Genomic DNA, 115,343 nt, shown 5'->3' with positions numbered 1-115,343 from the left:
GGAAGAGCGTGGTCTTGCCGTCCGGGTCTGAACGGAGGAGTTGATTGCCGTCGGCGTCGTACGTATAGGTCGTGGGGTTGTCCTGGCCCGTGGACTTGAGGCTTGCGATCTGCCCCTCGTCGTTCCAGGACAGCGTGTCCGTGCCGGGCGTCGTGGTGCGGATGGTGGTGTTGCCGGCGTCGTCGTAGGTGTAACTGCTGCCCGTGACGGTGCCGTCGGGGGCGGTGGTCTGCGAGCCGGTGAGGGTGTCGGGCTGGGCTGTGGGATTGCCGGGCTTGCCGTAGGAGTACGTGGTGGTGCTGTCGGCGCTGATACCCGAAGTTCCGTGATTGACCTGGGTCTTACGGTTGCCGTCCACGTCGAAGGTCCAGGAGGTCCAGTACGTGGTCGTGGGGTCCGCGCCGCCGACCGTGGGGCTGGCACCGGCGGCGGTGGGGGCACCGGCGCAGTTGTCGGTCGCCGTCCACGCGTCGGTGAGGCGCCCGAGGCCGTTGTAGGCGAAGCACTGAGTGTCCGTCGCGGCGCCGAGACGATTGTCCGTGATCTTGGTGATATCGCCCGCCAAGTCACGTGTGTAGGTCGTGTCCTGGATGTTCTGCGGAGCGGCGGAGCGGCTGATATTGGTGTTGTCCAGCGCCCCGGTGTGCTCGTCGTAGGTGTTGGTGAACACCGCGCTGTTGGCCACGGCAGCGCCGTCGATGACCTGTGACACACGGGAGTAGGCGTCGAACGTCGTGTCGCGGGTGTACGTGGACACACCGCCCACGGAGTCGACCATGTCCATGGAGTTGTAGCCGTAGGAGACCTTCTCCGACGGGAGGTTGCCGACCGCCGGATAGGTCGTGGACAGAGGCAGCCCGAGGTTGGGCGTGTATCCGTGGAAGTAGCTGTAGGAGCCGGCCAGGCCGGCGACGCTGGCCGGGATCGTGGTCGTGGTCTTGGTCGGATTTCCCTGAATGTTGTAGCCGTTGACTGCTTGGATGTAGGCGTTGCCGGACGAGTCGTACTGGGTGGAAGACGTCAACCGGCCGAGGCTGTTCGGAACCGCGGTGTTGTCGTAGCTCCACTCGGCGAGCTTCGGCGACGCGGCGTCGGGCCCGTCGTACCGGGCGGTCTGGCGTCCCAGTTCGTCATAGGTGGTGGAGATCGTCTTGCCGCGGGCGTCCGTGGTGGACGTCATGCGTCCGTCGGCGTCGTAACGCATCGTCGTCGTGCCGGTGTCCGGATCGGTCTGCGAGATCCTCTCGCCCAGCAGGTTGTAGGCGTACGTGCGCAGGTTCGTGCCGGGGTCGGTGATGGCCGAGTTCTGGCCGTGGCTTCCCGAGGCGTCGTAGGTGAACTTCGTCGAAGCGGGGCTGCCGCCGATGATCTGGTCGCCGGTGACGGTGGGAGTCGACTGATAAGCGTCGGTCTCGGTGGTGCGGCCACGCGCGTCGGTGACGGTGGTCGTCGTGGTGCCGCCGGTCAGCGGGATGGTCGTGACGCGGTCGCCGCCGTAGACCGTCTGTGCCTTCTCCTTGACCGTGCCCTTGTCCTGGGACACGGTCAGCACCGGGCGAGCGAGGCCGTCATACGTGGTCAGCACCTGGTCGGTGACCTGTGGGTCAGTGGTCCCGACCAGGGCGGTGCCAGGGGCGCTGGAGCCGTCCCAGTAGGCGTTGTTGGTCTTCCAGTTCAGCCCGCGGCTGTCGTAGAAGGTATCGGTCAGCAGCCGTCCACCCTGCGGGGTCTGGCTCTGGGTCTGACGCGGGCGCAGAAGGCCGTCGTAGATCTCGACGGATGTGGTGTAGTCGCCGCCCTCGTTCAACTGCCTCATGGTGACGGCCGAGGGGACGGTGCTCGATGTCAGATAGCTATAGGTGTAGTTGGCGGTTTGCGTTGCTTTGGATCGGCCAGGAAGCCAGACCCCTGTCGTACGGCCAAGCGCGTCGTAGGCGGTTTCGGTCGTCGCGCCGTTCGGGTCGACTTCCTTGGTGAGAAGGCCCCGTGCGGGGTCGAGAGTGCTCGTCGTTGCCCGGGTTTTGGCATTGGTGACGGTAAAGCCTGTCGTCTGACCGTTGGCGGTGACGTAGTCGGTCTTCGTCAGGTTGCCCAGCGCGTCCCATCCGCTGCTCACGCGGCCGTAGGAGTCGTAGGCGGCAACGGACTTCAACTGATAGGTGAATGCTCCGCCGGACCAATTCTGTGCCTGCGCGACGATTGTCGGCTCACCCAGAGTCGGTGTGGTCTGTGACGCCGGAAGGGAAGGCGGCCAGGAAGTCGGTGCGGCCGTGTCGTAGTAGGTGCGGATGTCGGAGATGACATCGTTGGGGCGGTTGACTCCGGTGGGTGCGCCGAAGCCGCTGGAGGTGGAGGAGTCACCGGTGGCGCAGTTGCCCTGGACCGTCTCCACCTCGCTGACCAGACCGATCAGATTGAGATCCGCGTTGACCGGCGCGTACGAGGTGGTGGCACAGGTCTCCTGAGCCGGCTTCGCGATGTCGCCCTGGTCGTCGGTGTAGTGCAGCAGACCGGTGACCTTGTCGTAGGCGTATGACACGCGGCCGATGCGCCAGGATGTCTGTGGAGCGGATGTCACCGCGGTGGCGTTGGTGATCGCAGCGTTGCGGACCATCTTGGCTTCCAGCGCCGGCAGTCCGGTGCGGGAACGGGTCGCCTTCGAATCGCTGACCCAGTAGTCGTTGACGACGGCGGTCGCCGCCGGGCCGCTCGTGCCCTTGTAGACAACGGTCTCGCGGACGCTGCCGGCGAGTTCCGCGCTGTCGGTGACGGACGTTGCCTCGCCGGACACGCTGACGTCGCTCGACAAGGTGACGTTTGCGGAGCGAGTGGAGCCGCCCGGCAGAATGTCGCCGTTCATCCCCTGGTAGTACCGGGTCTCCGAGACCGTCTGTCCCTCGGTGGCGTCGCCGACGAGCGTCCTGACGGCGCTGTATCCCCGCCATTGCCCGTACGTTCGGTACTTGGCCTTGACCACCTCGTTGTCGTCGTAGTGCCAGGCCGCCTTGCCGACGCTGTAGTCGTAGGAGGTGACAGTGCTCTCCTGCGACGCCTTTGTGCTGTCGTTCTGCGTGACTGACGACACGACGTACTTGTTGAACCAGTCGAGGAACGGCGTGGGAAGGCCGTCCGGAGTCCAGTACATCGGGAAGCATGCCGTGGTGTTCGTCGAGGGAACGGTCGCCGTGCTGCATCCGCTCGGCGCCTTGTAGTTGACGCTGACCGATTCGCCGGACTCCGTAGTGATTCCGGCGATGCGCATCTTGTAGAGATTCGCGTAACCATCACGGATGTTGAAGCGGTTGGCCAGCCTGATGTAGGAGAACTTCACCGGCGGAAGGGGCAGCGCTCCCGTGTTGCCGGTGCGCGTGATCGAGTCGAGCCACAGAGCCGGCTTCTGGTTGCCGTCATTGGGGTTCGGGAAGCTCTGCGACAGGGTGTACTCGTCGACGTCCTTGTACTTCTTGGCCGTCGAGTCGTAGATCTGGGTGGCGATCGACTTCAGACGGAAGGTCGAGAAGAACGACGGGGAGTGGATGGCGCAGGAAGCGCCGTTGTCGCAGTTGAGATCCCACGGAACGTCAGGCCAGTTGGCGGTGTTGGAGCCGATCGGGTCACAGGTACCGGAGACACAGCGGTCTCCGACCGTGAACTGGACCCGCTGTGGCGCGGTGGTGTTGCCGTTCCCGAGCCCGTAATCGATGTGGTCCAGCCAGCCCTCGCGGGTGTACTTCACGCCCGTCGTGGCGCCGTTTGCCCCGTAGTTGTTGGTGTGCTGGTTGTAGTAGTAGACCATCGTGTCGCCGTGCTCATCGACGACCTCGTCGAGATTCCATTGCCATGCCTGCTGGCACCAGGAAGTGGCGAAGGTCGACTTGTTGCAGGGGTCGCCTGTGTGGGCGCCGTACACCGGCACGGCCCAGGCGGAATGTGTGGTTCCGTAGCTGGGAATGGAATTGCGGCCGTAGTAGTACGTCTTGCCGTCGTCGGTGATCTTCCAGTAGTCGCCGTCGTAGGTGTCGTTCTGCGTGGTCGTGCCCGACACCTTGAGCTCGACCTTCGCCGCGGGGTCGGCGGAGAGGGCGTAGTGCGTGGGCGTCGAGGCGTCGTAGACGATGTCCTCGGACTGGCCGTTGAAGACGATGTGCAGGATCTCCCCGTCCCAGCAGTTGTCCGCGGTCTTGGGAGCGGTGCCTGCGGGGTCGTCCTTGCACGGAACGTACGACCTGGTGACGGCGCCTGGGGAGTAGTCCCAGCCTTCACCGATCCAACTCGGCTGGTTGTCGGTGGACGGAAGCCGCCCGTCGACGGATTGTGAGGAGTAGCTCAGGTCCACATTGGGCGTCAGATCACCCGGCGTGGGCGGCACGGCGATGGGATAGGAGTACGTGAAGTCTCCGCTGTCGCCGCCCGCCGACCACGAACCCGAGGGTGAGAGGGGCGTGGCCGAGAAGTCGCCCCCGCCGCTCGAATTGCCGGCCGTCGCGCCGAGCAGGATGGTGTTCCCACCAGGCGTTGCCGGCGTGGCCAGATTGTGTGCCTGGTCCGCGGGAAGGTCCGCGTTGGTGGAGGCAACGCGGACGGTGCCGGTGATCTGCGAGCCGGTTACGTCGTTGCTGCCGCCCGCAACCGGAGTCTGCGCTTGACACTCCGGCTTGGCGGGAGTGGTCAGGGCGCACGGTGGCAGTTGTACGAGACGGAGCCGGGAGGACCAGTCGCCGCCGTACGCGTCCTTGAAGCCCGAGTAGTCCACCGCCACTGACAGCGGCTCGTCGGCCGATCCTGCGGGGACGCTCGCGGTGAACAGCAAGCCGTTGACCCCGGCTTCGGTGGCCGCGTCGTGGTCGCGAAGCTGGACGGTGACGTGCGTCGGAGCAGAGGGAGCCGCCGAGCTCGCCGACTTTGCCGCCTTCGAGGATTTTCCGGACTTCACCAGCACGGGAAGCTTGCCCACCCGTGTCCAGCCGGCGGTGCCGTTGGCCATGGCGACGTCCGGCTTCTTCGCTTGCGCCGACTTGACCTGGGGACTGGGCGCCCCGATGTCTGCCGTGCCTGAAGCTGCGGTCGGCCAGCGTACGGTTTGGGGACGCCACGACGAGGCGGCTGACGGCGCCGTCGTTCCGTGCGGAAGAGCGTGCACCGTCACGGATTTGGTCAACGGCGCATTCGGAAGTGGCGGTTGAGCGGCCGACGCGACCGCCGGAACTCCGAGGAGCGACACCACCAGGCCCAGAACCGTGGCCTGCGCCACTCTCGCCGACCGCCTCCCCGCATTACGCCGTTTTCCGGCCCAGCGGCTGGACCTGTCCCCCCATGGCGCAGACATAAAACCCCTCCCCAGAGATCGTCAAGCCTGCGAACCGTATGAGTCATCCCAGCTCACGGGGAGGCCCGGGGAAGATTCTTGAACAGTGCATGACTATTTCTTGAACATTTCTGAGTGAAGATTCAACGCTGACGGGCGAATGTGCCCACGCGTCTGTTGCGATCACAGCCGACCGGGGGGTCGGTGGCAGAGGCACGACAGATCACCAGGCGGCCGTAGGTGCCACCAGGAACAAGGGGGGGCTCATGCCCATCAGTACGCGCCGCCGTGCGCCAAATCACCGCCGCGGCAAACCTGTTCGCATGTCACGAGCGGCACTCGGCGCGGCGATGCTGGCGGCGGGGCTCGTTCCCCTGACCGTTCCGGTGCTCGCCCAAGCGGACACCGCGCCCTCGGCCAGCCGCCCGACCTCGGGCAACGCGGCGGCCGTTGCGGTCGCGCAAGCCAAGAGCACAGGGGCACCCGTCGACATTCCGTCGCTGACCACAGCGACCGAGTCGGTAACCGCCAATCCGACCGGCACGCTCACCGTGACCGAATCCGTCTATCCCACCCGTGTCCTGCGCGCGGGCTCCTGGACGCCGGTCGACACCACCTTGCACACGGCTCCGGACGGCAGCCTCCACCCCGGCGCTGTTCCTTCAGGAATCTCGCTGTCCGGCGGTGGCACCGCGCCTCTGGCCGCGATGACTTCCGTGGGCCGTCGACTGGACCTCTCCTGGCCCGGCTCCCTGCCCACGCCGACTGTTTCCGGTTCCACGGCCACGTACCCCGACGTGCTGCCCGGCGTCGACCTACAGGCCACGGTCAGCCCCTTGGGCGGCCTCGCCGAAGTCCTCGTCGTCAAGAACGCCGCCGCTGCCGCGAACCCCGCGCTCTCCACCCTTGTCCTGGACACCAGCGCTCCTGGCCTGACCCTCAGCGGCGAGGCCAACGGCGGCGTCCTGGTGTCCGACCGTGACGGCGCCCCGGTCTTCAGCTCTCCCACGGCGAGCATGTGGGACTCCAGCACCCAGTCGACAGTAAGCGGTGAGGCAGGAGCCGCGAGGTCGGCACGAACAACTCCTCTTGCTGACGGTCCGACCGCGGACGGGACAGCCCGGTCGTCCGCCACGGAACCCGGTGTCGGGGCCAAGACGGGCACCGTCACAACCCACGTCGAGGACGGGCATCTCACCCTCACGCCCGACAGTGAGGTCCTGCGCGGGGCGGACACCCACTACCCGGTCTACATCGACCCGGACTTCAACCCGATGCCGGGCAACGATCCCAAGACCGCGTACGACGAGATCCAGCAGGGCTGCCCGAGCAAGAACGCCCTCAACTCCTCCACCGCTCCGTACAACACCCCCGGCGTGGGACTCAACGACTTCAGCGGCTGTATCGGTGTTGAACGTGCCCTCTACCAATTCAAAACCGACACGCATCTGCTGAACACCTCCGCACGGGTGATCAGCGCCACGTTCAAAGCGCAGGAGGTCTACTCCGCGTCCTGTTCGGTGACGTCCAACGTCAACGCCTTCTATTTCAAGGGGGCTCTGAGCAGCTCCACCACATGGGACAAAAGGCCACTGGACATCACCCTTCAGGACACTCAGTCCTACGGGAGCGCGTGCAGTTCCGCTCCGTCAAAGGGCTTTAACGTCAAGGACGCCTTCACCCGGGCGCACGACGGCAAACTCCCGTCCGTCGGACTGATGCTGAGCGCGACATCTGCCGACGAGGGAAGCGGCCTGAACTTCCGACGCTTCGCCAACAACCCCACCGTCACCGTCGAATACAACACCGTCCCGACGGTGACGTCGGCCACCACCAGCCCTTCCGCGAGCACTATCGGGCACACGACAGTCTTTCTCAACGCCAGTGTCTACGACGCGGACGCCGGAGCCCCGCTTCAGGCGAAGTTCACGCTCACCGGCAAGGACAGCAGCGGCAAGACGGTCTACCCGGTAGCCGGATCACCGGCACAGCCGGTAGAACTCAACACCACTGTCACCCAACAGGGGACGATCAGTTGGCGTGCGGGTTACCTGCCCACCGGCACGTACACATGGACCGCCCAGGCCGACGACGGTGACACGGCCCACCCGGCATCCGTCGTCACCAGGACTTTCAAGGTGGATGCCACGGCGCCAGGCGCGCCAAGCATCACATCTCCGGATATCTATCCGAATCCGGGCGATGGCACGTCGCCCCTCACCCCACCGGCACGTACACAGCTCGAGTTCGACATCACTCCGCCGACCGGCGCTACGGATATCGCCTACTACGCCTACAACTGGGGAACTGCGCCGCCGACGGTCAACCCGCCGCTCACCGTCAAGCCAGACGCGGGTAAACAGAGTGCGACGCTGCATGCTGTTCCGATGGGATTCGTCCGCGATCAGTTGTTCGTCTACGCGGTGGACAAGGCGGGAAACGAGTCGCCTGCGAACGACTTCCACTTCAATACCGCTCCACCGACGACTCCTGATGCCACGGGAGACCTGACCGCCGACGGCAAGCCCGATCTCGTCGCACCGGGAGCCGACGGCAACCTCCGGGTGTATCCAGGGACTGGTAACGGTGGTTTGGCGACTCCGGTGAACCTGTGGTCCACGGCTCCGGACGCTCCGGTAGCGGACTTCACAGGCGCGAAGACCGCAGTCGGCGCGTTCCGCGGAATGACGGAGCAGGACATCCTCGTCCTCAGCGCCAATGGCCAGGCGAGCATCTACGAGGGAAACGGAGACGGTGAGCCGGTGCCGTGCTCCACGAGTCCGGATGGATGCGCGGACCTCAAGCAATCCGCGATCCTTTCACCGGGCCAGGATCCAGGCACCGGCGCTGACATCCCGGCCATCCAGTGGTCACATGTAACTCAGATCGCTGCGGACAACTCTCAGTATGCAGCGCAGAGCATGCCCGGCCTGTGGCTCGTCACCGATGACGGCGGGCTCTACTGGGCCGCTGGCACGGCCACGTACGGAACCTTCGACACGCCGCGGCTCATCAACAGTGGCTTCCTGAACACAGAAATTGCCTATGCGGGTGTCGTGAACGGACAGGCAGGCCTGTGGGCAAGGAACACCTCCTCCGGCTCACTCACCCTCTACACCGGTGCATCCGACTCACCTGCCGGTGCCGATCCGAACGCCAAAGTGGTCGCCGCTTCAACTGGTTGGGGCGTCAGCAGTATCAGCAGCATCGTGTCAGCAGGCGCAGCCAATGCGGGCGCTGCATCCCCCAACCTGTGGGCGATCGATGCTCAAGCTGTCCACAACATTTCCTACTTCCCGGCAGGTAGCACGCCCGGAAAGCTGGGGACGCGTGTGCACGTTCAGACCATGACGCCGACGGACGACTTCACCGGCGATGGCAAAGCCGACATCATCGCCGGCTGGAATGACGGGACTTTGCACCTGTACACCGGTCAAGGCTCCGGGAAGCTGACCAATGGCAAACAGATCTGGGACTCGGGTTGGAGCACTGTCCGGCTCATGGTCGCCGGAGACTTTACCGGTGACGGCCGGAGCGACGTCATCGCTGCCTGGGACGACGGGTCGCTGCATCGCTACGACGGCACCGGGACGGGCGGCCTTGAGGGCAACGTCAAGCTCTTCCCCGGCAGCAACAACTGGGGAATCGTAAGGGAGATGACGGCAGGAGATTTCAATGGCGACGGCCTTACCGATCTTGTCACGGTCTGGAATGATGGAACCCTTCACCTCTACGTCAACAACGGAGACGGCACGCTCAAGCCGCCTGTAGATTTCTGGGGCGACAACTCCTGGAGCGGGATGCGTCTCCTGTCCGGTGGCGACTTCAATGGTGATGGCAACAGCGACCTTTTGGCCATCCACACGTCCGACGGGGTGTTGCGCCTCTACAAGGGCGACGGGAATGGCCATCTCGCTGCCGCCGTGGAATCCGGGAGCCTGGACTGGTCCAATATTCGGGACATCATTCCCGGAGACTTCAGCGGTGACGGCAAGGCAGACCTGGGTGCCATCGCTGGTGACGGATCTCTCCGTCTCTACCAAGGCAATGGCGCCGGGGGCTTCACCAACGTCGGTGACATGTGGCCGGACACCTCATGGGGAACTGTGCGGATCACCACCTGAGTCCGCAGCACCTGAGTCCGGCGCCCGGGTGTGTCCCGCTCCATAGCAGGGGCGGCGCACCCGGGCACCGGCCCGCTCACCACCTCTCGACAGGCATTGGCATTGAAAGGGACTAAATTGCGCATCCGCCGTTCTCACCGCATCGCGCTCGTCGTCGCGGTTCTGGCCCCGCTGATCGGCCTCGTACCGGTCGCGTCCGCGAGCGCGGAGGGCGCGGACGGGCCTCGGTGACGGTCAGCCACAGCCAGGCCATCGAGATGTACGGCCCCGCCGGGGACATCGACCTGACGGTGGCGGCGCCGCCGAGCACGGACGCTTTCCTGCGGCTCGACCTGTACGCGGGCGCGTCCAACATACGGCTGACCGTCGACGCCGGGAACGTACTGCCGGTCGCGGACCGTCGGCCGTTCCCGGACACCGTCGAGATCGGTGCGGCGGACAGCTACGGCAACGGCGTCAGGGGCACGCCGATGACGGCGGGCACGACGCATCTGCACATCAGCGCCGCGTACCCGGTGTACGGACAGATCATGGTGCAGGCGCAGTTGGTGGACGGTGCGACCGGCAAGGACATCGCGGACTCCTCCACCAACCGCTCGACGAGCGACCTGATCGTGAATCAGCCGTATTTCACGTCCAGTTGGACCGATGGGGGCGTCACCTCGTACAGCGCGAGCCCGCAGATCGCCACCGGGGCGCCGCACGCCGTGACCGAGCGGCTGAACGTCCGGATCGTCTGGTTGAGCCCGGCGTCCGCGCATACGACGAGCACCCAAGTGGTCTTTACGGCAGCCCAGATCGCCGCAGCCGGATACACGCCCGAGCAGCTCGAGAATGCCGTTACGGTCCGGTTCAGCTCCGCCGGACAGAACTACGCGGTCAGGCCCTGGACGCCGGGTGCCGACGGGTCGTTGAGCATCGACCTTCCGCCGGTCGACTGGCGCGCCGGCATCGCCCAGTCGCAGTACCTGAGCTTCAAGGCGGCCTGGGGCCTGCCCGCGAGCAGGCTCGTCGGCACGATCGAGGTCCGCGACCCGCAAAGGTGGCAGTGCGTCGGCGCCACGCAGACCCTGCGCCTCACTGCCGACGTGCGGCCCGCGGAACTCGTCCCCAGCATCTTCGGGCGGGACGCCAAAGGCGATCTGTGGCTCATCCCCGGTGCCAGGGGGCCCGTTCGTCCGCGTACTACGACGCCCGCAGTCTGGTCGGCGGCGGCTGGAACGCCTACACCCACCTCCTCGGCACCGGCGACCTCCGCCTCGACGGCCACGCCGACCTCATCGCCACCGGTCCCACCGGCCTCTGGTACTACGAAGGCACCGGCAACCCCGCCGCCCCCTTCAAGCCCCGCCCCAAGATCAGCGACGGGTGGCAGGCGGACAACACCCTCCTCTGACCCGCCCTTTAACCGCTGCGCGGGGTACGGACGGGGCGATGGCGATGGCGACGTCGGCGGGGAGTTCCGCGCCGACCGCTTGGCCAGGGTGCCGATCCGGTCGGCTCGCCGGGGGTCGGGTCCTACCGGCCTCGGGCCTGTTCCATGTTGGCCCGGTGAGGACGGGAGAGCCAGTCCGCGTGCGGGCCCAGGCGCGCGTCGACCGGGTCGTCTCCTCGCCGGAGCGCGTCGATGTAGGCACGCTCGGCGGCGAAGCGGGCCGCCACCTCGCGGCCTTCGGCAACGGAGCCGTGGCCGGGGACCACGACGTCGGCCTGCCCGGCAGCCTCGGCCAGCCGGTCGAGAGCGCTTTCGTAGGCTCCCACCTGATCGTCCTGGCGAGCGTCGAAGAGCGGGATCAGGACGTCGGAGAGCATGTCGCCGACGAGCAGGACGCCGCGGTCCGCCAGCAGGACCGAGGCGTGGCCGACAGCGTGCGCCTGGTGCTCGATGACCTGGCCCGGCACCGCTCCGCCGTCGGCGGGCAGCGGGGTGACGAGCGCGACGAGGTCGAGGGGTACGCCGGACGCGCTCTCCGCCGCCATCGCCTGCGCCCGCTCCCGGGCCTGACCGGCAACGTCGGCGGCGGCGGTGGTCGCGTAGCGCGGCACATCGCCGAACCGGGAGTGCCACAGCAGATGGTCCCAGTGCGGATGGGTGCAGAACCCGGCCACCACCGGAACGCCGAGCCCGTCCACATCATCGGCGAGCTGGTCCAACTCGGAACCGTCGATGCCGGGATCGATCAGGACCAGCCCGTCCTCGCCGCGCACCACGATCGAATTGGACCAGACCCAGTCGCTCTGCCGCACCCAGACACCGTCGGCCACCTGCTTCAGCTTGCCCATCTCTGCTCCCATCGCTTGCCTGCACCACTGAGACTGCTGCCCGCGGCCGAACTCATCGCTCCCATCGCCGCCCGCCGCGACGGATTCAGCGCGAATGGCCCCAGCTCCTCGACCTGGCGCTCATCAAGGGAGCGGACTGCTCCTCGTCCTGGCCGACCGCCACGCCGGTCATGCGCCGTACGGCGAAGCTCGGGATCGGCGAGGACGGCACGGTCGTCAGCAGGACGGACTTCGTCTGGGGCGGTACGTACGCGACTGGCCGAGCAGATCGTCTCCACCGGCTACGGCTACGGCTACGGCCACGGCTCCGGCTCCGGCTCCGGCTCCGGCTCCGGCTCCGGCTCCGGCACGGTCGCCGTCACGACCTGGGACGCCCTGCCCGGCAGTCATCGACCGGTCGGCCAGACCGAGCGTGTTCAGGGACTCGACGGCGCGGCGCGGCTGCGCGGCGCCGGTGAGCCCTGGCCGCTGGAAATGCGTCGCGCTCACGCACGCCGGGTCACCGGTCACGTATGGCTGCACGTCCCCGACGACGCGGTCACCGAAGAGGCACGCTCGGCCACATGCCGACCGACTACCAGCCGGAGGCCGCCGCCGCGGCCGTCGCCGAATGGAGCGCCCGCGAATGCGGCTTTCCGCCCCCAGCCGTCGAAGCGACCTTCGACCGGGAGGGGGCGGCCTTCAGAACGCGTATCTGACCCGTAGCCAAGGGGCGTGCGTCGCGATCAGCTCCCGGAGCCGGACGACGGCGCCGTGCTTGACGTCGCGCGCGTAGCGGACATTGAGCGCGCCGTTCTCCGAGCGTTTGACCTCCTGGGCGGCCGGCTGCCACAAGAGGTCCTCCGCGCGCGGGTGCCAGCCGAGGTTGACCTCGTGCAACTGCTGGTTGTGGGTCAGCAGGATGACCTCGGCGGCAGCCTGCCGCTTCACCCGGACGGGCAGGACATCGTCGAGGTGGGCGAGCAGATCGGCCCAGTCCCGCTGCCAGCCGGGCCGCAGTACGACCGGTGAGAGGTTGAAGTGGACCTCGTAGCCCGCGTCGAGGAAGTCCGCGGCCGCGGCGACGCGTTCCGCGACCGGGCTGGTGCGGATGTCCAACAGGCGCGAGTCGCGTTCGGGCATCAGCGAGAAACGCACCCGGGTACGGCCCCGCGGGTCCAGCGCCAGGAGGTCGGGGTTGACGAACTTCGTGGCGAATGACGCCTTGGCGGTGGGCAGGGCGCGGAAAGCGGCGATGAAGTCGGCGGTGTTGTCGCAGACCAGGGCATCGACCGAGCAGTCGCCGTTCTCGCCGATGTCGTAGACCCACGAGTGGGCGTCGCACTGGTTCGGCTCCCGCTTGGGGCCCTGCGTCCGCACATGCCGCCTGACGTGGGCGATGATCGCCTCGACGTTGGTGAACAGCGTGATCGGGTTGGAGTATCCCTTGCGGCGCGGTACGTAGCAGTAGGCGCAGGCCATCGCGCACCCGTTGGAGGCGCCGGGGGCGATCCAGTCGGCCGATCTGCCGTTGGGGCGCGTCTCCAGGGTGCGCTTTACGCCCAGGACGAGTGTCTCTGTCTTGACGCGCACCCAGCGGGAGACGTTTCCCTCGTTGCCGTGCAGGGAGGGGATGCGCCAGTGGCCCGCCACCTCGGTGACGGGGACGCCGGGGAGCCGCGCCATGATCTGCCGGCCACGCGGGGAGGCGAGCGCGGCCGGCTCGGCGTACACCTGCCGTACGTCCAGCATTCGTCGGGCCTGCGGGCTGTCCCGGAATCCGCCGTCGTCGGGCGGGGCGGCGGACGGTGTGTCCTCCCACCCGAAGAGGGTCTGCTGCTCGGGAGGGCCGGGAGCGTCGGGAGCGCCGGCCGTATCGGGCCGGTGCGGCAGGTCCGGCCGGTGGTGGGAAGAGTCGGCCGGGGGCTGTGGCACGGCGCTCCTCCTGCCCTCGGCCTGATCCGTATCCGTATCCGTATCCGTATCTGTGTCCGTGTCCGTATCCGTGTCGGCCGTTCGAACGGTACGCGCGGGGGCGGGCCCGCGCCGCATGTGGTCGGCGGCGCGTCCGGCGGACATCGCGGCGGACATCGCGGCGGACGGACACGTCCGAGCCTACGGGCCCGAGTCCAGGGGCGGTCGTCAGGGCCGAGCCCGGCGGGGCGGAGAGGAGCGACCCGGTGGCGTACGTCTCGGCCCTCCGGAGTCCGGTCGCGCCGGAGTGTCGGCGCGCAGGACCCGCGCGGAGGCTGGCAGCATCGGCCGAAGGGACGGTCCGTGCGTAGGCGCGGCCCCATTGACCCGAGCTAGCTGTCGTGGGAACCGGCCCGGGCGTACGAAGGTTCCGCGCCCGTCGGCTCGGCGTCGGTCCGGCGTGAGGCACCGGCCCGCCGGCCGGCGTGGAGCACCGGCCCGCCGCGGGAAGCGCAGACCCGTGGAGCACCGACCTGTGGAGCACCGACCCGCCGCGCGGAGCACCCGGGCGCCTCGAGAGGAGACCCCCATGGAACCGCGACCCCACTGGCTGTTCGGCGACCAGCTCGGCCCCCACTTCCTCGATCCCCGGCACGGCGGCCCCGACGCCCAGGCGCCGGTGATCATGATCGAGGCCCGTTCGGTGCTGCGCCGCCGCCGGTTCCACCGCGCCAAGGCGCATCTGGTGCTGTCCGCGATGCGGCACCGCGCGGCCGAACTGGGCGACCGGGTGACGTACGTACGCGCCGAGACGTATACGGAGGCGCTGGCCCAGGTGCCGGGCGGCGGCAGGGACCGGCTCACGGTCTGCCACCCCACCTCGCGCGCCGCGCTGGGCCTGGTCACGTCGCTGGAGCGGGTGGACGTGCTGCCCGCGAAGGGCTTCCTGGTGCCTCGGGCCGAATTCGCGGAGTGGGCCGGACGCCGAGACGGTCGCAGCCTGCGGATGGAGGGCTTCTACCGCTGGGTGCGCGAGCGGCACGACCTCCTCATGGACGGGGACGGGCCGGCGGGCGGCCGGTGGAATCTCGACCACGACAACCGTGAGCCGCCGCCGCGCGGCCAGGACACCCTGATGGTGGCCGGTCCCTCGCGGCCGGAGGAGGACGACATCGACGACGAGGTCCGGCACGACCTCGACCGGTGGGAGCGCGACGGCCAGGTGTCCTTCGTCGGACGCGACAGCCCCCGGCTCTTCCCCGCCACCCGCCGCGAAGCCCTGTCGGCGCTGCGCCGCTTTCTCTCGCACCGGCTGCCGGACTTCGGACGGTACGAGGACGCCATGCTGGCCGCCGATCCGGTGATGAGCCACAGCCTGCTGTCCGCACCGCTCAACCTCGGACTCCTCGACCCGGCCGAGTGCGTCGAGCGGGCCGAGGCGGCGTACCGCGCGGGTGACGCGCCGCTCAACAGCGTCGAGGGCTTCGTCCGGCAGATCGCCGGCTGGCGGGAGTACGTATGGCAGGTGTACTGGCACTTCGGCGAGGACTACCGGCACCGCAACGCGCTGCGCCACCACGCCCCGCTCCCCGACTGGTTCCTCGAACTGGACGCCGACGCCGTCACCGCCAACTGCCTGTCCACCGTCCTCGCCCAGGTCCGGGACACCGGGTGGACCCACCACATCCCCCGGCTCATGGTGCTCGGCAGCCGCGCCCTCCAGGACGGCTGGGATCCGGCGGCCGTCACCGACTGGTTCCACCGCTGCTTCGTCGACGGTTACGACTGGGTCATGCTGCCCAACGTCGTCGGCATGTCGCAGTACGCCGACGGCGGCCTGATGACCACCAAGCCGTACACCTCCGGCGGCGCGTACCTCCACAGGATGAGCGACCTGTGCGGGCCGTGCGCCTACCGTCCCACCGACCGCGTGGGCGACCACGCCTGCCCCTACAGCACCGGTTACTGGGCCTTCCTCCACCGCCACCGGGCCCGGCTGTCCGCCAATCACCGCACGGCCCGCGCCGTCCAGGGCCTCGACCGCCTCAAAGACCTTCCCGAACTCCTGGACCAAGCCGCCGCCCGCGGCCCCCAGGCCCCGTGACCCCCCGGACCCCTCCGACCCCTCCGGCGGCTCGACGGACCCGACACCTCACGTGCGGCAGGTCCGCCCCGGACAACCAGGGCCGCGGTGATGCCGATGAGAACGGCGCCCGGTCCGGCGAGCACGGTGGAGAGTGCGCCGCCGACGGACCGTACCGTCTGGCCGCCACGCGCGAGGTGCGCGGTTCGCCAGGCGCGCCGGGTCCCTTCCGCTGTGAATCGGCCCCGGCGGACACGACAGCCGGAACGGAAAGCGAGCGGCGACCGGCACCTGCTCCGCGATCGAGCCTCACGTCAGCTTGCCCGAAGCTCTTCGATGAGCTGCTCCGCGTGGGTCTGCGTGATGGGGACGGTGTCCGGTGTCGCGACCCGGGGCGTCTGCTGAGCGGCGAGGGCGTCCAAGGAGGAGTTCAACGCCTGCCACCACTCGTCGGTGAGCCCCGGATCCTCGGGGAGTACTCCGCCGGGCCGCACCGGCTCTCCCGGTAGCAGGTCGGTCTCGTCGGCCCGCCACATCACCGCGTCCCCGTCGTCCCGCCACGACACGGCGGACCCGCCACACCGGCTGAGTCACGCCCTCCAACAGAGCGGCACACTCGCGCCGTTCCATCCCTGGAGGCCGATACGCGCGAACGTCCGCCGCTCGATCCGTACCCATGTACGGCGATCCGTCCGCGCCCCGACGGTGCGGCGCTTGCGCGCCAAGGTGCCCCGGTCCAGGCGTGTCCCGAGCGCTGCCGCAACGCGGTCGAGCACCTCAAGGACACGGAAAGCGCCATACCGGCGAAGGCAGCAGCGACCACACACTCAGTTGGCCGGCGTCGGCGTCGTACGCTGCCGTCGTCGCGCTACTTCGCCTGTCAGTTGGGGGTGTCCGCGTGAGCGGTGAGCCGGGGAAGCCGTTCTTGTACGTCGTGGTGTGTGCTGCGGGCGTCGCGCGGGACGTGGGAATGCTCATCGCGGCGGCGCAGGAGCGGGTTGGGGCGTGGGAGTGGTGGCCACGCCTCTGGGCTTGGGCTTCATCGACCAGTCGGCTGTGGAGGCGCAGACGGGTTATCCGATTCGGTCGGCGTGGCGAAAGCCCGGTGATGTGCGGCCGTTGCCTCCGGCCGACGCTATCGCGGTCGCGCCGGCCACGTTCAACACGGTCAATAAGTGGGCGGCCGGGATCGCCGACACACTGGCGCTGGGCATTGTGTGCGAGGCGTACGGGCTGGGCATTCCGACGGCGGTGCTGCCGTATGTGAACAGCGCGATGGCCGCACACCCGGCTTACGGGGAGAGTCTGGCGCGGCTGCGTGCCATGGGCGTCCTGGTCAGCAACCAGGAGCCACATCCGCCGAAGTCGGGCGGCGGGGTCACTGCTTTCCGCTGGGAAGAGGCGCTGGAATTGCTCGCGCCGGAAAGAGAACCCGGAGATTGATGCCGGGACTGAGGTCGGACATCAGATAAGCCCCAGGCGATAAACCCGGGGCTTTAGTAATGGAGCGGATGACGGGAATCGAACCCGCGCTCTGAGCTTGGGAAGCTCATGTTCTACCATTAAACTACATCCGCGTGAAGGCCCTGGTGGGGGTGGCTTCGTGGGGGAGTCTACCGCATGTGGGGGGTGGGGTGGGGCGTAGGTTGGGGGCGGAGTGGTGAGTGGGTGCGCGGTGGGTTGATCCCCTAATGTGTGGGTTTGTCGTCCACGCCGGTTGGTTGGGGAAGGGACTTGATGGAGCGCACCGTTGTTCGTTGTGCCGAGGGGCATGTGTTCAGTACGGCTTCGTTCCCGATGCAGCATTTGGGGGCCGAGCGGTTGGGGCCCGGGCGGTTGTTGAGGTGTCCCAAGTGCGCGCGGCTGAGGCACGCGGTGCCGGTGGCCGGGGGCGGGGAGAAGCGGTAGTCGGAGGCCGGTGAGGTGGCGGCTCCGGGCCGGAGGATTGGGTCGGGGCCGCTCCGGGCGCGTAACCTTCGGGGCGTGCTTCTCTCTGACAAGGACATTCGAGCCGAAATCGACAACGGACGCGTGCGCGTGGACCCGTTCGAGCCGTCGATGGTGCAGCCGTCGAGTATTGATGTGCGGCTGGACCGGTTCTTCCGGGTGTTCGAGAACCACCGGTATCCGCACATCGACCCGGCGGTGGAACAGCCGGATCTGACGCGGCTGGTGGAGCCGGAGGGTGACGAGCCGTTCATCCTGCATCCGGGGGAATTCGTGCTCGGGTCGACGTACGAGGTCATCTCGTTGCCCGACGACATGGCGTCGCGGCTGGAGGGGAAGTCGAGTCTGGGGCGGCTGGGGCTGCTGACGCACTCGACCGCGGGGTTCATCGACCCCGGTTTCTCCGGGCATGTGACGTTGGAGCTGTCGAATGTCGCGACGCTCCCGATCAAGCTCTGGCCCGGAATGAAGATCGGGCAGCTCTGCCTCTTCCGGCTGACCTCGCCCGCCGAATTCCCTTACGGATCGCAGCAGTACGGCTCCCGTTACCAGGGGCAGCGCGGGCCGACGCCTTCACGGTCCTTCATGAACTTCCACCGCACCAAGGTCTGAGACCCCGGGGCGGGTCAGATCAGCGGCAGCTTGAACAGGCAGAGCAGCGCGATCAGTTGGATCGACGCCGCCCCGAGCGCCTTCGGCCACGGCAGGTCGTGCGACTTGCTGACCATCGAGGTGAGCAGCGCCGCGCAGCCCAGCCAGGTGAGCCAGCCCAGGAGTTGGACGAAGCTGTTGGCACCGCCGAGGAAGAGCGCGAAGAACAGACGCGGGGCGTCGGTGAGCGTCGTGATCAGGAGCGAGAGCCCGATCGTCGGCGCCCAGGCGCCGTCGCCGCCGAACTGCCGCGCGAGGGTGTTGGTGACCGCGCCGAGCGTGACCGCGGAGATGACGACGGCGACGGCCGTGGTGAGCACCCACGGGATGCTGGTGGTGAGCGTCGCGTCCAGGACGTCGCTGCGGGCGGCGTCGAAGCCGAAGACGGCGAGCAGCCCGTAGAGGAAGGTCACGGTCAGGGCCGGGCCCCAGACCGTGTGGTCGCGCATCTGCCAGAAGGTACGGCCGGGGCGCAGCACGACGCCGCTCAGCAACTCCTTCCAGTGCAGCCGCGGACCGGCCGGCGGCGCGGCGGACTGACCCGCGCGGTACGTCGCCACGTTGTCGCCCGAGTACGGGGGCTGGGCGTACGGGGCCTGTGCGTGCGAAGGCTGCGCGTACGGCTGCTGCCCGGCGTACGGATCGACGTACGGCTCCTGGCCCTGGCCCGCGAACCCGGCGCCCAGCGTGAACGCCTTCGTCTGGCCGGGCGACTCGTCGTACCCGCCGGGCTGCCCCGCCGCGGGCGCGTAGTACTCCGGCTCGCCGGGAGGCGTTCCGTACGAGCCCTGCCCGTGACCCGAGCCCTGCCCGTAACCGGCACCCTGCCCGTACCCCGCGCCGTGTCCCTGAGCCGCGCCCTGGCCGTGACCCGAGCCCTGCCCGTGACCCGCGCCGTATCCCGGCCCCTGGCCGGGACGGCCGCCCCGGCCACCGCCCTCACCGTGTCGATTCCTGAATCCAGCCACGTCATCGAACGTACCCGGTAAGCCGCCGCACCGCTCCTGTCGGCCGGTCCGCCGCCGCCCATTGCTGCCAACCTGTGACACGCGGCGGCGAACCCGTCGACGGACCCCCGGGCAAACCCCTAGGGGAACCCGTAAGGGCTGGTGAGGCCCCGGATCAGGCCGTCCCGGCCGGCGCTTCCTCGCTCAGCTCGGCCGCGTCCGCCGGCGCCTTCACCGACTGGAGGAGAAGCTGCGAGACGTCCACGACCTGGAGGGCCTCCTTCGCCTGGCCGTCGTTCTTCTTGCCGTTGACGGAGTCGGAGAGCATGACCAGGCAGAACGGGCACGCGGTGGAGATGATGTCCGGGTTGAGGGAAAGCGCCTCGTCGACGCGCTCGTTGTTGACGCGCTTGCCGATCCGCTCCTCCATCCACATCCGGGCGCCGCCCGCGCCGCAGCAGAAGCCGCGCTCCTTGTGGCGGTGCATCTCCTCGTTCCGCAGACCGGGCACGGACGCGATGATCTCGCGCGGCGGTGTGTAGACCTTGTTGTGCCGCCCGAGGTAGCAGGGGTCGTGGTACGTGATCAGGCCCTCGACCGGCGTGACCGGCACCAACTTGCCCTCGTCCACGAGGTGCTGGAGGAGCTGGGTGTGGTGGACGACCTCATACTCGCCGCCGAGCTGCGGGTATTCGTTGGCGATGGTGTTGAAGCAGTGCGGGCAGGTGGCGACGATCTTCTTCGAGGCGCGCGGCTTGCGCGTGGAGGGGTCCACCGCGCCGTCCTCGTCGAGGGACTCGCCGAAGGCCATGTTGAGCATGGCCACGTTCTCCTGGCCGAGCTGCTGGAAGAGGAATTCGTTGCCCAGGCGGCGGGCGGAGTCACCGGTGCAGTTCTCGTCGCCGCCCATGATCGCGAACTTGACGCCCGCGATGTACAGGAGCTCGGCGAAAGCCTTGGTGGTCTTCTTCGCGCGGTCCTCCAGGGAGCCCGCGCAGCCGACCCAGTACAGGTACTCGACCTCGGTCAGGTCCTCGACGTCCTCGCCGACGACCGGCACCTCGAAGTCGACTTCCTTGACCCAGGCCAGGCGCTGCTTCTTCGGCAGGCCCCACGGGTTGCCCTTCTTCTCCAGGTTCTTGAGCATCGTGCCCGCCTCGCTCGGGAACGACGACTCGATCATCACCTGGTAGCGGCGCATGTCGACGATGTGGTCGATGTGCTCGATGTCGACCGGGCACTGCTCGACGCAGGCGCCGCAGGTGGTGCAGGACCACAGCACGTCGGGGTCGATGACCCCGTTCTCCTCCGCCGTGCCGATCAGCGGGCGCTCGGCCTCGGCGAGCGCGGCGGCGGGGACGCCCGCGAGCTGCTCGGGCGTACCGGTCTCCTCGCCCTCGGCGTCCTTGCCGCCGCCGGCCAGCAGATACGGCGCCTTGGCGTGCGCGTGGTCGCGCAGCGACATGATCAGCAGCTTGGGGGAGAGCGGCTTGCCGGTGTTCCAGGCGGGGCACTGCGACTGGCAGCGCCCGCACTCGGTGCAGGTGGAGAAGTCGAGGATGCCCTTCCAGGAGAAGTGCTCGATCTGGGAGACGCCGAACTGGTCGTCCTCGCCCGGGTCCTCGAAGTCGATGGGCTTGCCCGCGGAGACCATCGGCTGGAGTGCGCCGAGCGCGACCGGACCGTCCGCGTTCCGCTTGAACCAGATGTTGGGGAAGGCGAGGAAGCGGTGCCAGGCCACGCTCATGTTGGTGTGCAGGCCGAGCACGATCGCCCAGATCATCGTGACGCCCAGCTTGACCATGGCGACGGCGTAGACGGTGTTCTGGAGGCTGCCGGTGCTCATCTTCCGGAAGGCGGCGACCAGCGGGTATGAGACGAAGTACGCGGCCTCGTAGTGGTCGACGCCGTGCAGGGCGCCCTCCAGGCCGCGCAGCGTCAGGATCGCCAGGCCGATGATCAGAACGACGTACTCCACGAAGTACGCCTGCCAGGCCGTCGAACCGGTGAAGCGGGACTTGCGGCCGGCGCGCGAGGGCAGATTCAGCAGCCGGATCACGATCAGGGTGAGGATGCCGAGGGTGGTGAGCGCCGCGATGAACTCGGTGTACACCTCGTACGGCAGCCAGGTGCCGATCCACGGCAGGATCCAGTCGGCCTTGAAGAGCTGGCCGTACGCGTTGACGATCGTCAGGCCGAGGGTGAGGAAGCCGACCGCCACGAACCAGTGCGCGACGCCGACGACGCCCCACTTGTTCATCCGGGTGTGGCCGACGAATTCCCTGGCCAGGGTCGTGGACCTGGCCACCCAGTCGTTCGTGCGGGAGCCCGCGGGCACGGGCTGGCCGAGCGTGACGAACCGGAAGATCTGCGCGACGGCGAGGCTGATCAGGGCGACGCCGACCGCGGTGAGGACCAGCGACACGATGATCGCGGCGAGTTGCATGTGGGCTCCTCGGGCCTGCGCGGCGGTTCAGTGGGAGGGGGCCGTGGGTTCAGGATCGGGCGGGAAGGCTTCGTGCTGGGCAAGGTCGTACGGGCAACGCTTGTACAGGGTTGTACGGGTCGTGCGGGTCGTACGAGCAAGGTCCCGTACGAGTCGTACGAGCAAGGTCGTACTAAGCGGTAACTTAATCCGGTCTCCGCTGAGATTACCCGCGATCCGCGGGCGCATACAGCCGTGCAACTCGTGATCTGCGTCGCGGTGCGGCCTGTCGCGCCCTGCCGTGACCGGCTCAGAGCCGCTCCACGCTCTCACCCCGGCACCGGTTCCGCGTGTCGAAGACGTACGTCGCCGCCCGCGCGACCATCGTGTAGTCGAAGACGTCGTGGTCGGTCGCGACGACCACCACGTCCGCCGCCGCGGCCTCCTCCTCGGTCAGCTCCACGCACAGCAGGTCGGCGGGCAGCCGGGCCGGGTCCGCGTACGGCTCGACCGCGCGCACCCGGGCGCCGAGCGCCGTCAGCCCGGCCGCGATGGCGAGCGCGGGCGATTCGCGAAGGTCGCCGCTGTCGCGTTTGTAAGCGAGACCCAGCAGAAGGACGCGGCTTCCCTCGACAGGCCGCTGCCTGGCGTCGAGGCCCGCCGCGATCCTGTCCACCACCTGGGTGGGCATCAGCGCGTTGATCTCCTCGGCGAGCGCCGCGAAACGCAGCAGACCGCGGGGGACCGGCAGCCGGTGACCGCCGACGCCGGGGCCGGGGTGGAAGGGCAGGAAGCCGTACGGCTTGGTGGCCGCCGCGTCGATCGCCTCGCGGATGTCGGTGCCCATCGGCCCGGTGACGGTGGCCAGTTCGTTGACCAGGGCGATGTTCACCTGGCGGAAGGCGTCCTCGATGAGCTTGGTCAGCTCGGCGGTGCGCGGCGACGAAACCGGCACCGTATTGCGCACGATTCGGGAGTAGAAGCCGTCGACGGCGAGGAGCGAACGTACGTTCACACCGGAGACGACCTTGGGGGTGTTCTCCAGCCGCCACCGGGGGTTGCCGGGGTCGGTGCGCCCGGGGCTGTAACCCAGGTGGAAGGCGCTGCCCGCGGTCAGGCCGCTGATCTCCTCCAGGACCGGCCGCAGCAGCTCCTCGGTGGTGCCGGGCGCGGTCGTGGACTCCAGGACGACGGTGGCGCGCGGGCGCAGGTGCGGGGCGACGGCCCGGCCCGCGTCCACGATCGCGCCGCGGTCGGGGACGCCGTCGTGGACCGGTACGGGGACGGTGATCACGCAGACGTCGAAGTCGCGGGCGTCGGCGTAGTCCGTACTGGCCCGGTAGCGGCCGGAGGCGAGGGCCTCGGCCAGCCGCTCCGCGGGGACGTCGCCGACGCGGGAGTCCCCGGCCGTCAGCCGTTTGACCAGCTGTTCGTCGATGTCGATCCCGGTGACCGTGAAACCGGCCTCCGCCGCCCGCAGTGCCAGCGGCAGCCCGACCTGGCCCTGGCCTACGACGACGACGTGCCGGCTGTCTTCGGTGGGTTCCATGACGCTTAAATTAGCCCTAATCGTGACAAGTATGGCAAAGGCGACATTAAGTTCATCGGATGTCGGGCCACCGCGCGAGCGGGCCATGACGGACGGGGCGCCACGATCACGCGGGAGGAGGCGGGCATGCGGGCCGTGCTGCGCTGGGTCGCGATCGGCGCCGGGCTCCTCCTTGTGGTGACGGCGGGTCTGGGCTGGGCGTCCTACCGGAAGTTCAGCGGCAACATCCACACCGACCGGGCCGCGGAGAAGGTGCTCGCCCGGTACGCGAAGGAGCGGCCCCGCGCGCTGGTGCCGCAGGCGCGCAACATCCTGATGCTGGGCTCCGAAAGCGGCCAGGGCGGCCAGGGCGGCCAGGACGGCCAGGGGGGCCCGAGCGGCAGCGGAGCCCACGGCGGCCAGAGCGCCGAGCGCGGCCCGGGCTCCGGCGCGCCCCCGGGTGAGGACACCTCCGACGCCGCCGTCCTGCTGCACCTGTCCGCCGACCGCCGCCACGCCGCCGCCGTCGGCGTACCGCGCGCCCTGAAGGTCGGCGTGCCGAGCTGTCCCCGCCCGGACGGCGGTACGAGCCCGGCCGCGTACGAACCCTTCGGCCGCGCCTTCAGCGGCGGCGGGGCGGCCTGCTCGATCCGCGCCTTCGAACGGCTCAGCGGCATCCGCGTCGACCACCACATGGTGGTGGACCTCGCCGGGTTCGACCGGATCGAGGCCGCGGTCGGCGCCCACACCGGTGAGCGCCGCCGCGAGCTGTTGCGTACGCTGACCCGTGAGGCGCGCGGGGCGGACACGCTGCGCCATCCGGCCCGGTTCTTCGGCCTGGTCGACACGGCCACCTCGTCCCTCACGGCCGATCCCGGACTCAGTACGCTGCCCGCGCTGTACGAACTGGCGGGAAGCCTGCGCAAGGTGCCGGACGGCGCCCTCGTCTTCCGTACGCTGACGGCCCGGCCGGCCGAGTCCGGTCCGCTGCTGGCGGCGCTGCGCGCGGACCGCCCGGTGCCGGCCTCTCCAAGCCGCTGACGCGGCACCTCGCCGCACCTCGCCGCACCCCGTCCGACCTGCGAGAACATCCGCCCTGCGCACATAAAGCAGAGATAAGTTGAGTGAGGTCGACTCACGTCTGTTGACAGAAGATCCCGGGTCGTGCAGTCTTGAGTCAGTTCCACTCAAGTCAGCAGGAGGATTTCACCATGGCACGTGCGGTCGGCATCGACCTGGGCACGACTAATTCCGTCGTCAGCGTTCTCGAAGGCGGCGAGCCCACCGTCATCACCAACGCAGAGGGCGCCAGGACCACGCCGTCCGTCGTCGCCTTCGCCAAGAACGGCGAGGTGCTCGTCGGCGAGGTCGCCAAGCGCCAGGCTGTCACCAACGTCGACAGGACCGTCCGGTCGGTCAAGCGCCACATGGGCACCGACTGGAAGATCAACCTGGACGGCAAGGACTTCAACCCGCAGCAGATGAGCGCCTTCATCCTGCAGAAGCTCAAGCGGGACGCGGAGTCGTACCTGGGCGAGAAGGTCACCGACGCGGTGATCACCGTCCCCGCGTACTTCAACGACTCCGAGCGCCAGGCCACCAAGGAGGCCGGTGAGATCGCGGGCCTCAACGTGCTGCGCATCGTCAACGAGCCGACCGCCGCCGCGCTGGCCTACGGCCTCGACAAGGACGACCAGACCATCCTGGTCTTCGACCTCGGTGGCGGCACCTTCGACGTCTCGCTGCTGGAGATCGGCGACGGCGTCGTCGAGGTGAAGGCCACCAACGGTGACAACCACCTCGGTGGTGACGACTGGGACCAGCGCGTCGTCGACTACCTGGTGAAGCAGTTCCAGTCCGGCCACGGCGTGGACCTGGGCAAGGACAAGATGGCCCTCCAGCGCCTGCGCGAGGCGGCGGAGAAGGCGAAGATCGAGCTGTCCTCGTCCACCGAGACCTCGATCAACCTGCCGTACATCACGGCGTCCGCCGAGGGCCCGCTGCACCTGGACGAGAAGCTCACCCGCGCCCAGTTCCAGCAGCTCACCACCGACCTGCTGGAGCGCTGCAAGACGCCGTTCCACAACGTCATCAAGGACGCCGGGATCCAGCTCTCGGAGATCGACCACGTCGTCCTGGTCGGCGGCTCGACGCGTATGCCCGCCGTCGCGGAGCTGGTGCGCGAGCTGACCGGCGGCAAGGACGCCAACAAGGGCGTCAACCCGGACGAGGTCGTCGCCATCGGCGCGTCCCTCCAGGCCGGTGTGCTCAAGGGCGAGGTCAAGGACGTCCTGCTGCTCGACGTCACCCCGCTGTCCCTCGGTATCGAGACCAAGGGCGGCATCATGACCAAGCTGATCGAGCGCAACACGACCATCCCGACCAAGCGCTCCGAGATCTTCACCACGGCCGAGGACAACCAGCCGTCGGTCCAGATCCAGGTCTACCAGGGCGAGCGCGAGATCGCGGCGTACAACAAGAAGCTCGGCATGTTCGAGCTGACCGGCCTGCCGCCCGCCCCCCGCGGGATGCCGCAGATCGAGGTCACCTTCGACATCGACGCCAACGGCATCATGCACGTCGGCGCGAAGGACCTCGGCACCGGCAAGGAGCAGCGGATGACCGTCACCGGCGGCTCCTCGCTGCCCAAGGACGAGGTCGACCGCATGCGCCAGGAGGCCGAGCAGTACGCGGACGAGGACCACAAGCGCCGCGAGTCCGCCGAGACCCGCAACCAGGGTGAGCAGCTCGTCTACCAGACCGAGAAGTTCATCGCGGACAACAAGGACAAGCTCCCCGAGGACGTCAGGTCCGAGGTCGAGACCGCGGTCGCGGACCTCAAGGAGAAGCTGAAGAACGAGTCGACGGACGACGGCAACACCGCCGCGATCCGCGAGGCCACCGAGAAGGTCGCGGCCACCAGCCAGAAGCTGGGCCAGGCGCTGTACGCGCAGACCGACGGCGCCTCCGGCAGCGCGACCGCCGACGCCCCCTCCGACGGTCAGGCCGACGCCGCCGCGGACGACGACGTGGTCGACGCCGAGATCGTCGACGACGAGAACGCCAACAAGAGGGACGGTGCCGCGTGACGGAGGAGCCGAAGGGCTTCGAGTCGGAGCCCGACGTCCCTTCAGAGGCCGGCGAAGAGCAGCCGGACGCCGCCGCGAAGGCCGCCGGGTCCGCCGATGAGGCGGGCCCGGCGGCCCCGGCCCCGGACGGGGACGCGAAGGAGCTGACGGCCCTGCGGGCACAGCTGGACCAGGTGCGCACCGCGCTCAACGAGCGCACCGCGGACCTCCAGCGGCTCCAGGCCGAGTATCAGAACTACCGCCGCAGGGTGGAGCGGGACCGGGTCGCCGTCAAGGAGGTCGCGGTCGCCAATCTGCTCACCGAACTGCTCCCGGTGCTCGACGACATCGGCCGGGCGCGGGAACACGGCGAGCTGGTCGGCGGCTTCAAGTCGGTCGCCGAGTCGCTGGAGACGGTGGCGGCGAAGCTGGGGCTGCAACAGTTCGGCAAGGAGGGCGAGCCCTTCGACCCGCTGGTGCACGAGGCCCTGATGCACAGCTATTCGCCGGATGTCACGCAGACCACATGCGTGCAGATCCTCCAGCCCGGGTACCGCATCGGGGAGCGCAATCTGCGGCCCGCCAGGGTCGCGGTCGCCGAACCGCAGCCGGGCAGCCAGGGCAAGGACGAGTCGGCGGCGGAGAAGAAGGCCGACGAAGAGGAGACCGGTGGCCCGGACGAGGGCTGACGGCGTAGAAGTAAGTGGGCGTAGGAGTGTGCCGGTCACCGGCGGCGCGCCTGGAAGTGGTGGAGAGGAGGGACGTCGGGGATGAGCGTCAGTAGGGACCTGTTGGAGAAGGACCTGTACAAGGTCCTCGGCGTGCCCAAGGACGCCACGGACGCCGAGATCAAGAAGGCGTACCGGAAGCTCGCCCGCGAGTTCCACCCGGACGCCAACAAGGGCGACGCGAAGGCCGAGGAGCGCTTCAAGGAGATCTCCGAGGCCAACGACGTGCTGTCCGACGCCAAGCGTCGCAAGGAGTACGACGAGGGCCGCGCGCTGTTCGGGAACGGCGGCTTCCGCCCCGGTCCCGGCGCGGGCGGCGCCGGGGGCTTCAACTTCGACCTCGGCGACCTGTTCGGCGGCACGGGCGGCCAGCCCGGCGGGCAGACCACCGGCGGGCAGGGCGGCGGCTTCGGCGGCGGCCTGGGCGACGTCTTCGGCGGTCTGTTCAACCGGGGCGGCGCGGGCACGCGGGTGCAGCCGCGCCGCGGCCAGGACATCGAGTCCGAGGTGACGCTGAGCTTCACCGAGGCGGTCGACGGGGCCACGGTCCCGCTGCGGATGTCCTCGCAGGCGCCCTGCAAGGCGTGCTCCGGCACCGGCGACAAGAACGGCACGCCCCGGGTGTGCCCGACCTGCGTCGGCACCGGGCAGGTCTCGCGCGGCGGCGGTGGCGGCTTCTCGCTCACCGACCCGTGCGTGGACTGCAAGGGCCGCGGCCTGATCGCCGAGACCCCTTGCGACGTCTGCAAGGGCAGCGGGCGGGCCCGTTCCTCGCGCACCATGCAGGTCCGTATCCCGGCCGGTGTCACCGACGGGCAGCGGATCCGGCTGCGCGGCAAGGGCGCGCCCGGCGAGCGCGGCGGCCCCGGCGGCGACCTGTACGTGGTCGTGCACGTCGGAGCGCACCCGGTCTTCGGACGCCGCGAGTCCAATCTCACGGTCACCGTGCCGGTGACCTTCGCCGAGGCGGCGCTCGGCGGCGAGATCAAGGTGCCCACCCTGGGCGGCCCGCCGGTCACCCTCAAGCTTCCGGCCGGTACGCCGAACGGCCGTACGCTGCGCGCCCGCGGCAAGGGCGCCATGCGCAAGGACGGTTCACGGGGCGATCTGCTCGTCACCATCGAGGTGGCGGTGCCGGAGAAGACCGAGGGCAAGGCGCTGGACGCGCTGGAGTCCTACCGGGAAGCGACCGCGGGGCACGACCCGCGGGCGGAGCTGTTCAAGGCCGCAAAGGGAGCGTGACCTGAATGAGCGTCGACGGAAGCGGTATGAGAGGCCCGCGCGGCCGTAATCCCTACCAACTGACCGAGGAGTCCCCGGTCTACGTCATCTCGGTGGCGGCCGAGCTGTCCGGGCTGCACCCGCAGACCCTGCGTCAGTACGACCGCCTCGGGCTGGTCTCGCCCGACCGTACCGCCGGGCGCGGCCGTCGCTACTCCACCCGTGACATCGAGCAGCTCCGCGAGGTGCAGCGGCTCTCGCAGGACGAGGGCATCAACCTCGCGGGCATCAAGCGGATCATCGAGCTGGAGAACCAGGTCGCCGCCCTCCAGGCGCGCGTGGCCGAACTCTCCGCCGCCGTCGAGGGCGCCGCCGCCGTCATCCAGCAGCGCGAGGCCGCCGTGCACGCCTCGTACCGCCGCGACCTGGTTCCCTACCAGGACGTCCAGCACACCAGCGCGCTGGTGGTCTGGCGGCCCAAGCGCGACGGCTGACGCCCGCTCACCCGTACGGCCCAGGGCTCCTTGCGACGGACGGTCCGTCTTCCCCACGCGGGGGAGACGGACCGTCCGTCGTCGTGCGTCCGGTCGGCGGCGCCGGTCAGTGGAGCGCGGCCGGGACGACCTGGACGGAGTCGCCCACGGCGCGCTCGCCCGTCGCGTCCGAGGGGTTGTTGGCGAGGGTGCCGTCGACGGCGAAGGTGGTGGAGCCGCCGCCGTCGAGGTTGAGGGCCTGGACGGCGCCCAGGGAGCGCATGAAGGCGGCGGCCTCCATGAGCGTGAAGCCCTCGCTGCCGCCGCCGGTCTGGCGGCCGTCGACGGTGACCAGCAGCAGGCGGCCCCGGTCGTCGATCCCGGCCAGGGTGCGGGGCTGGCGGCCGTTGGCCCAGACGTAGCCGAAGGACAGGTCGAGCGGGTCGACGACGCCCTCGGCCGCGGCGTCCACGGCGATCCGGCCGTCCTGGACGAGGGTGGGGGCGGCGCTGACGACGCTGTCGTCGGGGCCGAGGGTGAGGACCTCGCCCGCGGTGTCCCGGATGGTCGTCCCGACCGATACGCGCTCACCCGTACGGGCGTACGCGGTCAGCCAGTCGGCGGCTGAGCCGATGCCCTGGAGCACCGAGCCGTCGGCGGGGACCCGGCCGCCGCGCGCGCCGACGGACACCACGTCGCCCTGGGCGTCGAGCACGGCCTGGACACCGGTGCCGGTGGGCAGGGCGGCGCCGAAGGCGGGGGTGAACACCACCAGGTCGTCCTTCTCGTAGCAGGTGACGTCCTGCCAGGGCAGCTCGCTCGGGGTGCCGCCGGGGCGCCCGCAGTCGCGGACCGTGCCGGGCAGCCGGTTGACGCCCTGCACGGCGTAGGACGCGCCGCCCGCGCGGGCGGTGGCCGTGCTGTTCAGGTCGGCGATACGGAAGTGCCGCCCGCCGTCGGCGAGCACCAGGGCGGCGCGCGCGCCGGCCGACATCGACTCCAGCCGCCCGTCGTAGGCGCCGAGTCCCGACTGGGTGCCCTGGATGCCGCCGGCGTTGGTGATGACGAAGAAGCCGCCGTTGACGGCGACCAGGGAGCCCAGCTTCCTGGCGACCGACGACGGGGTCTCACGGCGCGCGACGTCGCCGTCGTGGGTGCCCACGACCGTGCCGCGGAACACGCGCGGGTCCACGGTCGCGATGTGGATGTTCTGCACGTCGGCGGGCTGGTCGGCGTCGTAGCCGGTCCACTCGACGGCGGTGAGGAAGCCCGCCGCGGTGACGGGCTGCGCGGCGGCCGTGGCGGCGGCCTGCGTGGCGTACCCGCCGATCCGTACCCGCAGGCCCATCGTGCCGTGCGGGGTGTCGCTGTAGGCGGGCCACTGGACGGTCTCGACGCGCGGCGCGAAGCCCGCCGCGCGCAGCCGCGCCGCCGTGTCGTCCGCCCACGCCCTGTCGCTCACTTCGAGCCCGGTCGGCGCGCCGGTCAGCCTGCTGGTGGCCGGCCGCTGGACGGTGACGGTCCAGGACGGCGCCGCGTCCGCGCGCCGGATCGTCCCGGTGCGGACCTGGAGGCCGGGCGCGAGGTCCCGTGTCGTCCACCGCGACGAGACGGGGTTGCGGTGGCCGGTGGCAGCCGAGGGGTCCGGCCCGTGACCGGGCACGGCGGCCTGGGCCGTCGAGTCGAGGGCGAGCGGTACGACGGCGGCGAGTACGGCGACGGCGGCCACGACGGTGCGGACGCGTACCCGCGCGGCACCCTTGGTGTGCTCCATGAAGACCCCTTCACGTACGACGGCTGACGGCTGACGACTGCGGGCGGGCGGCTTCCGCGCCCGATGAGAGCCGTCCTACGCGAAGACCCCGCCTTGTGGGGGTGAGTTCCGGGCGAACAGCCGACGAATGCCGTCATCCGCCGTACGCCGTACGGGCGTTGCGGCTGTTACGCGTGTTGTGGGCGTTACGCCGACGGCGTGCTGTGATACCCCCTCACGCGTTGCCCATCGCCCGGGTCAGGGCGATCTCGATCACGACGCGGTCCGGGTTGGGGGAGGGGGTGCGGCCGTAGCGCTCGGTGTAGCGGCGTACGGCCTCGGCGACGCGGTCCGGGTCGGCCGAGACGGTGGCCACGCCTTCGAGGGTGGCCCAGATCCGCCGCTCGACCTGGCAGACCGCGACCCGCGCGCCGCCGGGGCCCGCCGCCAGGACGTTCAGGGCCTTGGTGCTCCTGCCGTTGGCGATGACGCGGGCGAGCCCCGCCTCGGGGTCGTACGTGACGCCGACCGGGACGACGTGCGGGGAGCCGTCGGGGCGCGGGGTGGTGAGGGTGCACAGGTGCCGCTCGCGCCAGAAGGCGAGGTAGCCGGGTGCGGGGGAGCGGGGATCGGATGCCATGGACGGGACGGTACGCGGAGGCGCGCGGGCGGGTGCGCAGGGGGCGGCCTCGGGCTCGTACGGGCCGGGCGCGGGCTCGTACGGGTCAGGCCCGGGCTCGTACGGGTCAGGTCAGGCGGACCGGGAGCGCGGCGGTGCTGTTGCCCACGAAGCCCGGCAGCGGCGGGAGTTCGGCGTCGGGGACGGCGAGGGCGAGGCCGGGGTACGCGGCGTACAGGCCGCGCAGGGCGATCACCGCTTCGAGGCGGGCCAGCGGCGCGCCCAGGCAGTAGTGGCTGCCGTGGCCGAAGGCGAGGTGCCGGTTGGCGGGGCGGGTGATGTCGAAGCGGTCGGCGTCGGGGCCGTACTCGCGCGGGTCGCGTCCGGCGGCGGCGTATCCGGCGAGGACGGCTGTACCACGCGGCACAGAGGTGCCGTCAACCACCAGATCGGTGATCGGGTAGCGGAACGGGAAATTCGCCACCGGGCCGTCCCAGCGCAGCGTCTCCTCGACCACCGCGTCCCAGGACACCTCGCCCGCCAGCACGAGCGCGAGCTGGTCGGGGTGGCCGCACAGGGCGCGTACCGCGTTGACGATCAGATTGAGGGTCGTCTCGTGCCCGGCGACGATCATCAGCAGCAGGGTGCCGGTCAGCTCGGCGTCACTGAGGCGCCCGCCGGAGGCAGCGCGGGAGCCGTCGCGGGAGCCGCCCGAGCCGTCGCCGGAGCCGTCACCGCTCTCCTCGCCGCGCGCCGCGATCAGCGCGCTCGTCAGGTCGTCGCCGGGTGCCGCGCGCCGCTCCGCGACGACCTGGCCGAGGATCGCGTACGTCTCGCGCTGCGCGGCCATCGCGTCGGCCGCGGAGCTGCTGGTGCTGACGATCAGGCGGCTGAGGGCGTGCAGCCGGTCCCGGTGGGCGGGGGCGATGCCCAGCAGCTCGCAGATCACGCCCATCGGCAGCGGATAGGCGTAGCACTCGCGCAGGTCGACCACGCCGTCGGCGTCCGCGCGGCCGGGGAGCGCGGCCAGCAGCTCGGCGGCCTGCGCCTCGATCCGGGGGCGCATCGCGGCCACCCGGCGCGGGGTGAACGCCTTGGTGGCCAGGCCGCGCAGCCGCCTGTGGTCGTCACCGTCCGCCGTCGTCATGCCGTTGACCAGCGCGAAGGCGTTGAGCTGCCACTGCTCGGGGACCTCGCCCCGCTGGAGGGCGGCGAAGTGCGCGGCGTTCTTGGCCACCTTGGGGTCGGCCAAGAAATCGCGCAGCTCCTGGTAACGGGAGACGATCATCCCGGGGACGCCGTCCGGCAGTGTCACGGGGCAGACGGCCCCCGCCTCGCGCAGTGCGGCGGCGTCCGCGTGCAGCGCGGCGCCGGTCGGGTCCATGGAGTGCGCGTCGCTCATGGGAGTCCTCACGGACGGCGGGTATGGAGGAGTCAAGCGGACATGCGGCCGTACGGACAAGCGCAGATGCGGCCAAAACGGCTGGAGCGGACCCCAACTCCGCTGCCTTCCAGCGGAGTTGAAGCAGGCATTGTCGCACCGCCGCCGGGATTTACTCAACGTTCATACAAAAACACATCTGCTCGCCGCGGGGTCCGGCGCGCGGACTCTCCGCCCCGTTCCCGACGTCTCCGTGTGACCGTTCCCGAAGTCGCCCCAAAGTCACCTTGAGTGGAATAGACTCAACTTGCCTCATGTTGCTCAAGGCAGGTTTACGCCGATCGCATCGGAGCATCGGACACGTCGATCAAGAGGAGGAGCCGACGCCAGTGGACGCCGAGCTGACCAACAAGAGCCGGGAAGCGCTGAACGCCGCCAACACCCGGGCCGTCTCCGAGGGCAACCCGGACCTGACGCCCGCGCATCTGCTGCTCGCCCTGTTGAGCGGCACGGACAACGAGAACATCCTCGACCTGCTGGCCGCCACCGGCGCCGACCCCGATACGCTGCGGGCGGGCGCGGAGCGGCTGGTCGCGGCTCTGCCGAAGGTGCAGGGCTCCACCGTCGCGCCCCCGCAGGCCAACCGCGACCTGCTGGCCGTCATCGCGGACGCCTCGCAACGCGCCAAGGAGCTGGGCGACGCCTACTTGTCCACCGAGCACCTGCTGATCGGGACCGCCGTCAAGGGCGGACCCGCCGGTGAGCTGCTCGCCGCCCAGGGCGCCAAGGCCAAGAGCCTGCTCGACGCCTTCGAGACCGCCCGCGGAGGGCAGCGCGTGACCACCCAGGACCCCGAGGGCACGTACAAGGCCCTGGAGAAGTACGGCACCGACTTCACCGCCGCCGCCCGCGAGGGCAAGCTCGACCCGGTGATCGGCCGCGATCAGGAGATCCGCCGCGTCGTCCAGGTGCTGTCCCGCCGTACGAAGAACAATCCGGTGCTGATCGGCGAGCCCGGCGTCGGCAAGACCGCCGTCGTCGAGGGCCTGGCCCAGCGGATCGTCAAGGGCGACGTGCCCGAGTCGCTGCGCGACAAGCGGCTGGTCTCGCTCGACCTCGGCGCGATGGTCGCGGGCGCGAAGTACCGCGGCGAGTTCGAGGAGCGGCTCAAGTCCGTCCTGGCCGAGATCAAGGACAGCGACGGCCAGGTCATCACCTTCATCGACGAGCTGCACACCGTCGTCGGCGCGGGCGCGGGCGGCGACTCCGCCATGGACGCGGGCAACATGCTCAAGCCGATGCTGGCCCGCGGCGAGCTGCGGATGGTCGGCGCGACGACGCTGGACGAGTACCGCGAGCGGATCGAGAAGGACCCGGCGCTGGAGCGCCGCTTCCAGCAGGTGCTGGTCGCCGAGCCGTCCGTCGAGGACACCGTGGCGATCCTGCGCGGCCTCAAGGGCCGCTACGAGGCGCACCACAAGGTGCAGATCGCCGACTCCGCGCTGGTCGCCGCCGCCACCCTCTCCGACCGCTACATCACCTCCCGCTTCCTGCCCGACAAGGCCATCGACCTGGTGGACGAGGCCGCGTCCCGGCTGCGCATGGAGATCGACTCCTCGCCGGTCGAGATCGACGAGCTCCAGCGGGCCGTGGACCGGCTGCGCATGGAGGAGATGGCGCTCAAGAACGAGACCGACCCCGGCTCCGTACAGCGGCTGGAAAAGCTCCGCAAGGACCTCGCCGACCGCGAGGAGGAGCTGCGCGGGCTCAACGCGCGCTGGGAGAAGGAGAAGCAGGGCCTCAACCGGGTCGGTGAGCTGAAGGAGCGGCTGGACGACATCGGTACGCGGATCGAACGCGCCCAGCGCGACGGCGACTTCGAGACCGCGTCCAAGCTGCTCTACGCCGAGAAGCCCAAGCTGGAGGCCGAGTTGGAGGAGGCCACCAGGGAGGAGGAAGAGGCCGCGGCCCAGGGTCCCTCGACGAACATGGTCAAGGAGGAGGTCGGCCCCGACGACATCGCCGACGTCGTCGCCGCCTGGACCGGCATCCCCGCGGGCCGCCTGCTGGAGGGCGAGACGCAGAAGCTGCTGCGCATGGAGGAGGAGCTGGGCAAGCGGCTGATCGGCCAGACCGAGGCCGTACGCGCCGTCTCCGACGCCGTACGCCGCTCGCGCTCCGGCATCGCCGACCCCGACCGCCCCACCGGCTCCTTCCTCTTCCTCGGCCCCACCGGCGTCGGCAAGACCGAGCTGGCCAAGGCGCTCGCCGACTTCCTCTTCGACGACGAGCGGGCGATGGTCCGGATCGACATGAGCGAGTACGGCGAGAAGCACTCGGTCGCCCGGCTGGTCGGCGCGCCTCCCGGCTACGTCGGGTACGAGGAGGGCGGCCAGCTCACCGAGGCGGTACGGCGCCGCCCGTACAGCGTCGTGCTGCTGGACGAGGTGGAGAAGGCGCACCCCGAGGTCTTCGACATCCTGCTCCAGGTGCTGGACGACGGACGGCTGACCGACGGGCAGGGCCGTACGGTCGACTTCCGCAACGTCATCTTGATCCTCACCTCCAACCTGGGCAGCCACTACCTGGTCGACCCGGCGCTGGACCCGGCGCAGAAGAAGGAGCGGGTGCTGGAAACGGTCCGCGCGTCCTTCAAGCCGGAGTTCCTGAACCGGCTGGACGACACCGTGGTCTTCTCCGCGCTCGACCCGACCGAGCTGCGGCAGATCGCCCGGCTCCAGACCGACCGGCTCGCGGACCGGCTGCGCGACCGCCGCCTCACCCTCGAAGTCACCGACGGCGCCCTCGACTGGCTCGCCGAGGAGGGCAACGACCCGGCGTACGGCGCCCGGCCGCTGCGCCGCCTCGTGCAGACCGCGATCGGCGACCCGCTGGCCCGCGCGATCCTGTCGGGCGAGGTGATCGACGGGCAGAACGTACGGGTGGACCGGGCGGCCGACGGCCTGATCGTGGGGCCGACGACGGGGCCCGACCTCAGCAAATGAGGTGCCCGACGGGCAGGTGGTGACGCCCTTCGGGGGCGGGTGGTGACGCGCTTCGCGGGCAGGTGGTGACCCCCATCACCGGCGGGTGGTGACGCCTTTCACCGGCGGCCCCCCGGCGGTACGCCCAACGCGTATCGCCGGGGGTTGCCACCGCCCGGCGGGAATGGGGGAGGATGGAGGAGAAACGTCTCGAAGGGAACCTTCACCGTGAGCATCGACCCGTCCTCGATCCCCAATTTCGGGGGCCAGGACCCCGAGCCGAACGGACCCGCCGGCAGCGTGGTCATCCCTGACCAGGAACTGGTCAAGCAGTTGCTCGAACAGATGGAGCTGAAGTACCTCGTCGACGAGGAGGGCGACCTCGCCGCGCCGTGGGAGGAATTCCGCACGTACTTCATGTTCCGCGGCGAGGGTGAGCAGGCGGTCTTCGCCGTCCGGACCTTCTACGACCACGCGTACTCGGTCGACGACAAGCCTCAGCTCCACGAGGTCATCGACGACTGGAACCGCCGCACCCTGTGGCCCAAGGTCTACACGCACACGCACGACGACGGCTCCGTCCGTCTGATCGGCGAGGCCCAGCTCCTGATCGGCCTCGGCGTCGGCCTCGAGCACTTCGTGTCCAGCACGGTGAGCTGGGTGCGCGCGTCCATCGAATTCGACAAGTGGGTCGGCGAGACGCTCGGCCTGGAGAAGGACGTCGAGGGCGGTACGGACGGCGGCGCCGAGGGCGACGGCGGCAGCGACGACTGACGCGGTCCCCTCGCTTCGGAGGGGCACGGGTCCGTCAGAGGGGCACGGGGACGACCGTCAGCAGGTACGTCCCGTAGCCGAGTGAGATCCCGGCCAGCGCCGCCACCGTCACGGCGGCGGTGCGCGGCCGGGCTTTCGCGAGCGCCGCCGCGCACGGCACCAGCAGCGGGAAGGCGGGCAGCAGGAAGCGCGGCTTGCAGGAGAAGAAGCCCGCGCCGCCCAGCGCGATCACCACCAGCACCGCCGCGTACACCAGCAGCGGCAGCGGCATCCGGTCCAGCAGCGCCAGTACGAGCAGGACGGCCGCCGCCGCGCACACCGCCGTCGCCATGTAGGCGGAGAGTGTCTCGGGTTCGAGCACCATGTGCTTGACGTAGTGCAGCGCGTAGTGGCCGAAGTCGAACCGCGAGCCCCAGCGGGTCTGCACGTCGAAGTAGCCGCGGACGGCTCCGGTCCGCAGGCCCACCCAGCCGAGGTAGCCGCACCAGCCGAGCGGCGCGGCGACGGCCGCGGCCCAGGCCCGCCAGTCGCGCGGGTCCCTCCGGCAGTGGGCGAGGGCCGCGATCGAGACGGCGGCGGCCACGGCGACGGCGTTCGGCCGGGTCAGCCCGGCGAGTACGGCCAGCAGCCCGGCGGTCAGCCAGCGGCGCGTGACGGCCGCGTACAGCGCCCAGGCGGCGAAGGCCGTCATCAGCGACTCGGTGTACGCCATCGACAGCACCACCGAGTGCGGCAGCAGCCCCCATACGAGGACCAGCGCGGTCGCCGTCCTGCGGCCGTAGCGGTGCTCGGTCACCGCGTAGATCCCCCACGCGGCGGCCACCGCGCCCGCCCACGCCACGAGCAGCGCGCACGCCACCGAGCCGACCGGGAGCACCGCGTCGGCGGCGCGCACCGTCATCGGGTAGAGCGGGAAGAAGGCCAGATCGTCGTACCGCAGGCCCGGCGCCTCCCAGGCCGGGATGAAGGTGCCGTAGCCCCACTCCGCGATCCGGTGGTACCAGAGGCCGTCCCAGCTCAGGCCGAGCAGATCGCGCGGGTGGCGGTGGGTGCGGTGCGCCCACAACGTCAGCACCACCAGGCCCGCCATCCGGGCCACGACGAAGCCCGCCACCGCGGGGCCGGCCCCCGTCGCCGCCCGCACGGCCAGTGCTTTCGGCGACGACGTCACCGGTTCGACGACGACCAATGGACCCGGCTCCTCGGGGGGCTCGCGAACTTCTCTTAGTCGGACAAACCGACTATCGCGCTCCGCGCCCCGTGGTCCGGGTCTGACACGCCCGAGGAGGCCGCACGTTCACCCACGGTCGGGGGTGCCGGGGGGTCGCTTTTGCGGTCACCGGGTGATGGCGGGGTGACCGGCGTGGGCGGTCGCTGGGGCGCCGGTGGGTGACCGGTGTGAGGTTGCCGGGTGGTGGCGGGTGACCGGCGTGGGCGGTTGCTGGGGTGCCGGTGGGTGCCGACCTGACCGTCGCCGAGCGGTCCCGGGGCGACCGCCTCGGGCCGTCGCCGGGTGATCGTCGGGCCGCCCCGGCCCCCGGCTTAGGGTGCGGACATGACTTCCGCATTCGCCCGCAGCCTCACCCCGCACGAGCTCACCGCAGGTGACCTGCGTCTGCGCCCCTTCGCCGAGTCCGACGAGCCCGCCGTCGCCCGCGCCATGCAGGACCCGGAGATCCTGCGCTGGGCCGGTGGCCTGGCCGTCAACGCCGCGCCGGTCGCGGACCGCGCCGCCATATGGCTCGCGCCGCGGCTGGTCTCCTGGCAGAACGGTTCGGCCGCGCTCGCCGTCACCGACGCTGCCTCGGACGACCTGCTCGGCTACGTCACCATCCGCGACGTCCACCGCGTCCCCGGGCAGGCCGAGGCCGCGTACTGGGTCACCCCGGCCGCCCGTGGCCGCGGCGTCGCCGCCCGCGCCCTGCACGCCGCCGCCGGCTGGGCCTTCGCCGTCCCCGCCGCGGGCGGCCTCGGCGTGTACCGCATCAGCCTCGACCACTCGCTGGCCAACCCCGGCTCCTGCCGGGTCGCCGCCCGCGCGGGCTTCCGTGAGGAGGGCCTGATGCGGGCCTTCTTCCTCGACCCGGCGGGCGCGCGCCACGACTCCCATCTGCACGCGCGCCTCGCGACGGACGCGGTCGTGCCGCCCGCGTGAGGCCGTCGGGCCCTACGCGTCCTGCTCCAGCACGGACAGCACGTTCCCGGCCGGGTCGGTGAACCACGCGATCAGCGGGCCGCCGCCGCGGAAGATCCCCTTCTCGTCCGTCGGCATCCCCTCGTACCGCTCGAACCGCACGCCCCGGCGGCCCAGCTCGTCCACGGCCGCGTCGATGTCCGGCACGGGGAAGTTGAGAATCGTGAAGGTCGCGGGCCGGTGGTCCGCCCCCTTCGGGTACACCAGCACGTTGCGGTCCCCCGCGAGGTGCAGCGTCAGCAGCCCGTTCGCCTCGGACACTCGGATTCCGAGCGTCTCCCCGTAGAACTTCCTCGCCGCTTCCACGTCGTCCACCGAGAATCCGCTGAACGCCTGCGTCTGTCCGAACATGACCGCTCCCTGTTCCTCGTAGGTACACCTCCCCCTACGACCGCCGGGGCACGGAAAACTCATCGCTCCCAGGAATCGGTCCGTCCTGTCGGTCCTCGAGGTCAGCTCTCGTAGTGGTACCGGCACTGTGCGATCAGGACGCTGTCCTCGGTGACGCGGTAGATCAGGCGGTGCTCGTCATTGACGCGGCGTGACCAGTAGCCCTGGAATCCGTGCTTGAGGGGTTCCGGTTTGCCGATCCCCTCGTTGCCGTTCCGGGCGATATCCGCGATGAGGGTGTTGATGCGCTTGAGGATCTTCCGGTCCTGAAGCTGCCACCACAGGTAGTCCTCCCAGGCGCGGGAGGAGAAGGTGATCTTCACGTGCGGCCCTTATTCGCCCGTCGTGTCCGTCACGAGTTCGCGTACCGTGCCGCCGCCGTTCTCCAACTCGTCGATGGACGCGAGGAGGCGCCGGGCATTCGCCGGGCTGCGCAGCAGGTAGGCCGTCTCCTTCAGGGACTCGTAGTCCTCGAGGGAGACGATGACGACCGGGTCGTGTCCGGCCCGGGTGATGACGACCTCTTCGCGGTCGTCGTTGACGGAGTTGAGCACTTCGGCGTACCGCGCGCGCGACTCCGAGTACGTCATGGTCTTCATAGTCGGCCTCCTTTACGTACAGGAAATTGTACGTCGATCTCCTGGGGTGTGACAAGCGCCGGAGCGCCCGGCGCGACTGTCACCGTCGTGACCGTGTCACCGCCGCGTCCTGACCAGCAGATACACGAAGTACGGCGCCCCGATGACCGCTGTCATCAGGCCCGCGCCGAGCTGGGCGGGGGCGATGACCGTGCGGCCGAGGAGGTCGGCGACGGAGACGAGGGTGGCGCCGAGGAGGACGGCGACGGGGATGACGCGGATGTGGCGGCGGCCGACGAGGGCGCGGGCGGCGTGCGGGGCGACGAGGCCGACGAAGCCGATCGTGCCCGCGGCGGCGACCGCGGTGGCGCTGAGCAGGACGCTGACGGCGAGCAAGCCGAGGCGGGTCGGCCCGAGGGCGAGGCCGAGCAGGCGCGGGGTGTCCTCGTCGAGCGAGACGAGGTCGAGTTCGGCGCGGCGGGAGAAGGCCACGGCAGCGCCGACGACGAGGACGGCCGCGACCGGCAGCACATCGGTCATGGTCCTGCCGTACGTCGAACCGGACAGCCAGATCAGCGCCTTCGTCGCGTTGAACGGGTCGGTGAGGACGATGAGCAGGCTGATCAGGGCCGAGGTCCCGGCGGCGGCGCCGACACCGACCAGGACGAGCCGGTTCTGCTGGAAACCGCCCCGGGCGCAGAGCCCGAAGACGACCGCGGCGGTGGCCGCCGCGCCCGCGAAGGCCGCGCCCGCCACGCTCCACGACCCGGCGGTCGGCACGGTGGTGACCAGCAGCACGGCGCCGAGACCGGCGCCGCCCGAGACGCCGAGGATGCCGGGCTCGGCGAGCGGATTGCGGGTGACGGCCTGGACGAGCGTCCCGGACAGGGCGAGCGCGGCGCCCGCCAGGAGCGCGGCCAGCACGCGGGGCACGCGGGTGTCGAGGACGAAGGTGACGACGTGGTCGGCCCTGCCCTGCGCCCAGTTCACGACGTCGCCGAGCAGCAGCTTGGTGTCGCCGAGAAGCACCGCCGCGACGGCCGCGGCGACGAACACGGCCACGAGTACGGCCAGGACGGCGACGAACGCCGCCCGGCTGGGGATACGCAGCCGGTCCGGCGCGGCGGACGCGCCGGAGCCGCGGGTGCGCAGCGCGATCACGACGAGGAACACGGAGCCCGCGACGCTCGTGATGACCCCGGTGGGCACGGCGACCGCCGACTCGGCGCCGACCGTGGCCCGCAGCAGCACGTCGGAGCCGAGGACCAGCGCCGCGCCGGCGAGCCCGGCGACCGGAACGGCCGCCCGCGCCCTGACCAGACCGCGGAACCGCCGGGCCAGCGGGCGGACGAGCGCGGGCGCGCACAGGCCGACGAAGCCGATCGGCCCGGCCAGTGTCACCGCCGCCGCGGACAGCAGCGTCGTGAGCAGGACGACCGTGACGCGGGTGCCCAGGACCGGCACGCCGAGCCCGCGGGCCGCGTCGTCGCCGAGCGCGAGCGCGTCGATGCGGCGGCCGGCCAGCAGCAGCCCGAGCAGGGCGAGCAGCGCGATCGGCGCCATCTGGTTCACGCCGTCGAAGCCGTTCTGGCTGATGCTGCCCTGGCTCCACTGGTAGAGGCCGTTGGTCTGCTCGGGGAAGAGCAGGAGCAGCGCGTCGGTGACCGAGCCGAGGCCGAGCGCGAGGGCGCTGCCCGCCAGCACCAGCCGTACGGTCCCGGCCCCGAGCCCGGACAGCGCGAGCACCAGCGCCGCCGCCGCGAGACCGCCGACGAACGCGACGCCCGAGGAGGCGAGCAGCGGCAGCGAGGCGCCGGTGACGGTGAGGATGCCGAGCGCCAGGTACGAGCCCGCGTTGACCGCGAGCGTGTCGGGCGCGGCGAGTACGTTCCGGCTGACCGCCTGGAGCGCGGCGCCGGCCGCGCCGAGCGCGACGCCGACGACGAGGCCCGCGACCATGCGCGGCAGCCGCGAGGCGATGACCACGGAGGCGTCGCCGTGCTCCGCGCGTCCGGTCAGCGCCTTCCACACCTCGCCCGCGCCGACGTCGGCGGTGCCCTGCGTGATGTCGACGACGGCGAGGACGGCGACCGCGAGGACGAGGACGAGGACCAGTCCGGCCGTCACCGCGGCCGCGCCCGGGGCGGGCGCGGGCGTCCGTGCGTCGGCCGCGGGCTCGGTGGTGCGCGGGGGAGTCGTGACGCTCACGGCGCTGCTTCGCCCTTTCGCTACTTCGTGAGGGCGGCGACGACGGCGTCCACGTACGCCTCCATCGACGCGGGACCGCCGAACATCCAGACGCCGTCGGGCAGTCGGCTCACGTGGCCCGCCTTGACGAAGGGCAGCGACTTCCACACGGCGTTCTTGGCGAGGGTGTCGGCGAAGGGGTCGCCGTCGGAGGCGTTCGCGATGTAGGTGAAGCGGATGTCGCCGAGCCCGGTGAGGCCCTCGACGTCGGTGGTGGCCAGGCCGTAGTCCTTGTCGCCCTTGACCTTCCAGGCGTTCGTGAGGCCGATCCGCTCGTTGACGTTCCCGATCAGGGAGCCGCTGGTGAACGGGCGTATCGAGACCTGGTTGGCCTGCACGTACCCGTCCCCGAAGGCGTACGGGGTCCCGGCGAGACCGGCGTCCGCGAGGGCCTTCTTGCCCTCCGCGAGCTTCGCGTCGAACGCCTGCTTGACCTCGGTCGCCTTCCGCGTGGTGCCGGTCGCCTGCGCGATGAGGTCGAGGGACTTCGTCATCAGGCCGATCTGGTCGGTGGAGTCGGCGGACCTGATCTGGAGGACGGGGGCGATCTTCCGCAGTTGGGTCACGGCGGACGAGGTGAGGTCGGTGGTCGCGACGATGAGGTCGGGCGACAGGGCCGCGATCGTGTCCATGCTCGGCTCGCCGCGGGTGCCGATGTCCTTGGGGGAGTTCTTCAGCGGGGCGGCCTTGTCCCAGTCCGTGTACCCCTTCACATCGGCGACGCCGACCGGGTCGACGCCGAGCGCGACCAGGTCCTCGACGACGTTCCACTCGGTGCCGATGACCTTGGCGGCGGGCGCGTCGAGGCGTACCTCCGTACCGCTGGCGTCGGTGAGGGTGATCGGCCCCGAGGCCGAAGCGGAGGCGGAGTCCGTGGACTTGACCGACTCGTCGGCGGCGGAGTGCGTCGTTCCGCATCCGGTCAGGGCGAGGGCCGCGACGGCGGCGACGGTGGCTGCGGCGGCGGGTACGGGGAGGCGTCTCATGAGGTGGGGTGGAGCCTTTCGCTTCTGTTCCGGTCGCTTGTGGTCCGGTCGCTTGTGGTCCGGTCGTTTGTGGTCCGGTTCTCGGTCTGGCTTCTGCTGTGGTGGCGGCCGACGGCACGGGTCCGCAGCCGGCCGGTCGAGGGGTCGGTGTCGACGTCGACCCGGATGCCGTAGACCTCGGTGAGGCGTTCGGGGGTCAGGACGTCCTCGGGGAGGCCGTCGGCGACGATCCGGCCGTCGTGGAGCAGCGCGACGCGGTCGGCGACGGCCGCGGCCTGGTCGAGGTCGTGCAGGACGACGCCGACCGCGATCCCGTGGTCGTCAGCGAGGTCGCGGATCAGGTCGAGCAGTTCGATCTGGTACCGCAGGTCGAGATACGTCGTCGGCTCGTCGAGCAGCAGCACGCCGGTCTCCTGCGCGAGGCAGCTCGCGAGCCAGACCCGCTGGAGCTGTCCCCCCGACAGGTGCTCGACGCCCCGCGCGGCCAGGTGCTCGACCCCGGTCAGCGTCAGCGCCCGCTCCACCGCGCCGGTCCCGCCGGGGTCCGGCCGGCCCCAGCGCCCCCGGTGCGGATACCGGCCGAACTCCACGACGTCCCGCACGCTCAGCCCGCTCGGCGTCGGCCGCCCCTGGGTCAGCAGCGCCACCTGCCGCGCGAACTCCCGTGACGTGAGCTGGAATCCGTCCGTCCCCGCGTCCAGCGTCAACGCGCCCTCCCGGGCCCGCTGCAACCGCGCCAGCGTCCGCAGCAGCGTCGACTTCCCACTGCCGTTCGGCCCCACCAGTGCCGTCACCTCGCCCGGCCGCAGCGACACGGCGGCGTCATGCACGACATCCACCCGGTCGTACGCGACCGTCATCCCTGTGGCCGCCAACTCATGCCCCCGCGAGGGCATCCCGCCGCCAGCACTCTCCCCAGCTCTCACACCGCTTAGGTTAGCCTAACCTAATCCCCCTTCGCCGCCGGGGTCACCTTTGCCCCTCCGGGACCCTCAGCCGTTGAACGCCTTGCGGAGGCGGTCGGCGGCGTCGCGGAGGACTTCGGGGCGTTTGCAGAAGGCGAAGCGGACTTGGGTGCGGCCGGCGGTGGGGTGGTCGTAGAAGACGGAGTTGGGGACGGCGACGACGCCGCATTTCTCCGGGAGGGCGCGGCAGAAGGTCAGGGCGTCGGTGCCGGAGGCGAGTTCGGTGATGTCGGTGGTGATGAAGTACGTGCCCTGGGGGTCGTAGGTCCGGAAGCCGGCGTCGCGCAGGCCCGCCGCCAGCAGGTCGCGCTTGGCGCGGAGGTCGGCGGCGAAGTCGGCGTAGTACGTGTCGGGCAGGGCGAGGGCCTCGGCGACGGCGTACTGGAACGGCCCGGAGGCGACGTAGGTGAGGAATTGCTTCGTCGTGCGGACGGCGGCCACCAGCTCCCGCGACCCCGTCACCCAGCCGACCTTCCAGCCGGTGAAGGAGAAGGTCTTGCCCGCTGAGGAGATGGAGACCGTGCGGTCCCGCATGCCGGGGAGCGAGATCAGCGGGATGTGTTCGCCGCCGTCGAAGACCAGGTGTTCGTAGACCTCGTCGGTGACGACGATGAGGTCGCGTTCGACGGCGAGTTCGGCGATGGCCGCCAACTCGTCGCGGGTGAGGACCATGCCCGTCGGGTTGTGCGGGGAGTTGAGGAGGAGCAGCCGCGTACGAGGTGTGACGGCGGCGCGCAGGGCGGCGAGGTCGGGGCGGAAGTCGGGGGCGCGCAGGGTCAGGGGGACGCGGACGGCGCCCGCCATGGCGATGCAGGCGGCGTAGGAGTCGTAGAACGGCTCGAACGCGATGACCTCGTCGCCCGGTTCGAGCAGGGCGAGCATCGCGGCGGCGATGGCCTCGGTGGCGCCCGCGGTGACCAGGACCTCGGTGTCGGGGTCGAAGTCGAGCCCGTAGAAACGGCGTTGGTGGTCGGCGACGGCGCGCCGCAGCTCGGGGACGCCGGGGCCCGGCGGGTACTGGTTGCCGCGGCCGTCGCGCAGGGCGCGGACGGCCGCCTCCCGTACGGACTCGGGGCCGTCGGTGTCGGGGAAACCCTGGCCGAGGTTGATCGCGCCGGTCGAGAGGGCCAGCGCCGACATCTCGGCGAAGATCGTCGTACCGAGGCCGTCGAGGCGGCGGTTCAGCAGCGGCCTGTCCCGAATGCGCCCGCCCGCTTCCAGCCCGCCCGCTTCCAGCCCGCCCGCTTCCAGCCCGGCCATTTCCCGCCCGTCTGCTCCCAGCCCGTCCGTTTCCGGCCCGTCCGCTTCCCACCCGCCCATTTCCCGCACCCACTCTCCGTCGGAACCGTACGGGGACCGTACCGGGACGCGTCCCGGGTTCCGTACCGTACGGCGTCCGCCGCCGGGGGTGTGCGCCGGGCGCGCCCGGAAGCGGTGTGGGAACGACGTAGTGAACACGTGAGCCCTTAAGCGCTCCAAGGGATGGAAAGTACGCACAGATGGGTAAAAACGCTGAGGACGGCGCGAGTTTCATGATTCCGTAGCTCTCGGATCTACCGGACCCCACGTGGGCACCGAGCCGCCGCGTCTCTCCGTCAGACGCGGGTCGGCCCATCATCCACTGCGTGCTTGCGGAGCCGACCCATGCTCACCACCCTCCAGACCGCCTACACCGACACCCGTGCCGGAGACCTCGCGTGGTGTCTCGGGAAGGACCCGCTGCCCGCGCTCGCCGTGCTCGACCTCGAAGTCGGCGACACGCGCGGGCTGCGGGCCAAGGTCCAGATGCGGCTGCTCGGCGCGTCCCACCAGGTACTGGTCGACACCGGTCGTGACGGCGGGTGTTCGGAGACCGTCGCGTGCATGCCGGGCAGCCAGGCGCCGCTGCCGTTCGGCGTGGCACGCAGGGTCGGCGGCTGGGACTACGAGTTCGCGGCCCGGATCGAGACGCTGTCGCAGGGCTCCTTCGCGGGCCGCGCCCAGGAGTTGCTCGCGCTGGTCGCCGACCACCCCAACGGCCTCGCGGGCACCTTCCCCGGCGACCCGCACGCCTTCACCGCGATGCTCGTGCAGTGCGCGGAGGGCAGCGTGCGGTGGCGCACCTGGCACGCGTACCCGCAGGAGGGACGGCTGGTGACCACCAGGACCCGGGTGAACGCCCTTCCTTGAAGGGGTGTTGGGGCGTACGGCGCCGGTCCGCGCGGAGCCGCGCCTCCCGACCCGTGCGGTACGGACGTACGTCGGCGGCACCCGCACGCGGGCGGTCCGGCGCGCGAACCGTACCTCCGTACGCACCGGCGGACGAACGCCCGTACGGCCGACGGTACATACGTCCACACCGTGCGCCGCACCCGTACCCCCGTGCGCCGGTGCGGTCCGCGAAAGCGCCGTCAACCGCCCCTGATTACACCCCTGTGGGTGACTTGTGCCGCCACCGGACTGACATAGCGTGCACTCATGATCGACCAGCCAGGCCGCACCGCGGCACCACTCGACCTGCGGCTTCCCGTGGCCGCGGGCGCCGCACGCGCGCTGGTCCTGGCCGCCGTCTTCGTCTGCGCCGCCTGCGGTCTGGTCTACGAGCTCGAACTCGTCGCGCTCGCCTCCTACTTGGTCGGCGACTCCGTCACCCAGGCGTCGGTCATCCTCTCCGTGATGGTCTTCGCGATGGGCTGCGGCTCGCTGCTCGCCAAGCGGCTGCGGATATGGGCCGCGGCCGGTTTCGCCGCCGTCGAAACGGCGCTCGCGCTGGTCGGCGGGCTGTCGGTGATGGCGCTCTACGCCTGCTTCGCGTGGGCGGGACAGGCCCGACTGGCCATGATCGGCTGCGCGTTCGCGATCGGCGTGCTGATCGGCGCCGAGGTACCGCTGCTGATGACGCTCGTCCAGCGGATCCGGCGGCAGGACGCGGGCGGCGCCGTCGCCGACCTCTTCGCCGCGGACTACGTGGGCGCGCTCGTCGGCGGCCTCGCCTTCCCCTTCCTTCTCCTGCCGCACTTCGGGCAGTTGACCGGCGCGCTGGCCACCGGCGTGGTCAACGCGGTGGCGGGCGGCGCGACCGTGCTGTGGCTCTTCCGCGGCGACCTGTCCGCCCGCACCCGCTGGTGGCTGCTGGCCGCGAACGTCTCCGTGCTCGCGGTGCTCGGCGCCGCCGCCGCTGCCGCCGGGCCCTTCGAAGCGGCGGCGCGGCACGCGGTGTACGGGGGACAGGTGCGCGTCGCGGAACAGACCGCCGTGCAGGAGATCGTCCTCACCGGCGGCGGCAGGACCGGAGCCCCGCTCCAACTCTTCCTGGACGGACGGCTACGGGTCTGCGGCACGGACGAATTCCGTTACCACCAGGCCCTGGTGCACCCCGCGATGAACGGCCCGCACGGCCGCGTCCTCATCCTCGGCGGCGGCGACGGCCTCGCCCTGCGCGAGACGCTGCGCTACAGCGGGGTCCGCGCCGTCACCGTCGTGGACCTCGACGACGAACTCGTCCGCCTCGCCCGTACCGACCCCGGCCTGTCCGCGCTCAACCGGCACGCGTACGACGACCCGCGCGTCACCGCCGTCACGGCCGACGCCTTCGACTGGCTGCGCGAGGAGCGGCGCGGACCGTTCGACGTGATCATCGCCGACCTGCCGGACCCGGGGATCTCGCGCAGCGCGAAGCTGTACTCGGAGGAGTTCTACGGGCTCGCCGCGCGCACGCTGGCCCCCGGCGGGCGGCTCGCCGTCCACGCGGGCACGCCCAGCGCCTCCACGCACACCTTCTGGACCATCGAGGCCACCTTGCGGGCGGTGGGGCTGCGGACGGCGCCGTACTGGATCACCGGGCGTACGTGCGGGGCGCAGGCGGGGCCCGACCGCTGGTCGGGCTCGGTGCCGCCGTCCGCCACGAACTGGGGCTTCGTGCTGTCCGGCCTCACCACCCCCGCCATCGCCCTCCCGCCCCGCCACCCCCCTGACCTCTGGCTGACCCCCGCGCTGCTGCGCAAGGCCGCCGCCGCCCCGCTGGCCGGCCGCCCCACCGAGTCCCTCCCGGCCTCGACGTTGCTGCGCCCGAGGGTGCGGTGAGACGGCCGGCCGGCGGGGACGCCAGGTGGCGTAAGGGGACGGGACGCCCGCGTACGGGTGCGGGGGCGGGCGTACGGCGGCGGGCGCGTCGACAGGGGGACGGGCGTACGGCGCCGGGCGTGTGCACAAGGGGGCGGGTGTACGGCGGTGGCGTACGGCGGCGGGCGCGTCCGTACGGGCCTGGGCCCGCGGGTGTACGGCGGCGGGCGTACGGCGGCGGGCGCGTCCGTACGGGCCCGGGCCGCGTGCCACGTATGCCCGTAAAAAGTTCCGCCCGCGAAGCCGCGTGGCACCGTCCCGGTGGGTAGGCTCCGCCGCATGGAGCACGAGGTCTTCGTCCCGGTCAGCCCCACCCGCATCGGCCACGCCCTGCGCAGCCCCGCGCGCGTGACCGCGAGCCTGCCCGGCTGGCAGCCGGACGCGTCCGGCGCCGCGGACGTCGCCGACGGGGCTGACGGGTCCGCGCCGGAAGGCGGCGCCGCGGGCCGCCTCCGCCTGCGCGTGGGCGGCTCCACGATCACCTACCGCGGCACGGTCCGCGTCACCGGCGCCTCGTCGCCCTTCGCGGCGGAGGCGAGCGGTACGGAGGTGCGCGGTACGGGCACGGTCAAGGCCACGCTGGAGATCGTCGTGGCCGAGGCCACGCACCCGGAGCCGGGCGCCCTGCTGATCTTCCGCGGCGCGGCCCAGGCCGAGGGCCGCCTGGCGTCGTACGAGCCGGACGTCGTGGAAGCGGCGGTACGGCGGCTGCTGGACCGTTTCTCCGCGGACCTGGCGGCGCACGCGCCGGAGGAGGAGACGGCCCCCGACCCGGCGCCCTCGGACGTGACCGTCGAAGAAACGATCGTGCCGGTCGTGGAGGCAGGGGCGGCGGACGCCGCGGCCGAGGAAGCCGCTGACACCGCTGGCGATACGGCTGACACCGTTGAGGACGCCGCCGACACCGCCGCCGACACGCCCGCCGGGGACCCCCGGATCACCACGGAGTCCGACCCCTCCGACACCGACGCCGACGCCGCCGCCGCCGACTCGGACGAGGCCGACTCCGCCGAGGCCGACTCCGATGAGGATGCCGAGCCCGCCGAGCCCGAGGCGGACGTCGTGGACGACCTCGGCGAGCCCGCCCCGCCGTCCGACCTGGACGACTTCGAGCTGGTCGAGGTCGAGGTGGAGGTCCCGGAGAGCGCCGCCGCGCTGGACGACCTGGTGCCGCCCGCCGAGGCCGCGCACGCCCGCCGCACGATGATCGGCCGCAGCGCCGAGGAGGTCGACCACGCGCCGCCGCGCGGACGCTACGCGCCCGTACCCGCGCCGGACGCCACCTCCGCGGCGGCGACCCTGCGCTGGGCGGCCCCCGCCGCCGCGGCTCTCGTCGCGTCCGCCGTGGTCGTCGGCCGGGTGCTGCGACGCCGCAGGTAACACAGCCCGGTTACTCTCGTTCCGTGTCGAACGAGACGAAGCTGACGGCGGGCGACGCCGAACTGATCCTGCGGCCCCACGACGGCTGCCGGATCGCCTCATTGAAGGTCGGCGGGACCGAACTCCTGCGCCAGGGAGACAAATTCGGCGCCTTCCTGATGGTGCCGTGGTGCGGCCGTACGGAGAACGGGGTGTTCCGCAACGGCGGCGTCACCCATCAACTCCCCGTCGACGCGCCCCCGCACGCCATCCACGGCACCGGGCGCCACACCGCCTGGCAGGAGGCCGCGCCCGCGACCGAGACCACCGCCGCGTACTACTTCGACCTCGCCGAGCCGTGGCCGTACCCCGGACGGGTGACGCACACCGTCGAGTTGGCCCCGCACTCGGTGAAGCTGACGCTCAGCGTCGAGGCCGACGCGTCCGGCGACTCCTTCCCCGCGCAGGCGGGCTGGCACCCGTGGTGGCTGCGCAACCTCGGCCAGGGCGGCCAGGACGTCGAACTGGCCTTCACCGCCGCCTGGCAGGAGGAGCGCGGCGACAACCACCTGCCGAACGGCAACCGCGTCGACCCCAGGCCCGGCCCCTGGGACGACTGCTTCGGCATGCCCGACGGCGTGGACATCACCCTCACCTGGCCCGGCGAGATGACGGTCCGGGTGACCAGCCCCTCCGAATGGGCGGTCGTCTACACCGAGCCGACCGAGGCGGTCTGCGTCGAGCCCCAGTCCGGCCCGCCGAACGGCCTCAACACCCTGCCCCGCCTGGTCACCCCGATCGACCCGCTGGAGATCAGCACGGAGTGGACCTGGCACCGGATCGGCTGAGCCCCCGGCCTGCCGGGATACTAGTCGGCATGAGTGACCAGACGCGAGACGCGCTGCTGCGGCAGATCAAGGACAAGGCCGTGGTGCACGGCAAGGTGACCCTCTCCTCGGGGCTCGAGGCCGACTTCTACGTCGACCTGCGCCGGATCACCCTGGACGGCGAGGCCGCGCCGCTCGCCGGACAGGTGATGCTCGACCTCACCGCCGAACTGGACTTCGACGCGGTGGGCGGGCTGACGCTCGGCGCCGACCCGGTGGCCACCTCGATGCTGCACGCCGCCGCGGCGCGCGGGCAGCGGCTCGACGCGTTCGTGGTCCGCAAGGCCAACAAGGCGCACGGCTTGCAGCGCCGTATCGAGGGCACCGAGGTCAAGGGCCGCCGCGTGCTGGTGGTCGAGGACACCTCGACCACGGGCGGTTCGCCGCTGACCGCGGTCGAGGCGGTACGGGAGGCGGGCGGCGAGGTGGTGGCCGTCGCCGTCATCGTGGACCGCGGCGCGGCCGGGGCGATCGCGGACGCGGGACTGCCGTACCTGGCCGCGTACTCGCTGGACGACCTGGGCCTCGCCTGAGCCGCGTGAGCCGCCTGAGCCGCGTGAGCCGCGCAGCCGTGTCGCGGTCCTGAGCCGGTCCTGAGTCAATCCTGAGCCGGTCCTGAGCCGGCGCTGAGCGGGCTCCGAGCTTGCCCCGACCGGGTCCTGAGCGCTTTCGACCGGCTCTGACCTGCGTTTTTCCGGCCTCTGGAGTGTTTCACGTGAAACACTCCAGAGGCCGTCGTCCACTGGGTGTGCACGGAGGTGGTGTATCCGTTCGAGTCTGGGAAGATGGGAGCGACAAAGACGTCGCCACGCCAGTAAGGCCACAGCAGGACCACCCGCAGATCATGAGGAGCGGACACGATGCCCATCGCAACCCCCGAGGTCTACAGCGAGATGCTCGACCGGGCGAAGGCAGGCAAGTTCGCCTACCCGGCCATCAATGTCACCTCGTCGCAGACCCTGCACGCCGCGCTGCGCGGCCTCGCCGAGGCGGAGAGCGACGGCATCATCCAGATCTCCACGGGCGGCGCGGAGTTCCTGGGCGGTCAGTACAACAAGGACATGGTGACCGGCTCGGTCGCGCTCGCCGAGTTCGCGCACATCGTGGCCGAGAAGTACCCGATCACGGTCGCGCTGCACACCGACCACTGTCCCAAGGACAAGCTGGACGCGTACGTGCGTCCGCTGCTGAAGGTCTCGCAGGAGCGCGTGGCCGCGGGCCGCGACCCGCTGTTCCAGTCCCACATGTGGGACGGCTCGGCGGAGAACCTGGACGACAACCTCGCCATCGCCAAGGAACTGCTGGCCGAGGCCGTCAAGGCCAAGATCATCCTGGAGATGGAGATCACCCCGACCGGCGGTGAGGAGGACGGCGTCTCGCACGAGATCAACGACAACCTCTACACCACCGTCGACGACGCCTACCGCACCGTCGAGGCCGTCGGCCTGGGCGAGCAGGGCCGCTACCTGCTGGCCGCCTCCTTCGGCAACGTCCACGGCGTCTACAAGCCGGGCAACGTCGTCCTGCGTCCGGGCATCCTCAAGGAGCTCCAGGACGCGGTCGCCCAGAAGTACGGCAAGGCCAACGCCTTCGACTTCGTCTTCCACGGCGGCTCGGGCTCCACGCTCGAGGAGATCAACGAGGCGCTGGAGAACGGCGTCGTCAAGATGAACATCGACACCGACCTCCAGTACGCCTTCACCCGGCCCGTCGCCGACCACATGTTCCGCAACTACGACGGCGTCCTGAAGGTCGACGGCGAGGTCGGCAACAAGAAGACCTACGACCCCCGCGTCTGGGGCAAGGCCGCCGAGGCCGGCATGGCCGCCCGCGTGGTCGTCGCCGCCGAGAACCTGCGGTCGGCGGGCAACAAGCGCAAGTAGTCCTCCGGACGGGTTCCGGGACGGCGTTCTGCACAGGGCCGGCTTCCGGACGGGACCGGCTTCCGGACGGGTTCCGGGACGGACCGCATGACGTTGTCGGCCCTCGTACGGCTGCGTGTGCGGGCGGCCTCCGGGCCTCCCCGCGCGGTTTCGGGCTCGCCGCCGAAGGCCCCTGGCATCTACCGGGGGCCTTTACGGTGGGGGCTCGGGCAGACTGGAACGCATGGCCATCAACGAGAACCTGCTCGGGGGACCCGCCCCGACCCATCTGCCCGAAGACCCGGAGCCGCGCGAACTGCTCGCCTCCGGTACCGCGCCCGCCGAGGTCGCGGCGAAATACCCGGCCTCCTCGCTGGTCTGGGCGCAGCTCGCCGACGACGCCTTCGAGGCCGGCAGCGTCGTGGAGTCGTACGCCTACGCCCGTACCGGCTACCACCGCGGCCTCGACTCGCTGCGCCGCGCCGGGTGGAAGGGCCACGGTCCCGTGCCCTTCGAGCACGAGCCGAACCGCGGCTTCCTCCGCGCCCTGCACGCGCTGGCCCGCGCCGCCCAGGCGATCGGCGAGCAGGACGAGTACGAGCGCTGCACGGTCTTCCTGCGGGACAGCTCGCCGACCGCCGCCGACACCCTGACCTGACGGCCGGCCCGCCCTTCTTTTCCTGTTTCCCTCGCGTTCCCCCTGGGTCTCACCAGGGGGAACGTGCTTTGTCGCAGTCGTGCCACAAGGGCGGACCGACGCCTGAGCCCCCGTATCAATGTGCGATTCTGATCCGGTTGTCCACACGCAGCACGGGGTGAGACCGGCCGGGGAGCCGGGGCCTCGACGACCGCTGCGCCAGCGCAGGGGGAGTCTTGGCACAGCCACGCCGTCAACCGGGCCGACGTCGGACGAGGGGCCGCGCCGCGATAGTCGGCTCCGCCCTGGCCGTGGGACTGATCATGGTGACCGCGGGCGTCGGGTACGCCACCTGGAACCACGGCAGGAACGTCGACTCCGCCGCCGCCATCGACCACGGCCTCGGCGCCACCACGGCACCGGCCCGCGACGGCAGCGGCAGTGACGGTGACACCGGGGGCGGCACTCCGCCGTCCGCGAGGGACAAGGCGGAGCCGCCGAAGGTGCCCGTCTCCGGCACCGGTCGCTTCAGCACCGCCGACGCCAGCGGCAAGGCCACGGGACACGGCACCGTCCGCCGCTACAAGGTCGAGGTCGAAGGCGGTATCGACCTGTCCGCCGCCGACGCCGCCCACGAGATCGCCGCCATCCTCGCCAACCCCCGCGGCTGGACCGCCGACGGCCACGACGGCTTCCAGCTCGTCTCCTCCGGCCGCGCCGACTTCGTCGTCAAGATCGCCACCCCCGACACCGTCGACGACATCTGCGGCGCCGCCGGTCTCCTCACCCGCGGCGAGGTCAACTGCGACGTCGGCTCCACCGTCGTCGTCAACCTCAAGCGCTGGCTGCTCGGCTCCCCCGAGTTCAAGGGCCCCATCGAGGGCTACCGCGCCCTGATCATCAACCACGAGGTCGGCCACCGCATCGGCCACGGCCACGAGGGCTGCCCGGGCCCGGGAAGGCCGGCCCCGGTGATGATGCAGCAGATCAAGGGCCTGAACGGGTGCCGAGCGAACGAGTGGCCGTACGACCCGAAGGGGACGTACGTGGGAGGTCCGGGGGTGGAGTGAGGGGTGATCCCTCTGGCGTTGGATAGGGGTGGCGGGGGGACGTGCGGGGGAGCCGCCTTGCGCAGGCTCACCGTCCTTCCCCCTTTTTTGCCGCCCTTCCGCCTCCGGGCGCTTAGATCCGGTGTCGACGGTCCTCTTCGACGGTCGCTCGTTCCTCGCTCCCTGCTCATCGTCGCTTTCGACACCGGCGCGCCCTTCGGCTCCATGGCTACCGGCGAACCCACCTGCGCAGCGGTGCCGGAGGGGCGCAGCCCCTCGCGCGAGCGCACCCCGGGGGCGGTGGCCCTTGCGCAGGGGCACCCTGGGGGGAGCCGGGCCTTGCCGGATTGGGCCGCACCGCAGATGATCTCGGCGTAGCCCGGTGATCCCGGGTCCGCTTCTGGAGGTAAGACCATGTCCGACGCACCGACCGATGAGGCGGCGACCCCGAACCTCTCGTTCGAGGGCAGCACGCCGTACGAGGACTACGTGCAGGCGTCCGTACTGACCCACTTGCAGCACCCGTTGTCCGACGAGCCCGGCGAGATGGCCTTTCTGGTCACCACGCAGGTGATGGAGCTGTGGTTCACGTTGCTGGTCCACGAATGGACCACCGCGGCGGCGGCGCTCAGGGAGGACGACCTGCCGACGGCGATGGCGGCGCTCAAGCGCAGCCTGCCGGAGCTGGAGTCGCTGAACGCCTCGTGGAAACCGATCGCCAATCTCACCCCCGCGCAGTTCAACGCGTACCGGTCGGCCCTCGGTGAGGGCTCCGGGTTCCAGTCGGCGATGTACCGGCGGCTGGAGTTCCTGCTCGGGGACAAGTCCGCGTCGATGCTGGTGCCGCACCGGGGCACCCCCAGCGCGCACGCGGAGCTGGAGAAGGCGCTGACCGAGCCGAGCCTGTACGACGAGGTGCTGCGACTGCTCAGCCGCCGCGGCTATGCGGTGCCCGCCGAGGTGCTGGAGCGCGACCCGGCGCTGCGGTACGAGCCGCACGCGGAGGTCGAGCGGGCGTGGCAGAGCGTGTACGCGGACGCCGACCAGGACACCGAGCTGATCAGGCTCGGCGAGGCCCTGACGGATGTCGCCGAGCTGGTCTGGCGCTGGCGCAACGACCACCTGGTGGCCACGCGCAGGGCGATGGGCGCCAAGTCGGGCACGGGCGGCTCGGCGGGGGTGGCCTGGCTGGAGAAGCGCGCCACGAAGAACGTCTTTCCCGAGCTGTGGACGGCGCGCAGCCATGTCTGAGGCCGTCGCGGCAGGGGATGCCGCCCTTCAGGACCGCGCGGACGCGCTGGACGCCGCCGATCCGCTGGCCGCCGTGCGGGACCGCTTCGTGCTGGACGACACCGTCTATCTGGACGGCAACTCGCTGGGCGCGCTGTCCACCGCCGTGCTGCCCCGGCTGAGCGACGTCGTCACCCGGGAGTGGGGCGAGCTGCGCATCCGGTCCTGGGAGGAGAGCGGCTGGTGGACCGCACCCGAGCGGATCGGCGACCGGATCGCGCCGCTGGTGGGCGCCGCGCCGGGGCAGGTCGTGGTCGGGGACTCGACCAGCGTGAATGTCTTCAAGGCGCTGGTCGCCGCCGTGCGGATGGCGCCCGCCGACCGCACCGAGATCCTGGTGGACGCGGCGACCTTCCCCACGGACGGCTACATCGCCGCGTCGGCGGCCCGGCTGACCGGTCACACCGTGCGCGCGGTGGACGCGGCCGAGATCGCGGACGCGGCCGGTGACCGTACCGCCGTGGCGCTGGTCAACCACGTGGACTACCGCACCGGGCGGCTGCACGACCTGTCCGCCGTCACGGCGGCCCTGCACGCGGCGGGCGCCCTCGCGCTCTGGGACCTGTGCCACAGCGCGGGCGCGCTGCCCGTCGCGCTCGACGCGGACGGCGTGGACCTCGCGGTCGGCTGCACGTACAAGTACCTCAACGGCGGGCCCGGCGCGCCCGCGTACCTCTATGTGCGGCGTGAGCTTCAGCCGCGCTTCGACTCGCCGCTGCCGGGCTGGAACTCGCACGCCGACCCGTTCGGCATGGCCCCGGAGTACGCCCCGGCGGACGGCGCGCCCCGCGGGCGGGTCGGCACGCCGGAGATCCTGTCGCTGCTCGCGTTGGACGCGGCGCTCGACGTCTGGGACGGTGTCGGCGTCGCGGACGTGCGGGCCAAGAGCCTGGCGCTGACCGACTTCTTCCTGGACTGCGTGGCCGCGCTGGTGCCGTACGGGCGCGCCGAGCCGATCACACCCGCCGACCACGCGGAGCGCGGCAGCCAGGTCTCGCTGCGCTGCGCGGGGGCGGGCGAGGTGATGCGCGAGCTGACCGCGCGCGGCATCGTCGGCGACTACCGGCGCCCCGACGTGCTGCGCTTCGGCTTCACACCGCTCTACACCCGGTACGCCGACGCCTTGCGCGCCGCCCGCGTACTGGCCGACGTCCTGGCCGGCGGACCGGGCACGCCCGTCGCGGCCCGACCCACCGCCGTACCCCAGAAAACCGACCCGCTCGACGTACCCGAAGGGACCACGTAACCGATGTCCGCTGCCGACCCCTCCACGTCCCCGCCCGCCGCCGATGCCGCCTCCGGGCGACGGGCGGCGGCCGAGGAGGCGTCGGCGTTCGGCCACGCTCCGGTGCCGCCGGATGCCACCGCGTCCTACGGCGACCACCCCGACCAGGTGGTCGACTTCTACCGGCCCGCCCCTGCCGAGGGCGCCCCCACCGGCCGTCCGGCCCCGCTGGTGGCCCTCTTCCACGGGGGTGCCTGGCGCGCCGCCCACGACCGCGCCCACGTCTCGCCGCTCGCGGCCCACCTCACCACCCACGGCTACGCCGTCGCGTCGGTCGAATACCGCCGCGGCCCGGCCCTCGAGGCGCCGCAGGAAGGCCGCGACCGCTCGGACCCCGCGCCCGACGCGCTGCCACCGGCCGGGCGCTGGCCCGACACCTTCGACGACGTGGCCGCCGCTCTGGACGCGCTGCCCGCGCTCGCCGTGCGGGCGCTCGGCGCCGACGTGGTCGACCCCCGCCGCACCGTCCTGACCGGCCACAGCGCGGGCGGCCACCTCGCGCTGTGGGCCGCCGCCCGTCACGTCCTGCCCCCTGAATCCCCCTGGCACCGCCCCTCACCTCCCCCCGTACGCGGCGTCGTGGCCCTCGCCCCGATCGCCGACCTCACCTCGGCGATCCGGCTGGGTGTCTGCTCCGGCGCGGTCGTCGACCTGCTGGGCGGACCCGAGCACCTGACGGCACGTCTGCCCGACGCCGACCCCGCCGCGCTGCTGCCCACCGGTATCGCCACAACCATCGTGCACGGCACCACTGACAATGAGGTTCCGTCGCAGGTCAGCCACGCTTTCGCCCGTGCCGCGGCGGTCGCGGGCGAGGAGGTCGTCGCCGCGTGGCTGCCCGGCACCGGCCACTTCCCGCTGATCGACCCGTCCACGGCGGCCTGCGCGGCCGTCGCGGACGAGATCGCCCAACTCGCCTGGTAGCCGGGGCTGCCCGCAGCGCGAAGGCCCCCGCCCGGTTCGACCGGGCGGGGGCCTTCGTGTGCGTGCGGTGCCGAGGGCGTCAGCGGGAGCGCTTGGCCAGCCGCTCGACGTCCAGGAGGATCACGGCGCGGGCCTCCAGGCGGAGCCAGCCGCGGCCCGCGAAGTCCGCGAGGGCCTTGTTGACGGTCTCGCGCGAGGCGCCGACGAGCTGGGCCAGCTCTTCCTGCGTGAGGTCGTGGACGACGTGGATGCCCTCTTCCGACTGCACGCCGAAGCGGCGGGAGAGGTCGAGCAGCGCCTTGGCGACGCGGCCGGGGACGTCGGAGAAGACCAGGTCGGACATGACGTCGTTGGTGCGGCGCAGGCGGCGGGCGACGGCGCGCAGCAGGGCGGTGGAGACCTCGGGCCGTACGTTCAGCCAGGGCTGGAGGTCGCCGTGGCCCAGACCGAGCAGCTTCAGCTCGGTCAGCGCGGTGGCGGTGGCGGTGCGCGGGCCGGGATCGAAGAGCGACAGCTCGCCGATCAGCTCACCGGGGCCGACCACGGCGAGCATGTTCTCGCGGCCGTCGGGCGAGGTGCGGTGCAGCTTGACCTTGCCTTCGGTGACGACGTACAGCCGGTCCCCGGGGTCACCCTCGTGGAACAGCGAGTCGCCACGCGCGAGCGTGACCTCCGTCATGGAGGCGCGCAGTTCAGCGGCCTGCTCGTCGTCGAGCGCCGCGAAAAGCGGGGCACGGCGCAGAACGTCGTCCACGAGCTCTCTCCTTGTCGACATCGCTGGGATTTCCCCATGATGCATGACGTCTCAAACAGTGCGATCAATCACAAGGATGTCTTATCCAGGCCCGTAGCCGTGCTCCGGGGGTCCGATTGGGGGTCCGATCGGGGTCCGTAAACGGCTCAGGAAGGGCCGAACGGGTGGCCCCTGAGCCGGATTCCGCTATGAGCGAACAACATAACGGCTGGGGCGTCGGAGTGGGCCCTTCGCGCACGGCCGTACGAATTTCGTACGAATTCCTGCGCGCCGGACGGCTCGAACGCCCGCGTCGGCGCGGGTTTACCGGACCTTCGCGGATTTACGGCACCGGCACCGGTTCAGGCGCCGGTGCCTGCGCCGCGGTGGACGCTCCCTCGTGGGCGCCCTCGTGGGCGCCCTCGTGGGCGGCCTCCGGTGCTTCCGTCCCCGGTGCCGCCGTCCGGAAGCGCGCGGCCACCGACCGGTTGTATTTGGTGAACATCGCACCCAGCGTGCGCCGTTCCTCCTCGGTCCAGCCGTCGAGCAGTCCCGCCAGGCTCTCCGCGCGCCGGGCGCGTACCTCCTCCATCCGCCGCAGCCCCTCGGCGGTCGGCGTGACGATGCTGCGCCGCCGGTCGGTGGGGGCGGGGGAGCGGGCGACCAGGCCCTGGGCCTGGAGCGCTGCCGCCTGGCGGCCGGCCGTCGAGGGGTCGAGGCCGAGCGCGGCGGCGAGCGAGTTGATGTCCTGCGGGCCGCCCCCGGCCAGGGTGCGCAGCAGCAGGTACTCGGCCCGGTCCAGGGTGTCGTGGATGTCGGTGCGCCGGTAGAACAGCTCGAAATTCCTGACGAGCACGGCGGTCTGATGCTCGATCACATCGAGCGCGGCGGAGGTCCCCTCGGTCCCCTCTGCCTTCGCGGTCCCTGCCACGGCCACTCCAGATCCAGATATCGGTACGATGCACGTGTTAATATCGGCATCATACCGATGAATTCGGCGAGGCCGAGCGGGAGGGGACGCGGTGGGGTCGAGCGGCTGGACGCGCGAGGTCTGGGACCGGATAGTCGGATCGGACCCGGGCCTGCAAAGACTCCGCACGGCGTTCGGCGCGGCGGTCGCCATGAGCACCACCCTGGCGATCGAGTACGGCTACGGGCGCGCCACGCACGCGGGTCCCCAGGGCACCCTCGTCGGCATGCTGCTGGGCACCGTCATGGCGATGATGGGCTCGATGGCGCTGGACGGCACCCAGGTGCTGCCGAAGATCCGCACGGCCGTGTTCTTCCCGGTCGCCATCGGCACCGGCATGGTCATCGGCGTCTCGGTGGCCGGGCACACCGACGCGATGCTCGCGGTCTTCGTCGCCGTCATGTTCGTGGCCGTCTTCATCCGCCGCTTCGGACTGCCGTACTTCTTCTACGGCTTCATGATCTGGATGGGCTACTTCTTCGCCGCCTTCCTCGACGCCCGCCTCGCGCAGCTCCCCGACCTGCTCGCGGCCGTCGGCATCGCCACCGGCTGGGTCTTGCTGCTGTCCACCACCGTGCTGCGCGCCCACCCCCAGCGGACGCTGACCCGCGTCCGCCGCGCCTTCGGCGCCCGTGCCGGGGCCGTCGCCCGGGTCTGCGCCGACCTGCTGGAGACCGACCCCAAGGACGTGCGGCGGCTGGCCCGGCTCCGCCGCGAGCTGCACTCGCGCCAGCTCAGGCTCGCCGAGACCGCGCTGGTCATCGAGGGCTGGTCGGCCCACCCCGGCACCCTGCCGCCGGGCCGGTCCGCGGCCGGAGTACGCCGCAGGACGCTGGACGCGCATCTGGCGGTGGACGCCGTGGCGACCGCGGCCGACGCGCTCGCGGGCACCGGAGGGCGCCTCGCGCCCGAGGCCGCGGCCATCGCCGCGCACCTGGCGCGCAGCGAATACGCGGCGGCCGAACGGCGGGCCAGGGACGTACTGTCACTCGTCGACTCCGACGACCCGGTGACGGCCGCGCGCGCCGAACCCGCCACAGATTGCTTCGCCTATCACCTGGCCACCGCCGCCTGGGAGTTCACGGTGCTGGTCAGGGAGGTCAGGCGCGCCGCGGAGGCGGACGTCGGACGATCCCACAACGGAAGCGGGCACAAGGTGCGGCGCCCGAAGGCCGCACAAGGCGCGGCAGACGGCCCCGGCCGCGACCCCCGTCCCGCTCACGGCACCCACGACGACGCTCTCGACGCCCCGGCCGACTTCGCCCCCGCCGTGACCCTGGCCATGGGCGGGCTGCCCGGCTCCGCCGCGGTCGCGGGCGGTGTCTCGGCGCGCGGCGGCTGGCGGCGGCTCAGCGGCCTCTCGCTGACCACCCGGCAGGCGATCCAGGTGGCCGTCGCGGGCACCCTGGCCATCGTCATCGGCCGCGAGCTGTCGGAGGCCCGCTACTACTGGGCGGTGATCGCCGCCTTCATCGCCTTCACCGGCACCGCCACCCGCTCGGAGACCTTCATCAAGGCGACCAACCGCGTCGTCGGCACCCTGCTCGGCCTCGGCGCGGGCATCGGCCTCGCGCACCTGACCGCGGGCCACACCCTGTGGGTGATCGCGGTCATCGTGCTCAGCATGTCCTGCGGCTTCTACCTGGTCAGCCTCTCCTACGCGGCCATGATCTTCTTCGTCACGATCATGGTGTCGCAGCTCTACACCCAGCTCCACGAGTTCTCCGCCGGTCTGCTGATGCTGCGTCTCGAAGAGACCGCCATAGGCGCCGCCATCGGCATAGCGGTCGCCCTGGTCGTCCTGCCGACCAGCACGCGCGACACCGTCAGCAGCGCGCGCGGCAGCTACTTCGCGGCCGTGGGCGAGCTGCTGCACGCCGCCGCCGCGCGCCTGGAGCACGACGGCCGCCCCGACCGCGAGGACGGGTCCGCAAGCCCCGACGGCGCCGACCTCGACGCCCTGGTGCGCGTGGTGGACCACCGCCTCCAGCAGCTCGCCCTGGTGGCGCGCCCGCTGACCCGCCCCCTGGTGTGGGGCAACGACCCGCGCCTCGTACGGCACCGGCTCACCCTCTACGCGGCCGTCACCCGGCAGACCAGGGCCCTGGCGCTCGGCCCGCGCCGCTCACCCGGCCTCGCGCCCGCGCCGCACCTGGCGGAGGCCAGCCGCGCGCTCGGCCACGCGGCCACCGCCCTGGCGCTCGCACCCGCCCCGCAGGGCCGGCCCGCGGCCGAGGTCGCCCGCGCCCTGCGTACCGCCGACGCGGCGCTCCTGACCAGGCTCCCCGCCGCCGGTACGGTGCTGCCGCCGGTCACCAGGCCGTTGCTGCGGCTGCGGCAGCTCCTGCACGAACTGGCCGTACTCCCGCCGGGACACGGCGTCGGCCGCGGCTTCACCGGGCGTGGCGCGGGCCCCGCCGACACTTCGCGGATCGTCACCGGCTCGCATGCCGCCGGGCCCGTACCGGACAGGCCGCACGGCGTGACGGCGGGTGCCGCGGGGGAGCGCCCCGGACCGGGGGACGACCTCCCGCACACGTCCGGCGCGGCCGGTGACGGCGCGCCCCGCCGCCCCTGAGCCGCCGGTCCCGACCCGGGCCACCGCGCCCCGATCGTTGTGGCGCCCTGTGTCGGCGGCGGCCCGTAGGCTGGCGGCATGGCGACGAGTGGTGCGGTGGTCAAGAAGATCAAGAAGGCGAAGGTCGCGCAGACGCATGCGGGACTGGTACGGCAGGCGCGGCGGATCAACCGCGAGCTGGCGGAGGTTTATCCGTACGCGCATCCAGAGCTGGACTTCGAGAATCCCTTCCAGCTCCTGGTCGCCACGGTGCTGTCCGCGCAGACCACGGACCTGCGGGTGAACCAGACGACGCCCGCGCTGTTCGCGAAGTACCCGACGCCCGAGGACATGGCGGTGGCCGACCCCGAGACGCTGGAGCAGATCCTGCGCCCGACGGGCTTCTTCCGCGCCAAGGCGAAGTCCGTGCAGGGGCTCTCGGCGGCGCTGCGGGACCGGTTCGGCGGTGAGGTGCCCGGCCGTCTCGAGGACCTGGTGACCCTGCCGGGCGTCGGCCGCAAGACGGCCAATGTCGTACTCGGCAACGCCTTCGGGGTCCCCGGCATCACCGTGGACACCCACTTCGGCCGCCTCGCCCGCCGCTTCGGCTGGACCGAGTCGCAGGACCCGGAGAAGGTCGAGGAGGACGTCGCCGGGCTCTTCCCGAAGTCGGACTGGACGATGCTGTCGCACCGCGTCGTCTTCCACGGCCGCCGTATCTGCCACGCCCGCAAACCCGCCTGCGGCGCCTGCCCGATCGCCCCGCTCTGCCCGGCCTACGGCGAGGGCGAGACGGACCCGGAGAAGGCGGAGAAGCTGCTCAAGTACGAGAAGGGCGGCGCCCCCGGACAGCGCCTGAAGCCCCCGCCGGACTACCCGGGCCAGCCCGCGCCCCCGCTGGCGGCCTCATGACCCACGCGCGGGGGGCGGGCACCGGAGCGGACGCGGGTGCCGGGCCGGACATGGGCGCGGGCTTCGGCACGGACCCGCGAGCGGGCCTCGGCGCCGACGCGCGAGCCGGCTTCGGCGCCGATGCCGGAGAAGGCACCGGGGTCGAGATCAGCACGGCCGGGCTGCCGCGGTGGCTCGAACCGGTGGCCGACGCCGTCGCCGGGGTCCGGCCGGAACAGCTCAGCAGCTTTCTGCCGCCCGAAGGCGGCGGGCGGCAGTCCGCCGTCCTGATCCTGTTCGGCGACGGCGACCGGGGTCCCGAGATGCTGCTCATCGAGCGGTCGAGGGCGCTGCGTTCGCACGCGGGCCAGCCCTCCTTCCCCGGCGGCGCCCTCGACCCCGAGGACGGCGACCCGGACGGCGACGGGCCGGTGCGCGCCGCGCTGCGCGAGGCCGAGGAGGAGACCGGCCTCGACCCGACGGGCGTCCAGGTGTTCGGCGTGCTGCCGCGGCTCTACATCCCGGTCAGCGGCTTCGTCGTGACCCCCGTGCTCGGCTGGTGGCGCAGGCCCACCCCGGTCGGCGTGGTCGACCCGGCCGAGACCGCGCGCGTCTTCCGGGTGCCTGTGGCCGATCTCACCGACCCCGCCAACCGCGCGACCCTGACCCACCCCAGCGGCTTCCTCGGGCCGGCCTTCCTGGTCGAAGGCGCACTGGTCTGGGGTTTCACCGCGGGGCTGATCGACAGGATCGTGCAGTTCGCGGGCTGGGAGCGGCCCTGGGACCGCGACCGCAAGGTGCCGCTCGCCTAGGGCGTGTCCGCGCCGTCCCCCGCCTCTGCGGGGCTCGTACGGCGGTCCCCGGGGGCGCGTGCCGGGGCGCGTACGGCGGTCCCCGGGGGCGCGTGCCGGGGCTCCTCCGAAGGGTGTTCGGGGGGTGTCCGGGGCGAGTCCGGCCTCCTGGTGCCGGTCATCGGCCGTACCGCGCAGGTCACCTGGGCCGTACGGTGCCGTCGGGCGGGGCGGCCATGAGACCGTGTCCAGGTGAACGTGCTGGACTTTCTGCTCATCCTCGCCGCCGTCTGGTTCGCCGTGGTCGGTTACCGGCAGGGCTTCGTCGTCGGAGTCATGTCGGTGGTCGGCTTCCTCGGCGGCGGTCTCGCCGCGATCTATCTGCTGCCGCTGTTCTGGGACAAGGCGACGGACCACTCCTCGCCGGGCTCGGTCGCGGTGATCACCGCCGTGGTGGTCGTCATCGTGTGCGCGTCGGTGGGGCAGGCGTTCACCACGCACCTGGGCAACAAGCTCAGGACCCGCATCACGTGGTCGCCCGCCCGCGCCATCGACGCGGGCGGCGGCGCGCTGGTCAATGTGCTCGCCATGCTGCTGGTGGCCTGGCTGATCGGCAGCGCGCTGGCCACCACGGCGCTGCCGACGATAGGCCGCGAGGTGCGCTCGTCCAAGGTGCTGCTCGGCGTCTCCAGGGTGGTGCCGCAGGAAGCCGACACCTGGTTCACCGACTTCAGCTCCACCCTCGCGCAGAACGGCCTGCCGCAGGTCTTCGGGCCCTTCGGGTCCGAGCCGATCACCTCGGTGCCTCCTCCCGACCCGAACCTCGTGCACAGCGCCGTCGTCACCGACGCCCGCCGCAGCATCGTCAAGATCGTCGGCACCGCGTCGGGCTGCGGGAAGGTCCTCGAAGGGTCCGGCTTCGTCTTCGCCAAGGACCGCGTGATGACCAACGCGCACGTCGTCGGCGGCGTCTCCGAGCCCACCGTGCAGATCGGCGGCAAGGGCCGCCTGTACGACGCCCGCGTGGTCCTCTACGACTGGCAGCGCGACATCGCCGTCCTGGACGTGCCGCGTCTGAACGCGCCGGCGCTCACGTTCACCAGCGGCGACGTACAGTCCCGCGACGACGCCATCGTGGCCGGTTTCCCGGAGAACGGCGCCTTCGACGTACGCGCCGCCCGCGTCCGCGGCCGTATCGAGGCCAACGGCCCGGACATCTACCACCGCGGCACCGTCCACCGCGACGTCTACTCGCTGTACGCGACCGTCCGCCAGGGCAACTCCGGCGGCCCGCTGCTCACCACGAACGGGCAGGTGGCGGGCGTCGTCTTCGCCAAGTCACTCGACGACTCGAACACCGGTTACGCGCTCACCGCCGACGAGATCCGCCCGGACATCGCGGCGGGCAGGGCGGCGAGCCGGCAGGTCGACACGGAGAACTGCGCGCTGTGAGGTGACCGACGGCCGGCCCGGCGTACCTGTCGGCCGGGCCGTCCGTAGGCCGGGCGGTCACTGCGCCCTGGCGTGCCGCAGCCGGGCGCCGACCCAGCGGGCCCGGCGCCGCAGGATGCGCGGGATTCCGATCTGGGGCTCCCCCGGCGGGAGCACGGCCAAGGGCGCCCCGCTGTTGACGGAGACGGAAGTGTTACGGCGATTGCGTGATACGTCACGGTAGTCGTGCGTCCAACCCATACGAAGCTAAGTGCCCGCAGCCCTTGGTCGGTAATCGCCCTTCGGTCGCCCGGTTGGCGTATGCGTCCGGCATTTTGCGGATCATATGACCGACACGCGGACGCCTGATGCGTACGGGGCGGGCGCGCTGGCAGAGGGACACCTGATGGCGGGTCAGAGCCTCGCTGAGGGTGAGTCAGTTACGACGCGAGGCCGTGCGGAGGCGGCGGCTTGGGCCCGTCGGGAGCGTACGGCTCAGCGGTCCGGCTCCGGGTCCTTCAGCCAGTTGATCAGCTCGGTCGAGAACGCGGCCGGGTCCTCCTCGTGCGGGAAGTGCCCCAGGCCGTCGAAGAGCCGCCAGCGGTACGGCGCCTCGACGTACTCCCCGCTGCCCGCCGCGCTGCGGCTGCGGATCGCCGGGTCGAGCGAGCCGTGCAGGTGCAGCGTCGGCACCCGGACCGGCCGCTTCATCCGCCGGTTGAACTGGATGCCGTCGGGCCGCGCCATCGACCGCACCATCCAGCGGTACGGCTCGACCGCGCAATGCGCCGTCGAGGGAATCTGCATCGCGCGCCGGTAGACGTCCACGGCCTCGTCGTCCGGCAGCCGCGGCCCCGACCACTGGTGGATCAGCCGGCCGACCAACTCCGCGTGGTCCGCCACCAGGTGACGCTCCGGCAGCCAGGGCGACTGGAAGCCCCAGATGTAGGCGCCCGACTTGCTGTGCCGCAGATCGGTCAGCATCGCGTTGCGCCAGCGGCGCGGGTGCGGCATCGACTCGACCGCGAGGCGGCGTACGAGCTTGGGCCGCATCGTCGCGGCCGTCCACGCCAAGTAGCCGCCGAGGTCGTGGCCGACCAGCGCGGCGTCCGGCTCGCCCAGCGACCGGATCACCCCGGTGACGTCGAGCGCGAGGTTGCCCGCGTCGTAACCGCGCGGCGTACGGTCGCTGCCGCCCACACCGCGCAGGTCCATCGCCACCGCGCGGAAACCGGCCTCGGCGAGTGCGGGCAGTTGGTGCCGCCAGGTCCACCAGAACTGCGGGAAGCCATGCAGCAGGAGGACGAGCGGGCCGTCGCCCATCTCGGCGATGTGGAAGCGGGCTCCGTTCGCGGCCACGTCACGGTGGGTCCACGGCCCTTCGAGGCGGGGGACGGAACCGCCGCCGCCCGCACCTGACGGCCCGGTTCCCGGCCCGTTCCCCGAGCCGTTCCGCGACTCTTCTCCCGAACCGCTTCCGCTGTCGTTTCCCGTGGCACTGCCCGACCTGCCGACGACCCTCATGGTGGAGAGAGTGTCACATCTTCAGGTCGGGTGCTCTGGTCGAACCGGCCATCGAATCCGGCCCGGCGCCGGACACCGAATCCCGGACGCCGCCGCGTCCCGCGTCCCTGTCCGCGCGGGGCAGCGCGGGCTTGGCGGCGGCCTTGTCCAGACTCGTGGCCGTGTCCTGCGGACGCGGGTGCGGCTTCGCGTTCTTCATCACCGCGGCGGTCTGCTTGGCCGACTCGATGGAGCGCTCCGGCTTCTTCACCTTCTTGAACCGGCCGTACGCGATCAGGCCGAGGAGCGCGGCGATCAGCACGTACGCCCCGGCGACGATCAGGAACGACCACCCCAGGGTGATCCCGAGCGCGTGGATGCCGTACGCGGCGGCCATGCTGAACATCGGCATGGCGAAGAAGGCCAGGGTCAGGGCGACACCGATCGCGCCGCTGCCGAACAGCGCCCGCTTCACGTCCTGCCGCAGTTCCACCTTGACGAGGGCGATCTCGTCGTGCACCAGGGCGGAGACATCCGCCGTGGCGGAGGCGAACAACTGGCCGAGGCTGCGCCCGTCGTCGTCGTGGGCTGCGCTCATTGCGTCCTCCGTCGTCAAATCGTTGTCGTTCCGTCAGATCATGCCTCAGCCGGAGTCATCTCCGCCGTCGCCCCCGGCCAGACGGGCGAGCCTGCGGTGTTCCGCGGCCTTCCGTTCCAGGATCTCGGCCATCCGCAGGTGGTAGGCGGGCTGGTCCTGCTCGTACACGTCGGGGACTCCGTCGCCGTCCTCGTCGCGCTCCTCCTCGTCGCACAAGGCGCGGTATTTGTTGTTCCGCAGCTTCAGCAGAATCGTCGCCAGCACCGCGGAGAGCAGCGAGCCGACCAGGACGGCGGCCTTCGCCTCGTCGGCGAGCAGCGCGTCGTCCTTGAAGGCGAGTTCGCCGATCAACAGGGAGACGGTGAAGCCGATCCCGGCGAGCGAGGCGACCGCCAGGACGTCGGGCCATTTGAGGTCGGCGTTGAGCCGCGCCCGGGTGAAGCGGGCCGCCAGCCAGGTGCCGCCGAACACGCCGACGATCTTTCCGACCACCAGTCCGATCAGCACACCGAGCGTCTCGGGCTTGGTGAACACATCGCGCAGCGAGCCGCCCGAGACCGCGACCCCGGCAGAGAACAGGGCGAACAGCGGTACGGCAAGGCCCGCCGAGATCGGCCGCACCAGGTGCTCGATGTGCTCGCCGGGAGATTCGCGCTCACCCTCGCGCCTGGTGCAGCGCAGCATCAGGCCCATGGCGACGCCCGCGATGGTGGCGTGCACGCCGCTGTTGTACATCAGGCCCCAGATGACCAGCGCCAGCGGCACGTACACGTACCAGCCGCGTACTCCCGAGCGCAGCAGCAGCCAGAAGACGACCAGCCCGGCCGCGGCTCCGCCGAGCGCGGCGTAGTTGATCGAGGAGGTGAAGAAGACGGCGATGATCAGGATGGCGAAGAGGTCGTCGACGACGGCGAGGGTGAGCAGGAAGGCGCGCAGCGCGGCGGGCAGGGCGGTGCCGATAACGGCGAGGACCGCGAGCGCGAAGGCGATGTCGGTGGCGGTGGGGACGGCCCAGCCCTTGAGGGAGCCGCCGCCGGTGGCGCTGACGACGGTGTAGAAGATCGCGGGGACCGCCATGCCGCACACGGCCGCGATCACCGGGAGCGCGGCGGCCGAGGGGGTGCGCAGCTCGCCCGCGACCAGTTCGCGCTTCAGCTCGATGCCCGCCACGAAGAAGAAGACGGCGAGCAGGCCGTCCGCCGCCCAGTGCGCGACGGACAGGTCGAGGCCGAGCGTGGAGACGCCGAAGTGGAAGTGGCTGACGCTCTCGTAGCTGTGGTGCAGGGTGTTCGCCCAGATCAGCGCGACCACGGCGGCCACCAGGAGCAGGACTCCGCCGACGGTCTCCGCGCGCAGCGCGTCCAGGACGAAGGTGCGTTCCGGGAGCGGCAGCCGTCCGAGGACGGTGTCGGCGCGACGGCGCGGTTGCTCAGTCACGCGGGTACTCGGTCATGGGGGCGGCCTCCTGGGCGGGTGTGGCTGGCTGCGGACACAGGTGTCCCGTGTGCCGACCAGACTTCCCGGCGCGCCCTTAAGTTTTGTCGCGATCCTGCCGCGATGTGTTGTCAGCCTAACCCGAACGTGTGAGGGGCGTCCCGGTGGTTGCCGGGGCGCCCCTCACGGGTGTGGTCGCGCGGGTGTGGCCGCGCCGAGTGTGCCGGGGGCCGGGGGTGTCAGTCCTCGCTGGGCGCGCTCGGCAGCTTGCTCTGGATGAGGTCCATCACCGTGGAGTCGGTGAGGGTGGTGACGTCGCCCAGCTCGCGGTTCTCCGCGACGTCGCGCAGCAGGCGGCGCATGATCTTGCCGGAGCGGGTCTTGGGCAGCTCGTTGACGATGAGGATCCGCTTGGGCTTGGCGATCGGGCCGAGCGCCTTGCCGACGTGGTCGCGCAGCGCGCCCGCGAGGTCCGCGCTGTCCTCCGCGGTGCCGCGCAGGATGACGAACGCCACGATGGCCTGCCCGGTGGTGGCGTCGGCGGCGCCCACGACGGCGGACTCGGCGACCTTCGGGTGCGAGACCAGCGCCGACTCGACCTCGGTGGTGGAGATGTTGTGGCCCGAGACGAGCATGACGTCGTCGACCCGGCCGAGCAGCCAGATGTCGCCGTCCTCGTCCTTCTTGGCGCCGTCGCCCGCGAAGTAGCGGCCGGGGAAACGGGACCAGTAGGTGTCGATGTAGCGCTGGTCGTCGCCCCAGATGGTGCGGAGCATCGACGGCCACGGCTCGGTGAGGACCAGGTAGCCGCCGGAGCCGTCCGGCACCTCGTTGGCCTCGTCGTCCACCACGGTCGCGGCGATGCCGGGCAGCGCGCGCTGCGCCGAGCCGGGCTTGGTCTCGGTGACGCCGGGCAGCGGGGAGATCATCATGGCGCCGGTCTCGGTCTGCCACCAGGTGTCCACGATCGGGGTCCTGCCGCCGCCGATGTGCTCGCGGTACCAGACCCACGCCTCGGGGTTGATCGGCTCGCCGACGCTGCCCAGCACGCGCAGGCTCGTCAGGTCGAACTTCGCGGGGATGTCGTCGCCCCACTTCATGAAGGTACGGATCGCGGTGGGCGCGGTGTAGAGCAGCGTGACGCCGTACTTCTGCACGATCTCCCAGAACCGGCCCTGGTGCGGGGTGTCCGGCGTGCCCTCGTAGATCACCTGGGTGGCGCCGTTGGAGAGCGGGCCGTAGACGATGTACGAGTGGCCGGTGACCCAGCCGATGTCGGCGGTGCACCAGTAGACGTCGGTCTCCGGCTTGAGGTCGAAGACCGCGTGGTGGGTGTAGCTGGCCTGGGTGAGGTAGCCGCCCGAGGTGTGCAGGATGCCCTTGGGCTTACCGGTGGTGCCGGAGGTGTAGAGGATGAACAGCGGGTGCTCGGCGTCGAAGGGCTGCGCGGTGTGCTCCGCGGACTGGCGCGCGGTGATCTCGTGCCACCACACGTCCCGGCCCTCGGTCCACTCCACGTCCTGGCCGGTGCGGCGCACCACCAGGACGTTGGTGACCTGCGGGGAGCGGGAGACGGCGTCGTCGATGGCGGGCTTGAGCGCGGACGGCTTGCCGCGCCGGTAGCCGCCGTCGGAGGTGATGACGAGCTTGGCGTCGGCGTCGGCGATCCGGGACGCGACGGCGTCGGCGGAGAAGCCGCCGAAGACCACCGAGTGCGCGGCGCCGATCCGGGCGCAGGCCAGCATCGCGATGACGGCCTCGGGGATCATCGGCAGGTAGACCGCGACCCGGTCGCCCTTCTCGACGCCCAGCTCGGTCAGCGCGTTGGCGGCGCGGGAGACCTCGTCCTTCAGCTCCGCGTAGGTGATGCTGCGGCTGTCGCCGGGCTCGCCCTCGAAGTGGATGGCGACCCGGTCGCCGTTCCCGGCTTCCACATGGCGGTCGACGCAGTTGTACGCGACATTCAGCTCACCGTCGGCGAACCACTTCGCGAACGGCGGGTTCGACCAGTCCAGGGTCTGCGTGGGCTCGGTGGCCCAGGTCAGACGGCGGGCCTGCTCGGCCCAGAACCCCAGCCGGTCGGCCGCCGCCTGCTCGTACGCGTCCGCCGTGACGTTGGCGGACGCCGCCAGTTCGGCCGGGGGAGCGAACCGCCGCTCCTCCTTCAGCAGGTTGGCCAGGCTCTCGTTGCTGCTCACGCCAGCTCCTTGTCAGGGTGTCCCACATGTCCCAGCACTACCTCACCAGTCCTGGGCCACCCTGACAATAGCTACCCGAAAAATGGTTTAGACCTTTGCGGCCTCCCGGGCGGTGTCCGGTGCGGCGTCGGGCCCCACCGCCGCGAACACACTCGTCGAACCGTCCAGGATGTACGCCTGTGCCTCCGCGACATGGAAGTACATGCCGTGCAGTTGGAGCGTGCCCTCGCTGACCCGACGCGCCACGCAGGGGTGCGCCATCAGGTGTTCGAGCTGCTGCATCACATTGACCAGGCTCAGTCTTTCGAGGTCGTCGGCGACCGGCCGGTCCGCCAGCGCCACCTCGCCGCGGCCGAGTCTGCCGATCCGGTTGAGCCGCGCCAGGCTGGGGCGGCCGTGCCGCAGCCACCGGGCCAGCGGGGTCTGCGCGCCCGGCTCGTGGTCGGAGCCCAGCAGTGCCTGCATCGCGCCGCAGCCGGAGTGTCCGCACACCGTGATGCTGGAGACCTGGAGCACGTCGACCGCGTACTCGACGGCGGCGGCCACCGAGTCGCAGGAGGCGTCGGAGCCGGGCGGCGGCATCAGATTGCCCACATTGCGCACCGTGAAGAGGTCACCGGGACCGCTTGAGGTGATCATGCTGGTGACCAGCCGGGAGTCCGCGCAGGTGAGGAAGAGCTGGCCGGGCCGCTGTCCTTCGCGGGCCAGCCGCGCCAGCTCCTCGCGGACCAGCGGCGCGGTGTTGCGCTGGAAGGCGCTGACGCCGCCGAGCAGTTGACCGCCGCTGGTGGCGGGCACGGTGCCGGAGCGGGTGCAGTGGTGGTTGCGCCACGGCGTCCAGGGGCGGCAGGCGTGCGCGCTCACCGGTTCGCTGACGGTCCGTCCGACCGCGTCGCCGAGCGTCGCGTGTCCGCCGCGCGAACGGTGCCTGGCGCACCAGGCGTTCAGCGCCTCGTAGGCCGCGTGGTCCATGAAGGAGCCGTCCAGCTCCACCACCGCGTTGGCCCCGTCGGGGACCTGGGCGAAGGCCCGGGTCAGCCGGGGCACCGCCAGGAACGTCAACTGGCCGGTGACCCGGACCCGGTGGCACTCCGGCTCCTCGGTGACGGTGATCCGCGTGTGCGTCAGGCGGCGCAGCGACAGGCACAGCGCGACCACGATCCCCACGATCACGCCCTGGAGCACACCGAACAGCACCACGGAGCCGAGCGTGGCCGCGTACACCGGGAATTCGCGGTGCCGCTGGACGTGTCTGATGTGCGCGAAGCTCACCATGCGGACGCCGACCAGCATCACCAGGGCGGCGAGCGCGGCCAGCGGGATCAGCTCCAGCGCCCAGGAGGCGAGCCCGGCGCAGAGCAGCACCCACACGCCGTGCATCACGGTTGCGCGGCGCGTCACGGCGCCCGCTTCGACATTGGCCGAGCCGCGGATCGCGCCGCCGGCCACCGGCAGGCCGCCGAGCAGGCCCGACACCATGTTGGCCGCGCCCTGGCCGAGCAGTTCGCGGTCGAGCTTGGCCGGCGGGGCGTGCGGTCCCGGACGCCGGCCCTGGAGGGTGTCGATGGCGACCGCGGACAGCAGCGACTCCATGCTCGCGACCAGGGTGACGGTGAGCACGGCGGCGACCACTCCGAGGACCGGCCCCGTGGGCAGGGTGGGTAGCACGGGCGCGCTCCACGCGGGCAGATTCACCCGCGGCAGTGACAGTCCCGCGCTCACGGCGGTGGCCAGGACGACCGCGGCCAGCGGCGCGGGGATCGCGCCGAGCAGCCGTCCCGCCCTGCCTCTCAGCCGCCGCCAGCCGAGCAGCACGGCCACGGTGATCGCGCCGATGGCGGGTGTGGCCGGGTTGGTGACCGCCAACTGGCCGGGCAGCGCGGTGATGTTGTCGAGGGCGGAGCTCTGCGGGCTGCCGCCGAGGACCACATGGAGCTGGCCGAGGGCGATGACCGTACCGATGCCCGCGAGCATGCCGTGGACGATCGCGGGACTGACCGCGAGCGCGGATCTGGCCACCCGCGCCATGCCGAGCACGAGCTGCGCGAGCCCGGCGAGCACCGTGATGGCGCAGGTGCTGCGCCAGCCGTAGCGGTGGACGAGATCGGCGGTGACCACGACCAGGCTGGTCGCGGCGCCGCTGACCTGGAGGGGCGCCCCGCCGAGCAGCCCGGCGACGATGCCGCCGACGACCGCGGCGACGAGGCCGGACTGGAGAGGCGCCCCGGTCGCCAGCGCGAGGCCGAGCGACAGCGGGACGGCGATCAGGAAGACCGTGATCGAAGCGGACAGATCGGACCGGTGGATTCTCTGCATAATTCCCGTCTCCTTCGGTGGGCGGCGGGACGTGATTGCGGAGCGTTATCGCTCGCTACTCTCAAGCGTCAGTAAATGGAGAGTAATCGACTGACTGCGGAGAGTGAAGTCCAGAGGTCTGATCGGGGCTTTATTTACTGCTATCGAGTGAATTGGCAGATAAACGGCCAGGTCGTTGCGGTCACGACAAGGTCGCATGTCACTTTTTGGTCAAATCCCTTTTTCTGTGATGTGAGGTACGAATGCACTCCCTGCGCAAGGCACCGGCGCTACTCGCCGTAGCCGCGCTGGCCGCGGGCGCGGTCGCGTGCTCCGCCGCCGGCGGCTCGGGCTCCGGCACCGGATCAGCCGCCGGGTCCGGCCCCGGCGCCGCCCCGGCCGTCGGCCGCGCCGAGCCCGGCAACGCGGGCACCCGCCCCGAAGCCGCGGCGCCCCACGCCGTCCGGCTCATCGGCGACGGCTCCACCGCCGACACCGGCCCGCAGCCCCATCAGCCGGTCTTCGCGCGCCTGAAGCCGGGGGAGCGACCGCCGCAGCTCGTCGTGTTCTCCTGGGACGGCGCGGGTGAGGACAGCCAGAAGCTCTTCTCGCACTTCCGCGAGGTCGGCGAGCGCTACAACGCGGCGATGACGTACTTCCTCAGCGGCGTCTACCTGCTGCCCGGCGACCACAAGGACGTCTACGCCCCGCCCAAGCACCCGCGCGGCGCCTCCGACATCGGCTTCAACGACCGCCAGGGCATCACCGACACCCTGCGCGAACTGCGCCTCGCCTGGCAGAACGGCAGCGAGATCGGCACCCACTTCAACGGCCACTTCTGCGGTCCCAACGGCGGCGTCGGCACCTGGTCGAGCGACGAGTGGTCCAGCGAGATCCAGCAGGCCGAGGGCTTCGTGAAGAACTGGAAGACCAACTCCGGCCTCACCAAGCTCGACCCGCTGCCCTTCGACTACAGCAAGGAACTGGTCGGCGGGCGCGCCCCGTGCCTGGAGGGCCAGCACAATCTCATCCCGGCCGCCAAGGCCGCGGGCTTCCGCTACGACGCCAGCTCGATCGGCGGCCGGCAGACCTGGCCCTCCAAGATCGACGGCGTCTGGGACTTCCCGCTCCAGGACATCCCGGTGCCGGGTCGCGCCTTCGAGACGCTCTCCATGGACTACAACTTCCTCGCCAACCAGTCGGGCACCGTGCACGGCGACCCCGCCAAGCAGGCTGCCTGGGGCAAGCAGATGCACGACGGACTGGCCGCCGCCTTCGAGCGCGCCTACAACGGCAACCGCGCCCCGCTCTTCATCGGCGACCACTTCGAGTCCTGGAACGGCGGCGTCTACATGAAGGCCGTCGAGGACACCGTCAAGGAGGTCTGCGGCAAGGAAGGCGTGCGCTGCGTCAGCTTCAAGCAGGTGGCGGACTGGATGGACGCGCAGGACCCTGCGGTGCTCGCGCGGCTGCGGACGCTGGACGTCGGCCAGGCGCCCAAGGGCGGCTGGAACACCTTCATGGGCGGAGCGCCCGCCGCCGCGACGGCGGGCGGTCCCGAGCGGATCAGGCCGGCTGTGCGCTAGCGGCCGCAGCGGGGCGGGGCAACTGCTCGTGCTGTTCCCGTTCCCGTTCCCGTTCCCGTTCGCCGAGTACGAAGTCGGGGTCGACCTGCGCCGCCAGGTCGGCGCCCGTCTTCGCGTTTCCCCAGCTCTCCGCGTTCTTGAGGTGGAAGTGCACCATCTGCTGGGTGTAGCGCGCCCAGTCCCTGCGCTCGTACGTGGCGTCCGCCCGTTCGTGCAGCGTGCGCAGCGCGCGGCGGTTGTCCTCCTCCAGCCGCGCGAACCGCGGCGGCCTGCCCTTCTCCATCGCGCGCACCCAGTCCGAGTGCCCGACGGTGACCAGCAGGTCGTCGCCGACCTCTGCGCGCAGGAAGGCCAGGTCGTCCGCGTCCCGCACCTTGTTGCCGACGACCGCGAGATCGACGCCGAAGTCGCGGGCGTACTCCTTGTACTGGCGGTAGACGGCCACACCCTTGCGGGTCGGCTCGGCGACCAGGAACGTCATGTCGAAGCGGGTGAACATCCCGGAGGCGAAGGAGTCGCTGCCCGCCGTCATGTCCACGACCAGGTATTCGTCGCGGCCGTCCACCAGGTGGTTCAGGCAGAGTTCGACCGCGCCGACCTTGGAGTGGTAGCAGGCGACGCCGAGATCGGACTCGTTGAAGGGGCCGGTGACCATCAGCCGCGCGGTGTCGCCCCCGGTGTTCCCCGCGCTCTCTGTGTCCCCGTCGTCTCGGTGGCCTCGGTCCAGGTGCACGGTGCGCGCGCAGGCCGCGTAGACGGGGTTGTCCTCGACCAGCCGCAGCAGCCGGGATCCGTGGCCGGGCGGGGTGGTCTTGATCATGGTCTCGGCGGAGGCGATCCGGGGGTTGGCACCGCGCAGGTATTCCTTGATCTCCGGCAGGTGCGCGCCGAGCGCGGGCAGCGCGGCGGCGTCGTCCTCCGCCAGCCCGAGCGCCGGGCCGAGGTGCTGGTTGATGTCCGCGTCGATCGCGACGACCGGTACGCGGGAGGCGGCGAGATGGCGGATGAAGAGGGAGGACAGCGTGGTCTTGCCGCTGCCGCCCTTCCCGACGAAAGCGATCTTCATGTTCGCTAAGCGTAGTGGCACGGATGCGTATCGTGAGCGTTTGGAGTGGGGAAGGCCACTCTTTCGGGGTCGTTCCGCGGGTTGGGGGGTGGCTAGGGTCGGAACCATGGCTACGAACGCTGATCCCGCTCCCGCCGCCGGTCGGACGGACCCGATGGCTGTCCTCGGCGCGCTGCCGGGCGTACCCGAATCGGTGGACGCCGTACGACAGGCGGTGGACAAGGTCTACGGGCACCGGGTCATGCGGCGCCGCTCCACCGAGGTCACATCGGAGGCGGCGCTGCGCGGTGCCCGCGGGTCCGCGGCGCTGGCCGGCGCCGACTGGCCGCTGGAGGAGGTGCGCAGGCGCAGCGACTTCTCGGCCGACGAGCAGGCGCGTACGGTCGGCGCGGCGCTGCGGCTGACCGCCGAGGCCGGTCAACTGCTCAGTGTCTGGCGTCAGTCGCCCGTGCAGGCGCTCGCCCGACTGCACCTGGTGGCGGCGGGCGGAGTGGCGGACGAGCCGACGGTGGGCCGCCCGCGGCGGGCGGGGGAGCCGGTGGACGAGCCGCTGGTCGAGATCGCCGAGATCCCGCTGCCCGACCCCGCCGAGGTCGCCGCCCGGCTGGACGGTCTGACCGGCCTGCTGCGGGCGGGCACCGACGCGCCCGCGCTGGTCGTCGGCGCGGTCGTGCACGGCGAATTGCTGTGCCTGCGGCCCTTCGGCTCCTTCAACGGGCCGGTCGCGCGGGCCGCCGAGCGGATCGTGCTGGTCGGCAGCGGTCTCGACCCGAAGTCGATCTGTCCGGCCGAGGTCGGTCACGCGGAGTTGGGCCGGGCCGGTTATCTCAAGGCGCTGGAGGGATACGCGTCCGGTACTCCGGAAGGCATGGTCCAGTGGATCAGCCATTGCGGGCGCGCACTGGAACTCGGTGTCCGTGAAAGTGTCGCGGTGTGCGAAGCGCTTCAGCGGGGCGCCGCCTGAGCGGTCGACCGCCGGATGTGTGGTGGCTGAAAAGAGATGCGGCGGCACCGTGAGGTGCCGCCGCTGCCATGTCCGTCAAGTTACCAGTGCGTGCACGGTAATTGCCGATCAGGCCGGGATCTTCGCCCGTCACCTGGTGCGGCTGGCCCGATAAGCGGGTCGGCTCCGCGTGGGTGCCTGACTTCCATGCTCGGTCCGTGGGGCCTGGTGCTGTGAACTGCGGTCTTCCTCTCGGAACTCCGTGGTCTCGCGGGCCGCTACGTCCTTTGTACCGCCGTGGGAGGCGCAGGGGAACCCCTCGCCCGACTTCTTTACTTTTGGGATCAATCAGGACATAAGGGCGGGCCGACGGCGTCGGGACGCCAGCCACACCAGCCCGGCCGTCGCAGCCGCCGCCCCCACGGCCGCCGCCGCGAGCACCGGCCGGGGCGGCATCGACAGCGACGGAATCCGCTGCCTCAGCCGCACGGGACGGCTGAAAGTCAGCACTGGCCAGTCACGTGAGACGGCCTCCTTGCGCAGCGCCCGGTCGGGATTGACCGCGTACGGATGACCGACCGACTCCAGCATCGGGATGTCGGTCACCGAATCGCTGTACGCGAAGGACCGCTCCAGGTCGTAGCCCTCCGACTTCGCCAGCTCGGCGATGGCGTCCGCTTTTGCGGGACCGTAGACGTAGTGCTCGATCTCCCCGTTGTACGCGCCGTCCTCCACGACCATCCGTGTGGCTACGACATGGTCGGCACCCAGCATCGCGCCGATCGGCTGGACCACCTCGGAGCCGGAGGCGCTGACGATCACCACGTCGCGGCCCGCGGCGTGGTGCTCCTCGATCAGCGAGGCCGCCTCGTCGTAGATGATCGGGTCGATCAGGTCATGCAGCGTCTCCGCCACGATCTCCCGCACCTGCTGGACATTCCAGCCCCGGCACAGCTCGGAGAGGTATTTGCGCATACCTTCCATCTGGTCGTGATCCGCGCCACCGACCAAGTACACGAACTGGGCATATGCGGTACGCAATACCGCACGTCTGTTGATGAGACCGCCCTGGTAGAAGGAGCGCCCGAAGGCGAGCGTGCTGGACTTGGCGATCACGGTCTTGTCGAGATCGAAGAACGCCGCGGTGCGCGGTGGCAGGTGGTTTTCCACGTGACGAGCATAGGCAACCACCATTCGGCGTAAGCTCGGGCGTGTGGGTTTGCCTGAGAAGGGCTTCGGGTACACCATGGAAGTCACGGATCGTTCGCGACCGTGCTAACCCGGTCTGGCTCCTCCCCCCCCGAGTCGGACCGTGGGGACGACCCCCGCTCTCCCCCCCGGCGGGGGTCGTCGCATGTCCGGATGCCTTTTCCCGGTTCTCGCGACGTCCTTCCACTCGCATCCTCATGTCGTTCCCCCTCGCGTGCGGCACGGCTGTGATGCGTACGACGTGTGACGGTCCGTAATCGTTGCCAGGCGTCGGCGAACTCACCCGTGAGAGTGGCGGAGTTATCCACAATCGCTGAGTTGTCCACAGATTCCGACCAAGATCATCTCAATTCTCCTGTCTGCCCCAACCTGATCGCAGGCGATGCACACCGGTGCTCGCGTCAGAAGCGACGGGGGACAGGAAATGACGGGATCGACGACACCCGACCAGCGGCCGACCGCCATCGAAGGGCCGGCCGGCCCGCTGATTGTCACCGAGGACGAAACGCTCCTCGACGACCTGCTGCGGCTGTGCGCCGCGGCCGGTACGGAACCGGAGGTGGTCTTCACCGCGCCCCCGCGCGCGACGAGTTGGGACACAGCGCCCCTCGTCCTGATCGGCGCCGAGGCCACCTCGCGGGTCCAGGACACCGTCCGCCGCAAGGGAGTTCTGGTCGTCGGGCGTGATCTGCACGACCACGACGTGTGGCGCAGAGCCGTCGCGATCGGCGCCGACCATGTCCTCTTCCTGCCCGACGCCGAGACCTGGCTGGTCGACCGCATCGCCGACATCGCCGAAGGCGTGAGCGAACCCGCCCTGACCGTAGGGGTGGTGGGCGGCCGGGGCGGCGCGGGCGCCAGCACGTTGGCCTGCGCGCTCGCCGTCACCGCGGCCGGTACGGGCAGGCGCACCATGCTCATCGACGGCGATCCGCTCGGCGGCGGCCTCGACATCCTGCTCGGCGCCGAGCGCGTCGGCGGCCTGCGCTGGCCCGACCTCGCCGACTCACGGGGCCGCGTCAACAGCGGGGCACTGGAGGAATCCCTGCCCAGGCTCGACGCGTTGAGCGTCCTGAGCTGGGACCGCGGCGACTCCGTGCTCATCCCGCCCCAGGCCATGCGGTCCGTGCTCGGCGCGGCCCGCCGCCGCGGCGGAGTCGTCGTGGTCGACCTGCCACGGCGCGTGGACGACGCGGTCGCCGAGACCCTCGCCCAGATCGACGTCGGACTCCTCGTCGTACCCGCAGAGTTGCGGGCGGTCGCCGCGGCCACCCGCGTCGCCGCGGCGGTCGGCATGGTCCTCAAGGACCTGCGCGTCGTCGCCCGCGGCCCCTTCGACTCTGGCCTCGCCGACGACGAGATCGCCCGTCTCGTCGGCCTGCCGCTGGCGGGCCAACTCCCTCCGGAACCAGGCTTGTCGGACACCCTGTCCGGCAGCGGACCACCGGGCTCCGCGAGCCGCGGCCCGCTCGCCCGCTTCTGCGCCGCCTTCCTCGCCCAGGCCCAGCCCAGTGGCGGGAGCGTGACGGTATGAACGCCGAACTCCTCGACGCCGTAAGGCTGCACCTGGCGGAACACGGCGGCGAACCCACCCCGGCACGCGTGGCCGCGGCACTGCGCGCCCGCGGACGCCTGCTCGGCGACAGCGAAGTCCTCGACGTGGTCGCGGCACTGCGTTCCGAACTCGTCGGCGCGGGCCCGCTGGAGCCGCTGCTCGCCGACCCCGCCGTCACCGACATCCTCGTCAACGCCCCCGACCAGGTGTGGATCGACCGCGGCAGCGGTCTCGAACGCGCCGCCGTCCGCTTCACCGACACCACCGCCGTGCGCAGGCTCGCCCAGCGCCTCGCGACCACCGCCGGCCGCCGCCTGGACGACGCCCACCCGTGGGTCGACGCCCGACTGCCCGACGGCACCCGGCTGCACGCCGTCCTGCCGCCGGTCGTGGTCGGCTCGCCGTGCCTGTCGCTGCGCGTGGTGCGGGCCCGCGCCTTCACCCTCGCCGAACTCGTCGCGGCCGGAACGCTCGACACCGAGACCGCCCGGCTGCTGCGCGCGGTCCTCGACGCCCGGCTGTCGTTCATGATCAGCGGCGGCACCGGCTCGGGCAAGACCACACTCCTGAGCTGCCTGCTCGGCCTCGTCGACCCCGCGGCCCGCATCGTCCTGGCCGAGGACTCCGCCGAGTTGCGCCCCGACCACCCGCACGTCGTCCGCCTGGAGACCCGCCCCGCCAACCAGGAGGGCGCGGGGCACGTCACCCTGCGGGACCTCGTCCGCCAGGCGCTGCGCATGCGCCCCGACCGGCTCGTGGTCGGCGAGGTCCGCGGCGCCGAGGTCACCGACCTGCTGAGCGCGCTGAACACCGGCCACGAAGGCGGCTGCGGCACCGTCCACGCCAACGCCGCCGCCGACGTCCCGGCCCGCCTCGAAGCCCTCGGCTCCACCGCGGGCCTCGACCGGGCCGCCCTGCACAGCCAGTTGGCCGCCGCACTCGCCGTCGTCATCCACCTCGTCCGCGACAGCTCCGGCCTGCGCCGCCTCGCCGCGATCCACGTACTCAAGCGCGGCTCCGACGGCCTGGTCGCCACCGCGCCCGCCCTGCTCCGCGACGCCCGCGGCCACCACGAACGCGGCCCCGGCTGGGACCGGTTGGCGGCACTGTGCTCGGCGGGTGCGTCATGAGCGCCCTGCTTTCTCAACGTGATGTCGTGCGGGCTGCCGCCCGGCGTGGTGTTTCTGTTGCTCGCCGGGGTTCGCTGGCGCGCCTCGAATCCCCCTGGCCTGGGCTGCGAGCTGCGGGTCGCGCATCGGTGGGCGGGTGCGTCATGAGCGCCCCGGTCTGTCCACCCTCGGTCATGCGGGCTACCGCCCGACGAGGTGTCCTGGCGGTCCCGGGGGTTCGTTGGTGCTGCGGTCCGGGCCGTGAGCCGGGGATCGGACATCGCCGGGCAGGTGCGTCATGAGCGCGGCGACCTTTCAGCCCTCGGTCGGGTGGGCCGCTGCCCTCTGCGCTGCCCTGGCCCTCCTCGTGACGCGCTGGCGCACCTCCGATCCCCGCCGCCGGGCGCGCGATCTGCTCATCGGACCAGGACCTGAAGAGGTGGGGGAGGGCGAGCGGGGGCCGGTCACCGGCGAGCAGCGGGCGAATCCGCTGGCACGGCTGAGGAAGGCACGGGAGACGGCTCGCGGTGAGTGGGCGATCCGGCTTGCGCGGTGGCGCGACGGACGGACGGCGGGCCGTCGCCGGGCGTGGGAGCCGCTGCGGTTCGCCGCACGGTTCGCCGGTCGGCGCGGCCGGATCGGGCCCGAGGCGGTGTGCCTGCCGGTGGGCGGTGGGCTGGGGCTGCTGACGGGATCGGTACTGCCGGTGGTCGCGGGCGCCGTGGCGGTGCCGCTGGTGGGGCGGGCGTTGCGACGGCGGGGCGAGCGGGCGGCGGCCGAGCGCCGGGCGGTCGCGGTGAGCGCGCTGTGCGGCACCGTGGCCGGAGACCTCAGGGCCGGACGGCCACCGCACTCGGCGCTGACCGACGCGGTCGAGTCGGCGGGCTGGCCCGCCTCACCCGACCTCGCCGACGCGGCACGAATGGTGCTGTCGGCGGCCAGATTCGGCGGCGACGTGCCGCACGCGCTGCGGGAGGCGTCCCGGCTCGGCGCGGGGACGCACGGGCTCGCCGCAGTCGCCGCCTGCTGGCAGGTCGCGGTGGACGGCGGCGCAGGACTGGCCGCCGCGCTCGACCGGGTCGCCGCGGCGCTACGGGCGGACGCCGATCAACGCGACGACCTGCGCGCCCAGTTGGCGGGTCCGAGGTCCACGTCGGTGCTGCTCGCGCTGCTGCCGCTGTTCGGCGTCGTGCTCGGCGCGGGCCTGGGCGCCGACCCCTCGACGGTGCTCCTGCACACCCCGGCGGGACTGCTCTGCCTGGTCGCGGGCGGCTGCCTGGAATGGGCGGGGCTCGCGTGGACGGCGCGGATCATCCGCGCGGCGGAGGGCGGACCGACGGCGGCCAGAACTCGGCCCCCCGGTCCTGCGAAGGGCGCTTCGACGGCCGCCGTTTCCGTGAAGGACGGTTCCTCGGGGGGCGGCTCTCCAGCGGCCGGTGGCGCGGTGCTTGAGACCGCGACGGTCGGCCGGCGAAAGGCGGCGACCCCGGCGGGGTCGCGGGACCGGGGGCGGCCGTGACCGCCGGGAGTGTCCACAGCCTGGGGACAGCCCTCGTGGTGCTCGCGTTGGTGGTGGCTGCGGTGGCCGCCCTCGGCGGGGCGCTGGCCGAGGCGCGGAGGGAGAAAGCGGCGACGCGACGGCTGCGCGTGGCGCTGGGGACCGGGCGGTCGCGGAGGTCCCCCCGGCGGGCGCTGCGGCGGCTCAGGGGACCGCTGCGCGACTGGGGTCCGCCGGTCGCGGCCGGGCTGGGGGCCGCGACGTTGATCAGCGGGGTGCTGGGCGGCCTGGTGGGGGTCCTCACGGCCCTCGGGGTCAGGAGATCACTCCGGGGGCGGCAGAACGCCACAGAGAGCTCCGGGGTGGACGAGGAGCCCGATCCGTCGGAACTCCCGCTCTGCGCGGACCTGATGGCCGCCTGCCTCGCCGCCGGGGCGTCACCCGGAGAAGCGGCGGGCGCCGTGGGCCGGTCGTTGGCCGGGCCACTCGGGACCGCGCTGATACGGGTCAGGGCCGAGCTGCGGCTGGGCGGCGACCCGGCGGAGTGCTGGCAGCGGTTCGGACGGCTGCCCGCCGCCCGCGAGATGGGGCGCTGCCTGGCCCGCGCCTCCACGACGGGCAGCGCGCCGGTCGCGGAGATGTCCCGGCTGGCCGCGGACTACCGGGCCGCGTACGCCCGTTCGGCGCTCGCCAGGGCCCGGCGTGCCGCGGTGCACGCCACCGCGCCCCTGGGGGTCTGCTTCCTCCCGGCCTTCCTGCTGGTCGGCGTCGCCCCCGTGGTGATGGGCCTGGCGGGCACCGTCCTCGGCCGCACGGGCTGACACCCCGCCCCGGACCGCACGGGCTGACACCCCCGCCCCGGACTGCCCGCGCCCGACGCACCACCCGAAGCGAACGACTCGAACACCCATGTCCACACGCACACCCACACGCACATCCACGACACCAGGAGATCCCGATGACGCATCAGACGATGGACCAGCACCTCGCCCGGACGGCCCAGCCGGCCCTGACGAAATCGATCAACTCGATCAACTCGAAGAACCCGCCCGGCGCGATGGCCTCGGCTCCGCCCGCGCTCCGGGTGCCGCCGGTGCCGCGCGCGGTTCGCCTGGCGCGGGCCGAGCGGCGGCGGTGGGTCGCCCGGATGCGGCGGAGGGCGGCGCGGTACAGGGACGTGAGCCGTACGGCGGCGGAGGCGGGGATGAGCACGGCCGAGTACGCGGTGGGGACGATCGCGGCGTGCGGGTTCGCGGCGGTGCTCTACAAGATCGTGACGAGCGGGCCGGTGCGCTCCGCGTTGACCGGCGTGATCGTGAAGGCACTCCATGTCCCGTTCTGAGCGGGGCCGCCCGCCGCGCGACCAGGGGTATGTGACGGCGGAGGCCGCCATGGTGATCCCGATGCTGGTGGCGCTCACCGCCGCCCTGATCTGGGGCCTGATGGCGGCCGCGGCGCAGGTGCGGTGCGTGGACGCGGCGCGGGCGGGGGCGCGTGCCGCGGCGCGCTCCGAGGCGCCGGGCGAGGTGCTGCGGGTGGCGCGGGAGGCCGCGCCGTCCGGAGCGCGGGTCGGCGTGGAGCGGTCGGGCGACCTGATCCGGGTCCGGGTCACCGTCCCGGCGCCGCGCTTCCCCGTCACCCTGCGGGCCGAGGCCGTCGCGCTCGCCGAGGACGCCGTGGGCGGGGGTGGGCAACCGTGAAGGTCCCCGCGCCCCGCGGCGACCGGGGCTCCGCCACCGTGTGGTCGCTGGGACTGATCGCCGTGCTGGGCGCGGTCTTCGCCGCCGTGCTCTTCATGGACGAGGCGGTCATCGCCAGGCACCGGGCGGGCGGCGCCGCGGATCTGGCGGCGCTCGCCGCGGCCGACCACGCGCTGGAGGGCCGTACGCGGGCCTGCGGGCTGGCGGCCGAGGTGGCGGCGGCACAGGGCGCCCGGCTGGTGAGCTGCGTGGTGGCGGGTGAGATCTCCGACGTCACCGTGGAGGTCGACGGCGCCCGTGTGCGGTCCCGCGCGGGACCGTCACTCGACCCCGGTCCCAACCCCGGGTCGGCCACCGTCGGCGGCACCGGGCGCGGCCTCAGGACCGGTCTCGGCCCAGGGCCCGGCCCCGTCCCCTGCCTCATGACCGGCCTCATGCCCGGCCCCGGCGCCGTCCCCCGCCTCAGGCGCGGCCTCGGGACCGGTCTCGGCCCCGGACCCGGGCCTGTCCCCCGCCTCAGGCGCGGCCCCGGGACCGGTCTCGGCCCCGGACCCGGCCCTGTCCCCCGCCTCAGGACCGGCCCCGGCGCCGTCAGCGGCCTCGGCGGCCTCGGCGGCGCCCGCCGTCAGCAGGCAGTCCAGGAGGCGGACGGCGGCGGCCTTGTCCAGGGGGTCGTTGCCGTTGCCGCACTTGGGGGACTGGACGCAGGAGGGGCAGCCGAATTCGCACTCGCAGGAGGCGATGGCCTCGCGGGTGGCGGTGAGCCAGGTGCGGGCGGTGTGGAAGGCGCGTTCGGCGAAGCCCGCGCCGCCGGGGTGGCCGTCGTAGACGAAGACGGTGGGCAGGCCGGTGTCGGCGTGCAGGGGTATGGAGACCCCGCCGATGTCCCAGCGGTCGCAGGTCGCGAAGAGCGGGAGGAGACCGATCGCGGCGTGCTCGGCGGCGTGCAGGGCGCCGGGCAGCTCCTCGGGGTGGATCCGGGCGGCGTCCAGTTGCGCGTCCGTGACGGTCCACCACACGGCCCGGGTGCGCAGGGTGCGCGGGGGCAGGTCGAGCTTGGTCTCGCCGAGGATCTCACCGGTGATCAGCTTGCGGCGCAGGAAGGACACCACCTGGTGGGTCACCTCGACGGAGCCGAAGTGGATCCGCGCCTCGCCCCACGGCTCCTCCAGGTCGCCGCTGAGCACCCGGATGTCGGTGGTGTCGCGGGCCATCGTGGAGTAGGACGGGTCGGCGGGTTCGACCAGCGCCACGCCGTCCTCCAGGTCGAGCCGCTTGACCAGGTAGGTGCGGCCCTGGTGGAGGTGGACGGCGCCGTCGTGGACGGCGGTGTGCGCCGAGGAGGCGTCCACCGTGCCCAGCAGCCGTCCGGTCGCCGTCTCCACGACCTGCACGGGACTGCCGCCTTCGCCGCGGATGTCGGTGAGGTCCGCGGCCCGCTCCCGGCGGGTCCAGTACCAGCCGGAGGCGCGCCGGCGCAGCAGCCCGCGCTTCTCCAGTTGCGGCATCAGCGACGCCGCCTCGGGGCCGAACAGGACGAGGTCGTCGTCGGTGAGCGGCAGCTCGGCCGCGGCGGCGCACAGGTGCGGGGCCAGCACGTAGGGATTGTCCGGGTCCAGGACGGTGCTCTCGACGGGCTGCTCGAAGATCGCCTCGGGGTGGTGGACGAGATACGTGTCCAGCGGGTCGTCCCGGCCGACCATGATCGCCAGCGCGCCCTGCCCGGTCCGTCCGGCGCGGCCCGCCTGCTGCCACAGCGAGGCCCGCGTGCCCGGGTAGCCGGCCAGCAGGACCGCGTCGAGGCCGGAGATGTCCACGCCCAGTTCGAGGGCGGAGGTGGAGGCGAGGCCGAGCAGGCGGCCGGAGTGCAGGTCGCGTTCCAGGGCCCGGCGCTCGTCGGCGAGGTAGCCGCCGCGGTAGGCGGCGACTCGCCCGGGAAGCGAGGGGTCGATCTCGGCCAGGCGTTCCTGGGCGATCAGGGCGACCAGTTCCGCGCCGCGCCGGGAGCGGACGAAGGCCACGCTGCGCACGCCCTGGACGACCAGGTCGGTGAGGAGTTCCGCGGTCTCGGCGGTCGCGGTGCGGCGCACGGGAGCGCCGTGCTCGCCGGACAGCTCGGTCAGCGGCGGCTCCCACAGCGCGAAGGCCAGGCCGCCGCGCGGCGACGTGTCCTCGGTCACTTCGGCCACCGGCACCCCGGTGAGCCGGGAGGCGGCCCGCGCCGGGTCCGCGGCCGTCGCGGAGGCGAGCACGAACACCGGCTCGGCCCCGTACCGCGCGCAGACCCGGCGCAGGCGTCGCAGCACCTGGGCGACGTGCGAGCCGAAGACACCGCGGTAGGTGTGGCACTCGTCGATCACCACGTAGCGCAGCTGGCGCAGGAAGGAGGCCCAGCGGGCGTGGCCGGGCAGGATGCCGCGGTGCAGCATGTCGGGGTTGGTGAGCACGTAGGTGGCGTACTGCCGAACCCACTCGCGTTCCTCGACGGGGGTGTCGCCGTCGTAGACCGCGGGGCGGATCGCGGTGCCCAGGGGCGCGGCGAGGCGGGTGACGGCGCGGCGCTGGTCGGCGGCCAGGGCCTTGGTGGGGGACAGGTAGAGCGCGGTGGCGCCCCGGCCGTTCGGCGCCTCGGAGCCGTCCAGCAGGGCGCTGAGCACCGGTGCCAGATACGCCAGCGACTTCCCGGTGGCGGTTCCGGTGGCCACCACCACCGACTCGCCACGCGCCGCGTGGCCCGCGGCCAGCGCCTGGTGCTCCCAGGGACGGTCGATCCCGGCCGCGCGGATCGCGTCCACGACCTCGCTTCTGATCGTGTCGGGCCAGGAGGCATGGCGGCCGACCCGCGGGGGCAGGTGCTCCGTATGGGTGATGCGCGCGGCTCGGTCTGCCCCCCTGGCGAGCCGCTCCAAAGCGGTTCGGGGGGACGGGCGGCCGTGCGCCGACTGCGGAAGATGATCCTGGGCCATCGGCACTCAGTGTGTCACCGGCGTGACGGACAATCGCAGTAAGGCGTCGTGCTCGCCCGCTGCGAAGTGATTGAATGCCATCGCGGCCGTCGATCCGTCCCCTACCTTCTGGTGGGGGCCCCAGGGGGGCGCCGCGTCGATGCAAGGTGCTGGAGGATCCGTGGACCTGTCCCTGTCGACCCGAACCGTCGGCGATCGTACGATCGTCGAAGTCGGCGGCGAGATTGATGTGTACACCGCGCCCAAGCTGCGGGAACAGCTTGTGGAGCTTGTGAACGACGGGAGTTACCACCTGGTCGTGGACATGGAGGGAGTGGACTTCCTCGACTCCACCGGCCTGGGTGTGCTCGTCGGCGGGCTGAAGCGGGTGCGTGCTCATGAAGGATCGCTGCGACTGGTGTGCAACCAGGAGCGCATCCTGAAGATTTTCCGTATCACCGGTCTGACCAAGGTGTTCCCGATTCACACCTCGGTCGACGAGGCTGTCGCGGCGACCGACTGACGATCGCCGTCGAGGGGTACCGGACGGGATCACCGTCCGGGCCCCCGTGATGCCCACCCAAAGGACCGAAGGGGAGGCCATGCCCACCGTAGAACTGCTCTTCAGCGCCCAGCCGGAGCATGTGCGAACAGCACGGCTCGTAGCGGCGGCGGTGGCGCGCCGGGCGGGGGTGGACGAGGCGGTTCTGGACGAAGTACGGCTCGCGGTGGGCGAGGCGTGCAGCCGCGCGGTGGGTCTGCACCGTGGCAACGGTGTGGAAGAACCGGTCCGGGTGATGCTGACCGAGGAGGAGAAGAAGTTCTCCATCGAGGTCGCCGACGAGGTCCCGGGCAACGCCTCGGGCTCCGCGTCCGACGCCGCGGGTGACGAGCTGAGCGACGAGGGCGAGATGGGCCTCGCCGTGATCAGTGGCCTGGTCGACGACGTCGAGGTCACCGAGACCGCCACCGGCGGTGTGATCCGCATGAGCTGGCCGATCGTCCCGCCCGTCTGACCGTAGCCCGTCCCGCCCGTCCGACCGTGGACCGGCGGACCCGCTCGACCGGCGCACCGGCTCGACCGGCGGCCCGGCCCCAGACCGGCACACCGTTCTGAGCGCGACGCGGCCCCCGGCCGCCCCTCAGATCATCTTTCTCGCCTGATCACAGGCGACACTCACTCCTGTTCACAGGCGAACGCCGCGTTCACGAATATCCTTTTTCGACGCGGCACCCTGTTTTGAAGTGCTGCGGCTCCCTACAATCCGTCCATCTTGCTCAGCTCGCCTGAGCGTTGCGGCTTGTCGAGCCGTGAAGCCGCACGCCCATGCGCCAAACGTCAAGGAGGACGAATGGCGGGGCCACTTACCCCTCACACGCTTGCCGCGACACCGGTACTGACCGACGGAAATCGTCTCCTCGTATGGATCATCGCCGTCGTCGCACTGGGCGCACTCGCGCTCGCCGCGGTGTTGGTACGTCAAGTGCTCGCAGCGGACGAGGGCACCGACAGCATGAAGAAAATCGCGGCTGCCGTGCAGGAAGGCGCCAACGCCTACCTCGCACGGCAGTTCCGCACTCTGGGAATTTTCGCCGTGGTGGCGTTCTTCCTGCTCATGCTGCTGCCCTCGGACACCACTTCGCAGCGGATCGGCCGGTCGATCTTCTTTCTCGTGGGCGCCGTGTTCTCCGCGGTCACCGGATATGTCGGAATGTGGCTGGCGGTCCGCAGCAATGTGCGGGTCGCCGCCGCGGCCAGATCGGCGACACCGGCACCCGGCGAACCCCCGGCCGACCTGACCGACGTGTCGCACCGGGCGATGCGGATCGCGTTCAGGACCGGCGGCGTCGTCGGCATGTTCACCGTGGGCCTCGGCCTGCTCGGCGCGTCCGCCGTCGTCCTGATCTACAAGGCCGACGCGCCCAAGGTGCTCGAAGGATTCGGATTCGGCGCGGCGCTGCTGGCGATGTTCATGCGCGTCGGCGGCGGCATCTTCACCAAGGCGGCCGATGTCGGCGCCGACCTGGTCGGCAAGGTCGAGAAGGGCATCCCCGAGGACGACCCGCGCAACGCCGCGACCATCGCCGACAACGTCGGTGACAACGTCGGCGACTGCGCGGGCATGGCGGCCGACCTCTTCGAGTCGTACGCCGTCACCCTGGTCGCCGCGCTGATCCTCGGCAAGGTGACCTTCGGCGACTCCGGCCTCGCCTTCCCGCTGCTCATCCCGGCGATCGGCGTCCTCACCGCCATGGTCGGCATCTTCGCGGTCTCCCCCCGCCGCAGCGACCGCAGCGGCATGACGGCCATCAACCGCGGCTTCTTCATCTCCGCGGTCATCTCCCTGATCGGCGTCGCCATCGCCGTCTACACCTACCTGCCGTCCTCCTACGCCGACCTCAAGGGCGTCGACAGCGACATCTCCGGCCACGCAGGCGACCCGCGCACCCTGGCGATGGTCGCCGTCGCCATCGGCATCGTGCTGGCCGCGGTGATCCAGCAGCTCACCGGCTACTTCACCGAGACCACCAGGCGCCCGGTCCGCGACATCGGCAAGACCTCGCTGACCGGCCCCGCCACTGTCATCCTGTCCGGGATCTCACTCGGACTGGAGTCCGCGGTCTACTCGGCGGTGCTGATCGGCCTGTCCGTCTACGGCGCCTTCCTGCTCGGCGGGACCTCCGTCTGGCTCGCGCTGTTCGCGGTCGCGCTGGCGGGCACCGGCCTGCTGACCACCGTCGGCGTCATCGTCGCCATGGACACCTTCGGACCCGTCTCCGACAACGCGCAGGGCATCGCCGAGATGTCCGGCGACGTGCACGGCGAGGGCGCCCAGGTGCTCACCGACCTCGACGCCGTCGGCAACACCACCAAGGCCATCACCAAGGGCATCGCCATCGCCACCGCGGTACTGGCCGCCACCGCCCTGTTCGGCTCGTTCAAGGAGGCCATCGACACCGCCGTCGCCAAGGCCCATCCAGCGGCCTCCGACGCCCGCTGGCTGTCCCTGGACATCTCCCAGCCCAACAACCTGGTCGGGCTGCTGCTCGGCGCGGCCGTCGTCTTCCTCTTCTCCGGCCTCGCCATCAACGCCGTCTCCCGGTCCGCGGGTTCGGTGGTCTACGAGGTGCGCAGGCAGTTCCGCGAACACCCGGGGATCATGGACGGCACCGAACTGCCCGAGTACGGACGGGTGGTCGACATCTGCACCAAGGACGCGCTGCGCGAACTGGCCACCCCCGGCCTGCTCGCCGTCCTCGCGCCCGTGGCGGTCGGCTTCACCTTCGGCGTCGGCTCGCTCGCCTCGTACCTGGCGGGCGCGATCGGCGCGGGCACGCTGATGGCGGTGTTCCTGGCCAACTCCGGCGGCGCCTGGGACAACGCCAAGAAACTCGTCGAGGACGGCCACTACGGCGGCAAGGGCAGCGAGGCCCACGCCGCGACCGTCATCGGCGACACGGTCGGCGACCCGTTCAAGGACACCGCGGGCCCGGCCATCAACCCGCTGCTGAAGGTGATGAACCTGGTGGCGCTGCTGATCGCCCCCGCGGTGGTCAAGTTCAGCTACGGCGTGGACGCGAATCTCGGCGTACGCGTCACCGTCGCGGTGGTCTCGATCGCCGTCATCGTCATCGCGGTCTACATCTCCAAGCGGCGCGGCATCGCGATGGAGGGCGACGACGACGGCGACGGCGGCGATACCGGGACCCGCACCCCGGACACGGCCGCCGTGGCCTGATCCGACGCACCGTCAAGGGCCGCGCCCGTCAAGGGTTCCGGTCCGCCGAGGGCCCGGTGGGCGACCGTACGTGATCCGGTACGTGTGCGGTCGCCCACCGCACCTTAGTGCGAATGGCTTGAATGTCGGACGAATCACCTCACGGATTCACGGTGACCACCCGTCAGCCGTGTATGTTCCGGGGCCGTAAGGCCACGGAAGGGACCCATCCGGTGAAGGTGAACAAGAAGCTCCTGGCCGCGCTCTCCGGTGCGGTCATGCTGCTCGCGCTGTCGGGGTGCAGCGACGACTCCAACAAGAAGCTGGACAACTGGGCGAAGGGCGTCTGCGACCAGGCCGCGGCCCAGACCAAGAAGATCAACGACGCCAACACGGCGATCACCCAGGTGAACAGCAACGGCAAGCCCCAGGACGTCAAGTCCGCCGACTCCGCCGCCTTCCAGTCGATCTCCGAGGCGTACAAGTCGCTCGCCGACATCGTCAGCAAGGCCGGCGCCCCGCCGGTCAAGGACGGTGCGAAGATCCAGCAGGACGCGGTGAACGACCTCAACGGCCTGTCCACCCAGTACGGGACGCTCAAGAAGCAGGTCGACGGGCTCGACACCAGCGACCAGGCGAAGTTCGCGGACGGCCTCAAGGGCGTCTCCAACTCGCTGGGCAAGGTCAGCCAGAACGGTGAGCAGGCCCTCGACTCGCTCCGCCAGGGCGACGTCGGCAAGGCCATGGCCAAGCAGCCCGGCTGCAAGCAGGCGTCCGGCTCCTCCTCGGCCTCACCGTCGGCGTCGTAGGCCCCCGGCCCCCTCAGGCCCCGGCCCCGGGCCCCCGGCCCGTGGCCACCGGACCGCGCCCGCGAAGGCCCCGCGCCCACGACCGCGCCCCCGTAGCACCCCCTTAGCACCCCCGCTGTCCGATACGCCACGGCCCGCCGCCCCGCACAAGGGGCGCCGGGCCGCGGCGATTCCGCGACAATGGCCGGTGTGAGTACGCCCCTCCTCCCCGCCGCCCGGAACGCCCCGTCCCTGCGCGACGACCTGCGCGCCGCAGCCTTCACCGCGGACGGCTGTCTCGACCTCCTCGGAGCCGCCGCCTACGCGGCCCTCTCCCGGGCCGAGACCGTCCCCGCCCTGCGCGCCACCCGTGGCGGCAGCCCCCTGGAGACCCTGGTCAGGCTCTTCCTCCTGCAACGCCCCGTGTCCTACGCGCGGGCCCGCGCCGCCCTGCCCCGGATCGACGACTACGTCGCCGGCGGCTGGCTGGCGCGCGACGGCGACGACGTACGCGCCACCGTGGACGTACGCCCGTACGCCGGTGAGGAGGGCGCGGACTGGTGGATCGTCTCCGATCTCGGCTGCGCGGTCGGCGGCGCGGGCGGTATCGGCACCGGGACCGGGACCGGGACCGACGGGGAGAGCACGCCCGGCGTCGACCGGGCCGACCTGGTGCTCGGCGTCGGCGGCGCCTCCACGACGCTGGCCGGGCTGACCGTGCGCGAGCCGGTCGGCAGCGCCCTGGACCTCGGCACCGGCTCCGGCATCCAGGCGCTGCACGCCTCCCGGCACGCCACCCGCGTCACGGCGACCGACGTCAATCCGCGCGCCCTGCACTTCGCCCGGCTCACCCTCGCGCTGTCCGGCGCCCGCGAACCCGACCTGCGCGAGGGCAGCCTCTTCGAGCCGGTCCGCGACGAGCGCTTCGACCTGATCGTGTCCAACCCGCCCTTCGTGATCTCCCCGAGCGGGCGCTTCACCTACCGGGACGGCGGTATGGCGGGCGACGACCTGTGCCGCACCCTGGTGCAGCAGTCGGCAGACCATCTCAACGACGGCGGCTACTGCCAGCTCCTCGCCAACTGGCAGCACACCGAGGGCCAGGACTGGCGCGAGCGCCTGGTCTCGTGGATCCCGCGCGGCTGCGACGCCTGGATCGTGCAGCGCGAGGTCCAGGACGTCACGCAGTACGCCGAGCTGTGGCTGCGCGACGGCGGCGACCACCGTACGGATCCGGCCACGTACGCAGCCCGCTACGACGCGTGGCTCGACGAGTTCGAGCAGCGCAAGGTGAACGGCGTCGGCTTCGGCTGGATCACGCTGCGCAAGTCCGGCGCGGACCAGCCCGTGATCACCGCGGAGGAGTGGCCGCACCCCGTGGAGCAGCCGCTCGGCCCGCACATCGCCGGGTGGTTCGACCGCCAGGACTTCCTGCGCACCCATGACGACGCGGCGCTGCTCAGCTCCCGTTTCGCGCTCGGCGACGGGGTGGTGCAGGAACAGGTGGGGCTGCCGGGCGCCGAGGACCCGGAGCACGTGGTGCTGCGCGCGGCCCGCGGTATGCGGCGCGCGACGAAGGTCGACACGGTGGGCGCGGGCTTCGCGGGCGTCTGCGACGGGACGCTGACCGCGGGGCGGATCGTGGACGCCATCGCGCAGCTGCTCGGCGAGGACCCGGTGGTGCTGCGCGACCGCACGCCGGAGTCGATCCGGCTGCTGGTGGAACAGGGGTTCCTCGACCCGGTGGAGTGACGCGGCGGAGTGACGCGGTGGAGTGACGCGGGGAGCGGCCTGGCGAGCGGCCCGGGGACGCCTCGGAGAAGGGGCCCGGCGGACTGACGCGCGGTGGAGTGGACGACGCGTCAGAACACGTTGCGGACAACCGTCCACGTCACGGCCACGCACAGCACGGCCAGTGACACCCGCGGGCTCACCACCAGCCGTCGGCGACGGCCGCGCAGCCCCTCGACCATCCAGCGCCCGCACAGCCACAGCGCCAGGGGCGCGGCCAGCAGCAGGACGGCGTTGTCGTGGAAGGCGCGCCCCACGTCGCCGTGCATCAGGTCGTACACCATGCGCGTACCGCCGCAGGCCGGGCAGAGCAGCCCGGTCGCCCAGTTGAACGGGCAGCGCGGCAGCCAGTGGCCCGGCTGGTGCGGGTCGGTGCCGTAGAGATAGACGGCGCCCGCCACTCCGGCGGCGAGCGTCGCCAGGGGAGCGGTGGCCGGGTGGCCGAGAACCGCCGACGGGCGGCGCGCCCCCGGGGAGACCGGGGGAGCGCCGACCTGTGGTCGACGGACTCCGTCAGCCACGCAGCACCCGGCCCTGCGCGTCGGTCGGGTTGTCCCCGGCCAGCAGCATGATGCCGTCGATCAGCGCCCAGATGCCGCAGCCGCCGCACGTGAAGAGCTGCCCCAGCGCCATGCCGGTGTGCCCGGTGTAGAAACGGCCCACGCCGAAGCTGCCGAGGAAGAGCTGAAGCACTCCCGCGACCACCTTGGACTTGTCCGAGTACGGCCGCCCGTAGGGGTCGTAGCCGTACGGCGCGGACGGGTCCGCGGCGTACGCGGCACCGGGCGGCGCGTACCCGCCGCCTTGCGGCGGGTAGCCGTAACCGGGTGCCTGGCCGCCGCCCTGGGGCGGGTAGCCGTAACCGGGAGCCTGGCCCCCGGGCTGCTGCGGGTATCCGTATCCGGGCTGGCCCCCGGGCTGCTGCTCCCCGTACGGATTGTCGCCCTGCGGCTTGTCACCGTACGGATTCTGGCCGTACGGATTCTGGTCGGACATGCCCCGTCCCCCTGTGCTGAACGTCGTTGAACGTCTTGTTGTGTACCGGTCGTTGCCGGACATCTTTGCAGGACGGCCCCCGCCGCGTCCCACCCCCTGGGAGCGGAGACCTGTGTTCACCCGTGGTTCGCGTGCCGGACGCCCTGGCGTGGCAGCGTCCGGGAGCACACACCTGGACAGGACGAGACGGGACGAGGGGACGCATGGAGCGGGTGCCCGCACTCTTCGCCGGAACGGTCTTCGCCGTCTTCGGGGCCGCGCTCCTGCTCTGGACGGCCGCCCGGCTGCGCGCCCGGCAGCCCGTGACGGCAGCGGGATCCACCGCCGCAACTGTCATGTCCATTTTCTTCGGTGCGGTCGCGCTCCTCACCGGCGTCTGGTGTCTCACACAGGTCTGACCGCCACCGCCCTTCCCCGACCCTCCTGACGTGCGTGAAATCACGCACGCGCCCCCGGGAACGCGCCCCCGCGCCCCTCCGGGAAACCGACCGGAGCGGCCGTCCATGCGGCAGACAGACCGGTTGTCGGGTTACCGTTCCAGTGGCGTTGTGGACTTTTCCCGTTTGACACGGGACAGGGAGGTACGGTCACACTCCGCAGCGACACACCTTCGACCGGGAGAGAAGAGCGACGTTGTCCCCGACCCGCGAGACCGCACACAGCGGCCAGCGACTCGTCATTGTCGAGTCGCCTGCCAAGGCGAAAACGATCAAGGGATATCTGGGCCCTGGATACGTCGTCGAGGCCAGCGTCGGGCACATCCGCGACCTCCCCAACGGGGCCGCCGAAGTGCCGGCGGAGTTCAAGGGCCAGCCCTGGGCGCGGCTCGGCGTCAATGTGGACAGTGATTTCCAACCCATCTATGTGGTCAATGCCGATAAAAAGGCACAGGTCAAGAAGCTCAAGGACCTCCTCAAGGACTCCACTGAACTCTTCCTCGCCACCGATGAGGACCGCGAGGGCGAGGCCATCGCCTGGCATTTGCAGGAAATCCTCAAGCCCAAGGTGCCCGTTCACCGGATGGTGTTCCACGAGATCACCAAGGACGCCATCCAGGAGGCCGTCCGCAATCCGCGCGAGCTGAACCAGCGCCTGGTCGACGCCCAGGAGACCCGCCGCATCCTCGACCGGCTGTACGGCTACGAGGTCTCGCCGGTGCTGTGGAAGAAGGTCATGCCGCGGCTGTCGGCCGGCCGCGTGCAGTCCGTCGCCACCCGGCTCGTCGTCGAGCGCGAACGCGAGCGGATGGCGTTCCGTACCGCCGACTACTGGGACCTGACCGGCACCTTCGCCACCGGCCGCACCGGTGACGCCTCCGACCCCTCCACGCTCGTCGCCCGGCTCACCACCGTCGACGGCCGCCGGGTCGCGCAGGGCCGGGACTTCGACGCGGCCACCGGCCAGCTCAAGTCCGGCTCGCAGGTGCTCCAGCTCGACGAGAGCGCCGCCCGCGCCCTGGCCGCCGCGCTCGCCGACACCCAGTTCGCCGTACGCAGCGTCGAGTCCAAGCCGTACCGCCGCTCGCCGTACGCCCCCTTCCGCACCACCACCCTCCAGCAGGAGGCGTCGCGCAAGCTGGGCTTCGGCGCGAAGGCCACCATGCAGGTCGCGCAGAAGCTGTACGAGAACGGCTTCATCACCTACATGCGTACGGACTCCACCACGCTCTCGGAGACCGCCGTCCGCGCCGCCCGCGCCCAGGTCACGCAGCTCTACGGGGCGGACTACCTGCCGGACAAGCCGCGCGTCTACGCGGGCAAGGTCAAGAACGCGCAGGAGGCGCACGAGGCGATCCGCCCCTCGGGCGACCGCTTCCGCACCCCGGCCGAGACCCGTCTGACCGGCGACCAGTTCCGGCTCTACGAGCTGATCTGGATGCGTACGGTCGCGTCCCAGATGAAGGACGCGGTCGGCCAGTCCGTCACCGTCAAGGTCGGCGGCGCCTCCGCCGACGGCCGCGACGCCGAGTTCAGCGCCTCCGGCAAGATCATCACCTTCCACGGCTTCCTGAAGGCGTACGTCGAAGGCGCCGACGACCCCAACGCCGAGCTGGACGACCGCGAGCGCAGGCTGCCGCGGGTCACCGAGGGCGACGCGCTGAGCGCCGAGGAGATCACCGCCGACGGCCACTCGACCAAGCCGCCCGCCCGTTACACCGAGGCGTCGCTGGTCAAGGAGCTGGAGGAGCGGGAGATCGGCCGCCCGTCGACGTACGCCACGATCCTGGGCACGATCCTCGACCGCGGCTACGTCTTCAAGAAGGGCACCGCGCTCGTCCCGACCTTCCTCTCCTTCGCGGTCGTCAACCTGCTGGAGAAGCACTTCGGCCGTCTGGTCGACTACGACTTCACCGCCTCCATGGAGGACGACCTCGACCGCATCGCCCGCGGCGAGGCCCAGGCCGTGCCGTGGCTGCGCCGCTTCTACTTCGGCTCCGACGACGGCAGCGCCACCGTCGGCTCCGCCGCCGACGCGGGCAACGGGGACGGCGACCACCTCGGCGGCCTCAAGGAACTCGTCGAGGACCTGGGCGCGATCGACGCCCGGGAGATCTCCTCCTTCCCGATCGGCGACGGCATCATGCTGCGCGTCGGCCGCTACGGCCCCTACATCGAGAAGGGCGAGCGCGGCGAGGACGACCACCGCCGCGCCGACGTACCCGAGGACCTGCCGCCGGACGAGCTGTCCGTCGAGTACGCCGAGGAGCTGTTCGCCAAGCCCAGCGGCGACTTCGCGCTCGGCGACGACCCGGCGACCGGCCGCCCGATCATCGCCAAGGACGGGCGCTACGGTCCCTACGTCACCGAAGTCCTGCCCGAGGACACCCCGAAGACGGGGAAGAACGCGGTCAAGCCGCGTACCGCCTCGCTCTTCAAGTCGATGTCCATCGACACCGTCACCCTTGAGGACGCCCTCAAGCTGATGTCCCTGCCGCGCGTCGTCGGCAAGGACGCCGAGGGCGTCGAGATCACCGCGCAGAACGGGCGCTACGGGCCCTACCTGAAGAAGGGCACCGACTCGCGCTCGCTGGAGACCGAGGACCAGCTCTTCTCGATCACCCTCGACGAAGCGCTCGCCATCTACGCCCAGCCCAAGCAGCGCGGTCGCGCCGCCGCCAAGCCGCCGCTCAAGGAACTGGGCACCGACCCGGTCAGCGAGCGCCCCGTCGTCGTCAAGGACGGCCGCTTCGGCCCCTACGTCACCGACGGCGAGACCAACGCGACGCTGCGCCGTGACGACGAGGTGGAGTCGATCACGCCCGAGCGCGGGTACGAACTCCTCGCGGAGAAGCGGGCGAAGGGGCCCGTGAAGAAGAAGACCGCCGCCAAGAAGGCACCGGCCAAGAAGGCTCCCGCCAAGAAGACGGCGGCTTCCGGCACCGCGAAGAAGACTGCCGCGAAGAAGGCACCGGCCAAGAAGGCGGCTGCCTCCGCGGCGGCGAAGAAGTCGACGGCCTCAGCCGACTAGGGCGTGTCCGGCACACCGGGCCGGTGGGCGGGCGACGACAGCGCCTGCCCCACCGGGCCGGTGGTGAACCGCGCGCCGGTCATGGGCCGGTCGCGCGGGTTCCCGCGCCCCTGAGGAACTGGCCATGCGTCAGCGCGCCGTACCTTCCGCCTCTCCTGCCTCCCCTTCCTCCCCCTTGAAGGGCCCGCGGAAGGGCCCCTCGAAGGGCCGTCTTCGCCCAGGTGAGTGCGCTTCCCCGCCCTCCTTGAGGGGTGGTCCGCCCGGGAGTGGGACCGGCTCCGTGTAGGGCGTCGTAAGGCGGATAGGCTGTTGGGATGACGCCATCCGAGCAGCCCAAGCCGCCCGCCGCAGACGTCACGGCCGCAGATGTCAGGGCCGAGGACGTCGAGGGGGACGTGACCGACGCGTTCGCCACCGACCTCGCCGCTGACAGCCGTGAGCGAGCGGTCGGTGCGCTGCTGAAAATCCCGGCGCTGCGCAAATTGTGGAGCGCGCAGCTCACCGGGGCGGTGGCGGACCGACTGGGTCTGCTCGTCCTGCTGTGGCTCGCCGTGCAGGCGGCGGTGGCCGACCACGCGTACGGCGGCGGCTACCGGGGTATCGCCTTCGCCACCGCGGCCGTCTTCGGGGCGCGCCTGGTCTCGACGCTGCTGTTCGGCGCCGTCCTGCTCGGCCCGCTGTCGGCGCTGACGTCCGAGAGCGGCCGGCTGGACCGCCGGTGGACGATGATCGGCGCGGACGCCGTACGACTCGGGCTGTTCATCGTCGCGCCGCTGTGGATCACCTGGTCGCAGCACACCGCGCTGACCTGGCTGCTGGTGACCGCCTTCGTCACCGGGGTGGCCGAGCGGCTGTGGGCCGTCGCCAAGGACGGCGCCGCCCCGCTGCTCCTGCCGCCGCCCGGCGACACCTCCGTGCGGCCCGCGCCCGACCACCTGGCGACGCTGCACCGGCTGGACCTGCGGACGAGCTTCGTCGCACTGCCGCTGGCAGCGGCCGGTCTCGTCGTCGTCACGCTGGTGAACACGCTGATCGCGGTCGGCGTCACCTGGTTCGACCAGCACCAGGTGGCGCTCGCCTCGTACGTGGCGGCCGGGCTCTTCTCGTCCTCCATGTCGGTGCTCTACCTCCTCGAACTGCCCTCGGGCACGGTGGCGCGTCCGCGCTCCCCGCTCGAAGGGCTGCGGCTGCCCAAGGGCCCCGCGGGCGCCGAGCGCGGCAGGACCGGCGTACTGCCGCTGCTGGTGCTGGCGACCGCCGCGGTCGTCGGCGCGATCGGCGCGGCCGTGGCCGTGGCCGTCCTGCACGCGCTCGCCCTCGGCTTCGGCCCGACCGGCTTCGGCCTGCTCGTCCTGGCCCTCACCGCCGGTACGGTCATCGGCATCCGCCTCGCCCCCCGTACGCTCCCGGCGCTGTCCAGGCGCCGGCTGCTCGCGCTGTCCATCGGCGTCACCGGGCTCGGCCTGCTCCTCACCGGCATCGTCGCCGACCAGACCACCGTCCTGCTGCTCGCGCTGCTGGCCGGCGCCGCGGCGGGCGTCACCGCCAACACCGGGCACATCCTGATCGAGCAGGAAGCCGAGGCGGGACGGCGCGGCCGTACCACCGAGCACCTGCACGCCGTCTCGCGCGCCGTTCTCGCCCTCGCCGTGATCGTCGCGCCGCTGGTCGCCGCCGCGATCGGCCCGCACCGCATCCAGAAGGGTCACTTCACCTTCGACCACGGCGGTGCCGCGTACACGCTGATGCTGATCGGCGCCCTGCTGCTGCCGGTCGCCGCGCTCGTCCTCGGCAAGACCGACGACCGCAGCGGCGTACCGCTCCGGCGTGACCTGCGCGAGGCCCTGACCGGTGCGGAACCGGCCGTCGCCCCCGCCGCCACCGGATTCTTCATCGCCATAGAGGGCGGCGACGGCGCGGGCAAGTCCACCCAGGTCGAAGCCCTCGCCGACTGGATCCGCGCCAAGGGCCACGAGGTCGTCGTCACCCGCGAGCCCGGCGCCACCGCCATCGGCAAGCGCCTGCGCTCCATCCTCCTCGACGTCTCCTCCGGCGGGATCTCGCACCGCGCCGAGGCGCTGCTCTACGCCGCCGACCGCGCCGAGCACATCGACTCCGTCGTCCGCCCCGCCCTCGAACGCGGCGCCGTCGTCATCTCCGACCGCTACATCGACTCCTCCGTCGCCTACCAGGGCGCCGGACGCGACCTCGCCCCCACCGAGATCGCCCGCATCTCCCGCTGGGCCACCGACGGACTCGTCCCGCACCTCACCGTGCTCCTCGACGTCAGCCCCGATGCCGCCCGCGAACGCTTCACCGAAGCGCCCGACCGCCTCGAATCCGAACCCGCCGCCTTCCACCAGCGCGTCCGCGCGGGCTTCCTCACCCTCGCCGCCGCCGACCCCGGCCGCTACCTCGTCGTCGACGGCGCCCAGGACCCCGCCGCCGTCACCACCGTCGTACGCCACCGCCTCGACCAGCTCCTCCCGCTCTCCGCCCAGGAGATCGAGGCCCGCGCCGAGGCCGAGCGCCAGGCCGCCGCCGAGGCCGCGCGCCTCGCCGCCGAAGAGGCCGCCCGCAAGGCCGAGGAAGAGCGCCAGGAGCGCGAGCGCCAGGCCCAGCTCGAACGGCTCCGCCGCGAGGAAGAGGAGCGCCGCCTCGCCGCCGAGGAGGCCACCCGCCGCGAGATCGCCGAGCGCGCCGCCGCCCGTGAGGCCGAGGCCGAACGCCTCCGCGCCGAAGAGGCCGCGCGCATCGCCGCCGAGGAGACGGCTCGCCGCGAGGCCGAGGAGGCCGCCCGCGCGGCCGAGCAGGAACGGCTCCGCCGCCTCGCCGAGGAGCAGGCACGCCTGCGCTCCGAGGCCGACGCGCGCCGCCTCGAAAAGCAGCGCAAGGCGGAGGAGGCCCTTCTCCGCGCCGAGGAGGCCCGCACCGCCGCGGCTGCGGCTGCCGCCGCCGCGAGTGCCGGTTCGGCCGGCTCCTCCGGCTCCTCCGACTCCGAGAAGACCACCGAGCTGCCGCAGACTTCGGACTCGGCCGAAACCACGACGGTCAATGTCGTGCCTCCGCCGCCTTCCTCGGCTCCCGCCGAGGACGAGACGGCGGTTCTCCCGGCCGTTCCGGCCGTTCCGGCCGAGCCGGACGTGCCCGCTGGTCCGGGTGCCGATGAGACGGCGGTTCTCCCGGTCGTTCCGGCCGAGCCGGAGGATGCTCCCGCGGAGGGCGCCTCGTCGGCTGACGGCACCACTTCTGACGAGTCGGCTTCGGATGAGGACGGTTCTCGCTCTCGCGGAGACAGCCCTCGTGAGGACAGCCCTCGTGAGGACAGTTCCGAGACCACGACGGTGCTCCCGCCGGTCGTACCCCCGGTCGGGTCCCCGGCCTCGGACGACCCGACCGACCGGGTCCCGCCGTGGCTCTTCCGCCCCGAGGATCAGCCGGGCAACGAGCGCACCCGCGAATTCCCCACCGCAGAGACGCCCTCGGCCGCTCCGCGCCGTCCTCGCCCCAACTGGGCCGAGGAGACCCCCCTCGACGACCTGCCTACTCTCGCCGACGAACTCCTCGGCCCTCACGACGACGACCGTCGGCCGCCGGGGCGTTCTTGACCTTTGTCTTTCCCGCCCGCCCACCCGTGCGGGTGTTTTGTCGTCTGCGGGTGCCGCTTGTGCCTGGTCGGTGCCGGTCCGGGGTACCTCCTCGAAATCCGTATCACCTGGCCTTTGCGCATTCGGTACCCGGCCGTCAACGTATTTCTGCGGGGGCACCCCGGCCCGTCCCCTCCCGGTACGTCGGCGTCCGGCGGTCCGGTGGGGGTTGCCGGGCAAGGGGGTCTTTCCGGCGTGCCGCCCTGCGCCGGTGCCCCCTCCGAGCGGATCGGAGAGCTCGGGCCCTTCCCCAACCGCCCAACCGCCCAACCGCCCAACAGACCCCTCCGGTCACGCCCCCTCCGACTCCCCGCCACCCCCCCAGCACCCGCCAGCCCGTCGGCCCGCGCAAATCCCGGCCCAACGTCAGGCGCGGCGGGTCCCAGCCCCCGCACCCCTTCCGCCCACCCAGGTGACGCAGGTCTCGCACCCCACCCACGCCCTTCCGCCGACCCGGGCGGCCGTCCGGGTGGCGCAGCTCCCGCATCTCACGCACCCGTTCCGCCTGCCCCGCCCGCCCCGCCTGGACGTCTATTGGCGCAGGGACCTGGCCCCCCAGCCTCCTCGCCCGCCCCGCCTGGCCGTCATGTGAGGCGAGGCTCGCACCCCACCCACCCCTTCCGCCTGCCCCGGCTGGACGTTGGGGGGCGCAGGTCCCGGTCCTCACCCCCCTCCGTTCACCCCGGGGCGGACCGTCGGCCGTACAGGTCCCGCACCCCACCCACGCCCTTTCGCCCACCCCGCTGGGAGGTCGGGGGGCGCAGGGGCCTGGCCCCCGCCCACCCCCCTCCCGGCCACCCCCACCGGACCGTCGGACGCCGACGTACCGGGAGGGGACGGGCCGGGGTGCCCCCGCAGAAATGCGGTGACAAGAAGGGCACTGGATACCCACGACCAGGTAGCCGCATTTCGAGGAGGTGCCCCGGACCGGCACCGACCAGGCACAAGCGGCACCCGCAGACGAAGAAAGCACCCGCACGGGTGGGCGGGCGGGCAGAACCCCCACCCCCACCCAAGGACGAAGGTTCGCTCTTTTGGGGCGCCGTCCGCGAAGATGACCCCGTGCGGTATCGGATTCTTGGGGTCACGGAGGCCCGCCCCTCCGACGACGGGCCCGAAATCGGCCTGGGCGGCAGCCGCCTGCGAGCCGTCCTCGCGGTGCTGGCCCTCAACGTGGGCCGCCCCGTACCCCCCGAAGCCCTCATCGAACAGGTCTGGGCGGCCGACCCCCCGGCGGACGCCGCCGGCGCCCTGCAAGCCCTGATGTCGCGGCTGCGACGAGCCCTGGGCCGGGACGCCGTCGTCTCGGAACCCGGCGGCTACCGCCTGGCCACCCCCCGCGACTCGGTGGACCTGTACGAGTTCGAACGCCTCGCCCGCGAGGGCGATACGGCTCTGGCGGCCGGAGACGCCGCCACGGCGGCCGACACCCTGACCCGCGCCCTCACCCTGTGGCGCGGCCCGGCCCTGGCCGACCTCCCGGACCGCACGTCCGCCGCGGCCCGCCCCGAAGCTCTGAAGCTGGCCGCCCTGCGGAACAGGGTGGAAGCCGACCTCCGCCTCGGCAGGGCGGCGGACACCCTCCCTGGCCTGCGCGCGGCCGTGGCAGAGCACCCGCTGGACGAGTCGTTCAGGGCCCAGTTGATGCGGGCGTTGCACGCCGAGGGCAGGACGGCCGACGCCCTGGCGGCGTACGAGGAGACCAGGACCGTACTCGCGGAAGCGCTCGGCACCGATCCGGGCCCGGAACTGCGGTCGCTGCACGGCGAGTTGCTGCGGCGCAGGCCGCCGCCCCCCGCGCAGGGCAACATCCGCGCCCGCCTCACCAGCTTCGTCGGCCGCGAGGCCGAACTCGACGACATCAGAAGCGACTTGGCCGCGGCCCGGCTGGTGACGCTGACCGGCCCCGGCGGGTCGGGCAAGACGCGCCTGGCGCAGGAGGCGGGCGACGCGGCGGCGCGCCGCCACCCTGACGGCGTGTGGCTGGTCGAACTCGCCCCGCTGGACGACCCCTCGGCGGTCCCGCACGCCGTGCTGAGCGCCCTCGGTCGCCGCGACACGCTGCTGCTCGGCGGCGCGGGCCGCGACCAGTTCCTGTCCGAGGCGTCGCACGGCGAGGACCCGCTGGCCCGGCTGCTCGAACACTGCGCGCAGCGCCGCCTGTTGCTGGTGCTCGACAACTGCGAGCACCTGATCGGCGCCGCCGCCTCCCTCGCCGCCGAACTGCTGGCGGCCTGCCCCGGCGTGGCCGTACTGGCCACGAGCCGCGAGCCGTTGGGCGTACCGGGCGAGGTCGTACGCCCGGTGGAGCCGCTGCCGCCCGCGACCGCGTACCGGCTGTTCGCCGACCGCGCGGCGACCGTACGCGCGGACGCCCGCCTCACCACGGCGGAGAACGACGCTGCCGTACGCGAGATCTGCCGCCGTCTCGACGGCCTGCCGCTGGCCATCGAGCTGGCCGCGGCCCGGCTGCGGGCCCTGTCGCCGCGGCAGATCGCGGACCGGCTGGACGACCGGTTCCGGCTGCTGACCAGCGGCAGCCGTACGGTGCTGCCGCGCCAGCAGACGCTGCGGGCGGTGGTCGACTGGAGCTGGGAGCTGCTGACCGAGCGGGAGCGTACGACGCTGCGCGGGCTGAGCGTCTTCTCCGGCGGCTGCACGCTGTCGGCCGCCGAGGCGGTGTGCGGTCCCGACGCGCTGGAGACGGTGGCCCAACTGGTGGACAAATCCCTGGTGGTGGCGGTCCACGCGCCCACTCCCGGCCAGGACGTCCGCTACCGCCTGCTGGAGACGATCCACGAGTACGCCGGCGAGCGCGCCGCCGAGCGGCCCGAGGAACTGGCCGCGGCCGAGCGGCGGCACACCGCGTACTTCCGCGAACTGGCCCGCACGGCCGACTCCGAACTGCGCGGCGCCGACCAACTCCACTGGCTGGAAGTGCTGGAGACGGAGCTGGACAACGTCCGCGCCGCGCTGAACCGCCTGGTCGAGCCGCCCTCAGGCGGGAAAGAGGACACCGGGAGCCAGGACGCGGAGCTGGACGCGATCACGATCGCGCTGTCCATGGGCTGGTTCTGGTGGCTGCGCAATTACCGCGACGAAGCGGACGCCTGGTTGGAAAGGGTGACGGAGCTGGGCGGCGACCCCCCGCCCGACCCGGCGGACCGGATGTTCTGGCCACGCCTGGACCTGCGGATGCTGCACTTCTTCGTGAAGAGCGACCACGCCTCGGAGGCGCAGTGGTCCTCGGCCGACTCGCGGGCGATGGCCGCGCTGCTGGCGGCGGCGTACAGCCAGGGCGGCCCGCCCGCGGCGCGCTTCCCCGGCATGCTGTGGCCGTTCACCACGTATCTGCTCGGCAGGGACGAGGAGATCGGCCGGCACGCCGACACCGTCGTCGCCAACTGCCGTGAGTACGGCGGCGAGTGGGAGATCGCGGTGGCGCTGATGCTCCGTACGCACATCGCCGTGGACACCCCGGGCGGGCTCGCGCGGATCGACGCCGACTGGGCGGAGCTCCAGGAGCGCAGGGAACGGCTCGGCGACCGCTGGATCCGCGCCCAAGTGCACGGCGCGAGCGCCGAGATCGAGGTCGTCCGCGGGCAGTACGCGGCGGCGCACGCCGACTTCGAGGCCGCGCACCGGCTCGGCCGGGAGCTGGGCGCGGACGGCGAAGGGGCCTTCCTGCTGGCCCGGATGGGGGAGTTGGCGCACCGCCGCGGGGACGACGAGGAGGCGCGCAAGCTGGTCGAGCAGGCCGGGGAGGAAGCCGAGCTGTACAGCGTGTGGGACGCCCGCACGTACATCCGCTACCTCAAGGCGCTGCTGCTCCTGCGCCGGGGCGAGCCGCGGCAGGCCAGGGAGCTGTGCGAGACGGCGGTCGGGCACCTGGCGGACGGTACGCCGCCGCCGACGTTCAAGGTGCTGCTCGCGAGCCTGGGCGCGCGGATCACGGCGGCCGAGGGCGACCCGGTGGCGGCGCTGCTCGGTCTCGCCGAGTCGGCGAGCCTGGCGCTGGCGGAGGGCTGCACGGAGCCGGTGGTGGGCGCGCAGCTCGACTCGGCGGCCGAGGTGCTGGTCGAGCTGGGCGACCTGCGGTCGGCGGCCCGGATGTCGGCGGCGTCCTCGGCCGTACGCGGGCCGCTGCCGCGTACGGTGCCCGAGCTGGTCACCGCCGACGCCGTGGAGGAGCGGGCCAGGGCGGGCCTCGGCGACGGCGAATGGGCGGCGGCCTGCGCGGAGGGCGCGGTGCTGGACGCTTCAGAGGCGGTGGCGGCGCTGCTGGAGACGGCGCACGCGATGGCGGCGGGCTCGTAGGCGGAGCGGGGGCGTACGGCCGTACGGGAATAGGTCCCGCGCGCGTCCTCGTTGACGAGGGAAGCCTTGATTGAGCATTCAAGGAATAGCCAGCGCCCGCCTACGCCCGGAAGTGAAAAGCCTTGAAAGTTGAGATCTACTCCGATATCGCCTGCCCCTGGTGCTACCTCGGAAAATCCCGCTTCGAGCGCGCCCTCGCCGCTTTCCCGCAGGGCGATTCGGTCGAGGTGGTCTACCGGCCGTTCCAGCTCGACCCGACCGCGCCCGAGAGCCCGCAGCCGCACCGTGAGGTGCTGGCGAGGAAATTCGGGCCGCAGGCCGTGGCCATGGACGACCGGCTCGCCGCGATGGGCGCGGCCGAAGGGCTGACCTTCGACTTCGACACGGTCGTGGAGAACAACTCGCTGCTCGCCCACCGCCTGCTGCGCTTCGCCCTGGACACGTACGGCCCCGAGACCCAGAACCGGCTCAAGGGCCGCCTGATGACGGGGCACTTCGGCGAGGGCCTGGACATCGGCGACCGTACGGCCCTGACGGACGCGGCCGTCGCGGCCGGCCTCGACCGGGACGCGGTCGCCGCCTTCCTCGCCGGTGACGACCTGCGCGACGAGGTCGTCGCGGAGATCGACCAGGCCCGGCAGATCGGCATCACGGCCGTGCCGACCTTCGTCTTCGAGGGCAAGTGGGCGGTGCAGGGCGGCCAGGAGACGTCCGTCTTCCTCCAGGCGCTCGAACAGGTCGCCAAGGACTCGGCCGCCGAGGCCGCTGCCCTCGCCGGTACGGAGGACGCGGCCGCGGACGCCGCCTGCGCCGACGGCGTGTGCGCGGTCCCGCCGGCCACCACCGCGGACGCACCGGCCGCGAACAGCTAATCGGTTCATAACCGCAGAGCGCTCATCGCCGAGAGCGCTCGTGACCGCAGAGCACTCATCGCCGAGAGCGCTCCTGGTCGCAGACCCCATGGCCCGGGCGCTCTCTGTACGAAAACGCCCGGAGCCCACGGACCGGCCGCCCACGGACCGGCCGCCTATGAGCAGCTGATCACCGAATCCGCCCAGTCGGCCAGATTCGCCAGCCCCAGACCGGGCCCGCCGCCGTGCCGCCCCTCGGGATCGACCACCAGCCGGATCGTCTTGTACCCGGTGATCCCGACGTGCACGGGCACGGCCGCGTCGCCGCCGCGTACGACACCCGACTGCCACAGCCGGGTGTCGTCGCCGTACACCGAGAAGCTGGCCGCGCCGAAGCGCCCGGTCAGGCCGTCGATCCCGGCGCGCGCGTCATAGGTGACGCATGCCTGGTTCAGGTCGATGGTCAGCGACGACGGCGCGTGGACGGTGATGCCGTGCTCGTACTGCGTACCGCCGATCGTCAGGCCCCAGCGGTTCCACCACCAGCTCGTGGCCGACGGCCGGATCGTCGGCCCGGAGGTGTCGCCGAAACCGCTGATGCCCAGCGAATTGACCTTGTACGCGGTCGGCGCGGGCGGCGGAGGGGTCGGTGTCGGCGTCGGTGTCGGGGTCGGCGTGGGGGTCGTCGGGGCCGGCTCGGGCGGCGGAGGGACCACCGGCTTCGGCTTCGGCGCGGGCTTGGGACTCGGCTTCGCCGGGGTCGGCTTCGGCTTCGGCGGCGGAGTCGTCTTCTCGACCGGCTGGACGGGCGGCGGAGGGACGACCGGCTTCGGCTTCGGCGCGGGTTTCGGCGCGGGCGGCGGGGGAGTGGTCACCACCGCGACCGGCGGCGGCTTGGGCTGGGCCTTCGGCGGCGCCTTCTCGTGGCCCCCGGTGAGGGCCAGCGCGAACGCCGCCGCCGCGGCGGCGACCACCACGGCCGCGGCGATACCGACCTTGGCGGGCGCGCCGAGCCCTTCGGACGCGGCGCCTCCCGCGGCCGCGCCTCCCGCGCTCGACGTCGTACCCGACCCGGCAGCGGCGGCGGCCACGCCTCCGGCCCCCGCCGCGCCGACCGCTCCGCCGACCGCGACGATCCCGGCGGCCTTGGCGGCGTAGACGGCGGCGAACCAGCCGATGTACGCGACCGGCAGCAGCCCCTTGAGCGCCGAGTTGAGGTCGGCCAGCTCCAGCGAGGCGGCCGTGCACCGCTCGCACTCCTTCAGGTGCCTGCTCAACTCGCGGTCCGCGCGCATCCGCAGGCCCCCGCGCGCGTGCGCGCCGAGCCGGTCGGCGTACCGCGCGCACTCGCCCTCGGCGGTCAGCGTGGAGCTGACGTGCGCCTGGAGATACGCCTGGCGCAGGCCCTCGCGGGCCCGGTGGGCCAGGACGGCCGTGGCGTTGGGCGTGAGGCCGAGCAGCGGCGCGATGGCGGACGGCGACTCGTCCTCGACTGCGGTGTGCCACAGCACGGTCTGCCAGCGCTCGGGGAGCGTACGGAACGCCTGGATGGCCAGCGTCTGCTCGGCCTCCTGCATGGCCCGTACGTCCGCGCCGAGTTCGTTGGTGTCCTCGGTGGCCGTCGAGCCCGCCGCGGAGACGGCGAAGACGGCGAAGTCCTCGACCAGGTGCTCGCGCTTGGCGGTGTTGCCCCAGGACGCGGCGACCCGGCGCACCGTGGTGAGCAGATACGCGCGGACCGCCGACTCGGGGCCGCTGCCGCCGCGGATCGCCTGGAGCGTACGAGCGAAGACCTCGCCGGTCAGATCCTCCGCGGTGTGCGCGTCCCGGCAGCAGGTGCGTGCGTAGCGGCGAACCGATTCGGCATGCCGCCGGTACAGCTCCTCGTACGCGCTGTCCTGCCCGCCGCGTACCCGTGCCACCAACTCGGCGTCGGACAGCGCGGACTCGAGGGCGTCGGCCTCGGCGGAGGCGGTGTGCGCGGGATGGCCCTGGACGGAGAGCAGGTCGTCGTCGGCCGGCGCCTCGGTGGCCGGTGCCTCGGTGGCCGGTGTCCCGGCGGACGGCGGCGCGGCGGGGGCGGGTACGCGGCCGGGCTCCGGGTCGGCGGTACGGCCCGGCTCGCGGTCCGTGCCCCAGTCGGTCTCACGCGCGCCGTCGCCGGTCCCCTCGCGGGTTTCCTCGCGGACGTCGTCGCGTGCGGCCGGGTCGCGCTGCCCCGGCACTTCGCGCTGCCCCGGCACCCTGCGCGAGGGCAGCCCGTCGCCGGTCTCCGGGCCCGCGGCGGGAGCGCCGGACTCGCCGTTTGCCTCTTCCACGGGGCAAGCGTGGCACAGGAGGGCGGGCCGGGGTCACGGGATACCGGGGAACCACTCATCCGTGGAGAGATCGTTCACGATTCCTCTACGTTCACCCGATCGGTGGAGCGCGTGACGCCGACCCGAGTGGCGCCGGGTCGCGCGACGTCCCGCCGCGTGACTCCGAGCGCCCGGTGCCGAGCCGTTTATATCGAGCCGGGTCCTTGAGCCGAGCCGTGTTGCTCGGCTGATCCGAGTCGCTGAGCCCGGCGCTGTCGTAGCGCCCCGGCCCCGCGGGGTGAGCCGCGCCGCGTTACGCCGGCTCCTGACCGTCCGTCACGCCTTCGCCCCGCGCCGCCGCGCCCCCTGACGGGGTGTCGGCCGCCCGCTCGCCGGGCCGCGAGCGCAGCCCGTCCAGCAGGATGTCCAACAGCCGCGCCGAGGCCGCCGCCTGCTGCTCGGGGTCGGGCAGCGAAGGCGCCGAGGTGGCGATGACCAGCAGGACGTCGGCCACCGACACGTCGAGGCGCAACTCGCCCGCCTCGCGCGCCCGGTCCACGAGCCGTCCGACGACGTCGAGCAGTGCCCGTATGCCGTCCTGGTCGCTGCTCCGGTCGGCGCCGCCGTCGCTTCCGCCGATGTCGTCACGGCCCGCGTGGTCCGCGACCTCACCGGCCGTGCCCGTGACCGTGCCCGTGACCGTGCCCGCAACCGGACCCGTGCCCGCTGACGTCGTCGCCGCGACGCTCCCGGCCGCCGTCGCGAACGGATTGCGCTGCTGCGGCACCCGGTTCGGCTCGACGCCCAGCGGCGGCGTACCGCCGTGCTCCGTACCGGCGCCCGTCGACGGGCTCTGCACCCGCAGCACCTGCGGCGGCAGCAGCCGCCCGGCGCCCGAGGCGACCGAGGTGCGCAGGAAGCGCGCCAGCGCCGACCACGCCTCGTTCTCCTGGCCGAGCGCCGTACGCGCCTGCTCGGTCAGCCGCGCCGTCTCCTCCTCGGCGATCCGCCTGACCAGCACGTCCTTGCTCGGGAAACGGCGGTAGACCGTACCCACGCCGACCCGCGCGCGGCGGGCGACGTCCTCCATCGGAGCCCCGTACCCCGACTCGCCGAAGACTTCACGCGCGGCCCGCAGTACGTGTTCCAGATTGCGCTGCGCGTCGACGCGCAGCGGTGCCGGACGGTTTCCGCCGACGGCGCCGTCCGAACCGGCCGCGGCCGTCGTCCACTGAGAGTCCTGAATGTGCATATACGTATCCCCCGGAAAATTCGCGTCTCCCCCCGGAGACTCCCCGCTCATGGGCGATCATCAGTACGCGTCCCCCGCAGTACTACGAGATACGAACATAGTTGAGCCCACGTCAAGAAAGAAGGGGGTTGTGATCCGACCGGCGCGCGCCCCCGATCGGAGCAACGGGCACCGTGCACTTCCGCGCGGCCTTTGCCCGGTGATGGGTGCACCGCTGACCTGCTGCGTCGCCGAACCCGTCGAAGAAACCGGGGAATCATCACGTCCGCGCTGTGGACAAACGGCTATGGTCCATTGCGTCATGGAGCAATGACGGAGTCGGCAGCGAGGAACAGAGCAGGCATCCCGCGCATTCTCGTGGTGGGCGGTGGCTATGTCGGGATGTACACCGCACTGCGGTTGCAGCGGAAGCTCAAGCGCGACGAGGCCGAAGTCGTCGTCGTCGAACCGCAGCCGTACATGACCTACCAGCCCTTCCTGCCCGAGGCCGCCGCCGGATCCATCTCCCCTCGCCATGTCGTCGTACCGCTGCGGCGGGTGCTCGGCAAGTGCCGGATCGTGGTGGGCGAGGCGCGCGGCATCGATCACGCCAAGCGCGTCGCGAGCATCGCCACCCCGGTCACCGACGAGGAGGGCGGCGACCTGCTGGAGCTGGCGTACGACCAGCTCGTGATCGCGCCGGGCTCGGTCTCCCGCACCCTCCCGGTCCCCGGACTCGCCGAGCACGGCATCGGTTTCAAGACCGTCGAGGAGGCGATCGGGCTGCGCAACCACGTGCTGGAACAGCTCGACATCGCCTCCTCCACCCGTGACGTCGACGTCCGCGAGGCCGCGCTGACCTTCGTCTTCGTCGGCGGCGGATACGCGGGCGTCGAAGCGCTCGGCGAGCTGGAGAACATGGCGCGTTACGCCGTGCGGTACTACCACAACATCCGCCCCGAGGACATGAGATGGGTCCTGGTCGAGGCGACCGGCCGGATCCTGCCCGAGGTCGGCGAGGAGATGGGCAAGTACGCGATCCGCGAGCTGCGCGGGCGCAACGTCGACATCCGGCTGGAGACGCGGCTGGAGTCGTGCGAGAACCGGATCGCCGTACTGTCCGACGGCGAACGGCTGCCCACCAGGACGGTGGTCTGGACGGCGGGCGTCAAACCGCACCCGGTGCTGGCCGCGACGGACCTGCCGCTCACCGACCGCGGACGGCTGCGCGCCGAGGCCACCTTGCGGATCGCCGGTTCGGAGACGGCGTGGGCGGCGGGCGACGCGGCGGCCGTGCCCGACCTGACGGCGCGGGAGCCCGGCACCGACTGCGCCCCCAACGCCCAGCACGCCCTGCGGCAGGCCCGCGTCCTGGCCGACAACGTCCTGGCGACCCTGCGCGGCCGGCCGCTGACCGAATACCGCCACAAGTACGCGGGCTCGGTCGCCTCGCTCGGGCTGCACGAGGGTGTCGCCTTCATCTACGGGCGCAAACTCAAGGGTTACCCGGCCTGGTTCATGCACCGCGCCTACCACCTCAGCCGCGTCCCCACCTTCAACCGCAAGGCCCGTGTCCTGGCGGAATGGCTGCTCGCGGGGCTCTTCAAGCGCGAGATCGTCTCGCTCGGCTCACTGGAACACCCGCGCGCCGAATTCGAACTGGCCGCCGGATCGCACCGCGATCCCGACGCCCCCTGACCCGCCCCGGACGCCGCGCGATTCCCCCCGGGGGCGCCAGTCGGCCACACTGGTGGTGTGACCACGCGTGCGCCAGCACCTGCAAAGAGTGACAAATACGAGGAATCGGACGTTTGAACCTTACGCGTTGGAGCGCCCGGCTCCCCGGAACACAGCGACGCAGTGCCGTACCCGCGGCGCGCGCCAAAGTCGGCGACCCCGTGCGCGCCGACGCGGCCGACCCCGCGACGGCACCGCAGGACGCGGGCAGCGGCATCGCCCCTGACGCCGACCCCGAAGGCACCCGCCAGACCCCCGGCTCACCGGCCGGCCGGGCCACGGGTCCCGTCCCCGCCGCCGGCGCCGTCACCGACGAACCGTCAGTCACCGGCGTCCTCAGCCGCCTTCCGGCCCTCATCGCCGTCACACACGGCCCCGCCCACCGCGTGGACTTCGTCAACGACGCCTACACGGAGGTCTTCGGCGCCCGCACCACCGGCGCCCCGGCCCGCGACGCGCTGCCCGAACTCGACGAGCTCGGCCTGCTCCCGCTCATGGACCAGGTCCACCGCAGCGGCAAACCGCGCACCGTCAAGGCCCGCAAGGTGGTCGGCGGCGACGACCGCTCACCCGCCAAGCCCGGCTACTTCACCTTCACCTGCACCCCCGTCAGGGCCGGCGACCCCGACCCCGAGCGCCGCGGCGTCCTGGTCTTCGCCGCCGACGTCACCGACCAGGTGCACTCCGCCGAGCGCCTGCGCGAGAGCGAACGCCGCCTCCACGAGACCGCCGTCACCCTCCAGCGCAGTCTCCTCCCGCAGGAGCTCGAACAGCCCGACGACCTCCGCGTCGCCGCCACCTACCAGCCCGGCGGCACCGACGCGGCCGTCGGCGGCGACTGGTACGACGTGATCACCCTCGGCGCGGGCCGCACCGCCCTGGTCATCGGCGACGTGATGGGCCGGGGCGTCCGTGCCGCGGCCGTCATGGGCCAGCTCCGTACCGCCGTACGCGCCTACGCCCGGCTCGACCTGCCGCCGCACGAGGTCATCCAGCTCCTGGACGGCCTCGCCTCGGAGATCGACGCCACCCAGATCGCCACCTGCGTCTACGCCGTGCACGACCCCAGCGAGGGCCGCCTGTCGTACGCCACCGCGGGACACCTGCCGATCCTGATCCGCGACCCGGACGGCACCGTCCGCCGCGCCGACGAACCCACCGGACCGCCGCTCGGCACCGGCGGCTGGATCCACACCTCGGGCTCGGTCGCCCTCGGCCCCGGCTGCACCGCCGTCCTGTACACCGACGGCCTGATCGAGCGGCGTGGCGAGGACATCGATGTCGGTGTGGACGCCCTGATGTCGGCCCTGTCCGGCGCCACCGGCGCGCCCCAGGTGATCTGCGACCGCCTGATGCGCGCCCTCGGCGTCACCTCGGAACACGACGACGACGTGGCCGTCCTCGTCCTCCAGTACCCGGACCACACCGGCAGCGAGGCCGAGCTCTTCCGCAACGCCTCGCTCGAACTCCTCGGCGGCGTCGAGGCCGCACCCCGCGCCCGCGCCTTCGCCTCCGGAGTGCTCGCCTCCTGGCGCTTCCCCGTCGAACTGCGCGACCTCGGCGTCCTCGCGGCCAGCGAACTCGTCGCCAACTCCCTCAAGCACGGCACCCCGCCCATGCGGCTGCGGCTGCGCCGCACCGACCGGCGGCTGATCATCGAGGTCACCGACGGCGACGACCACCTGCCGCGCCGCCGCCGCGCGGAACCCGGCGACGAGGCCGGGCGCGGCATCTCGATCATCGCCACCGTCGCCTCGTCCTGGGGCTCCCGCCGCACGCCGGGCGGCGGCAAGGCCGTCTGGTGCGAATTCGCCCTGCCGGGCTGAGGGTGCCCGCGGGGTGAGGCGGGCGGGGTGACGGTGTCGCCGCCGCTGGGCCGGGTCCGGGGCCGTTGGGGGTCCGGGTCCGTTCGGGTCCGAGTCCGCTCGGGTCGTGGGCCGACCGCCTGGCCGAGGGCCGGGAAGGCCCTCGGGCCGGAGGGGCGGGGGCGGCGACTACCGGGAGACGGTCGCGGCCGGTTCCGGTCGCGCTTCGGCCGTGGCGCCGACGGGCGCGGCCGGTATTCGGGCCGCCGGGTCGGCGTCCGCGGTCACCCGCGAGTCCAGGTCCAGGTCCTTGGCTTGAGCCGAGTCCACGACCACGTCCACGGTCGTGTCCGTGTCCGTCCCGGCAGGGAGCCGCGGCGCGGAACGGGCGACCACGCGGGCCGCCGCCAGATGCGGACTGTCCTGCAAGAGCGTGAGGTGCCGCCCCATCCGCAGCGCGGTCACCGAGATCGCCAGCGAGCAGAACACCAGCATCACGATGTACACCCCGTACGCGCCCGCACCCGCCATCAGGCCGCCGACGGCGGGACCGAGGGCGAGGGCCAACTGCTTGACCAGCGCGAACGCCGAGTTGTACTGACCGACCATCCGCGCGGGCGCCAGATCGGCGACCAGCGGAGCCACGGTCGGCGCCAGCATCGCCTCGCCGAGCCCGAACAGCGCGTACGTCGAGATGATCGCCGCGACCGCCATCGCGTGACTGCCGTGCACCAGCCCGGACGCCCCGGCCACCAGCCAGGCGACCGTCCAGACCAGACCGACCGCCGCGATGACCCGGCTGCGCCTGCGCTGCTCGACCAGCCGCAGCACCACGAACTGCGCCAGCACGATCACGGCGGTGTTGGCCGCGAGCGCCACGCCCAGCGTGGTCGGCGAAATCCGGGTGACCTCGACGGCGAACGCCGAGAGCCCCGACTCGAACTGCCCGTAGCAGGCGAAGAACATCACGAAGCCCAGCACGGACACCATGACCATCGCCCGGTCCCCGAGCAGCAGCCGCCAGCCGCCCGAGGCGGCGCCGTCGGACCGCACCGCCCCGTCGACCTGCGGCGCGTGCGGCATGCGCACGGTCGCTATCACCGCGCCGAGCACCAGGAACATCGCCGCCTCGATGGCGAAGAGACGGATGAACGACGCCGGATGCGCGGTGTCGACCAGCAGACCGCCGAGCAGACCGCCGAGGCCGAGCCCCAGGTTGTTGAGGAAGAACTGCGTGGCGAAGGCGCGCGACCGCGTCGCGGTCGTCGAGCACCACACGATCATCGTCGCCAGCGCGGGCTGCACCACCGCTATACCGGCCCCGAGCGCACCGGCCGCCGCGATGACCACCGGTTCACTGCCGGACAGCCCGAGCCCCAGTGACCCGGCGGCGGCCAGCACCGTACCGACCACCGCGACCGGCACCGGCCCGCGCTGATCGATGACCCGACCGGTGAAGGGCAGCACGAAGAGCGCCGCCACGGCGAACGTCGCGAGCACCACACCTGCGGTACCCGCGCCCAGCCCCCGCACCTGCGAGACGTAAATAAAGGTGAACGGGACCGTGAAGCCGTTCCCGAACGCGCTCAGCGCTGTCCCCACCTGGATCCGGCGCAGCGCCGCGCCCATCGCCGTTGTCACACTCACCCCACTTGACCATTGAGTCTTCGCCTTGAAGACTTCAGCACTAAAGTTCGAAGCTAAAGAGTACATCGCGAAGGGCTTTAGCGCAAAGGGTTCCGTGCCATACTCGAAGGATGACCGCAGCCGCAGGTTCACCGGGGGCGCCGCAGGAGCTGGACCTCGACGCCCAGATCGCCGCCTACCAGCGCGAATTCCCTGAGGTCGACCCCCAGGTGGAGAAGGTCGTCACCGCCCTGGGCCGCCTCAACCGCCGGATGAACGTGGCGTACGGCCGCCAGCTCGTCGACCTCGGCATCAGCAGCGCCGAGTGGGAAGTCCTCAAAGCACTCGTCGTCGTCGGCAAGCCCTACCGTCTCGGCCCCGGCGACCTCGCCAAGCGCCTCGGCCTCACCCCGGCCGCCATGACCCACCGGATCGACCGCATGGTCGCCGAGGGCTTGGTCACCCGCGAGCGCGACGAGGCCAACCGCGTCCGCGTCATCGTCGAGCTGACCGACGAGGGCCGTGACAAGTGGCTCCAGACCATGCGCCTGGCCGCCGTCTTCGAGGACGAGCTCCTCCAGGACCTCACGACGGTGGAACGCGCCGCCCTCGGCGAGATCCTCACCCGCCTTCTGCGCCGCGTCGAGTACAGCCAGCCGGACGCCGGCGGCCGGCTCGAAGACCTGGACTGACCCGTGTGATCGGGACCACCTTGCCCCGAGTTGACATGGGTGGTCCTCGTCCGTAGTGTTCTCCGAGTTGTCCGACGTGAGCGCCGACTCCGGTCGGTCCCCGGACAGCCATTTCGCAGGAACCTTTCGACCATGACCGACAGCCTTGTGTTGTCGCGTTGTTGTCGTGCGTTTGTGTGTTTCCGCGGAATGCAGGCGGTGTTTCGTTCGACCGGGCCGATTTGGCCGGGCGGTACGGGATCAGCTAATGTCTCACTCGTCGGAACGGCCAAACAGCCGGAAAGACAAGCCCCGCTGACTGGGGGTCAGGCACTGGAAAGCGTCTGATAGAGTCGGAGACACGACGAAGGGAAAGCCCGGAGGGCCGGTGAAACGGTCTGAAGGAAGCTTCCGTTCCTTGAGAACTCAACAGCGTGCCAAAAGTC

At 71.7% G+C, this 115,343-nt stretch carries 85 protein-coding genes, 1 tRNA gene and 4 pseudogenes (1 of these 90 running past the window's edge); 51 read left to right on the top strand and 39 right to left on the bottom strand.

Going from position 1 to position 115,343, the window contains the following annotated elements:
• On the bottom strand, window positions 1-5,251 hold the 5' portion of the coding sequence (locus tag ABZX65_RS29035; protein ID WP_355346308.1) for a polymorphic toxin-type HINT domain-containing protein. The gene continues 1,661 nt to the left of window position 1, outside the view; the window shows 5,251 of its 6,912 coding nt (coding positions 1-5,251); it begins with the start codon at window positions 5,249-5,251; the stop codon falls past the left edge of the window.
• A gap of 320 nt (window positions 5,252-5,571) precedes the next feature.
• On the opposite strand from ABZX65_RS29035, the gene ABZX65_RS29030 reads away from it, so the two are divergent.
• Window positions 5,572-9,429, top strand: coding sequence for an FG-GAP-like repeat-containing protein (locus ABZX65_RS29030; protein WP_355346305.1), 3,858 nt, complete (start codon window positions 5,572-5,574; stop codon window positions 9,427-9,429).
• A 442-nt stretch (window positions 9,430-9,871) separates the two neighbouring features.
• On the opposite strand, the gene ABZX65_RS29025 is transcribed toward ABZX65_RS29030, so the two are convergent.
• From ABZX65_RS29025 to ABZX65_RS29015, 3 genes are all read right to left on the bottom strand, one after another.
• A complete protein-coding gene (locus ABZX65_RS29025) occupies window positions 9,872-10,003 on the bottom strand; it encodes a hypothetical protein (protein ID WP_355346302.1) in 132 nt (43 codons plus the stop codon).
• 45 nt (window positions 10,004-10,048) lie between these two features.
• The gene (locus ABZX65_RS29020; protein ID WP_355346299.1) at window positions 10,049-10,201 is read right to left on the bottom strand and encodes a hypothetical protein; all 153 of its coding nucleotides are present in this window, start codon (window positions 10,199-10,201) and stop codon (window positions 10,049-10,051) included.
• A gap of 99 nt (window positions 10,202-10,300) precedes the next feature.
• On the bottom strand, window positions 10,301-10,447 hold the full coding sequence (locus ABZX65_RS29015; protein WP_355346296.1) for a hypothetical protein: 147 nt from the start codon (window positions 10,445-10,447) through the stop codon (window positions 10,301-10,303).
• Window positions 10,448-10,573: 126 nt separating this feature from the next.
• Between ABZX65_RS29015 and ABZX65_RS29010 the strand changes: the two genes are divergently transcribed.
• Window positions 10,574-10,825, top strand: coding sequence for a hypothetical protein (locus tag ABZX65_RS29010; protein WP_355346293.1), 252 nt, complete (start codon window positions 10,574-10,576; stop codon window positions 10,823-10,825).
• Window positions 10,826-10,947: 122 nt separating this feature from the next.
• Here the strand turns inward: ABZX65_RS29010 and ABZX65_RS29005 are convergent, their stop codons facing one another.
• Window positions 10,948-11,712 (bottom strand): MBL fold metallo-hydrolase, encoded by a 765-nt coding sequence (locus ABZX65_RS29005; RefSeq protein WP_355346291.1) that lies wholly within the window; start codon window positions 11,710-11,712, stop codon window positions 10,948-10,950.
• A gap of 216 nt (window positions 11,713-11,928) precedes the next feature.
• Complete coding sequence (locus ABZX65_RS29000) at window positions 11,929-12,201, bottom strand: hypothetical protein (RefSeq protein WP_355346288.1); 273 nt, start codon at window positions 12,199-12,201, stop codon at window positions 11,929-11,931.
• Window positions 12,202-12,275: 74 nt separating this feature from the next.
• Here ABZX65_RS29000 and ABZX65_RS28995 point away from each other — a divergent pair, with 74 nt between their 5' ends.
• Window positions 12,276-12,410, top strand: coding sequence for a hypothetical protein (locus ABZX65_RS28995; protein ID WP_355346285.1), 135 nt, complete (start codon window positions 12,276-12,278; stop codon window positions 12,408-12,410).
• On the opposite strand, the gene ABZX65_RS28990 is transcribed toward ABZX65_RS28995, so the two are convergent.
• The gene (locus ABZX65_RS28990) at window positions 12,394-13,584 is read right to left on the bottom strand and encodes a spore photoproduct lyase family protein (RefSeq protein WP_355346340.1); all 1,191 of its coding nucleotides are present in this window, start codon (window positions 13,582-13,584) and stop codon (window positions 12,394-12,396) included. The two genes, ABZX65_RS28995 and ABZX65_RS28990, sit on opposite strands and share 17 nt — an antisense overlap.
• Before the next feature lie 610 nt (window positions 13,585-14,194).
• On the opposite strand from ABZX65_RS28990, the gene ABZX65_RS28985 reads away from it, so the two are divergent.
• Entirely contained in the window at window positions 14,195-15,709 is a 1,515-nt protein-coding gene (locus tag ABZX65_RS28985; protein ID WP_355346282.1) for a cryptochrome/photolyase family protein, read from the top strand.
• 335 nt (window positions 15,710-16,044) lie between these two features.
• Here ABZX65_RS28985 and ABZX65_RS28980 read toward each other — a convergent pair.
• Window positions 16,045-16,464, bottom strand: a pseudogene (locus ABZX65_RS28980) (hypothetical protein); the annotation flags it as partial.
• Window positions 16,465-16,586: 122 nt separating this feature from the next.
• Between ABZX65_RS28980 and ABZX65_RS28975 the strand changes: the two are divergent.
• A pseudogene (locus tag ABZX65_RS28975) lies at window positions 16,587-17,131 on the top strand (flavoprotein).
• Between the two features lie 60 nt (window positions 17,132-17,191).
• On the opposite strand, the gene ABZX65_RS28970 reads toward ABZX65_RS28975, so the two are convergent.
• A tRNA-Gly gene (locus ABZX65_RS28970) sits at window positions 17,192-17,265 on the bottom strand.
• A 406-nt stretch (window positions 17,266-17,671) separates the two neighbouring features.
• On the opposite strand from ABZX65_RS28970, the gene dcd reads away from it, so the two are divergent.
• Window positions 17,672-18,247: a dCTP deaminase gene (gene dcd, locus ABZX65_RS28965; protein WP_355346279.1), complete on the top strand. Its 576-nt coding sequence runs from the start codon at window positions 17,672-17,674 to the stop codon at window positions 18,245-18,247.
• 14 nt (window positions 18,248-18,261) lie between these two features.
• Here dcd and ABZX65_RS28960 read toward each other — a convergent pair whose 3' ends face one another.
• The 3 genes from ABZX65_RS28960 to ABZX65_RS28950 all read right to left on the bottom strand — a co-directional run bounded on the left by ABZX65_RS28960 (window position 18,262) and on the right by ABZX65_RS28950 (window position 23,207).
• The gene (locus ABZX65_RS28960) at window positions 18,262-19,254 is read right to left on the bottom strand and encodes a YIP1 family protein (RefSeq protein ID WP_355346276.1); all 993 of its coding nucleotides are present in this window, start codon (window positions 19,252-19,254) and stop codon (window positions 18,262-18,264) included.
• 154 nt (window positions 19,255-19,408) lie between these two features.
• Complete coding sequence (locus ABZX65_RS28955; protein ID WP_355346273.1) at window positions 19,409-21,679, bottom strand: (Fe-S)-binding protein; 2,271 nt, start codon at window positions 21,677-21,679, stop codon at window positions 19,409-19,411.
• Between the two features lie 289 nt (window positions 21,680-21,968).
• Window positions 21,969-23,207: a nucleotide sugar dehydrogenase gene (locus ABZX65_RS28950; RefSeq protein WP_355346270.1), complete on the bottom strand. Its 1,239-nt coding sequence runs from the start codon at window positions 23,205-23,207 to the stop codon at window positions 21,969-21,971.
• A gap of 126 nt (window positions 23,208-23,333) precedes the next feature.
• On the opposite strand from ABZX65_RS28950, the gene ABZX65_RS28945 reads away from it, so the two are divergent.
• The 5 genes from ABZX65_RS28945 to ABZX65_RS28925 all read left to right on the top strand — a co-directional run bounded on the left by ABZX65_RS28945 (window position 23,334) and on the right by ABZX65_RS28925 (window position 28,697).
• Window positions 23,334-24,227 (top strand): LCP family protein, encoded by an 894-nt coding sequence (locus ABZX65_RS28945; protein ID WP_355346267.1) that lies wholly within the window; start codon window positions 23,334-23,336, stop codon window positions 24,225-24,227.
• Window positions 24,228-24,397: 170 nt separating this feature from the next.
• Complete coding sequence (gene dnaK, locus ABZX65_RS28940) at window positions 24,398-26,275, top strand: molecular chaperone DnaK (protein WP_355346264.1); 1,878 nt, start codon at window positions 24,398-24,400, stop codon at window positions 26,273-26,275.
• Entirely contained in the window at window positions 26,272-26,943 is a 672-nt protein-coding gene (grpE, locus tag ABZX65_RS28935; RefSeq protein ID WP_355346261.1) for a nucleotide exchange factor GrpE, read from the top strand. Before dnaK ends, grpE begins: the two co-directional genes overlap by 4 nt.
• An 81-nt stretch (window positions 26,944-27,024) precedes the next feature.
• Window positions 27,025-28,224: a molecular chaperone DnaJ gene (gene dnaJ / locus ABZX65_RS28930; protein ID WP_355346258.1), complete on the top strand. Its 1,200-nt coding sequence runs from the start codon at window positions 27,025-27,027 to the stop codon at window positions 28,222-28,224.
• 26 nt (window positions 28,225-28,250) lie between these two features.
• On the top strand, window positions 28,251-28,697 hold the full coding sequence (locus ABZX65_RS28925; protein ID WP_188284923.1) for a helix-turn-helix transcriptional regulator: 447 nt from the start codon (window positions 28,251-28,253) through the stop codon (window positions 28,695-28,697).
• Between the two features lie 106 nt (window positions 28,698-28,803).
• Here the strand turns inward: ABZX65_RS28925 and ABZX65_RS28920 are convergent, their stop codons facing one another.
• From ABZX65_RS28920 to ABZX65_RS28910, 3 genes are all read right to left on the bottom strand, one after another.
• On the bottom strand, window positions 28,804-30,450 hold the full coding sequence (locus ABZX65_RS28920) for a phosphodiester glycosidase family protein (RefSeq protein WP_355346255.1): 1,647 nt from the start codon (window positions 30,448-30,450) through the stop codon (window positions 28,804-28,806).
• A gap of 214 nt (window positions 30,451-30,664) precedes the next feature.
• On the bottom strand, window positions 30,665-31,069 hold the full coding sequence (locus ABZX65_RS28915; RefSeq protein WP_355346252.1) for a TIGR03618 family F420-dependent PPOX class oxidoreductase: 405 nt from the start codon (window positions 31,067-31,069) through the stop codon (window positions 30,665-30,667).
• Between the two features lie 106 nt (window positions 31,070-31,175).
• Window positions 31,176-32,432 carry a cytochrome P450 gene (locus ABZX65_RS28910; RefSeq protein WP_355346337.1) on the bottom strand — a complete coding sequence of 419 codons (1,257 nt, stop codon included), beginning with the start codon at window positions 32,430-32,432 and terminating at the stop codon, window positions 31,176-31,178.
• Between the two features lie 386 nt (window positions 32,433-32,818).
• Between ABZX65_RS28910 and clpB the strand changes: the two genes are divergently transcribed.
• The gene (clpB, locus tag ABZX65_RS28905) at window positions 32,819-35,434 is read left to right on the top strand and encodes an ATP-dependent chaperone ClpB (protein ID WP_355346249.1); all 2,616 of its coding nucleotides are present in this window, start codon (window positions 32,819-32,821) and stop codon (window positions 35,432-35,434) included.
• A 207-nt stretch (window positions 35,435-35,641) separates the two neighbouring features.
• Window positions 35,642-36,187, top strand: coding sequence for a YbjN domain-containing protein (locus tag ABZX65_RS28900; protein WP_355346246.1), 546 nt, complete (start codon window positions 35,642-35,644; stop codon window positions 36,185-36,187).
• Between the two features lie 34 nt (window positions 36,188-36,221).
• Here the strand turns inward: ABZX65_RS28900 and ABZX65_RS28895 are convergent, their stop codons facing one another.
• Window positions 36,222-37,376: a hypothetical protein gene (locus ABZX65_RS28895; protein ID WP_355346243.1), complete on the bottom strand. Its 1,155-nt coding sequence runs from the start codon at window positions 37,374-37,376 to the stop codon at window positions 36,222-36,224.
• A 366-nt stretch (window positions 37,377-37,742) separates the two neighbouring features.
• Here ABZX65_RS28895 and ABZX65_RS28890 point away from each other — a divergent pair, with 366 nt between their 5' ends.
• On the top strand, window positions 37,743-38,342 hold the full coding sequence (locus ABZX65_RS28890) for a GNAT family N-acetyltransferase (RefSeq protein WP_355346240.1): 600 nt from the start codon (window positions 37,743-37,745) through the stop codon (window positions 38,340-38,342).
• Between the two features lie 12 nt (window positions 38,343-38,354).
• On the opposite strand, the gene ABZX65_RS28885 is transcribed toward ABZX65_RS28890, so the two are convergent.
• From ABZX65_RS28885 to ABZX65_RS28855, 7 genes are all read right to left on the bottom strand, one after another.
• A complete protein-coding gene (locus ABZX65_RS28885) occupies window positions 38,355-38,732 on the bottom strand; it encodes a VOC family protein (protein ID WP_355346237.1) in 378 nt (125 codons plus the stop codon).
• 101 nt (window positions 38,733-38,833) lie between these two features.
• Window positions 38,834-39,094, bottom strand: coding sequence for a Txe/YoeB family addiction module toxin (locus ABZX65_RS28880; RefSeq protein WP_355346234.1), 261 nt, complete (start codon window positions 39,092-39,094; stop codon window positions 38,834-38,836).
• A 9-nt stretch (window positions 39,095-39,103) separates the two neighbouring features.
• Window positions 39,104-39,370, bottom strand: a complete 267-nt coding sequence (locus tag ABZX65_RS28875; protein WP_355346231.1) for a type II toxin-antitoxin system prevent-host-death family antitoxin — start codon at window positions 39,368-39,370, stop codon at window positions 39,104-39,106.
• Window positions 39,371-39,466: 96 nt separating this feature from the next.
• Window positions 39,467-41,557, bottom strand: coding sequence for an iron ABC transporter permease (locus tag ABZX65_RS28870; RefSeq protein WP_355346228.1), 2,091 nt, complete (start codon window positions 41,555-41,557; stop codon window positions 39,467-39,469).
• Window positions 41,558-41,577: 20 nt separating this feature from the next.
• Complete coding sequence (locus tag ABZX65_RS28865; RefSeq protein ID WP_355346225.1) at window positions 41,578-42,582, bottom strand: iron-siderophore ABC transporter substrate-binding protein; 1,005 nt, start codon at window positions 42,580-42,582, stop codon at window positions 41,578-41,580.
• On the bottom strand, window positions 42,579-43,478 hold the full coding sequence (locus tag ABZX65_RS28860; RefSeq protein WP_355346334.1) for an ABC transporter ATP-binding protein: 900 nt from the start codon (window positions 43,476-43,478) through the stop codon (window positions 42,579-42,581). Before ABZX65_RS28860 ends, ABZX65_RS28865 begins: the two co-directional genes overlap by 4 nt.
• A 96-nt stretch (window positions 43,479-43,574) precedes the next feature.
• A complete protein-coding gene (locus ABZX65_RS28855) occupies window positions 43,575-44,750 on the bottom strand; it encodes a pyridoxal phosphate-dependent aminotransferase (protein WP_355346331.1) in 1,176 nt (391 codons plus the stop codon).
• A gap of 441 nt (window positions 44,751-45,191) precedes the next feature.
• Between ABZX65_RS28855 and ABZX65_RS28850 the strand changes: the two genes are divergently transcribed.
• From ABZX65_RS28850 to ABZX65_RS28800, 11 genes are all read left to right on the top strand, one after another.
• Entirely contained in the window at window positions 45,192-45,716 is a 525-nt protein-coding gene (locus ABZX65_RS28850) for a DUF2617 family protein (protein ID WP_355346222.1), read from the top strand.
• A gap of 288 nt (window positions 45,717-46,004) precedes the next feature.
• Window positions 46,005-47,609 (top strand): polyamine aminopropyltransferase, encoded by a 1,605-nt coding sequence (locus ABZX65_RS28845; RefSeq protein WP_355346219.1) that lies wholly within the window; start codon window positions 46,005-46,007, stop codon window positions 47,607-47,609.
• Between the two features lie 318 nt (window positions 47,610-47,927).
• Window positions 47,928-49,028 carry a hypothetical protein gene (locus tag ABZX65_RS28840; protein WP_355346216.1) on the top strand — a complete coding sequence of 367 codons (1,101 nt, stop codon included), beginning with the start codon at window positions 47,928-47,930 and terminating at the stop codon, window positions 49,026-49,028.
• Window positions 49,029-49,051: 23 nt separating this feature from the next.
• Entirely contained in the window at window positions 49,052-49,855 is an 804-nt protein-coding gene (locus tag ABZX65_RS28835) for an aldose 1-epimerase (protein ID WP_355346213.1), read from the top strand.
• Window positions 49,856-49,884: 29 nt separating this feature from the next.
• On the top strand, window positions 49,885-50,427 hold the full coding sequence (gene pyrE / locus ABZX65_RS28830) for an orotate phosphoribosyltransferase (RefSeq protein ID WP_355346210.1): 543 nt from the start codon (window positions 49,885-49,887) through the stop codon (window positions 50,425-50,427).
• A gap of 327 nt (window positions 50,428-50,754) precedes the next feature.
• Window positions 50,755-51,777: a class II fructose-bisphosphate aldolase gene (gene fbaA / locus ABZX65_RS28825; RefSeq protein ID WP_355346207.1), complete on the top strand. Its 1,023-nt coding sequence runs from the start codon at window positions 50,755-50,757 to the stop codon at window positions 51,775-51,777.
• Window positions 51,778-52,000: 223 nt separating this feature from the next.
• Complete coding sequence (locus ABZX65_RS28820) at window positions 52,001-52,414, top strand: DUF3151 domain-containing protein (RefSeq protein WP_355346204.1); 414 nt, start codon at window positions 52,001-52,003, stop codon at window positions 52,412-52,414.
• A 302-nt stretch (window positions 52,415-52,716) separates the two neighbouring features.
• Window positions 52,717-53,463, top strand: coding sequence for a DUF3152 domain-containing protein (locus ABZX65_RS28815; RefSeq protein ID WP_355346328.1), 747 nt, complete (start codon window positions 52,717-52,719; stop codon window positions 53,461-53,463).
• A gap of 393 nt (window positions 53,464-53,856) precedes the next feature.
• A complete protein-coding gene (locus ABZX65_RS28810; protein ID WP_355346201.1) occupies window positions 53,857-54,693 on the top strand; it encodes a tryptophan 2,3-dioxygenase family protein in 837 nt (278 codons plus the stop codon).
• Window positions 54,686-55,978 carry a kynureninase gene (kynU, locus tag ABZX65_RS28805; RefSeq protein ID WP_355346198.1) on the top strand — a complete coding sequence of 431 codons (1,293 nt, stop codon included), beginning with the start codon at window positions 54,686-54,688 and terminating at the stop codon, window positions 55,976-55,978. Before ABZX65_RS28810 ends, kynU begins: the two co-directional genes overlap by 8 nt.
• A gap of 3 nt (window positions 55,979-55,981) precedes the next feature.
• Window positions 55,982-56,941 (top strand): alpha/beta hydrolase, encoded by a 960-nt coding sequence (locus ABZX65_RS28800; protein ID WP_355346193.1) that lies wholly within the window; start codon window positions 55,982-55,984, stop codon window positions 56,939-56,941.
• A 79-nt stretch (window positions 56,942-57,020) separates the two neighbouring features.
• Here ABZX65_RS28800 and ABZX65_RS28795 read toward each other — a convergent pair whose 3' ends face one another.
• Together ABZX65_RS28795 and ABZX65_RS28790 are read right to left on the bottom strand one after the other, a co-directional pair.
• Entirely contained in the window at window positions 57,021-57,695 is a 675-nt protein-coding gene (locus tag ABZX65_RS28795; RefSeq protein ID WP_033174884.1) for a Crp/Fnr family transcriptional regulator, read from the bottom strand.
• Between the two features lie 322 nt (window positions 57,696-58,017).
• Window positions 58,018-58,605, bottom strand: a complete 588-nt coding sequence (locus ABZX65_RS28790) for a MarR family transcriptional regulator (RefSeq protein WP_355346189.1) — start codon at window positions 58,603-58,605, stop codon at window positions 58,018-58,020.
• Window positions 58,606-58,795: 190 nt separating this feature from the next.
• Here ABZX65_RS28790 and ABZX65_RS28785 point away from each other — a divergent pair, with 190 nt between their 5' ends.
• From ABZX65_RS28785 to ABZX65_RS28770, 4 genes are all read left to right on the top strand, one after another.
• The gene (locus tag ABZX65_RS28785) at window positions 58,796-61,222 is read left to right on the top strand and encodes an FUSC family protein (RefSeq protein ID WP_355346186.1); all 2,427 of its coding nucleotides are present in this window, start codon (window positions 58,796-58,798) and stop codon (window positions 61,220-61,222) included.
• Window positions 61,223-61,300: 78 nt separating this feature from the next.
• Window positions 61,301-62,113 carry an endonuclease III gene (nth, locus tag ABZX65_RS28780; RefSeq protein WP_355346183.1) on the top strand — a complete coding sequence of 271 codons (813 nt, stop codon included), beginning with the start codon at window positions 61,301-61,303 and terminating at the stop codon, window positions 62,111-62,113.
• Window positions 62,110-62,904 carry a CoA pyrophosphatase gene (locus ABZX65_RS28775; RefSeq protein ID WP_355346180.1) on the top strand — a complete coding sequence of 265 codons (795 nt, stop codon included), beginning with the start codon at window positions 62,110-62,112 and terminating at the stop codon, window positions 62,902-62,904. Before nth ends, ABZX65_RS28775 begins: the two co-directional genes overlap by 4 nt.
• A gap of 231 nt (window positions 62,905-63,135) precedes the next feature.
• On the top strand, window positions 63,136-64,335 hold the full coding sequence (locus ABZX65_RS28770; RefSeq protein WP_355346177.1) for a MarP family serine protease: 1,200 nt from the start codon (window positions 63,136-63,138) through the stop codon (window positions 64,333-64,335).
• A gap of 57 nt (window positions 64,336-64,392) precedes the next feature.
• Here ABZX65_RS28770 and ABZX65_RS28765 read toward each other — a convergent pair whose 3' ends face one another.
• From ABZX65_RS28765 to ABZX65_RS28740, 6 genes are all read right to left on the bottom strand, one after another.
• Complete coding sequence (locus tag ABZX65_RS28765; protein ID WP_223187240.1) at window positions 64,393-64,575, bottom strand: hypothetical protein; 183 nt, start codon at window positions 64,573-64,575, stop codon at window positions 64,393-64,395.
• A 234-nt stretch (window positions 64,576-64,809) separates the two neighbouring features.
• The gene (locus ABZX65_RS28760) at window positions 64,810-65,673 is read right to left on the bottom strand and encodes an alpha/beta hydrolase (RefSeq protein WP_355346173.1); all 864 of its coding nucleotides are present in this window, start codon (window positions 65,671-65,673) and stop codon (window positions 64,810-64,812) included.
• A gap of 178 nt (window positions 65,674-65,851) precedes the next feature.
• A complete protein-coding gene (locus tag ABZX65_RS28755; protein WP_355346170.1) occupies window positions 65,852-66,415 on the bottom strand; it encodes a phage holin family protein in 564 nt (187 codons plus the stop codon).
• A 45-nt stretch (window positions 66,416-66,460) separates the two neighbouring features.
• Window positions 66,461-67,852 carry a Na+/H+ antiporter NhaA gene (gene nhaA, locus ABZX65_RS28750; protein WP_355346167.1) on the bottom strand — a complete coding sequence of 464 codons (1,392 nt, stop codon included), beginning with the start codon at window positions 67,850-67,852 and terminating at the stop codon, window positions 66,461-66,463.
• 236 nt (window positions 67,853-68,088) lie between these two features.
• Window positions 68,089-70,047, bottom strand: coding sequence for an acetate--CoA ligase (gene acs, locus ABZX65_RS28745; RefSeq protein ID WP_355346164.1), 1,959 nt, complete (start codon window positions 70,045-70,047; stop codon window positions 68,089-68,091).
• Window positions 70,048-70,134: 87 nt separating this feature from the next.
• Window positions 70,135-72,363 carry a SulP family inorganic anion transporter gene (locus ABZX65_RS28740; protein WP_355346161.1) on the bottom strand — a complete coding sequence of 743 codons (2,229 nt, stop codon included), beginning with the start codon at window positions 72,361-72,363 and terminating at the stop codon, window positions 70,135-70,137.
• Window positions 72,364-72,605: 242 nt separating this feature from the next.
• Between ABZX65_RS28740 and ABZX65_RS28735 the strand changes: the two genes are divergently transcribed.
• Complete coding sequence (locus ABZX65_RS28735) at window positions 72,606-73,928, top strand: hypothetical protein (RefSeq protein ID WP_355346158.1); 1,323 nt, start codon at window positions 72,606-72,608, stop codon at window positions 73,926-73,928.
• Here ABZX65_RS28735 and ABZX65_RS28730 read toward each other — a convergent pair.
• Window positions 73,909-74,994: an ATP-binding protein gene (locus ABZX65_RS28730; RefSeq protein WP_355346155.1), complete on the bottom strand. Its 1,086-nt coding sequence runs from the start codon at window positions 74,992-74,994 to the stop codon at window positions 73,909-73,911. The genes ABZX65_RS28735 and ABZX65_RS28730 overlap by 20 nt on opposite strands.
• 106 nt (window positions 74,995-75,100) lie before the next feature.
• Between ABZX65_RS28730 and ABZX65_RS28725 the strand changes: the two genes are divergently transcribed.
• Entirely contained in the window at window positions 75,101-75,958 is an 858-nt protein-coding gene (locus ABZX65_RS28725; RefSeq protein ID WP_355346152.1) for an oxidoreductase, read from the top strand.
• Between the two features lie 327 nt (window positions 75,959-76,285).
• Here the strand turns inward: ABZX65_RS28725 and ABZX65_RS28720 are convergent, their stop codons facing one another.
• Complete coding sequence (locus ABZX65_RS28720; protein WP_355346325.1) at window positions 76,286-77,131, bottom strand: HAD family hydrolase; 846 nt, start codon at window positions 77,129-77,131, stop codon at window positions 76,286-76,288.
• A 439-nt stretch (window positions 77,132-77,570) separates the two neighbouring features.
• Here ABZX65_RS28720 and ssd point away from each other — a divergent pair, with 439 nt between their 5' ends.
• The 7 genes and pseudogenes from ssd to ABZX65_RS28685 all read left to right on the top strand — a co-directional run.
• Entirely contained in the window at window positions 77,571-78,680 is a 1,110-nt protein-coding gene (gene ssd / locus ABZX65_RS28715; protein WP_355346149.1) for a septum site-determining protein Ssd, read from the top strand.
• Window positions 78,677-79,831 carry a TadA family conjugal transfer-associated ATPase gene (locus ABZX65_RS28710; RefSeq protein WP_355346146.1) on the top strand — a complete coding sequence of 385 codons (1,155 nt, stop codon included), beginning with the start codon at window positions 78,677-78,679 and terminating at the stop codon, window positions 79,829-79,831. Before ssd ends, ABZX65_RS28710 begins: the two co-directional genes overlap by 4 nt.
• Window positions 79,832-80,408: 577 nt before the next feature.
• Window positions 80,409-81,137: pseudogene (locus ABZX65_RS28705) on the top strand (type II secretion system F family protein); the annotation flags it as partial.
• Between the two features lie 188 nt (window positions 81,138-81,325).
• Window positions 81,326-82,129: a type II secretion system F family protein gene (locus ABZX65_RS28700; protein ID WP_355346143.1), complete on the top strand. Its 804-nt coding sequence runs from the start codon at window positions 81,326-81,328 to the stop codon at window positions 82,127-82,129.
• A gap of 137 nt (window positions 82,130-82,266) precedes the next feature.
• On the top strand, window positions 82,267-82,650 hold the full coding sequence (locus ABZX65_RS28695) for a DUF4244 domain-containing protein (RefSeq protein ID WP_355346140.1): 384 nt from the start codon (window positions 82,267-82,269) through the stop codon (window positions 82,648-82,650).
• Window positions 82,637-83,008, top strand: a complete 372-nt coding sequence (locus ABZX65_RS28690; RefSeq protein ID WP_355346137.1) for a TadE family type IV pilus minor pilin — start codon at window positions 82,637-82,639, stop codon at window positions 83,006-83,008. Before ABZX65_RS28695 ends, ABZX65_RS28690 begins: the two co-directional genes overlap by 14 nt.
• Window positions 83,005-83,304, top strand: a pseudogene (locus ABZX65_RS28685) (Rv3654c family TadE-like protein); the annotation flags it as partial. The gene ABZX65_RS28690 and the pseudogene ABZX65_RS28685, both read left to right, overlap by 4 nt.
• Before the next feature lie 24 nt (window positions 83,305-83,328).
• Here the strand turns inward: ABZX65_RS28685 and ABZX65_RS28680 are convergent.
• On the bottom strand, window positions 83,329-85,974 hold the full coding sequence (locus ABZX65_RS28680) for a DEAD/DEAH box helicase (RefSeq protein WP_355346134.1): 2,646 nt from the start codon (window positions 85,972-85,974) through the stop codon (window positions 83,329-83,331).
• 160 nt (window positions 85,975-86,134) lie between these two features.
• Here ABZX65_RS28680 and bldG point away from each other — a divergent pair, with 160 nt between their 5' ends.
• From bldG to ABZX65_RS28655, 5 genes are all read left to right on the top strand, one after another.
• Window positions 86,135-86,476 carry an anti-sigma factor antagonist BldG gene (bldG, locus tag ABZX65_RS28675; RefSeq protein WP_031520166.1) on the top strand — a complete coding sequence of 114 codons (342 nt, stop codon included), beginning with the start codon at window positions 86,135-86,137 and terminating at the stop codon, window positions 86,474-86,476.
• 79 nt (window positions 86,477-86,555) lie between these two features.
• Window positions 86,556-86,969, top strand: coding sequence for an ATP-binding protein (locus tag ABZX65_RS28670; RefSeq protein ID WP_355346130.1), 414 nt, complete (start codon window positions 86,556-86,558; stop codon window positions 86,967-86,969).
• A 336-nt stretch (window positions 86,970-87,305) separates the two neighbouring features.
• Window positions 87,306-89,693 (top strand): sodium-translocating pyrophosphatase, encoded by a 2,388-nt coding sequence (locus ABZX65_RS28665; RefSeq protein ID WP_355346127.1) that lies wholly within the window; start codon window positions 87,306-87,308, stop codon window positions 89,691-89,693.
• A gap of 212 nt (window positions 89,694-89,905) precedes the next feature.
• Window positions 89,906-90,481 (top strand): small secreted protein, encoded by a 576-nt coding sequence (locus tag ABZX65_RS28660; protein ID WP_355346124.1) that lies wholly within the window; start codon window positions 89,906-89,908, stop codon window positions 90,479-90,481.
• A gap of 180 nt (window positions 90,482-90,661) precedes the next feature.
• Entirely contained in the window at window positions 90,662-92,212 is a 1,551-nt protein-coding gene (locus tag ABZX65_RS28655; RefSeq protein ID WP_355346121.1) for a methyltransferase, read from the top strand.
• Between the two features lie 110 nt (window positions 92,213-92,322).
• On the opposite strand, the gene ABZX65_RS28650 is transcribed toward ABZX65_RS28655, so the two are convergent.
• Together ABZX65_RS28650 and ABZX65_RS28645 are read right to left on the bottom strand one after the other, a co-directional pair.
• On the bottom strand, window positions 92,323-92,673 hold the full coding sequence (locus tag ABZX65_RS28650; protein WP_355346322.1) for a DUF2752 domain-containing protein: 351 nt from the start codon (window positions 92,671-92,673) through the stop codon (window positions 92,323-92,325).
• 91 nt (window positions 92,674-92,764) lie between these two features.
• Window positions 92,765-93,247 carry a TM2 domain-containing protein gene (locus ABZX65_RS28645; RefSeq protein WP_355346118.1) on the bottom strand — a complete coding sequence of 161 codons (483 nt, stop codon included), beginning with the start codon at window positions 93,245-93,247 and terminating at the stop codon, window positions 92,765-92,767.
• Between the two features lie 203 nt (window positions 93,248-93,450).
• Here ABZX65_RS28645 and ABZX65_RS28640 point away from each other — a divergent pair, with 203 nt between their 5' ends.
• From ABZX65_RS28640 to ABZX65_RS28620, 5 genes are all read left to right on the top strand, one after another.
• Window positions 93,451-93,645, top strand: a complete 195-nt coding sequence (locus tag ABZX65_RS28640; RefSeq protein ID WP_355346115.1) for a hypothetical protein — start codon at window positions 93,451-93,453, stop codon at window positions 93,643-93,645.
• Window positions 93,646-93,880: 235 nt separating this feature from the next.
• Entirely contained in the window at window positions 93,881-96,715 is a 2,835-nt protein-coding gene (gene topA / locus ABZX65_RS28635) for a type I DNA topoisomerase (RefSeq protein ID WP_355346112.1), read from the top strand.
• 314 nt (window positions 96,716-97,029) lie between these two features.
• Window positions 97,030-100,323, top strand: a complete 3,294-nt coding sequence (gene tmk / locus ABZX65_RS28630; RefSeq protein ID WP_355346109.1) for a dTMP kinase — start codon at window positions 97,030-97,032, stop codon at window positions 100,321-100,323.
• 1,101 nt (window positions 100,324-101,424) lie between these two features.
• Entirely contained in the window at window positions 101,425-104,679 is a 3,255-nt protein-coding gene (locus ABZX65_RS28625; RefSeq protein ID WP_355346106.1) for a BTAD domain-containing putative transcriptional regulator, read from the top strand.
• Window positions 104,680-104,801: 122 nt separating this feature from the next.
• On the top strand, window positions 104,802-105,551 hold the full coding sequence (locus ABZX65_RS28620) for a DsbA family oxidoreductase (protein ID WP_355346103.1): 750 nt from the start codon (window positions 104,802-104,804) through the stop codon (window positions 105,549-105,551).
• A 155-nt stretch (window positions 105,552-105,706) separates the two neighbouring features.
• Here the strand turns inward: ABZX65_RS28620 and ABZX65_RS28615 are convergent, their stop codons facing one another.
• Together ABZX65_RS28615 and ABZX65_RS28610 are read right to left on the bottom strand one after the other, a co-directional pair.
• Window positions 105,707-107,848 (bottom strand): sigma-70 family RNA polymerase sigma factor, encoded by a 2,142-nt coding sequence (locus ABZX65_RS28615; RefSeq protein ID WP_355346100.1) that lies wholly within the window; start codon window positions 107,846-107,848, stop codon window positions 105,707-105,709.
• 292 nt (window positions 107,849-108,140) lie between these two features.
• A complete protein-coding gene (locus tag ABZX65_RS28610; protein WP_355346097.1) occupies window positions 108,141-109,079 on the bottom strand; it encodes a helix-turn-helix domain-containing protein in 939 nt (312 codons plus the stop codon).
• A 309-nt stretch (window positions 109,080-109,388) separates the two neighbouring features.
• Here ABZX65_RS28610 and ABZX65_RS28605 point away from each other — a divergent pair, with 309 nt between their 5' ends.
• Together ABZX65_RS28605 and ABZX65_RS28600 are read left to right on the top strand one after the other, a co-directional pair.
• Window positions 109,389-110,756, top strand: a complete 1,368-nt coding sequence (locus ABZX65_RS28605; protein WP_355346094.1) for an NAD(P)/FAD-dependent oxidoreductase — start codon at window positions 109,389-109,391, stop codon at window positions 110,754-110,756.
• Between the two features lie 113 nt (window positions 110,757-110,869).
• On the top strand, window positions 110,870-112,621 hold the full coding sequence (locus tag ABZX65_RS28600) for a SpoIIE family protein phosphatase (RefSeq protein ID WP_355346091.1): 1,752 nt from the start codon (window positions 110,870-110,872) through the stop codon (window positions 112,619-112,621).
• Between the two features lie 168 nt (window positions 112,622-112,789).
• Here ABZX65_RS28600 and ABZX65_RS28595 read toward each other — a convergent pair whose 3' ends face one another.
• The gene (locus ABZX65_RS28595) at window positions 112,790-114,241 is read right to left on the bottom strand and encodes an MFS transporter (protein ID WP_355346319.1); all 1,452 of its coding nucleotides are present in this window, start codon (window positions 114,239-114,241) and stop codon (window positions 112,790-112,792) included.
• Between the two features lie 116 nt (window positions 114,242-114,357).
• Here ABZX65_RS28595 and ABZX65_RS28590 point away from each other — a divergent pair, with 116 nt between their 5' ends.
• Complete coding sequence (locus tag ABZX65_RS28590) at window positions 114,358-114,918, top strand: MarR family transcriptional regulator (protein WP_355346088.1); 561 nt, start codon at window positions 114,358-114,360, stop codon at window positions 114,916-114,918.
• Window positions 114,919-115,343: the final 425 nt, after the last annotated feature.

Origin of the sequence: Streptomyces sp. NPDC003300, assembly GCF_040610915.1 — a bacterium.
Lineage (GTDB): Bacteria > Actinomycetota > Actinomycetes > Streptomycetales > Streptomycetaceae > Actinacidiphila.
This window is presented reverse-complemented; position numbering and strand designations above follow the sequence as displayed.

Excerpts from the sequence above, each read along its gene's own strand:
- nth (WP_355346183.1), top strand. The coding sequence starts at position 61,301 with ATGGCGACGAGTGGTGCGGTGGTCAAGAAGATCAAGAAGGCGAAGGTC.
- ABZX65_RS28915 (WP_355346252.1), bottom strand. The coding sequence starts at position 31,069 with ATGGCATCCGATCCCCGCTCCCCCGCACCCGGCTACCTCGCCTTCTGG.
- ABZX65_RS28695 (WP_355346140.1), top strand. The coding sequence starts at position 82,267 with ATGACGCATCAGACGATGGACCAGCACCTCGCCCGGACGGCCCAGCCG.
- pyrE (WP_355346210.1), top strand. The coding sequence starts at position 49,885 with ATGAGTGACCAGACGCGAGACGCGCTGCTGCGGCAGATCAAGGACAAG.
- ABZX65_RS28810 (WP_355346201.1), top strand. The coding sequence starts at position 53,857 with ATGTCCGACGCACCGACCGATGAGGCGGCGACCCCGAACCTCTCGTTC.
- ABZX65_RS28890 (WP_355346240.1), top strand. The coding sequence starts at position 37,743 with ATGACTTCCGCATTCGCCCGCAGCCTCACCCCGCACGAGCTCACCGCA.
- ssd (WP_355346149.1), top strand. The coding sequence starts at position 77,571 with ATGACGGGATCGACGACACCCGACCAGCGGCCGACCGCCATCGAAGGG.
- ABZX65_RS29005 (WP_355346291.1), bottom strand. The coding sequence starts at position 11,712 with ATGGGCAAGCTGAAGCAGGTGGCCGACGGTGTCTGGGTGCGGCAGAGC.
- ABZX65_RS28665 (WP_355346127.1), top strand. The coding sequence starts at position 87,306 with ATGGCGGGGCCACTTACCCCTCACACGCTTGCCGCGACACCGGTACTG.
- ABZX65_RS28800 (WP_355346193.1), top strand. The coding sequence starts at position 55,982 with ATGTCCGCTGCCGACCCCTCCACGTCCCCGCCCGCCGCCGATGCCGCC.
- ABZX65_RS28785 (WP_355346186.1), top strand. The coding sequence starts at position 58,796 with ATGAGCACCACCCTGGCGATCGAGTACGGCTACGGGCGCGCCACGCAC.
- ABZX65_RS28670 (WP_355346130.1), top strand. The coding sequence starts at position 86,556 with ATGCCCACCGTAGAACTGCTCTTCAGCGCCCAGCCGGAGCATGTGCGA.
- ABZX65_RS29025 (WP_355346302.1), bottom strand. The coding sequence starts at position 10,003 with ATGTCCTTGCCGGTCGCACCGTCCACCAACTGCGCCTGCACCATGATC.
- ABZX65_RS28885 (WP_355346237.1), bottom strand. The coding sequence starts at position 38,732 with ATGTTCGGACAGACGCAGGCGTTCAGCGGATTCTCGGTGGACGACGTG.
- ABZX65_RS28955 (WP_355346273.1), bottom strand. The coding sequence starts at position 21,679 with ATGCAACTCGCCGCGATCATCGTGTCGCTGGTCCTCACCGCGGTCGGC.
- ABZX65_RS28730 (WP_355346155.1), bottom strand. The coding sequence starts at position 74,994 with ATGAAGATCGCTTTCGTCGGGAAGGGCGGCAGCGGCAAGACCACGCTG.
- ABZX65_RS28710 (WP_355346146.1), top strand. The coding sequence starts at position 78,677 with ATGAACGCCGAACTCCTCGACGCCGTAAGGCTGCACCTGGCGGAACAC.
- ABZX65_RS28820 (WP_355346204.1), top strand. The coding sequence starts at position 52,001 with ATGGCCATCAACGAGAACCTGCTCGGGGGACCCGCCCCGACCCATCTG.
- ABZX65_RS28755 (WP_355346170.1), bottom strand. The coding sequence starts at position 66,415 with ATGAGCGCAGCCCACGACGACGACGGGCGCAGCCTCGGCCAGTTGTTC.
- ABZX65_RS28950 (WP_355346270.1), bottom strand. The coding sequence starts at position 23,207 with ATGGAACCCACCGAAGACAGCCGGCACGTCGTCGTCGTAGGCCAGGGC.
- ABZX65_RS28985 (WP_355346282.1), top strand. The coding sequence starts at position 14,195 with ATGGAACCGCGACCCCACTGGCTGTTCGGCGACCAGCTCGGCCCCCAC.
- ABZX65_RS29030 (WP_355346305.1), top strand. The coding sequence starts at position 5,572 with ATGCCCATCAGTACGCGCCGCCGTGCGCCAAATCACCGCCGCGGCAAA.
- ABZX65_RS28690 (WP_355346137.1), top strand. The coding sequence starts at position 82,637 with ATGTCCCGTTCTGAGCGGGGCCGCCCGCCGCGCGACCAGGGGTATGTG.
- ABZX65_RS28875 (WP_355346231.1), bottom strand. The coding sequence starts at position 39,370 with ATGAAGACCATGACGTACTCGGAGTCGCGCGCGCGGTACGCCGAAGTG.
- ABZX65_RS28775 (WP_355346180.1), top strand. The coding sequence starts at position 62,110 with ATGACCCACGCGCGGGGGGCGGGCACCGGAGCGGACGCGGGTGCCGGG.
- ABZX65_RS28680 (WP_355346134.1), bottom strand. The coding sequence starts at position 85,974 with ATGGCCCAGGATCATCTTCCGCAGTCGGCGCACGGCCGCCCGTCCCCC.
- ABZX65_RS28815 (WP_355346328.1), top strand. The coding sequence starts at position 52,717 with ATGGTGACCGCGGGCGTCGGGTACGCCACCTGGAACCACGGCAGGAAC.
- ABZX65_RS28725 (WP_355346152.1), top strand. The coding sequence starts at position 75,101 with ATGGCTACGAACGCTGATCCCGCTCCCGCCGCCGGTCGGACGGACCCG.
- ABZX65_RS28735 (WP_355346158.1), top strand. The coding sequence starts at position 72,606 with ATGCACTCCCTGCGCAAGGCACCGGCGCTACTCGCCGTAGCCGCGCTG.
- ABZX65_RS28925 (WP_188284923.1), top strand. The coding sequence starts at position 28,251 with ATGAGAGGCCCGCGCGGCCGTAATCCCTACCAACTGACCGAGGAGTCC.
- ABZX65_RS28720 (WP_355346325.1), bottom strand. The coding sequence starts at position 77,131 with ATGGTGGTTGCCTATGCTCGTCACGTGGAAAACCACCTGCCACCGCGC.
- ABZX65_RS28910 (WP_355346337.1), bottom strand. The coding sequence starts at position 32,432 with ATGGACCCGACCGGCGCCGCGCTGCACGCGGACGCCGCCGCACTGCGC.
- dnaJ (WP_355346258.1), top strand. The coding sequence starts at position 27,025 with ATGAGCGTCAGTAGGGACCTGTTGGAGAAGGACCTGTACAAGGTCCTC.
- ABZX65_RS28860 (WP_355346334.1), bottom strand. The coding sequence starts at position 43,478 with ATGCCCTCGCGGGGGCATGAGTTGGCGGCCACAGGGATGACGGTCGCG.
- ABZX65_RS28920 (WP_355346255.1), bottom strand. The coding sequence starts at position 30,450 with ATGGAGCACACCAAGGGTGCCGCGCGGGTACGCGTCCGCACCGTCGTG.
- ABZX65_RS28945 (WP_355346267.1), top strand. The coding sequence starts at position 23,334 with ATGCGGGCCGTGCTGCGCTGGGTCGCGATCGGCGCCGGGCTCCTCCTT.
- tmk (WP_355346109.1), top strand. The coding sequence starts at position 97,030 with ATGACGCCATCCGAGCAGCCCAAGCCGCCCGCCGCAGACGTCACGGCC.
- ABZX65_RS28850 (WP_355346222.1), top strand. The coding sequence starts at position 45,192 with ATGCTCACCACCCTCCAGACCGCCTACACCGACACCCGTGCCGGAGAC.
- ABZX65_RS28605 (WP_355346094.1), top strand. The coding sequence starts at position 109,389 with ATGACGGAGTCGGCAGCGAGGAACAGAGCAGGCATCCCGCGCATTCTC.
- ABZX65_RS28865 (WP_355346225.1), bottom strand. The coding sequence starts at position 42,582 with ATGAGACGCCTCCCCGTACCCGCCGCCGCAGCCACCGTCGCCGCCGTC.
- ABZX65_RS28995 (WP_355346285.1), top strand. The coding sequence starts at position 12,276 with ATGCCGACCGACTACCAGCCGGAGGCCGCCGCCGCGGCCGTCGCCGAA.
- ABZX65_RS28640 (WP_355346115.1), top strand. The coding sequence starts at position 93,451 with ATGGAGCGGGTGCCCGCACTCTTCGCCGGAACGGTCTTCGCCGTCTTC.
- dnaK (WP_355346264.1), top strand. The coding sequence starts at position 24,398 with ATGGCACGTGCGGTCGGCATCGACCTGGGCACGACTAATTCCGTCGTC.
- ABZX65_RS28740 (WP_355346161.1), bottom strand. The coding sequence starts at position 72,363 with ATGCAGAGAATCCACCGGTCCGATCTGTCCGCTTCGATCACGGTCTTC.
- ABZX65_RS28765 (WP_223187240.1), bottom strand. The coding sequence starts at position 64,575 with ATGGGTTGGACGCACGACTACCGTGACGTATCACGCAATCGCCGTAAC.
- kynU (WP_355346198.1), top strand. The coding sequence starts at position 54,686 with ATGTCTGAGGCCGTCGCGGCAGGGGATGCCGCCCTTCAGGACCGCGCG.
- ABZX65_RS28845 (WP_355346219.1), top strand. The coding sequence starts at position 46,005 with ATGATCGACCAGCCAGGCCGCACCGCGGCACCACTCGACCTGCGGCTT.
- ABZX65_RS28590 (WP_355346088.1), top strand. The coding sequence starts at position 114,358 with ATGACCGCAGCCGCAGGTTCACCGGGGGCGCCGCAGGAGCTGGACCTC.
- ABZX65_RS28655 (WP_355346121.1), top strand. The coding sequence starts at position 90,662 with ATGGCCGGTGTGAGTACGCCCCTCCTCCCCGCCGCCCGGAACGCCCCG.
- ABZX65_RS28840 (WP_355346216.1), top strand. The coding sequence starts at position 47,928 with ATGGAGCACGAGGTCTTCGTCCCGGTCAGCCCCACCCGCATCGGCCAC.
- fbaA (WP_355346207.1), top strand. The coding sequence starts at position 50,755 with ATGCCCATCGCAACCCCCGAGGTCTACAGCGAGATGCTCGACCGGGCG.
- ABZX65_RS28645 (WP_355346118.1), bottom strand. The coding sequence starts at position 93,247 with ATGTCCGACCAGAATCCGTACGGCCAGAATCCGTACGGTGACAAGCCG.
- ABZX65_RS28610 (WP_355346097.1), bottom strand. The coding sequence starts at position 109,079 with ATGCACATTCAGGACTCTCAGTGGACGACGGCCGCGGCCGGTTCGGAC.